This is a genomic window from Streptomyces iranensis, from assembly GCF_017874715.1.
Classification (GTDB): domain Bacteria; phylum Actinomycetota; class Actinomycetes; order Streptomycetales; family Streptomycetaceae; genus Streptomyces; species Streptomyces iranensis.
Genome location: NZ_JAGGLR010000018.1, coordinates 172,495 through 275,669 on the forward strand (window position 1 = coordinate 172,495; position 103,175 = coordinate 275,669).

Sequence of the window (103,175 nt, forward strand, 5' to 3'; positions counted from 1 at the left end):
GCAGGCGGGCCGGTCCGGCCCGGCGGGCGCGGGGCATGTCTCGGCCTGTCTGGCCAACGTCGATCTGCCCAGCGAGGAGGAGGAGTTGACGGGCGTCCTGGCCGAGCGCGGCTGGGGCGCCACCGTCACGGTCGCCAACGACACCTTCGCCCTGCTGCGGGCCGGGGTCGGGGACGACGGCGAGCCGACCGGCGTCTCCGTGGTCTGCGGCGCGGGCATCAACTGCGCCGGGATCGGTCACGGCGGCCGGGTGGCCCGCTTCCCCGCGATCGGCCGGATCTCCGGCGACTGGGGCGGCGGGGGCTATCTGTCGGAGGAGGCGCTGTGGTGGGCGGCGCGCGCGGAGGACGGCCGCGGCGAGCCGACCGAGCTGGCCCGCGCCCTGCCCGCGCACTTCGGCCTCACCACCATGTACGCGCTGATCGAGGCGCTGCATCTGGGCCGTCTGGAGTCCGGGCGGCGGCATGAGCTGACGCCGGTGCTCTTCGCCGTGGCCGGGGCCGGCGACGAGATCGCGCGGGCGATCGTCGCCCGCCAGGCGGATGAAGTGGTGACCATGGCCGTGGTCGCCCTCGGCCGGCTCGATCTGCTGGGCGAGGAGACCCCGGTGGTGCTGGGCGGCGGGGTGCTCGCGGCCCGCCATCCGCTGCTGGACGACCGGATCCGCGAACTGCTCGCGGAGCGCGCCCCGAAGGCCGAGCCGCGGGTGGTCACCGCACCGCCGGTGCTCGGCGCCGCGCTGCTGGGCCTGGACCGCACCGGCGCGCCGGAATCGGCGTACGCCCGGCTGCGCGCGCACTACACCCCGGCCGATGGCACCGCCCCGGCTGACGACACCGCCGCAGCTGATGGCACGGAAAGTGGAACCGAAAGCCCTTCCGAAGCGTAATGAAAAGGGGAGGGAAGATCGCGATCCGAACAAGATCCAGGCTCGACCGGTGACCTCTCCTGGCGCCGCGGTCCATACTGCTGCGACACCGACCGCGACACGATCCAGGAATCCGGGCCAAGGGGGAGGTCTTGTGTCATACCCGCCGACCACCGGCAGAGCCGCACCGCCGCCCGCGCCCGCGGCCCCGCCGCGGACCGCGTGGGCTGAGGGGCTCGACCGGGCGCGGGCGGCGGCGACGACCGAGCCCGGCCGGCTGCGCGTCATCGGGGCGGTGCTGGCCGCGCTGGTGATCGCGTTCGGCGCGGTCACGGCCTGGCAGGTCTCCGACCGGCAGACCGCGGCGGACGCCGTGGCCGAGCGCAGCCAGCCGCTGAGCGCCGACGCGGCGCAGATCTACCGCTCCCTCGCCGACGCGGACACCACGGCCACCGGAGGCTTCCTGGCGGGCGGCCAGGAGCCTCCCCAGGTCCGGCAGCGGTTCGTGCGGGACATCGACACCGCGTCCAAACTGCTGGTGCGGGCCGCGGCCAATACGGAGGGCTCGTCCTCCGCCCGCGACGAGATACAGAAGATCAATCAGCTGCTGCCGGTCTACACCGGTCTGATCGACTCCGCGCGCGCCAACAACCGCCAGGGGCTGCCGCTGGGCGGCGCGTATCTGCGCTATGCCAACGACACCATGCGCGACAAGCTGCTGCCCGCCGCGGGCAGGCTCTACCAGGCGGAGACCGCCCGTCTCGGGGAGGACTACGAGGACGCCGAGGCATGGCCGTGGGTGGCGATCGCCACCGGCCTGGTCGCCCTGGGTGCGCTGGGCTGGGCCCAGCGCCGTGAGTTCCAGCGGACCAACCGGGTGCTCAGCCGCGGTCTGCTCACCGCCACCGCCGCCTCCACGGTGGTGATGCTGTGGCTGGTGGTCGGCCACGCGGTCGCCAGCACCCAGCTCAGCGACTCCAACGACCACGGGGCGAAGTCCCTCCAGGTGCTCAACGAGGCGCGGATCGACTCCCTGCGCGCCCGCGCCGACGAGAACCTGACCCTGGTGGCGCGCGGCGCGGTCGTCGTGGACGAGGACGGTGCCAACAAGGGCAAGGACGCCTACGAGGTCAGCTACGGCTCGCGGATGTCCGCGCTCGTGGGCAGGGCGTCCGGCGACCGTCCCTCGGACGGCAGCCTGCTGGACAAGGCGCGCGCCCTCGCGGACGACGACGAGGGCCGCGAGCCGGTGGAGAAGGCCGGCGGCCGGATCCACGAGTGGCAGGTGCGGCACAAGGCCGCCCGCGCAGCCGACGACGGGGGCGACTACAAGACGGCGCTGACGAAGGTCATCGGCGCCGAGGACAGCACCGGCGAGTCCTTCGACGCGGTGGACAGCCAGCTGGCCAAGGCCCTCGACCACGAGCAGCGGGAGTTCCAGCAGTCCGCCGACGACGGACGCGGCGCGTTCACCGCCATGGCGCTGGGCGCCGCGGTGCTGGCCGTGCTGGGAGCCGCGGGAGCGGTGCTGGGCATAGGCCGCAGACTGTCGGAGTACCGATGAGGACGATGGGGGGCGGAAGCATGCGATCGCTGCGATCGGCCGCCGCGGTGACGGTATGCGCCCTGGGCGTGGCCACGGCCATCGCGGTCCCGGCGATGGTGGACGACGGCGGGGACGGCGACAGCAAGGGCGGCGTGCGGCAGCCGCATACCGTGCGGACCGGCGCCGAGGCCGCGGCGGCGGACAGCTGCCGCGATCCCGAGGCGAGCCTGCGCCCGTCCAGTGCGAGCGGCCCGGCCATCAAGCGGATCAAGAACCGTGAGGTCAACGGGCACAAGCTCAACAAGCTGATCGCCGGCGTCGACCAGAACAGCTACCGCTGGGGATACCGCGATCCGGCCACCGGCGACCTCACCGGCTTCGACATCGACCTGGTGCGCGCCATCGCCGACGACATCTTCGGCGATCCGGACGCGGTCATCTTCCGTACCATACCCACCAGTCAGCGCATCAAGGCCCTGCAGCAGGGCAAGGTCGACGTCGTGGTGCGCACCATGACCATCAACTGCGACCGGATCAAGGACGTGGCGTTCTCCACCGCGTACTTCCAGGCCGGGCAGCAGGTGCTGGTCCCCGACGACTCATCCATCACCGGCTACAACAAGACGCTGCGCGGCAAGAAGGTCTGCACCGCGCAGGGTTCCACCGCCGAGGCCGAGCTGGACAAGCCGGACACCGGGGCCGAGCATCTGGGCGCGATCAAGGTGAAGCCCGTCCCCAACCAGCTGGACTGCCTGGTCAGACTGCAGCTGGGCCAGGTTGACGCGGTGATCACCGACAACGCGCTGGCGGCCGGCCAGGCGGCCCAGGACCCCTCCGTCAAGCTGGTCGGCTCGCGATTCACCGATGAGTTCTACGGCGTGGCGATGAACAAGGACGACGACGACCTGGTACGCCGGGTCAACAAGGTTCTGGAGAACTACCGCCAGGGCGGGGCAGGCAGCCCTTGGATGCAGGCCTACCAGAAGTGGCTCGCCAAGGACTTCAGCACGGCGCAGGAGAACCCGACGCCGCCCGCCCCCGAATACAAGGACTAGCGCGGACAAGGACCAGAGCGGACGAGGCCCCGCGCGCACGAGCACGACGGACCCGGACACATCGGGCAAGAGCAAGGATCACGGACCGGCAAGGATTAGCACCCGCCTCACACGCGTAGGGATGACGCAGCAGACGGATCACACAACGGTTACGGACATGGAGAGGTGATCGATGGGGGTCCCGGGACCCTTCCCCAGTTTCGCGGGGGCACCCGACGGCCCGGTCATGGGCCGGGAGGAGGTGGACCGCGCACTGGCGAAGCTCGCCGCCGAACACGAGGCGATCGAGTCCTCGCTGCTCGCCCTCCAGGACCACGCGGGCAGAAGGCTCCTCGAGGGCGCCGAGCTCACGGGCGTCACCAAGGACCGCTGGTCCACCACCGAGCAGGCCATCTCTCTCCTGTGGAGCTACTTCGACGCGTACACCGAGGCCCTCACCCGGGCCCGTGAGGTGCGCTCCCGTCACCGCTGGCCTACGCAGGACGAGTTGGCCGAGCTCACCGAGCTGCTGTGCGGCACCGCGATCACCCTGCCCAGCAGCGCCACCCTCGGCGGTTCGCCCCTGCTCAGCGAGGAGTTGGGCCTGGACCGGCTGGTCGACCGGATGAACCGCTGGTACGCGGAGGCCATCGGCGTCATCGTCAGCGCCGACGCCATATGGTCCGCGCTGCCCGCCCGGATCGACATGCTCTCCGCCGAGCTGCACCGCACCCGTTCGCTCGCCCACTCCGTGGGGGTCCGCCCCGGTGAGCACCCCTCGGGGGACGATCTGGAGCAGATCACCGCCGAGCTGACCGCGCTGCGCGCCGAAGTGGTCTCGGACCCGCTGGCCTTCTGGAAACCGGCCAGCGGCAGCTCCGCGCCCGGCGGCGGCACCCCCGACACCGAGCGCTATGACCGCGCCGCCCGCGCCCTGGAGGACGTGCGCCGGGAGATCGAGGCGGTCCTGGATGTGCGGCAGGACGCCGAGCGGCGGCTGATGCGGCTGCGGGATGTGCTCTCCCGCGCCGATCGCACCCTGGCGGAGGCGCGCCAGGCGCGCGGTGAGGTGCTCGCGAAGATCGCGGCATCGGAGGTTCCGGCCGTCAGCGGCCCGCCGACCGCGCTGCACGAGCAGCTGGTCGCCGCCGCCGACTATCGCAGGCGCTCGCAGTGGCACCGGCTCTCACCGCTGCTGGAGAGCCTGGAGCAGCGCGCCGACGACGAGCTGCTGCGGGCCCGCGAGTCGTTGACCGCGGTCACCGCGCCGCTCGCGGTCCGCGCCGAGCTGCGCGGCCGTCTCGACGCGTACAAGGCGAAGGTCGCCCGCCATGGCATGGCGGCGGATCCGTTCCTGGTGGAGCGGTATGACGTGGCCCGCCGGATGCTGTGGAGCGCCCCGTGCGATCTGCGGGCGGCCGAGCAGGCCGTGCTGCGCTACCAGCAGGCGGCGGCCGAGGCCCTGGTGCCACGCCAGACGGGCCCGGCCGGGCAAGGCATCGAGGGAGGCACGGAATGAATGCGGCGGTCGTCGCCTGCCAGCGGCGTGACTGCGGCGGGTCCTACGAGGACGTGGGCGGGGGCGAGCTGTACTGCGATGTCTGCGGTATGGCCCCGGTCGTCTCACCCCAGGGGATGGTGGCCTCACCGCCCACCGGGATCACCGGCCAGGCCGGGCGGGGCGGAAGTTCCTCGTCCCGGAGCGCGGGCTCGTCGGCACGGAGCGCGGGCTCGTCGGCACGGAGCGCGGGTTCCTCGGCACGGAGCGCGGGTTCCTCGGCGACCGGCTGGGACTCCTCGTCCGGCGCCTCCGGCCGGTCGCGTTCGGCACGCTCCTCCTCGTCCCGGCGCTCGGTGTCCGGGCGGCTGTCCCGCTCCATGTCCGGGCGGACCTCGTCCCGTTCGGTCTCGGTGCGCAGCTCCCGCTCCTCCACCTCGGCCTCCTCGGGGCGGAACGCCCTGGGCGCCGGTCTGGTCAGCGTCCCCGATGTGCCGCGCCCCGATCCGCGGACGGCGGTGCTGGCGGACCCCGAGGTCCCCGAGCGCAAGCGGTTCTGCAGTCGCGGGGACTGCGGCGCCCCGGTGGGCCGCGCCCGCGGCGAGCGGCCGGGCCGCACCGAGGGGTTCTGCACCAAGTGCGGCCATCCGTACTCGTTCGTACCGAAGTTGATCCCCGGTGACATCGTCCACGGCCAGTACGAGGTCGCGGGCTGTCTGGCGCACGGCGGGCTCGGCTGGATCTATCTGGCCATCGACCGCGCGGTGTCGGACCGCTGGGTGGTCCTCAAGGGCCTGCTGGACACGGGCGACGAGGAGGCGCTGGCGGCCGCGGTCTCCGAGCGCCGCTTCCTCGCCGAGATCGAGCACTCCAACATCGTCCGGATCTACAACTTCGTCGAGCACCTCGACCAGCGCACCGGCAGCCTCGACGGCTACATCGTCATGGAGTACGTGGGCGGCAAGTCCCTGAAGGACATCGCCAACGCCCGCCGCACCACGGAGGGCCGCCGCGATCCGCTGCCGGTGGAGCAGGCGTGCGCCTACGGCATCGAGGCGCTGGAGGCGCTCGGCCATCTGCACAGCCGCAATCTGCTCTACTGCGACTTCAAGGTCGACAACGCCATTCAGCAGCAGGACCAGCTCAAGCTGATCGACATGGGCGCGGTCCGGCGGATGGACGACCACGACAGCCCCATCTACGGCACGGTCGGCTATCAGGCCCCCGAGATCTCCGAGTCCGGCCCGTCCATCTCCTCCGACCTGTACACGGTGGCGCGCACCCTGGCCGTGCTCACCTTCGACTTCCAGGGCTATACGAACGTCTACGTGGACAGCCTGCCGGACCCCGAGCACATCGAGGTCTTCCGGGCTTACGAATCCTTCTACCGGCTGCTGGTGCGGGCCACCGATCCCGACCCGGGGCGCCGCTTCGCCTCCGCGCGGGAGATGGCCGACCAGCTGACCGGGGTGTTGCGGGAGGTCGTGGCCCTGCAGACCGGGCGGCCCCGGCCGGCCCTGTCCACGCTCTTCGGGCCGGAACCGCGCGTGGTGGACACCGAGCTGTTCGCCGACGACGGAAAGGATCCGTCCCTGCTGGGCGCCCGGTCCGCCGGTGGGGGCACCACCGTGCCCGCCATCCCCGCGCAGCGCCCGCCGGGCCCGCTGGCCCTGCCGCTGCCCGCCATCACCACGCTGGACGGACGGGCCACCGCGCTGGCGCTCCCGGTGCCGCTGGTGGACTCCGACGACCCCAACGCCGGGTTCCTGGCCGGTCTGCTGGCCGCCGACCCCGCCGAGGTGAGCGCCGCGCTGCGGACCGCGCCCGTGGACTCGGTCGAGCTGCGGCTGCGCCGGGTGCGCGCCCAGCTGGAGCTGGCCCAGGCGCATGACGCGGGCGTCGCGCTCACCGGTCTGGAGGCCGCGTACAGCGACGACTGGCGGATCGTCTGGTACCGGGGGCTGCACGCGCTGGCCACCGGCGACCGCGAGACGGCCGCGCTCTCCTTCGACGCCGTCTACGACGCGTTCCCCGGCGAGCCCGCGCCGAAGCTGGCGCTCGGCGTCTGTGCCGAGGTGCTGGGCCAGTTGGACAACGCGGCGGAGTACTACCGGCTGGTCTGGGCCACCGATCCGAGCTTCGTGAGCGCCGCCTTCGCCCTCGCCCGGGTGCTGCTGTGCGCCGGGGACCGCCCGGGGGCGGTGCGGGCCCTGGAGTCGGTGCCGGAGTCCTCGATCCATTACACGGCGGCGCGGGTCGCCGCCGTACGGGCCCGGCTGCGCCAGCGCGCCCCGTACGACGCCCTGCTGAGCGACCTGACGGCCTCGGCGGTCCAGGTCGAGCGGCTGGGCGAGTTCGGTCTGGACGCGGTGCGGCGCGAGCGGCTGCGTACGGAGGTTCTGGGCAGCGCCCTGGATTGGGTACTGTCCGGCGGCAGCGGGGCGCCCCCGGGACACAACCGGCCGCCTCTGCTAGGCAGCAGCCTGGACGAGCGCGGGCTGCGCTTCGGATTGGAGCGCTCGTACCGTGTACTCGCCAGACTCGCCCAGCGAGGCGAGGAGAGGATCGAACTGGTGGAGCGGGCCAACCGTTTCCGCCCCAGGACGTGGGTGTGATCGATGTCGCAGATGCCGCAGCCGCCCCAGCTGTCAGCCTGCCCGGCCTGTGATGAGCCGCCGCAGGCAGGGGACAGATACTGCGATCAGTGCGGTGCCGATCTGACGGTGGCGGCCGCGCTGGCAGCGGAGGCCGCACTGTCGGCGGAGGCGATCGCCGGCCGCTCGGAGGCGCATGCCGACCTGCCGGCGCCGCCGCGGGTGAACGGGGCGGCGCGGTCCACCCACCCGGAGCCGGAGCCGGACGACTACGAGTTGGCCGCCCCGACCTCCGGAGGGTACGGCCAGGTGGCCGACCCGCGGGCCACGGCGACGCTCGGCGCGCCCGAGGCACCCGGCGAGTCCGGCATCCACCCGGAGACCAACGCGAGTACGCACACCAGCGCGGCGAGCAGCACGGGCAGCGGGACCGGCATCGGGGCGGACCCCCGGCTGCCCGGCGACGAGCACCGCCCCCGGTGCGCCGCGTGCCAGGAGGGCACCATCGACCAGGACGGATACTGCGAGCGCTGCGGACACGCACAGGCACGGACACGCGACCATATGGAGACCGAGTTGGAGGGAGTCGCGGCGGCCAGCGACCGGGGTCTGCGCCACCACCGCAACGAGGACGCGTTCTCGGTGTCCACCGCCGCGCTGCCCGACGGCTCACCGGTCACGGTCGCCGTGGTGTGCGACGGGGTCTCCTCGGCCACCCGCCCCGACGAAGCCTCGGCCGCCGCGGCCCATGCCGCGAGTCAGGCGCTGCGGGCCTCGCTGCCCCGCGGCGCCCACCCCCAGCAGGCCATGAACGAGGCGATCATCGCCGCCGCCGACGCGGTCAACTCCCTGGCCCTGGACACCGGCGCGGCCGCTCCCCACCACGAGGGGCAGCGCCATCAGAACGCACCGGCGTGCACCATCGTCAGCGCCGTCGTCACCAGCGACATCCTCACCGTCGGCTGGGTCGGGGACAGCCGTGCCTACTGGGTCCCCGACGACCGTGCGACCCCGCCCGCGCGGCTCACCGAGGACGACTCCTGGGCGGCCCAGATGGTGGCCGCGGGGCTGATGTCGGAGGCGGAGGCGTACGCGGACGAGCGCGCCCACGCCATCACCGGCTGGCTCGGGGCGGACGCCTATGAGCTGGAGCCCCACACCGCCTCGTACAAGCCGGACCGGCCGGGCGTCGTGGTGGTGTGCACCGACGGGCTGTGGAACTACGCCGAATCGGCGGAGCAGATGGCCCACGCGGTGCCGCCGGACGCCCGCGCCCGGCCGCTGAACAGCGCGCAGATCCTGGTCGGCTACGCCCTGGACGGCGGCGGCCACGACAACGTAACAGTGGCGATCGTGCCGTTCCCCGCTCTCCCGGGCCGGGCAGGATCCGCCTGACGGTCGCCAAGGAGCGGATGACATGGCCCACTTCTCCACGCCCGATGCGCCGCGGTTCTCGGTCGAGGTCTACCAGAACGAGTACCTCCCCGAGGGAGGCCGCGAGGTGAACGCGATCATCACCGTCACCTCGGCCGGCGGCGGGGCCACGGCAGGGCCGCCGATACCCGCCCATGGTGGATACGAGGACGCTCCGGGCGCGTACGACGGCGCGTCCGGCCAGGGAGGCGCCTCCCCCCGCGCGGCCGTAGTGATCATGGTGGACTGCTCCGGCTCCATGGACTATCCGCCGACGAAGATGCACCACGCACGGGACGCGACCGCCGCCGCGATCGACACCGTGCGCGACGGCGTGGCCTTCTCCGTGGTGTCGGGCACCCACAAGGCGGTCGAGGTCTTCCCCGGAAACGGGCAGTTGGCCATCGCCGATCCGCTCACCCGCGCCCAGGCCAAGGACGCGCTGCGGAGCCTGAGTCCGGGCGGCGGCACCGCGATCGGCACCTGGCTGCTCCAGGCCGACCTGCTGCTCGGCTCCGCCGATGCCGCGATACGGCACGGCATCCTGCTCACCGACGGGCGGAACGAGCACGAGGAGCCGCAGCGGCTGAGGACCGTGCTCGACGCCTGCGCGGGCCGCTTCACCTGCGACGCCCGCGGGGTGGGCACGGACTGGGAGGTCGAGGAGGTCACCGGGATCGCCGCCGCCCTGCTCGGAACGGCGGACATCGTGGCCGACCCCGCCGGGCTCGCCGCGGACTTCACGCGGATGATGGAGACGGCGATGGGCAAGGAGATCGCCGACGTCGGCCTCCGGCTGTGGACCCCCAAGGGCGCCGAGGTGGCGTATGTGAAACAGGTCGCACCGACTGTGGAGGATCTCACCGCCCGGCGCGTCGAGGCCGGTCCGCGCGCGGGCGACTACCCCACCGGGTCCTGGGGCGATGAGTCCCGCGACTACCACCTCTGTGTGCGGGTTCCGGCGGCCGAGGTCGGCCAGGAGATGCTCGCGGCCAGGATCTCCCTGGTCCAGCCGGTGCCCGACGGGGTCGGCAGCCCGCCCAGCCCTCTGGCGCAGGGGCTGGTGCGCGCGGTGTGGACCGATGACCTGGCCGTCTCCACCGCGATGAATGCGCAGGTAGCGCACTATACGGGCCAGGCCGAACTGGCACAGGCCATCAAACAGGGAATGAATGCCCGCAAGTCGGGCGATGCCGAACAAGCGACCGCGAAGCTGGGGCGTGCCGTACAGCTGGCGGCCACATCGGGGAACGAAGACACGGCGAAACTGCTTGCGAAGGTGGTGGACGTGCTCGACGTGGCGGCAGGTACTGTGCGACTGAAGGCGAAGGTCGCGGAGGCGGACGAGATGACACTCGAAACGCGCTCCACCAAGACAGTTCGCGTCAAGAAGTAGCACATAACCAGCACTCACGTAGCTCTTCTCGGCAGAAACGCCAAGAACGCCACAGAGGGGGATCCGACATGCCGACCTGTCCCAACGGCCACCAATCGGCGGCCGACGACTGGTGCGAGGTGTGTGGGCACCGGATGTCGGGGACACCCATGCCCTCCGGCGCCGTCCCGCCACCTCCGCCCATGCCGAATGGCCCCGGTGTTCCCGTACCACCGGGTGGCTACGGGAGTCCGGGGCCGGGCGGCCCACCGCCGCCCGGCGGCGCGGGCGGCTACGGCTATCCGGCACAGCAGCAGGAGCTGTGCCCGCAGTGCCGTACGCCACGTGAGGCGCAGGCCCCGTTCTGTGAGGAGTGCCGCTTCAACTTCCAGACGCACACCCCGTCTCCGTACGGCCCGCCGCAGGGCGGTTACGCGCCGCCGCAGCAGCCGGGGCCGCCACAGCCCGGTCCCGGGGGGCCGCAGGGCCCGCACCCGACACAGGGCGGCGGTCAGCCCTCCGGCTTCGGCGGCGACAGCGACTGGACGCTTCCGCCGCCGCAGGGGGGCGCACCGCACCAGGGCACGCCCCCGCACGGCGCCCCGCAGCAGGGCGCCCCGGGCCACGGCGCGCCCCAGGCCCCGCAGTACGGCTACGGCTACCCCCAGGCCCCGGCGCCTCCGGCCCAGCCGTACGGGAACGAGGCGCCCCCGGCCCAGCCGTACGGGAACGAGGCGCCCCCGGCCCAGCCGTACGGGAACGAGGGGTACGCCCCGCCGCCTCAGCAGCAGGGGCCGGGGCACCAGCCGCCGCAGCAGCAGCACCCCGGTGCCCCGCCGCAGTACCCCGGTCCCCCGCAGCAGCAGCACCCCGGCGGCGCCCAGTTCGGCCAGGGCGGCGCCCCGGCGCAGGCGCCCGGCAACTGGATAGCCGTCGTCGCCCCGGACCGTGAGTACTTCATGGCGATGATGAACCGCAGCGGCCCGGAGGCCGCCGGGCTGAACCTCCCGGCCTACTCCCCCGAGCAGCAGCTGCCGCTCAACGGCCACCAGATCACCATCGGCCGGCGCCGCCACAGCACCGGTGAGGCCCCCGACATCGATCTCGGGCGGCCGCCCGAGGACCCGGGTGTCTCGCACCAGCACGCGCTCCTCGTCCAGCAGCCCGACGGCGTCTGGGCGGTCGTCGACCAGGACTCGACGAACGGCACGACGGTCAATGGCGGCGAGGAGCCGATCCAGCCGTTCGTACCGGTCCCGCTCCGGGACGGCGACCGCGTCCATGTCGGCGCCTGGACGACGATCACGGTGCGCCGGGGCTGAGACCGAAGGGCTCAAGACGGCCGGGAGGGCCCAGCGGCCAGCCGTAGGCGCCCTCCGGGTCGTCCAGCCAGGCCCATTGGCGCTCGCCCCGCACCGTCACCCCGTAGCGCTCCCGCCCCGGCCTGCCCTCGTGCTCCCACAGCGCGAGGGCTTCGACCGGCTCCATATGGCCCGCGGCCACGTTCAGCAGGAAGCGGAAGGAGTCGTCCAGCAGTGGCCGGGACGGCAGCCCGTGGGCGGGCACCTGAGGCGGCGGGCCGCTGCCGCGCAGCGGGACGAAGTACGCGGGTATGGCCAGGAAGTGCCCCTCGGCATGGCGGGCGTCGGCGACTCTCAGGGCGATGAGCCCGGTCGCGAGCGGCGTCAGGATCAGCGCGCCCGGCCGGCACTGACCGAGCCATGCGGACGGGATGGCCGCCACGGCGCAGGTGGCGATGATCCGGTCGTAGAGAGCGTGCAGCGGACAGCCGCGCGCCCCGTCCCCGGTGACGACCGCGGGGCGGAATCCGGCCGCGGCCAGATGGTTGCGGGCGGCCTCGGTGATCTCCGGGTCGAGATCGAGGGTGGTGACGTGGGCGTCGCCGAGCCGATGGGCCAGCAACGCGGCGTTGTAGCCGGTGCCCGCGCCGATCTCCAGCACCCGGTCCCCGTCCCGCACCTGGAGCGCCTGGAGCATCCGCGCCATCAGCGACGGCTGGCTGCTGGAGGTGATCAGCTCGCCGTCGCGCACCCGTGTGGCGAGCGGGGCGTCCGCGTAGGCACCGGCCAGCCAGCGGGCCCGGCGCAGCGGGTGGGGGTCGTCACGCCACAGCCGGCCGTAGCCGACCGTCCCGTGCGCCGCACCCACCTCCCCGGCTCCTGCCGCCCCCGCCGTCTTGGTGCTCGGCGGTGCGGCCGCCGCGGCCGCGTCCCCCGCCTCGTAATAGCAGGGCACGAACAGATGGCGTGGCACCTCTTCGAAGGCCGCCCGCCAGGCGGGGTCGGTGAGTCCGCCGCCCGCCACGATCTCCCGGACCAGCCCGGTTCGCAGCGCCGCGGCCTCCTCGGCGTACCCATCGGCCGCCCGGCCCGCAAGCTTCCGCCGTGATACCCGCTCCGCGGCGTCCGGCGCACTGCGTGTGCTCCCGCCCGTGCTGCCCATGACTCCACTCTCCTGCGCCCGGCCCCCGGCCGCGACCCACGCCCCCTTTTCCAGACGGGGACGTCTGAGAGCATGGAGGCGTGAAAGAGATTCCGCGAGGCACACTTCAGGAGCAGACCTTCTATGAGCAGGTCGGCGGCGAGCAGACCTTCCGGCGTCTGGTCCACCGCTTCTACCAGGGGGTCGCGGAGGACCCGCTGCTCCGGCCGATGTACCCCGAGGAGGACCTGGGACCGGCCGAGGAGCGACTCGCACTCTTCCTGATGCAGTACTGGGGCGGCCCCCGCACCTACAGCGACAACCGCGGCCACCCCCGGCTCCGCATGCGCCACGCCCCCTTCACCGTGAACCGCGCCGCCCATGACGCCTGGCTGCGCCATATGCGCGACGCGGTGGACGAGCTGGAGCTGGCCCCGGAGCTCGAGCGCCAGCTGTGGCACTACCTCACCTACGCCGCCGCCTCCATGATCAACGCGGAGGGCTGACCCGGCAGGTCGCCCCGGAGGGCTGACCTGGCGGGCCGACCTGGCGGGCTGCCCTGGAGGGCTGACCTCGCGGGCGGACCGGCGGGCTCAGGCGGGCGTGACGGACAGCCCGGACAGACCGCCGGACAGGCCCTGCGTACGCACCGCGATCGAACCGTACGGCGTGCGCAGCCGCAGCCAGCCGCCCGCGGCGAGGAGTGCCAGGGGCTCGGGCGCCGCGGTGGCCACGCCGCTCCCGTGGGCGGTGACGGCCGGTGCCGCCGCCCGGACCGGCCGCAGGAAGCCCAGCGACTGGGCGGCGTGCACGGCGCGCAGCGGAAGCCCGGTGTCGCCGAGCGTACGGGACCAGATCTCATGGCCGATGCGGTCGCGCTCGGCGCGCGTACGCGACTCCTCGGGGAGCGCCGCGTCACGGGCCCGGAACTCCGCGACGGCGGCGGCGACCGCCCCTCGTACCTCGTTCACGCCCGGCAGCCCGTTCACCCGGCGCCAGCCGCCGCGTGGCGGCAGCACCCCGGCCCATGGCGGGCCGGTGACGGCCTGCGGCACGGTGACCACCAGGCCCCGGACACCCCGGTCACGGCCCTCGGGCCCGTCGGCGGTCCGCGCCGTGTCCAGCGCGTCCGCGAACTCGCCCGCCGAGACCGTGGTGTCCAGCGCACCCGGCCCGCCCGCCGCCCCGGCCGACGTGGCCGACTCGTCCGACTCGTCCGACTCGTCCGACTCGTCCGACGTGGCCTCGGTGCTGACGATCGCCTCGAGCCGCGCCGTACGGATCGCGAGGACCTCGAAGGACGGCGGCCGGCCGAAGACGGCGAGCACACCGGCGCCCGCCTGCAGCCGCACCGCCGCCGCCCGGTCGTAGTGGATCAGCCGGGCGAGGAAGGCGGCGAGATCGGCCGCCTCCCCGGCGTCGGCGAAGTGGAGCTCCTGGTTGGAGGCCGTCATACCGAGACGGCCCCCTCCGCCTCCGCCCGTTCGGAGCCATCGGCGGATCCGGCGGGCTTCGTGGCTGCCTCGGACGCCTTCTTGGCGGCGCGCTTCTTCACCGGGTCCGGCTCCAGGTACTCGGTCAGGAACTTCTCCTCTTCCGGGGTGACCCGGCGCGGGCGGCCCTGGTCGAGGTCGTAGGGCACGATGCGGGTGGCGGCACGCACATACAGGGCGTCCTCGTCCTTGATCTCATAGCGCAGGGTGAGATACGCGGCCTTGATCTCCGTCACCCAGGTCTCGATCGTCACCGGACGGTGCCGGTGGACGAGGGGCCTCAGATAGTCGATCTCGTGCCGGGCCACGACCACGCCGCCGGTGAACGCGTTACTCCCGTTCCCCGGCGCCAGCCGCCACATGAAGTCGACCCGGGCCTCCTCCAGATAGCGGAGGAAGGTCACGTTGTTGACGTGGCCGAACGCGTCCATGTCGGACCAGCGCAGAGGACAGGAGTAGATATGGCGTGCCATCCACTCAGCCCCGGGTCAGCTTCTTGTAGGTGGCGCGGTGCGGACGGGCCGCGTCCGGGCCGAGCCGCTCGACCTTGTTCTTCTCGTACGACTCGAAGTTGCCCTCGAACCAGAACCACTTGGATTCGCCCTCGTACGCCAGGATGTGCGTGGCGACGCGGTCGAGGAACCAGCGGTCGTGGGAGACGACCACGGCGCAGCCGGGGAAGTCGAGCAGCGCGTTCTCCAGCGAGGAGAGGGTCTCCACGTCGAGGTCGTTGGTGGGCTCGTCGAGGAGCAGCAGGTTGCCGCCCTGCTTGAGGGTGAGCGCGAGGTTGAGGCGGTTGCGCTCACCGCCCGAGAGCACTCCGGCCGGCTTCTGCTGGTCCGGGCCCTTGAAGCCGAAGGCGGAGACATAGGCGCGGGAGGGCATCTCGACCTGGCCGACGTTGATGTAGTCGAGCTCGTCGGAGACGACCGCCCACAGCGTCTTCTTGGGGTCGATGTTGGCACGGCTCTGGTCGACGTAGGAGATCTTGACGGTATCGCCGACCTTGATGCTGCCCGCGTCGGCGGTCTCCAGGCCCTGGATCATCTTGAACAGCGTGGTCTTACCGGCGCCGTTGGGGCCGATGACACCGACGATGCCGTTCCGCGGGAGGGTGAAGGAGAGGTCGTCGATCAGGACCTTCTCGCCGAACGCCTTGGAGAGGTTCTCCACCTCGACCACGACACTGCCCAGGCGCGGGCCCGGCGGGATCTGGATCTCCTCGAAGTCCAGCTTCCGGGTCTTCTCGGCCTCGGCGGCCATCTCCTCGTAACGGGTCAGCCGGGCCCGGGACTTGGCCTGGCGGCCCTTGGCGTTGGAGCGGACCCAGTCCAGCTCTTCCTTGAGGCGCTTGGCGCGCTTGGCGTCCTTCTGGCCCTCGACCTTCAGACGGGCCTGCTTCTTCTCCAGGTAGGTGGAGTAGTTGCCCTCGTAGCCGATGGCGCGGCCGCGGTCGAGCTCCAGGATCCACTCGGCGACGTTGTCCAGGAAGTACCGGTCGTGGGTGATGGCCACGACGGTGCCCGCGTACTTGGCGAGGTGCTGCTCCAGCCAGTTGACGGACTCGGCGTCGAGGTGGTTGGTGGGCTCGTCCAGCAGCAGCAGGTCGGGGGCCTCCAGCAGCAGCTTGCAGAGCGCGACGCGGCGCTTCTCACCGCCGGAGAGGGTGGTGACCGGCCAGTCGCCGGGCGGGCAGCCGAGGGCGTCCATGGCCTGCTCGAGCTGGGCGTCCAGGTCCCAGGCGCCCGAGTGGTCCAGGTCCTCCTGGAGCTTGCCCATCTCCTCGAGCAGCTGGTCGCTGTAGTCGGTCGCCATCTGCTCGGCGATCTCGTTGAAGCGGTCCAGCTTGCCCTTGGTGACCGCCACGCCGTCCTGGACGTTCTCCAGCACGGTCTTGGACTCGTCCAGCGGGGGCTCCTGGAGCAGGATGCCGACGCTGTAGCCGGGCGAGAGGAAGGCGTCACCATTGGACGGCTGCTCCAGGCCGGCCATGATCTTCAGCACCGTCGACTTACCGGCGCCGTTGGGGCCCACGACACCGATTTTCGCGCCGGGCAGAAAGCTCAGCGTGACATCGTCGAGGATCACCTTGTCGCCGTGCGCCTTGCGCGTCTTGCGCATGGTGTAGATGAACTCAGCCAAGAGAAACCGTCCGGCAATCTGGTAGGTATCGAGGTGCGGCTCCGCCGCGGGGTCCGTATCCGTGGCGGCTCCACCGCGTGAGGGTAGATACAGCCATCTTGCCGTACAGCCCGCCCGAGGCGGAAACCCGTTTGGTCCGGCGTGCGGCCTGGGTCCGGCATTCGCCGTCCCCCCGGCGACACGAAGGGCCGGAGCCTCCATGAGGCTCCGGCCCTCCATCACCGCGTTCTTCGATGATCACCACATCCGGTGACCGTCGCTTCACTCAGCGATCACTGCTGCCCTGGCGTCGCCGCCCTGGCGTTCACTCGCCCGCGGTCGCCTTCTTCTTACGGACGAAGAAGATCGCGCCGCCGCCGACCACGACCAGCGCCACGGCGATGCCCGCGATCATCGGGGTGTTGCTGCTGCTACCGGTCTCGGCGAGGTCGCCACCGGAGGTGTCACCACCGGTGCTGCCACCGGCCGACGCGGGGCTCGGCTGCGAGGAGGGGGTGTCGCTGCTGCCGCCGCTGCTGGAGGTCTTGCAGTCGAGAACGCCGGAGAAGGTCTTCTCGAAGCCGTTCGGACCGGAGATGGTGAACTTGTAGCTCTGGTCCTCCTTCACCGGGGCGGTGACGGTCTTCGACTGACCCGCCTCGACCGTGTACTTCTGGCCCAGCAGCTCGAAGGTGAACGCCTCGTCGCCCTTGTTGGTGGCCGTGATGTCCACGCCGCCCTTGGCGCAGTCCTTCTCGGCGGAGACCGCCGGGACCGCGCCCTTCTTCGCCCAGTTCGCGGTGGCGGTGGCGGAGACGGTGCTCTCGCTGGAGCCGGCCAGGATCTGCGTCTGGCTCTTGGTGGCGCTGGCGAACGCGCGGCCCACCGGAACCTTGGTGGCGGCCTGGGCGGTCAGCGTGGCGGAGCCGTCCGACGCGCCCTTCGGGACGTCGAAGTACACCTCGCCGCCGTCGGCGGCGCTGGTGATGGTCTTGCCGCTCTTGTCGACCAGCTTGACGCCGCCGCCCGCGGACTCGGAGCCCGGGGCCAGGGTGACGCTGTCGGCGTTGGTGTGGACCTTGACCGGGCCGAGCCGCTCACCGGCCTTGCCGGAGACGGCCGGCGGGTCCAGGCTCAGCGACGCCTTGGGCTCCTGGAGGTTCTGCGCGTTCTTCTCCAGGTAGTCGGCCAGCTTCTCGGCCTGCGGGTCGGCCGCGTCCACCTTCGCGTTGTCGGAGAAGCGCCAGATGGCGACCTGCGTCCCCGCGGCGGCGGTCTTCTCGGTGAGGGGACCGGTGCCCGCCGTCTTCGCCAGCGCGCCGAGGTCGTTCACCTGCGGGTAGGAGTTCTGCAGAACCCAGTTGATCTTGCCCGCGTTGGGGTTGTTCGCCAGGGACGTCTCGGCCCAGGACTTCTCCTCGTACTTCGCCTTGCTCTGCGTCGGGTTGTGCAGATCAATGCAGTACGTCTGGATGGAACCGCCATTGTCGACCGACATCTCGAAGAGACCGGCGCCGACCTGCTGATCCTTGCCGTTGTCGTGAATGACGGCCTTGTCGAACGTCTTGAGACCGCCCAGCGTGGCGGTCGCGCCGCCCCGGCTCGGGGGCGCGTCATCGGCGGCGGCGGTGCCTGCGGTGGCCATCGCGCCCGCAGCGACCAGACCGGACGCCAGAACGGCGGCCGCAAGGCGGGCAGCGCCCCGCCTCCTTACAGAAATCATGGTTTCCCCTCCGGGCGAGCGCCAGTCAGTTGGTGCGCCTCGCCAGCGAACTCAAAACTCAGGAACCCCCGTTGGGCACGCAGGGATCCTAGGGAGAAAGGAACCGATCGTTCCCCGGGAATACCTAGACCCAACCGATCCGAATCGGAATCGTTATCTAATCCCCGGATCCCATATGACCTGGGATTATCGACAAATCTCCCGCGGTCACGGCCATTCACGGGGAAGTTGCCCCGGTCGGCGTGTTTAGAAGTGGTTTGGCCTGCGAAACCCGACGAAATGCGGATGTACCCCGCGTGAGATCGTGTCCGACCGCCACCGCGTCGATCTCCGCGGTGACCCAGCGCCTGGGCTGATGCGCCCCACCACCGGAATCCCCACCCGGGGCCGGAGGAGCGGCCGCACCTCCCTCGCCCCCTCCCCCTTCTCCCTGAAGCGGCCGGTCCCTCTCCCGCTCTCGCTCCCGGTCCCATTCGCGCTCCCGCACCCGCAACGTCCCATGGACGACGAGAGGTTCACCGAGCGATACCGACCCGGCGACATTCGCGGCGAGCGACCGCCACGTCCAGACCGTGTAGAAACTCGTGTACGCGTCCGCCCACGCGTCCCGCCCCCGGTCCCAGCGGCGCACCGTCACCGCCAGCCGGAACCGGGCCACCGCGACACCCGCCGCCGTCTCCCAGAAGTCCGGCCGCGTCGCGGCATTCCCCACCATGGTCACCCAGCTCTCGTTCACCGGCCACGCCTCCCCCATCACTTCGCGGCTCTGTCATGCCGCTCGTGGACCATGCTGCCCGGCATCACGAAACTCCGCCGGGGCCTGTGCACGACCCCGCGTTTGTGGACAACTCGGCCACCCGGACGAGTGACCACCCGTCACGCCGCGGCCCGTCAGACCGGCGCCCGTCATGCCCCGGCCGCCAGACCCGGCCCTCAAACCCGGCCCTCAGACCCCCGCCCGTTATGCCCCGGCCCTCAGACCCCACCCGACACGCCGAGCGAGCCCCTCACGCCCCGCCCGCCGCGACCACGTACTGCGCCCGTACCTCCCCGTACCGCGCCAGCTCCGTCTCCACCGGCTCCAGCACCCGTCTGCGCCCGCACTCGGCCGCCGCCTCCCGCAGGCGGCCCTCCACCGACCGGCCGTGGCGTCGGGCGGGTCCCCGCGCGGCCGCCCGGGAGCCCCACGCCAGCGTCGGGCCGACCACCGCGCCGCCCAGCACCAGCAGCGCCGGCATCCACCACTCCGGCCCGCCGAACACCCCGGCCATGGCCCCCAACAGCCACAGCACCCCCATCACTTGCACCAGCAGCACGGTCACCTGAGCCGCCGCCACCATCGACCACCACACCGGCCGGACCGGCCGCCGGTGCGCCGTCTCGGCCGCCACCGCCTCGTCGACCGCCTCCGCCAGCCCTCTGCCGCCCCACCCGGCCGCCTCCCGGACGGCCTGGGCCCATGGACCGGGCAGTCCGGCCGTCGCCTCGTCCCCGAGCGTCCGTACCGCCTCCTCCACCGCGGGGCGCGCCGTGACCGCCTCCACCGCCAGCGTGCGCGCCCGCGCGCCCGGGATCTCCGTCCACTCCCCGGCTCCAGGGGCCCGCGAGCCCCGAGAGCCGCCTTGAGGGCCCCCTGAGGCGCGGCCCTTCCTCCTCCGCAGCCGCCCCCAGGGCGTTCCGCACGCCCACTCCGCGTCCCTCAATCTGGCGCGCTCGGCCGCCTTCCCGGCCGCGCCCGCGCCCGCCGCCTCGGCCAGCCGGTCCTCGAACTCCGCCCGCGCCCGCTCGGTGAGCCCGACCGGCCCGCTGTCCGCCACATACTGCGGCCGCAGCCGCGTCATCGTGCCGTCCACGTCCGCCGACAGCCGACGCTCGGCCGCCCCGCACTCGGCCGTGAGCCGCGCGAGCGTCTCCCGGAGCTCCCCGACGCCCTCGCCGGTCAGCGCGGACAGGGCCAGCACGGCCGCCCCCGGCTCCCCGTGCTCCCCGAGCGCGAGCCCGTCCTCGTCCAGCAGCCGCCGCAGATCGTCCAGAACCTGGTCCGCGGCCTCGCCCGGGAGCCGGTCCACCTGGTTGAGCACGACGAAGGTCACCTCGGCATAGCCCGCGAGTGGCCGCAGATAGCGCTCATGGAGGACCGCGTCCGCGTACTTCTCGGGGTCCACCACCCACACCACCGCGTCCACGAGACCCAGCAGCCGGTCCACCCGCTCCCGGTGGCCCGGGGCGGCCGAGTCGTGGTCGGGCAGGTCGAGCAGGACCAGGCCGCGCAGCGCGGGGTCGTACGGATAGCCCGGGTTGCGCCGGTCCACAGCCGGGATGCCGAGCCGGTCCAGCAGGCCGTCGGCGTGGTCGGTCCACGCGCAGGCGAGGGGCGTGGCGGTGGTCGGGCGGCGGATCCCGGTCTCGGAGAGGGAGGCTCCGGCGAGGGCGTTGAACAGTGTCGACTTACCGCTTCCGGTGGCCCCGGCGACGGCGACCACGGTGTGCCCGTAAGGATGCCGTCCCCGCGCGTCCGCCTCGTCGAGCACCCGCGCGGCCCCGGCGAGCGTGCGCCCCTCGAGCCGGGACCGGGACAGCCCGACGAGCTGGCGCAGGGCCTCCAGACGGGGCCGCAGGGTGCCCGTGGCGAAGCTGCGGACGCCGGCCTGGTACACGGCGTACGGAGGGCCGCCGAAGGACCGTCGCCCGGCCTCCTCCTCCGGGAAGTAGCCCCTCGCGGCGCGGGGGATGTCCGGTGCGGCCGCCTCCACCGCCCCCTGGTCCATCGCACGGGCCGGGCGGTGCGCCGCACGCCCGGCGGCCCGGCGGTGCGCCCGCCGGGCGATCAGGCCGTCGTCCCAGGAGTGGCGGCCCCCCGCCGCCCGGTCTCCCCCGCCGCCCCCGCCGTCCTCGTTGCCGCCGTTGCCCTCCGTGGCCGTCACCTAAGGTCACCTCTCCTTCTGCAGTACGGACAGCGCGGCGATCAGTTCGACCTGGTGTTCCGGGGAGATGTCCAGGGCGTCCAGAGGGGCGAGCCTGCGGTCGCGCTCCGCCCGCATCGCGCGGGTGACACAGCCGTCGAGCAGCCGTCCGCCGCGGTCGCCCAGGCGCAGCGCCGCATGCGCGCCCAGGGTCTCGGCGAGCTTCTCGCCCGCCTTACGGGCGCGGCGTCCGCCCAGGAGGGACGCGGCGAGCAGGGCGGCGATCTCCTCGGGCACGCAGCTGCCCCCGCGTTCGGCGATCCGGACCCGGGCCTCCTCCTCGGCCAGCTCCTCGGCGCAGCGCCGCCAGTGCCGTACGGACACGCCGATCCGCTCGGCGGCGCCGCGCGCGTCGCACGGGGCGAGTCCGACCCGCGCGGCCGGGTCCTGCCTCCCGGCCTCCGCGACCCGTTCGTCAGCGGTGGCGGCCGCGCTGCGCAGCAGGGTGGCCAGGGAGTCGGTGAGAGCCGTAAGGAGCTCATCGGGGGCGCTGCCGTGCGGCAGCCCGTGCCAGTGGGTGAGCGCACCGCCCGCGAGCGCCGCCCCCTGCGCGATCTCGCGCCGCACCCGCTCCCCGGCCTCCCCGTACGCGCCCTCCACCCGCTGGATCAGCCGCACCGCGGCCGCGTGCTGCGCCGCCGCGGCCCCGGCCAGCGCGGGCATCCGGGCGCGCAGCGAGGCGAGCGTCCCGGCGGCCGTACGGGCGGCGGCGGCCGTACGGGCGTACGGATCCTGTGCGTGCTGGGTGAGCCAGGCCCGCAGGGCCGCGACGGCGGTGGCCGGGAGCAGCCCACTGCCACCGCCCGCGGATTCCGGGAGCTCGGGGATGGTGAAGCGCGGGACATCGCCGAGCCCGGCCGCCGTAAGGAGCCCGGCGTACTGCCGCGAGACCTCGGCGGCCAGCTGGTGCGGCACCCGGTCGAGGACGGTGACGAGGGTGACGTCGTACTCCTTGGCGGTCCGCAGCAGATGCCAGGGGACGGCGTCGCCGTAACGGGTGGCGGTGGTGACGAGCACCCAGATGTCGGCGGCGCAGATCAGTTCCGCGGCCAGGTCGCGGTTCCGCGCGACCAGCGAGTCGATGTCGGGCGCGTCGAGCAGTGCGAGCCCCCGTGCCAGCCCCGGGTCGGTCTCCACCCGCAGCGCGGCCGGCCCCTCCTGCGCCCGCCCCTCCTCGTCGTACGCGCTCTCCGCCCGCTCCCCCTGCGCCGGCACCCACACCCGGGTGAGCCGCGGCAGCACCCGCTGCCCGGCGAACCAGGGGCGGTCGTCGGGGTGGCACACCAGCACCGGCGTACGCGTTGTGGGCCGCAACACACCGGCCTCGGTGACTCGTCGGCCGACCAGCGAATTGACGAGGGTGGACTTGCCCGCGCCCGTCGATCCCCCGATTACCGCCAGCAGGGGCGCTTCGGGGGCGCGCAACCGGGGCACGAGGTAGTCGTCCAGTTGAGCGAGCAGCTCGGCACGGCTACGGCGAGCGCGGTCGGCGCCGGGAAGGGGGAGCGGAAACCGAGCGGCGTCGACACGGTCACGCAGTGAGGTCAGCGCGTCGAGCAGCCGGGGCCGTACGTCCAAGATCGCCACATGATGAAGAATGCCCGCTTTTGGTGTCTTTTTGAAGCGTATGCTCACTCGTGCGCGTCAAAGAGACCCACCCGGATCACCCCAAAAGGAGCACGAGGCGGACGTGACGACAGGGGCGCGGGCATAACGAGTGCACAACACCCGTTCCTTGAGGCGTGAAAAACGATGCAAGTTTCGGACCTGCCTGCGATTATCAGACCGCTTCACCGAACCTCCACAACGTGCCACGGAGGTGAAGCAACCGGGGCGAGGTGCAAGGAGCCCTATCCTTGTCCCGGCAAGGTCACGGTCCGTCGAGCCCGGCCACCCGCACCACGGCCGCCCCGCCGGCCCCGCAGGCACCGGGGGCTCACCCGCTCCATGACCACCACCGGCCCCCGTAGCTCAGTGGATAGAGCAGGCGCCTTCTAAGCGCTTGGCCGCAGGTTCGAGTCCTGCCGGGGGCGCAAACACTTCCTCACCCGCGGAGACACCTGTGAGGCTCTCCCATGTTCGGAAGCACATCGCTCATGGGCCAAGCGCTCTGCGTCCAGCCATGGGGCTCGGGATCCGCGCCGCACAGGGTTCACCGGTCGGCGTAGCTCAGCCAGACACCGGAAAGCCGACTGTGCGCCGCCGCACACGGACAGCGTTCACAAGAGTGCATTCTCAAGAGATTGATTGTTGGGTGTGAGACCCATGTGCCATCCTCAGGCTCGTGAGTGCTGAGGATCTGCGATACGAACGTGATCGGAAGACGTCGGCGCTGGCCGCCATCGCCATCCAGCAGCAGGTGATCCGAGGGCTGGAGGAGGACATACGCAGAGAGCGGGAAAAGCTCGCCGAACTCGTGTCCGCGGCCACCACCGGAACGCCCGGCAGCCCGATCCCCTACGGCCGTGTCGAGCATGTCGCACGCCTTCTCGGCGTCAAACGCGACCGTATCGCCAAGATCCGCGCCGCGGTCCGCAGGAGTCGGACCGGAAGGACACCACAACCATCCGAGCCGGCAACCGCCGTGCCGCCCCCACTCCACACTGCCGCCTGACCGGCGAGCCGAAGGGAATCCCACCGCCCATGTCCACCGCACCCCAAGGCGGGATGACGGTCCCGCCCATGCCCGAGCGGACTCCGAAGTCCCTGCGCGCCGCCATCGCCCAGCATGCGCCGCAACTCCTCGTGGACTTCGACCGGCATTGGCGCCGCGACATCGCCGACGCCTACGACCTTGCCCCCGTCCCCGCCTTCATGGCCCGCTGGTGGGGCGAGTATGCCCTCGCCCGTAACCCGGAACTTGAAGCCAGGGTCCATCGCCTGGAGGACGAGGCCGCCCAGGAGAGCGACTACGCGCGCGCCAAGGCGATGATCGAGGATGCCGGGCGCATCCGCCGGGCAGCTGCGAAGGCGGAGCCCGGCCAGTGACGGACGGCTTCATGGGGCCGCCCTGGCAAGCCGACTGGACCACGGAAGCCGAGGACAACAGGAACGCCCTCCCTGACCAGGCCCGTGCCCTGGTGGATGCCGCCCGCGCCGAACTCGTGACCCGCAGATCGTGATCGACGAATGCTTCTGGCAGTGAGTCTCCCGCTCTGGAGCCATTGGTTCGAGCAGGAGACGTACTGTTGGTCGAGTTCTTCAGCGTGTTCAGTGGCGATCGTCAAGCGCAGCATCTCCGGGTCAGCCGGCTGTCTGCGAGAGCCCGGCGAGTACGACGTCGATGGCGCGGTCCAGTGTTTCGGGGCGCGTCTGCATCGTCGCTGATGCCTGCGCAAGCCCCCGGATGAGGAGGTAGACCTCCTCGACGGTGACCGAGGGCCGGACCGCGTCGGCATCCTGCGCCCCCCGCAGGATGTCGCTGACGACGGCTTTCAAGCGGTCCGATGCGGCGGCTGCGTTGCCCGGAACGTGCTGGCGGCCCGTCAGGGTCGAGGCGAGGGTCAGCTTCGTGGCGCCGGTTTCGATCATCGTCCGCACCAGGGTGCGGAAGGCAGTGGCGGGGTCCGTGTCGGTGGCGAGTGCGCCAGCGCGTTGGATGAGTTGGTCGAAATGTCGCAGCAGTGCTGCCTCGATCAGCTCCTCCTTGGTCGGAAAGTGGCGAAAGACTGTGGCGATGCCGACACCGGCTCGCCTGGCCACCTCTTCGGTCGACCCAGCGGCTCCTTGTGTACCGAAAACCGCCTCGGCCTCGGCCAGGATCCGTTCCCGGTTCTCCCGTGCGTCCTGTCGCATGCCCGCATCCTCCCCGCTGACGCCCGACACGGACTTTAGCCGGAGCCTGGACTCCGCTACCCTTACCGAAGTCCAGGCTTCGGTTATTTCTGGGGGGAACATGCCAAGCCCATCCGCACCGTCCGATGTCGTCCGCGCCGTCGCGGCCGGGGTCAGCCTCCTGATCACCGACAGCCTCACGGAGCAGGAGAGGCAGGCGCACCTCGACCACCTCGCCGGCCTGTACGCCGAGCACACCGACGTCCGGCACCCGCTCGCGCCCACCGGCGACATACCGCTGCGCACCCGTACCGAAATACGGCGCCACTTCGCAGGCATACCAGTCCAGACACACGAAGTCGACGGGTTCGAGCCCGTGGGCCAGGTCCACGCAACCGCCGATCCCGAGGTGGTCGTCTTCGAGTTCAGCTATGCCGGTGCGGTGAACGGCAACCCCTTCGCGCTGCCGTGCATCTTCGTGACGCGCGTACGCGACGGCGTCATCGTCGAATCGCGCGACTACGCGGATCATGTAGGCATGGCCCGCGCTTTCGGGCGGCTCGGCGAATTGGCAACCGCATTGGCAGCCGATTCCCGATGAGATCCGCCATCGGCACAGCGCGCTCGGCACCGGCTTGGGGTCCACTCAATCCCACCCTGGGTGCCGAAATCGCGTCATTCTTGGGCATGGTCGCGCCACCATCCCCACGGGAACAGACCAAGCGCTTATACCGGTTTCGGTCCGTCGCGACCACGGAAAGCGCAACTCGGCACATCGCTCAGGCTCGCACACCTTCTAAGCGCTTGGCCGCAGGTTCGAGTCCTGCCGGGGGCGCACTGGACCCTCTTCTCTACGCACGTAGCGAAGAGGGTCTTCTTGCTGTTCAGAGCTGTCCCACCGGCCACGACACAGCCCCGGCACTCCCCCGACGATCAAGAGAGGGCGCCGGGCCGTCCGGCTTGCCCGAGCGCTACCACCTCGACCGGACTGCTGAACCACCGAAAACCCGGGTCGGCCGGCCGGAAGCTCTCTGTCGCTCGACCGGAACGAGCAGTCATCGCCCTCGTCTGGCCAGGTGGCGCTTCGGGGCGGCTGCCGGTGGCTCCTGGCGCCGCGGCAGCGGGGCATCACCGTCACGACTCCGCGCAACCGGAGCCTTGCCTCGCTTCTTCGATCCGCTGCTGGAAGAGGATCAGTTGGTCCGCGATGGTGGGCATGGCATCCGCCAGGTCCCTCAGATCCATCACTGCATCGCTCAACAAGCCGGCGCCCGAACACGGCTGTAGGAAGTCGTTCAAAAGCTGATGGGCGGACTCCCACCGCGACATCGCACACGAGACGATGAATGCGTTTCCCTTCGCCTGGCGCGCGTCCCAACCGCTGCCCGCAGACTCACGCGTGAAGACCTCAAGAGCCTGGCCCAGACACTCCTCCCGGTCAGCAGAGCCCAGGGCACCCAGAACCAAAGCTTTCTGGTACTGCTCCCACGCATTGTCGGGGTCGAGCTGGATAGCCCGGTCGAGATCGGTGAGGGCGTCGTCGTACTGGCGCATGAGGCGGTAAGTCTCGCCGCGGTCGGCGATGGCGAGGGCGTAGTCGGCGTCGAGCTCTATGGCGCGGTTGAAGTCTGTGAGGGCATCCTCGTACCGACCCATCAAGCGATACGTCTCACCGCGCTCGGCCATGGCCCAGAGCATGTCAGGCTCGAGTTCGATGGCACGGTCGAAGTCAGTGAGGGCATCCTCGTACCGACCCATCAAGCGATACGTCTCACCGCGCTCGGCCATGGCCCAGAGCATGTCAGGCTCGAGTTCGATGGCACGGTTGAAATCGGTGAGGGCATCCTCGTACCGACCCATCAAGCGATACGTCTCACCGCGCTCGGCCATGGCCCAGAGCATGTCAGGCTTGAGTTCGATGGCACGGTCGAGATCGGTGAGGGCATCCTCGTACCGACCCATCAAGCGATACGTCTCACCGCGGCTGCCGACAGCCCAGAGCATGCCAGGGTCGAGTTCGATGGCACGGTCGAAGTCAGTGAGGGCATCCTCGTACCGACCCATCAAGCGATACGTCTGACCCCGGCTGCCGATGGCGACGAGGTTGTTGGACTCGAGTTCCATGGCGCGGTCGAGATCGGTGAGGGCGTCCCCGTACCGGCCCATGACGCGATACGTCTGACCGCGCCTGACGAGGGCGACGGCGTAGTCGGGGTCGAGTTCGATGGCGCGATTGAAATCGGTGAGGGCATCGTCATACCGACCCATCAGGCGATAGGTGGCGCCGCGGCCGAAGCGGACCCGCTTGCGAATCGGATCCAAGGCGAGGGCCGCGTTGTAGTCGTTGAGGGCTTGTTCGTAGCGTCCGGCGTTGCGGTGGTCACGGCCACGCAGGGTGTGCGCCAGGGCGCGGCCGTCGGTGTCGAGGATGTCCTGGCGAATCAAGAGGGTCAGGGCGGCAACCCCAGGAGCGGAGGTGTCCTCCAGAGCGGTGAGAATCTGTTGGCCCCGATTGGTGAGGGTGCTGGTGCCATTGTCGTGGCCCGCCTGGGTGAGCATGTGAGCCCAGCGACGGAGGGTGGCCGTGCCGTGGTCGTAGGCGTCCAGGAGATCCCGGAGTGCCTCGGGCAGGGCTCCCTCTGGATTGGCGCACAGGAGGTGGTACCTCTCCTGTAACCGATGCTCGCGCCATTGGTCATCGAGCCACCAGCGTTCGGAGGCACGTTCGGGATCGGTCTCCCGAAGCTGGTGTTGCCAAGTACGGAAAGTGCGGGCGAGCTGGGTGTGCTGCTGCTGCCAGCTGACGGGGGACTGGGTGCGCAGGAGACGCAGCATGGTCGCGCGGACGACTTGATGGTAGTGGCAGCGGCCGCCGCGGTCGGTGACGAAGGACAAGCCTCGCAGCCACCCGAAGAGGTCACTCGCTTGCGGATCGACGGCGGCACGGTAGATGTCCTCGTTCAGCTCCTGAGGCAGCGCGCAGGCTCGCGCGGCAGTTCGTCGGGCGGGGTCGGTCTCCCATTTCAGGAATCGCTCCACGGCAGTGCCGCTGGCATCGCCGATCTCATCCACGCTGGTTGGCCGGGACTCGGACAGAAGAGACAGCAGCACCGGAAGCCGTCCGGACAACTGAAGGATGACGTCGACCACCCGCTCGTCTGTGACGTGCCTGCTGGCCAGGAATTGTCGCGCTTCGGTCTCGGTGAAGACGTCCAGTGGAATGGTTGCCACCAGATCCATGTGCTCGCCCCAGCACCGTGGATCCAGCTGTCCCTGCCCGGCCATGACCACGATGATGTTCGTCGGTAGTTCCCCGTATCGGTCAGTGAGTGTGAGATCGCGCAGCCACACATCGAGCACCGGGCCGGTGCGCTCATAGGTGTCGAAGATCAGCACCACCCACTCCTGCCGACCCGCAGCCTCGGCCAGTTCTTCCACAAAGGCGGGTGCGAGAACCTGCACGGGGGACATCACCAACTGCACATCGTCATGGCTACGGAGCCTGGTGCTGAGCGCTGCCCGCCAACGGTCCATCGACGCCGCCACCTGGTTGGGGTCCACCGCTCCCGCGACCGCCCCAAGCCTGGTACCAAGCCCGCCCCCGCCAGACCAAGTTGAGAAACGATCATGCTCGACGCTGACGGAGCAACCGGCGCGGACACCTCCGAGCTGCCGTTGCCGTTCCCACCGCTGGGCTCGGAGACATCGGGAATGGCGGATTCAGCCTCGTGCCGCCGCTGTCGGTACAGCGCGAGCTGCTTGTCGAACCCTTTCAGCACCGCCCCTTGCTACGCGAGCTGCGAACTGATCGACTCCATCGCGTCGGCAGCACTGACGCACGTCTCATCCACCCACGCAGTGACCGCACCCACCTTCCGCGCAACCGCCTCCCACTGGCGCACCAACGTCGACTTGCCGACCCCAGAAGGCCCACAGACATGGAACAAGAACTCAGAGCCGCTTCCCATCTCGGCCCCCAGATTGCTCCGGAACGCCGCTATCTCCCCGTGACGCCCGACAAACTCCTCACGACGCTATTCCCGGATCAACTCCAGTCGCGAGGTACGACCCCGGCCAGCCACTGCACGCCCCCTGCTTTCAACGTGACGCCCGACACCTACATCCTGCCGAACGTGTACCCCTGCTGAAACTGCACTGGTGACAGAGAATGCCCGACCCGACCCAGCCGTCCCGGCTCGGGCTCGCTGGCGACGAGCTGAGGGTGGCCGTTCGGAGCGCGACGCCCGTCCTGTCAGCCCCGGACGATCGTCCATGGGTACGTCAGGTCGTCGTCCTCGCGTTCGCGTTCGAGGATGTGGCGGTGGTGGACGTAGGTCGCCGGGAACTCGGTGCCGCTGCCCGGGGATCGAGGCGATCACGCCCTAGGCCCCGGAGAGGGGCGGCCGGTCGGTGGTGGGGACCTCGTGGGAGACGACCTCGGGGTGGTGGAGGTCGAAGGCGGGGGATTCGGAGCGGATCTTCGGCAGGGTGAGGAAGTTGTGCCGGGGCGGGGGGCAGGAGGTGGCCCATTCCAGGGAGCGGCCCCATCCCCAGGGGTCGTCGAGCTCGACCCGCTTCCCGTACTTCCCGGTTTTCCACACGTTGTAGATGAACGGCAGCGTGGACAGGCCCAGAAGGAACGAACCGATCGTGGAGACCGTGTTCAGCGTGGTGAAGCCGTCGGCGGCCAGATAGTCGACATAGCGACGCGGCATGCCGATGACGCCGAGCCAGTGGTGGACCAGGAAGGTGGTGTGGAAGCCGACGAACAGGGTCCAGAAGTGGATCTTGCCGAGGCGTTCGTCGAGCATCCTGCCGGTGAACTTGGGCCACCAGAAATAGAATCCGGCGAACATCGCGAAGACCACCGTGCCGAAGACCACGTAGTGGAAGTGGGCGACGACGAAATAGCTGTCGTGGACCTCGAAATCCAGCGGAGGCGAGGCCAGGATCACCCCGGTCAGCCCGCCGAAGAGAAAGGTGACCAGGAAGCCGATGGACCACAGCATCGGCGTCTCGAAGGAGAGGGAGCCACGCCACATGGTGCCGACCCAGTTGAAGAACTTCACCCCGGTCGGCACCGCGATGAGGAACGTCATAAAGGAGAAGAACGGCAGGAGTACCGCTCCGGTGGCGAACATGTGGTGGGCCCACACCGTCGCGGAGAGGCCGGTGATGCCGATGGTGGCGCCCACCAGACCCATATAGCCGAAGACCACCTTGCGGGAGAACACCGGAATGATCTCGGTGATGATGCCGAAGAATGGCAGGGCGATGATGTAGACCTCGGGGTGGCCGAAGAACCAGAAGAGGTGCTGCCACAGCACCGGCCCACCGTTGGCCCCCTCGAAGACGACCGCGCCGAATTTCCGGTCCGCCTCCAGTACCAGTAGGGCTGCCGCCAGGATGGGAAAGGCGAGCAGCACCAGGATCGAGGTGAAGAGGATGTTCCAGGTGAAGATGGGCAGCCGGAACATCGTCATTCCCGGGGCACGCATGCACACGACGGTCGTGATGAAGTTGACGGCGCCCAGGATCGTCCCGAAGCCGGAGAGGGCGAGACCCATCACCCACATGTCGCCGCCCACGCCCGGTGTCCGCGCCTTGCTGCTGAGCGGCGTGTAGGCCGTCCAGCCGAAGTCCGCCGCGCCGCCGGGGGTGAGCAGACTGCCGATCACGATCAGCCCGCCGAAGAGAAAGAGCCAGTACGAGAACATGTTCAGCCGGGGGAAGGCGACATCCGGGGCGCCGATCTGGAGCGGCATGATCTCGTTGGCGAATCCGGCGAAGACCGGCGTGGCGAAGAACAGCAGCATCAGGGTGCCGTGCAGGGTAAAAGCCTGGTTGTACTGCTCCGGGCTGATCAGTTGCAGTCCGGGCCGGGCGAGTTCGGCCCGCATGATCATGGCCAGAAGGCCGCCGATCAGAAAGAAACCGAACGCGGTCACCAAGTACAGGTGTCCGATTTTCTTGTGATCCGTGGTGGTGAGCCAGTCGACCACGATGGTGCCGAGTTTGGTGGGTTCGGCGGGAGCTTCAAATTCGGGCTTGGTTGTCGTCGCCATGTCCGTGTCCGCTCCTCGGCCGTCTGCATGGGTGGGCGGCCGGCGGCACCGGCCGACGAATTCGCTGTATCGATTCGCCCACCATTACCCGAAGCGGAATGGCGATTCGGACCCGACTCGCCGTAGAGCCGGGTCATTCACCGGCGTCCTCGGCGCGGCTCGCGGGCCGGTCTGCGCCGCCATCGCCGGATTCCCGCGCTCACGACGATTGCCACGGCGCTCAGCAGCGCCGATCTCACCCGCCGCACACGTGACATCGTTTCTCCCGTCTTCAGAAGGAGGATGAGCAGCCAGGACCACGAGATCATCGCCCTGCGCTCACCCCGAATTCGAGCGCGTGCCGGTACGGGGGCGTTCCGCTCACGGCGGACGCGCCCACCTCTCTTCGCGGGCGTCCTCCGCCCCTCTTCGCGGGCGTCCTCCGCTCGGGCCCTGGGCACGCGACGAACAGGTTGATGGATGCGAGTTACCCATGGCCGGAGGCCCATTCAGATAGCTCTCCGTGAGCAGATGAACACCCGAGCCGGGCCGACGGACCCGTCGGCGGCCGGGACCGCACCACCTCTGGCCGGTTTTGCCGCCCCAGAACGCGCACATGGGAATCCCTTTACCTTCTCGTTCGTTCCACGCGTGCCCCCATGGAACACAGGAACGAACACCCCCCCACACGGAACAGAGAACGATCACAGTGACAGTGAAGGAGTGAACGCCGCGATGGTGTTCAAACGAGTGCTCGGCTCGCTCGGGGTCGGCGGGCCCGTCGTGGCCATGACCCTGGACCGGGAGCCGGTGCGCCCCGGCGGGGTGGTGCGGGGGCAGGTGCGGCTCCGGGGCGGAGGCAGCGCCTGCGACCTCGAGCACCTCGCGCTGGAGCTGGTCGCCGGGGTCGAGGCCGGGTACGGCGGCGAGGAGCACGAGGGCGATGTGGTCTTCGACCGCCTCCGGCTCGGCGGCGGGTTCCGGCTCGACGCGAGAGAGCACAGAGACATTCCGTTCACCATTCACATACCGTGGGAAACGCCGCTCACCGAGGTGTCCGGGCAGCCGCTGGGTGTCGTCCTGGGCGTCCGGGTCGAGCTCGCGGCGGCGGGCGCGATGGACCACGGCGATCCGGAGCCACTGATCGTACGGCCGCTGCCGGTCCAGGAGGCCGTGCTGGGGGCGCTGGGGCGGCTCGGCTTCAGCCTCGTAGCCGCCGATCTGCGGCTCGCCCATATCGCGGGCACCGGGCAGCGGCTCCCCTTCCACCAGGAGATCGAGCTCACCCCCGCCCCTCAGTACCTCCACAACGTGAACGAGATCGCGCTGACCCTTCTCACCGGGCCCGATGGCATGGAAGTCGTCCTGGAGGCCGACAAGCGCGGCGGGGGCTCTGGCGCCCTGGGCCGCCACACCGTGCGCCATGAGGGCCTTGAGCAGCGCGACTGGGCCGGTGAGGTCGACTCCTGGATCCGGGCGCTCATCGAATCCCGCGCGACGCATACCGCCCGCGATGGCCGCGCCGGTGCGGCCATCGCGGGTATCGCGGGGATAGCGGGGATAGCGGGGATAGCGGGCGTGACGGCCGGTACGGCGGCGGGCGGGGCCGTGGGCAGCGGCATGGTCGCGGCCGGGCTCGGCGACGCGTTAGGGAACTTAGCGGGGTTAGCTGATTTAGAGGGCTTAGATGACTTGAGGGATTTAGAGGGCTTAGAGGGCCCAGGGGGCTTAGAGAGGCCAGGGGGCAGAAGAGACTCAGGGGGCTCGGGGTCCGCGGAGGAGGGCCGGAGCTGAGCCGCAGAGGGCCGGGGCTGAGCCGCGGAGCGACGCGGAGGGCCGCGGATCTTCCCGCGGCCCTCCCTGTACGCACCGACGAACGGCTATGAGCGGCGCCCCACCGCGTCCGGGTCGTCCACCGCCTCTCGCGGCTCCTCCGCCACACCATCGCCCCCGCCCTCGACCGCCGCAGCGGCAGCGGGCTCGCGGCGCCCCGCCAGCCGGGCCGTGACCCGCCGGGCGACGGGCTCGGTCCAGCGGGCGGTGAGCGGGCCCAGGACCACCAGGATCAGGACGTACGCCGTGGCCAGCGGGCCGAGCGACGGTTCGATACCAGCCGTGACGGCGAGCCCCGCGATGACGATCGAGAACTCGCCCCGGGCCACCAGCGTGCCGCCCGCCCGCCAGCGGCCCCGGGCCGAGATCCCGGCCCGCCGTGCCGCCCAGTAGCCGGTGGCGATCTTCGTACCTGCGGTGAGGACGGCCAGCGTCATGGCGGGCAGCAGCACCGGGGGAATGCTGGCCGGGTCCGTGTGCAAGCCGAAGAAGACGAAGAACACGGCGGCGAACAGATCTCGCAGCGGGCTGAGCAGAAGGTGCGTACCCTCGGCGACCTCCCCGGACAGGGCGATGCCCACCAGGAACGCGCCGACGGCCGCCGACACCTGGAGTTGCTGGGCGATCCCCGCCACCAGCAGCGTCAGCCCGAGCACCACCAGCAGCAGCTTCTCGGGGTCGTCGCTGGAGACGAAGCGGGAGATGTGACGTCCGTAGCGGACGGCCAGGAACAGCACCAGACCGGCCACGCCGAGGGCGATGGCCAGGGTGACGCTGCCCGCCGCCAGGCCCGCACCGGCCAGCAGGGCGGTGACGATCGGCAGATAGACGGCCATCGCCAGGTCCTCGAGGACGAGGATGCTGAGGATCACCGGGGTCTCGCGGTTGCCGAGCCGGCCCAGATCGCCGAGCACCTTGGCGATGACGCCGGAGGAGGAGATCCAGGTGACACCGGCCAGCACGACGGCGGCCACCGGCCCCCACCCCAGCAGCAGAGCCATGACGGCGCCGGGCAGGGCGTTGAGCACCGCGTCGACGAGCCCGGCCGGGTATTGGGTCTTGAGATTGCTGACCAGGTCGCTGGCGGTGTACTCCAGCCCGAGCATCAGCAGCAGCAGGATGACGCCGATCTCGGCGCCGGTCGCGACGAACTCCTCGCTGGCTCCCAGCGGCAGCAGCCCACCCTCGCCGAAGGCCAGTCCGGCCAGCAGATACAGCGGGATCGGGGAGAACTGGAGCCGCCCGGCGAGCCGCCCCAGCAGCCCGAGGACCAGGATGACCGCACCGAACTCGATCAGAAAGACGGCAGACGAATGCATGGGCTCACTCCCGCCCGAGTATCGCCGCGGCCGTCTCCACGCCCTCGCGGGTGCCGATCACGATCAGCTCGTCCCCACCGGCCAGCCGGAAGGCGGGGGTCGGGGAGGGGATCGCCTCCGCCCTGCGCAGTACGGCCACGATCGAGACACCGGTCTCCGTCCGCATCCGCGTCTCGCCCAGCACCCTCCCGTTCCAGTACGACGTGGACGACAGCTCGATCCGCTCGGCCACCAGTCCCAGCTCGGTGGTGGACAGCAGATTCGGGCTGTGATGACTTGGCATCAGAACCCCGACGAGCGCCTCCGCTTCCCCTGGGGTCAGCCTGGTGGACAGGGCACACTCATCGGGATCCTCCTTCCGGTACGCACTCAGCGTCCGTCCGCCGTCGCGATGTGCGATGACCGAAAGCCGCCTGCTCTCTCGTGTCGTCAGGTCGTAGCGAACCCCGATGCCGGGCAATGGCGTACTGCTCATGCGCGGAGCGCCCACAATCATCCCTCTCATCGCTCGATTCTTGTGCCACCCTAACGAATGGCAAAGAATTGGTAATGACGGCAGGTGTGCGAGGGTGCGATGGGACGATGCCGACCGCGTATGGGTGGGGCCGCCATCGACCTACGAAGAGGATGGTGCCCAGAGGAGGGGTGGTGCCCATGATCGAGTGGAGGCGGCTCAGCACCGGGATCAGGCCAGTCCCCGATCCGGTCGCCACTCCCGTCATCTGGGGCGGGGCCTCCCTGGGCGCGCTGGTACTGGTGGCGACCCTGAACTTCCTCGGTGGCCACGGCCGCCCGATGTTCGCCCTGGTCGCGCTCTCGCTGCTGGCCGCTGTGCTGGGGCTGTGCGCACGATTCGTCGCGGCGCCCGGTACGGCGGGGCTGTGCTGGCTGTTCCTCAACGGCTTCGCCATTCCGCCCGCGGGGCAGCTCTCCTGGGCGGGCGGCCGCGACGCCCGCTGGCTCGCCTGTCTCCTGGCGGCGGCCGTCGCGGGCACCGCGCTCGCCCGCGTCGTCAACGCTCGGGCGGGATACCGCCGCATCAGCCCGCTCGGCCGCCGTCCGGGATCGCGGGAGTGAGGTGACCGGTCCGCGGTCGTAGGTCCCACGGCCGTGGGGAGGCCCGGCGCGCGGCCGATGCCCCGGCGGCGGCCCCGTCCCTAGGCTCGGGGCGCGGCCCGGCGATCACGGTGCCGTCGATGCGTGCCCCACGACGAAGTCGATGCGTTCCCCACGACGAAGTCGATGCGTTCCCCACGACGAAGTCGATGCGTTCCCTACGGCAAAGGAGATACCCATGCCCGCCGACGGTCAGAGCCACATCCGCATCGCCCGCCCCTCGCGCGACCTCGCGGCGGCGGAGCGCTTCTGGTGTGCGGGGCTGGGCTTGAGCGTGGTGTACCGGGCCGAGGGCGGTGACCGGGCCGGGGAGCACGATCTGCTGATGGTGGGCCGGCCGGACGCCTCCTGGCATCTGGAGCTCGTCCACGAGGCGGCCCACCCCGTTGAGCCCCGGCCGACCGAGGAGGATCTGCTGGTGATCTACCTCGACGAACCTGTTCCCGAGGAGCTGGTGGACCGCCTGACCCAGCACGGCGGCACCCGTGTCACCGCCCCCAATCCGTACTGGAACGAATGGGGTGTCACCGTCGAGGACCCGGACGGCTACCGCCTGGTGCTGTGCCGTCGCGGCTGGTCGAATTCCTGAGGCACCGAGGCTTCCCAGGCCCCAGGCCCAAGCCCCAGGGCCATCGCGCTGCGGGGCGTCCGGCGGACCACGCGGCGGAGCCGCGTACCAGTGCTTTCCCCTCCCCGCCCCTTCCCGATACCAGGGGCTCCGCCCCTGGACCCCGGAGTTAAGGGGCGAAGCCCCACCACGCGGCGGAGCCGCGTACCGATGCTCCGGGAAGGGGCGGAGTCCCGATCCGGGGTCTGGGGCGGGACCCCCACGCGGCGGAGCCGCATGTCGTCAGGTGCCGGGAAGGGGCGGGGAGGGGGCAGTCTGCCGCGGACACCGCTAGTGCGGCATCGTCAGGACCGCCACACCGTTGACGCGGTCGGCGGCGAGGTCGTCGAGGGCGGCGTCGGCCCGGTCGAAGGGGTACGGCGTGACCGTGGCGCTGATCCGGTGCTCGGCGGCCGCGGCGAGGAATTCACGCCCGTCCTCGCGGGTGTTGGCGGTGACGCTGCGGACGGTGCGTTCGCGGAAGAGGTGCCGCTCGTAGTCGAGTGACGGGATGTCGGTGAGGTAGATCCCGGCGATGCTGAGTGTGCCGCCCGCGTCCAGGGATTCCAGGGCGACCGGGACCAGTTCGCCCACCGGGGCGAAGAGGATGGCGGCGTCGAGCGGCTCGGGCGGGCGGTCGTAGGCATCGTTCGCGGAGGCGGCGCCGAGGTCCAGGGCGAGCGCGCGGGCGGCGGGTGAGCGGGTCAGGACGTGGACGACGGCGCCCTGCGCGATGGCGACCTGGGCGGTGAGGTGTGCCGAGCCGCCGAAGCCGTAGATGCCGAGCCGGCCGCCCGGCGGGAGGTCGGCCCGGCGCAGCGCGCGGTAGCCGATGATCCCGGCGCACAGCAGCGGGGCGAGCTCCTCGTCGCTGTATCCGGAGGGCAGCTCATAGGTGTAGGCCGCCGGTACGGTGACGTACTCGGCGTAGCCGCCGTCCGCGTCCCAGCCGGTGTACTCGGAGGACGGGCACAGGTTCTCCTGGCCCCGGAGGCAGTAGCGGCAGCGGCCGCAGGTGCGCCGCAGCCAGGGGACCCCTAGGCGGATTCCGGGGCCGGGGCCGTGCGCCCGTGAGCCCGCCGCGACGACCTCGCCGACCGCCTCGTGACCGGGGACGACGGGGCTGCGGTGCGGGGGCAGATCGCCATCGCGGACATGCAGATCGGTGCGGCAGACGCCACAGGCCCGGACCCGGACCAGCAGCTCGTCCTCCGCCGGGCGCGGAACCGGCAGCTCCACCTGCTCGATCCGGCCCGGGGCGGGGACCACCCATGCCCGCATGGTCGCCGGAAGGTCGACGTTCGCGTCCGTCACCTCGCCAACGTAACGCCGTGGGCACCGTGGCGACCGTAAGGCACGCGTTGCGGCCATGCGGCGCCAAAAAGGGAAGAGATACGGCCGGAAACTGCCAACCGCGTGCCGATGCGATCAGGCCGAGGTGCCGTCCACGGCGTTGATCAGGCCGAGGTGCCGTCCATGGCGTTGATCAGGCTCGTGGGGCGCATATCGGTCCAGTGCTCATTGATGTAGTCCAGGCACGCCTGGCGGCCGTCCTCACTGTGGGCGACCGTCCAGCCCGCGGGGACCTCGGCGAAGGCCGGCCACAGTGAGTGCTGCCCTTCCTCGTTGACGAGCACGAGATAGCGGCCGTCGGGGTTCTCGAAGGGGTTGCTCATCGCTGGTCTCCTCGCTCACGGTCGGCGTCGACGAGCTTGACGGTACCGGCAGGGCGCGGGCACCCGCGGAGGGGTTCCCGGGGGCCTGGGGAAAAGCCTGGGATACGGAAAATGGCACCTTCCTGACGGAATTCGGGGTTCCGGGGTGACCCTCGCCTACGGTCCGCGGCATGGTCGCGTCCGCCAGAACCGAGCCCAGGGGCTCCATGGCAATGGAGCTCACCGTCGGCGACCCCGCGCTCACGGCCCGGCTGGAACGTGGAATGGACGCCTCGGAGGAGCGGCTGCGCGCTCTCGCCGCCGAGGCCCAGGACCCATGTGTCGCCGAAGTCGCCGGACATCTCTTCGGCCCCGGCGGCAAGCGGCTGCGCCCGCTCCTGGCGCTGGTGGGCGCGGAGTTCGGCGAGCGCGCCCCGTCCAGCGCCGGCCCACCCGCCGTCGACCCGTCCCCCGCCGTGGGGGCCGCCGGCCCATCCCCCGCCGTGGAGGCCGCCGCCCTGGCCGAGTTGGTGCACGTCGCCTCGCTGTACCACGACGACGTCATGGACCAGGCCCGCACCCGGCGCGGAGTCCCCAGCGTCAACGCCCGCTGGGGCAACACCACCGCCGTCCTCGCGGGCAATTGGCTGCTGTCGAAGGCGGCCCAGCTCGCCGCGGAACTCGGCCCGGAGACCATACGGTTGCAGTCCAAGGTCACCAATCGGCTGATCATGGGGCAGATACGGGAACTCGTCGGCCCCTCGGACGACGACGATCCGCTCTCCCACTACTTCACCGTGGTGGCCGGGAAGTCGGCCGCGCTGATCGCCATGGCGCTGCAGCTGGGGGCGGTACGGACGAGTGCCCCGGAGCATGTCGTCCAGTCGCTCGCCGAATACGGGGAACATCTGGGCATCGCGTTCCAGATATCCGACGACATCCTCGACATCACCTCCACCTCCGAGGTCTCCGGCAAGGAACAGGGCAAGGATCTCGCGATCGGGGTCGCCAGCCTCCCGGTGCTGCTGGCGCTGGCCGACGAGCGGCCGGAGGCAGGTGAGTTGCGCACCCTGCTGACCGCTGCCACCGCGGGCCCGGAGGGCGCCGGGCTGCCGACGGCCGTCGCGCTGCTGCACCGCTGCGGGGCGCTGGCGGAGGCGCGCACGGTGATGCACGCCCGGCTGCTGCGCGCCCGGACCGCGGCGAACGGACTGCCGGACGGTCCGGCGACCCGGGTTCTGCACGCGCTGTGCGACTTCGTGGCGCGCCGCGATCACTGACGGACTCCTCCGCCGCGATCACTGACGGGCTCCTCCGCCGGGATCGCTGACGGGCCCCTCCGTCGGGATCGCTGACGGCCCCCTCCGTAAGGCCCTCATACATCCCCCACTGGCCTCCCCGGTCCGCTTCTCCCTCGTCAGCCCCGATCGGCCGGTGTCCGCGTCACGACGTAATCTGAGCCCTATGGGCAGCTCACGGTCGGATGTGGTGCATGAGCCCATCGACCCCGATACCGGCCCGGTCCCGCCCGCCCGGCACAGCCCGTGGCGAGGGCAGGGCCCCGTAGTGGGTGTGGTGGCGGTGGGCGGCGCACTCGGGGCGACGGCCCGCTACGGCGCGTCGCTGCTGTGGGTGACCCCGCCCAGTGCCTTCCCCTGGACGATCCTGCTGGTCAACGCGGTCGGCTGCGCGATCATCGGCGTCTTCCTGGTGCTGATCACCGAGATGTGGACGGCCCACCGGCTGATGCGGCCCTTCTTCGGCACCGGTGTGCTCGGCGGCTTCACCACCTTCTCGGCGTACGCCGTGGACTTCACCCGGCTGGTCCAGGACGGGCGTATCGCGATCGCCTTCGGCTATCTGCTGGGCACACTCGTGGTGGCGATGACGGCTGTATGGGCGGCCATGGCGGCGACCCGGCGCGTCCTCGGTGTGTACGGCGGTGGCCCCGGCAGGAGGGCCGCCCGGTGACCGGCGAGCCCGCGCTGCGGCTGACCGTCTTCATCGGCGAGAACGACACCTGGCACCGCAAACCGCTGTCCGCCGAGATCGTGCACCGCGCCCATCGCGCGGGGCTCGCGGGGGCGAGCGTGTTCCGCGGTGTCGAGGGGTACGGCTCCTCGTCCCTGATCCACACCTCGCGGCTGCTGTCGCTCGGCGAGGATCTGCCCATGGCCATCGTGATCATCGATACGGAGGAGCGAGTGCGGTCCTTCCTGCCCGAGCTGGAGGAGATCGTGGCTGACGGCCTCGTGGTGGTCGACCCGGTCGAGATCGCACACCTCCGGAGGCGGGCCCGGTGAACTGGCTGCTGGTGATCGCGGGCGGGCTGGTCGGCGCCCCGCTGCGCTATCTGACCGACCGGGCGGTGCAGACACGGCACGACTCGGTGTTCCCCTGGGGCACGTTCCTGGTCAATATGGTGGGCTGTCTGGTGCTGGGCCTGCTGACCGGCGCGGCGGCGGAGGGAGCGGCGTCCCAGCGGCTGCAACTGCTGCTGGGCACGGGGCTGTGCGGGGCGCTGACGACGTATTCGACGTTCTCGTACGAGACCCTGCGGCTGGCCGAGGAGGGCGCCCGGCTCTTCGCCGTGGCGAATGTGGGCTTGAGTCTGGTGGTCGGGGTGGGCGCCGCCTTCGCGGGTACGGGGCTGGCACACGCGATCTGGGGCTGATCACCAACCCTCAGCGGCCTGACGGCGCGCCGCCGCCCCGCCAGGGGGTGTCCGGCGGATCTTGACGCCTGCGGCGGGCCAGGCGGCGGAGCCGCATATCGGTGCTTCCCCCTCCCCGCCCCTTCCACAGCATCGATATGCGGCTCCGCCGCGTGGCTGGGGCTCCGCCCCAGACCCCGCTCCTCAAACTCCCCCAGCTACCGCTGGGAGGTGCCCCCTGGAGGGGCTGGAAGGCGGGGCTTCGCCTCTGGACCCCGGGGTCCAGAGGCGAAGCCTCTGGTGCGGGGAGGGGCGGGGAGGGGCGGGTAGGGGCGGGTAGGGGAAAGAACCGCCGCAGGCGTCAAGATCCGCCGGACACCCCCTAAGGCAGGCCCCCACTCCGCTACGGCAGCAGTCGCGTCGTGGTCGGCGGCAGGCCGAACTCCCCCGCGGCCGCCGTCCGCAGATGCTCCAGCATCACCCGGCGCAGCTCCCGCGCGGCCCGGGGCGGCGCGACGTCCTTACGGTGGGCGACGGCGATGGTGCGCTGCATGTCGTGGCCCGCGAACGGGGTGATCCGCAGCCCGGACCGTGCCGCCACCATCCCGGGCAGTACGGCGATGCCGAGCCCGGCCCGTACGAAGCCCAGTACCGCGTCCATCTCCCCGCCCTCGACCGTGAAGGACGGCTCGAACCCGGCCGCGCGGCAGGCCGCCGTGGTGAATTCCCGCAGGTCGTAGCCGCGTCGGAACATCACCATCGGCCGGTCCCGCAGATCCTCGACCTGGATCCGCCGACGCCGGGTGGGCGGCGGGGACGCGGGCGAGGAGGCCACCACCAGTTCCTCCCGCAGCAGCTCGGTGGCGGCGAGGGCGGGGGCCTGGCCGAGCACCGGGGTGATGATCAGCGCGAGGTCCAGCTCGCCCGCGGAGAGCGTGCGGACCAGGTCCTGGGAACCGCCCTCGTCCACGATCAGCTCGATACCCGGGAACTCGTCGTGGAAGCGGCGCAGCACATCGGGGACGAAGCTGGCGCACAGGCTCGGCGTGGCTCCCAGCCGGACCCGGCCGCGCCGCAGCTGGGCGACCTCCTGGACCTCGCGGTGCGCGGTCTCGGCATCGGCGAGGATCTGGCGGGCCAGCGGCAGCAGGGCCTCTCCCGCGTCGGTGAGGGCGATATTGCCGCGCGCCCGGTGGAAGAGATCGGCTCCCAGCTCCCGTTCGAGGGCGCGGATCTGCTGGGACAGCGAGGGCTGGGCGACATGCAGGAGCTCCGCGGCGCGGGTGAAGTGCCGGGTCTCCGCGACGGTGGCGAAATAACGCAGCTGATGCAACTGCACACCACGATGATAGGCACCGGCTATGGACGTCTCGCCACAGCCTGCCCAGGACGTATGGGCCCCTCTCGGGAAGGCCCCTCTCGGGAAGGTTCCCTCGGGCGGAGAACTCGGCGAAGCTCCGGGGAAGCGGGGCGCCACCCGGCGACCGGCCTCCAGGAGGGCGGCCGCCGCCGGGTGACGACATGCGCCCTACTGGTGGGCGGCCAGCGCCCGCGTCCCCGGGCTACAGGATTCCAGCAGCGAGGTGAGCTCCGCCTCGGCCAGCTTGCTCGCCGCGCCCGGCCGGCCACCGTCGAGGTGGGCGATGGACGCGTCCAGCCAGTCGCGGTGCGGTTCCACCCCGATGAACTCGGCGAGCCGGATCAGCTCCTTCTCCGGCTCCTCCAGCAGGGTCTCGTACGACAGCGCGGCGCGCTGCTCCGCCGGGACCTCGTCCAGCTTCTTCAGACCGTCGACGATCGTCTCGGACCACAGGGTGCCGAAAGCGCCGATCGGGATGGGACGGTCCCACACCAGCGCCGGGTCGTAGCGGTCGCTCAGCAGCGGGGCCAGGTCGGGCGGGAGCTGGGCCGCGTGCTGCGGCGTCAGCAGCCTCGGGGTCTCGAGACCGCAGAGGGTGGCCATCTCCCACAGCATCGGGATCATCCGGAAGCTGAAGTGGCGGCTCATCGAGACGGCACAGTCGGGGCCCTGTCGGTAGAGGTGCAAAAAGTGGGCCTCGGGGAAGGCGCGGTGCATCTCGGGTACGCGGCCGATGGACAGGCCGGTGCGCTCGACGACGGCTCCGGTGTTGCCGAACCGTGCGCCGAGGGTGGCGAAGAGGGCCGTCCAGTGGTCTGCCGGACGGCGGGTGGGCCAGGTGGTGACCTCGGCCGCCAACTCGTCGAAGAGCGCGTCGGGGTCGTCGGTCAGATGGGGCAGCACCATGACGCTGATGGCCGGGATACCAGTGGTCTCCGCGTCGAACCGCCGCTTGGGCACCCTGTGGTAGAGGAACTCGGGCGGGATGGCACCATTTTTGATCATGCTATTGGTGACCACATTGGGCCGGGACAGAAATCCCCAGAAATCCGCACCGCTCAGCGGAGCCTCGTCCAGTATCTCCGAGTCGGGAATACTGGCGAACAATTCATTGATGCTGAGAACATCCGGATGAATATTGATAATCTGAGACAGAGCCGTCGAACCGCACCGTCCGGTGCCGACGACAAATGTCAACTTCTGGTTGACCACGCGCACTTCCTCCCGTTCCCGCTCGGACAACTAGTTGTTTCCCTAGTGGCCGTTCCCATAGTGGCCCATGACACACCGCGGTCGATTCGGTGGCCGCGGCGATGCTAATGGATGCCCTGGACGACGATGACTCCGACCATCGAACAGGGGAAACACACACAGCGGGATGCGAGAGGGCGAACTCAAGGTTCAGCTGTTTCCTACACTTTTGCGCAACTTTCACATCCGACAGGGGTGTTACCTTCAGAAACCCCCCAACTACCAGCGACGAAGCCCGATCTGAGAGTCGGCTTCAGGTTTCACAACTCGGCCCTGGGGGCGAAACCGTAATCGAACAGTTTCTCCCGTGACGAGACGGTCATCTTTTCGTACCAACGGCACTGCTAGAGTGCGCATCCACCCCATACCCGTGACCCCGGGTTGGCATGCCCAACCAGGCCGGGTGGGGGCGGGGAACAACGCGACATAACGCAGAGCAGCGATGCCGCCGCACAGGGTGCAGTAACGGAAGGGATAGGGGACCCGAACAGCGGCACGGTATTTTCAACTCTCGGGGGACGATGCATTACCAGGTGCGCCATGCACGGTGATTCGCTTTCAAGACCCCTGTGCACACGGAAAATCGGGGAAGGTGTTTCGTACGTGTTGGTGGAGCGCGATCAGGAGATGGCCCGGCTCAATCGGCTCCTCTTCGAGGGCGCCCGCGAGGGAAGTCGGCTCGCCGTTATCAGCGGCGCCGTGACATCGGGAAAGACCGCACTTCTGCACACCGTGACCGATATGGCGGGCGGACGCGGCGTCCGGGTACTGCCCGCGGTCGCCTCCGCCTCGGAGCAGAAGTTCCCCTACGCCGTGCTCGAGCAGCTCTACCAGGGCATGCCGACCCGTCTTCAGCCTTCCCGGCCGCGCCCCGGTCTCGAGGCGCTCCGCGACCCGAACGGCCCGGACCAGGCCGAGCTCCCGCTACTCCAGGACTTCCACCGCACCCTCGACGAACTGACCGGCGACGCCCCCCTGTTGATCGCCATCGACGATGTCCAGTTCGCCGATCTGCCGTCGCTGCGCTGCCTGGCGTACGGCATCCGGCGCTGCCGCTCGGAGGCGCTGTCCGTCGTGGTGAGCCGCGGGTCGCTGACCGGCCCCGCCGCCACCGCCCTGGACGAGCTGCTGCACGAGCCGAAGGTGTGCCACGTCCGGCTCGCCCCGCTCACCGTCGCGGGCGTCTCCACGCTGCTGACCGAGGAGTTGGGCACCGAGGAGGCCGGGCGCCACGCCGCCGCGTACCACGAGATGACCGGCGGCAATCTGCTGCTGCTTCGCGGTCTGCTGGACGACCGGTTCTCCCGCCTCACCCGCGGCCCCCTCGACCCCGCGCCCGGCACGGACGCCCCGGTGGCCGGGGAGCTGTTCCGGCAGGCGGCGCTGTCCTGCGTCTACCGCGGCGGCCCGGCCCACCGCCGGGTGGCCCACGGGATCGCGCTGCTGGGTGACGCCACGTCCGTTCCCCTGCTGAGCAGGCTGATCGAGGTCGAGGAGCGGCTGGTCCGGCAGTCCGTCGCGCTGCTCACCGAGGTCGGGATCCTGCACGGCGGGCGGTTCCGCAGCGACGCGGTGCGCACCGTGCTCCTGGACGACCTGGAGCTGCACGAGCTCGGCCCGCTGCACCACCGGGCCGCCAGGCTGCTGTACGAGGAGGGTGCCGACCCCATCGACGTGGCCCGCCATCTGCTCAGCCACGAGGGGTCCGAGCCGGTCGAGGAGTGGATCACGCAGGCGCTGTGCGACGCGGCCGTACACGCCATCGCCGCGGACCGCAGGGAACTGGCGATGAACTGCCTCCAGATGGCCGACCGTTACACCACCGACGAGCGCGAGGCGCTGCAGCTCCAGGCCACGATGGTGCAGGCCATGTGGCCGTTCAACCCGCTGTCCCAGATGCGGCGGCTGCAGTCGCTGGCCGGTCCGGCGGGCAGCGGGCTGCTGCCCGCCCCCGAGACCATCCCGGTCGTCATCGGGCTGCTGGGTCTTGGCCGGATGGACGAGGCGGCCGCCGCGCTGAAGCAGCTCAGCCGGGCCGCCGCCGAGCACCCGGGCACCGATCTTGACACCGGGCTGCGCGCCATCCGGCTCGCCCTGTCCTCCACCTACCCCGACCACCCGGAACTGTGGCCCTTCCTGGACCAGGGGGAGGCCGACGACGGCCCGTGGGACGTCCCGCTGTCACCGGACCAGACCCCGGAGTCGCCCCATCTGACCGCGTTCCGCGCGCTGCGGACCGTACTGAGCCACGGGGTCGACGAGCGCGCCGTACGGGCCGCGGAGCGGGTGCTGGAGACCGTCCGGCTCTCCGACCGGACGATGCTGACGGTGCACGCCGCGCTCCAGACGCTGGTGTACGCCGACCGCCACGCCACCGCCACCTCCTGGTGCGACCGGCTGATCGAGGAGACCTCCGAGCGCGGCGCCAAGGCGCTGCTGGCCTACTTCTGCGTGCTGCGGGCCCAGATCGCGCTGCGCGTGGGACGGCTGCGGGACACGGTCCGGTACGCCGAGCGGGCGCTGGAGGAGCTTCCGGCGCGCGGCTGGGGCGTCACCGTCGGCATGCCGCTGGGGATGCTGATCAACGCCCACACCGCGATGGGCAACCATGACGCGGCGGCCGAACTGCTCGCCCGCCCGGTGCCGGACGAGATGTACCGCAACCGGTTCGGGCTGCACTACCTCTACGCACGGGCCCGGCACCAGCTGGCCACCGGCCGGCAGCACGCGGCCCTCACCGACTTCCGCGCCTGCGGCGAGAAGATGGCCGACTGGGGCCTGGACTCCCCCGCCACCCTGACCTGGCGGCTCGGCGCCGCCGAGACCTGGCTGACGCTCGGCGGCCAGGAGCGGGCGGCGCGGCTGGCGGAGGAGCAGCTGGAGCTGGCCGGGGAGTCCTCCTCGCGTACCCGGGGCGCCGCGCTGCGGGTGCTGGCCGCCACCCGGCCGCGACACGAGCGCATCGCGCTGCTCCAGCAGGCGGTGGGGGTGCTCCAGGCGAGCGGCGGCTGGTACGAGATGGCGCGGGCGCTGGCGGACCTGGCGGAGACGCATAAGCAGCTCGGCGATCTGGACACCAGCCGGCTGATGACCCGTCGGGCCCTGCGGCTCGCGGACAGCTGCGGCGCCGACGAGCTGTCCCGCTCATTGCAGCGCACTCCGGCCCGTTCGGCCCTGTCGGAGGCGACCCGTACCGGAGAGGATACCGCCGCCTTTTCCGAACTCTCCGACGCAGAAAGTCGAGTGGCAGCACTAGCAGCTTCCGGCTACACCAACCGCGAGATCGCCGCTAAGCTTTTCATCACGATCTCCACGGTGGAACAACACCTGACCCGTGTCTACCGGAAGATCAACATCAGCCAGCGCCGAGAACTGCCCGCGAGCCTGGATTTCGATGTCGCTTATACCGCCTGATCTCCCCGCGAAGCCGCTCGGCCCCAACGAGGTTGATGCCATGACGTGCGCCACCGCGTCCGCCACGACGATGCTCGTGCCGGATTTCCCCTTTTCCTACGACAGATGGCTGTCCCATCCAGCGGGTCTGGGCGCCCTGCCTGCTGCGCTGCACGGAACCGAAGTCGCCGTCATCGGCGGCGGGATGTCCGGACTGACCGCGGCCTATGAGCTTCTACGACTAGGGCTTTCCCCAGTTCTTTATGAAGCGGAGCAACTGGGCGGCCGGATGCGCTCCACGCCCTTCCCCGGTAATCCGGAATACAAGGCGGAGATGGGCGCCATGCGCTTTCCCGTCGCCGCCCGATCGCTGTTCCATTACATCGATCTGCTGGGCCTGTCCACTCGTCCTTTCCCTAATCCTTTGGCACCGGCCACCGCGAGCACGCTGATCGACCTGAACGGCGGTCAGGACCGGGCGCGCACCACGGACGAGCTCCCGGACGTCTACCAGGAGGTCGCCGACGCCTGGGACAAGGCGCTCCAGGAGCGGGCCGACCTGGCCACGCTGCGGGACGCCATCCAGCGGCGGGACGTCTCCACGCTGAAGACCGTATGGAACTCGCTGGTCAAGGAGTTCGACGACCAGTCCTTCTACGGCTTCCTCGCCACCTCCTCCACCTTCCAGTCGTTCCGCCACCGGGAGATCTTCGGTCAGGTGGGCTTCGGCACCGGCGGCTGGGACACCGACTTCCCCAACTCGGTGCTGGAGATCCTGCGTGTCGTGGTCACCGAGGCCGACGACAACCAGGTGGGCATAGTCGGCGGCTCCTCCCAGGTGCCGAACGGGCTGTGGGAGCACCGGCCGGAGACGCTTCGGCACTGGCCGCGGGGCACCTCGCTGGCCTCGCTGCACGGCGGCCGCCCCCGACCCGCGGTCACCCGGCTGCGGCGGACCGCCGACGGCATCCGGGTGACGGACGAGAGCGGCGAGGAGCGCGAGTTCCCCGCGGTGGTCTTCAGCCCGCATGTGTGGACGCTGCTGAACCGGGTCGACTGCGATTCGACGCTGTTGTCCACTCCGCTGTGGACAGCGGTGGAGCGCACCCACTACATGGGCGCGTCCAAGCTGTTCGTCCTGGTCGACCGGCCGTTCTGGCGGGACACCGACCCGGCCACCGGCCACGACGCGATGAGCATGACGCTCACCGACCGGATGCCGCGCGGGGTCTATCTGTTCGACGACGGGCCCGACCGGCCCGGCGTGATGTGCCTGTCGTACACCTGGAACGACGACTCGCTGAAGGTCGCCACGCTCTCCCCCGAGGAGCGGCTGGAGACGCTGCTGACCAAGCTGGCCGTGATCTATCCGGATGTGGACATCCGGTCGCACATCATCGCGGGGCCGCTGACCGTCACCTGGGAGACCGAGCCCCGCTTCATGGGGGCCTTCAAGAACAATCTGCCCGGCCACTACCGCTATCAGCGGCGGCTGTTCACCCAGTTCATGCAGGACGGGATGGACCCGGGGCAGCAGGGCTTCTTCCTGTGCGGGGACGATGTCTCCTGGACGGCCGGCTTCGCCGAGGGAGCGGTGACCACGGCGCTGAACGCGGTGTGGGGCGTGCTCCGCCACCTCGGCGGCACCACCCATCCGGACAACCCCGGCCCCGGCGATCTCTTCGACAGCTTCGCGCCGCTGGAGCTTCCGTACGACTGACGGCCGCGGCGCCACGCACAGGGGGAGCCGATGCGCGCCGTCGGCTCCCCCCTGTCATGTCTCAGCCCTGGGGCTCAGCCCGGGTCTCAGCCCCGGGCGAGCTGCTCGAGGCGGCGCTTGTCCGGCTTGCCGTTGCGGTTGAGCGGGAAGTTCTCCAGCACCTCGACCCGGTTGGGCTGTTCGTAGACCGGGAGCACCTGACAGAGCCGCTCCCGCCAGTGCCTGGCGTCCCGCAGCTCCTCGTCCTCCACGAAGAAGACCAGCTGCTCGTCACCGGCGCGGCGCTCGTCGGGGAGCGGCACGATCCGGGTGGAGATCTCGGCGAGGGCCGCCTTCCGCTCGATCAGCTCGGGGTAGAGCGTGTAGCCGGAGCGGTGCACCGCGAACTTCCGCCCCAGGACGAAGAGGTTGTCCTCCTCGTCGAGGTAGCCGAGGTCGCCGGTGGACTGCCAGCCGGTGGGCACGGCGTCGATGGTGCCGTCCGCCGCGAGGTGGCCCTCGAGCGCGTCCGGGGTGTCGACCTCGATCTCGCCGGCCTCACCGGGGGCGGCCGGGTGGCCGTCCTCGTCGATGACGCGCAGCTTGATGCCGTCCATGGCCCGGCCGCAGGAGACCGGGTTCTCCAGGGTGGCGAAGGCGATGTTGCCCAGCTCGGTGCTGCCGTAGCTGTCCAGCAGCGGCAGCCCGAATTCCGCCACGTAGCGCTCGGAGAGGGCGCCGTCCAGCGGTGCGGCGCCCGAGCAAAACATCCGGACGCCCTCCAACTGGGCCCGCAGCGAAGGCTTCCGGCCGACCAGGTTGAGCATGGTGCGATAGCTGGACGGGGTGGCGTCGATCACCGTGGCGCCGGTCCGCCCGGCCATCTGGACGGCCCGGTCCAGCCGCTTGTACGGGGCGATCACCAGCGAGCAGCGGGTGAGCCAGGCGATGAGCACCATGGACAGCCCGTACTGGTGGGCGAAGGGCAGCAGCGGCAGCAGTACGTCGTCCGGCCGGTGCCCGACCTGGGCGGCGTTGCGCTCCAGGTTGGTGAGGAACTTGGCGCCGGACTTGACGGCGCCCTTGGGCTCGCCGGTGGAACCGGAGGTCCACATGACCAGGCCGTCGCGCCGGTCGGCCCAGGCGTCGAAGTCCAGCTCCCGGCGGTTGAGCGGGCGCCCGGCGGCCGGGGCGATCAGCTCGTAGAGGTTCACCGTACGGATGTCGTCGTGGATCGGGGCGTCGTCGTCCACGAAGGCGATCGCGGCACCGGTGCGCCCCGCTATCCGCCGGGTCTCGTCCGGGTGCTCCTGCTGGTCGATCAGGACGATGGAGGCTCCCACGTGCATGAGCGCGAACAGCACGCTCACGTAGGCGGCGGAGTTGCCCGCCTTGAAGATGACGCGGTCGCCGTGGGTCACCCCGTGCTCGCGGATCACATCGGCGACGCGCAGCGCGTCCAGCTCGAAGTCGGCCAGGGTCTGCACCGAGTCGAGCGCGTAGATCTTCGCGGTCATCGAACGTACTCTTTTCCTTTTCGCTCAGGAGTACGGGCAGCTTCGCTCAGGAGTACGGGCAGCCCTGGGCGGGTCCCCCCTAGGCTCCCTGGTCTTCGGCGCCGGCTTCCCACTCGGCGTCGACGGGGACTTGGGAGAGCAGCTGGTCGTGCACCAGGTTGACGACCTCTCTCCGGCTCGAGTCGAGGTAGTAGCGGGAACCGGGAAACACCTCGAGGTCGAATCGTCCGCTCGTCCGCCGCCGCCAGGCCCGTACGCCGCGCAGCGGGGTCTTGGGGTCGCCCTCACCGGCGAGGGCGACGATCCGGCAGCCGAGCGCCGGGGGCCCCAGGGTCATGCCCCAGTGCGCGGTCCGGCCGGAGACGAACAGGGTCAGCAGCGGCGTCCCGGTCTCCCGTTCCAGGCGCTCGGCGACGCGGTAGGCGAGATCGGCGCCGGCCCGGTGGCCGAAGAAGGCCAGCGGGCGGTCCATCCACTCCCCCAGCGCACCGAAGATCCGGTCCGCGAGTTCGGCGGAGTCGGTCAGCCGCTCATCGTCCTCGAGCCCGGCATACAGGGGGTACTGGATCGCCAGCACCTCCACCGTGGGCAGCAGAAGCTCGGACAGTGAGAGGTAGTACGCGGTGGAGTGGGCGGATTCCGGGAAACAGATCAGCCGGAAACTGCTCGGAGTTTCCGTTTGCAATATCCGAATAAGGCCCACATCATCGGGCTTGATCTGGCTCAAGGAGTACATCCCCGCGATTGCACTGAGGGGCCGGGCACGAGTGCACGGTGGGGCGCGTCGACCACGCTCGTCCGAGATGCTGACTCCGTGAGGCTATGAGCCCTTCTCCTGGGCCACAACCCCTAGTAACCGCTATTCGAGGTACGCGCTATATGCGGGTACCGCGCCCGTCCCGACGTGGCGCGGGACACAGCTGGGCGCCCCCTAAGGCCCCCTCACCCGTGCCACTACCCCCTAATCTGGGGGCAGTTAGGGGCCAGGAGTCAAGCCGTCGTGTTAAACATGTGCAAAGTAATGGTCTCCTCAAGCCAATTAAATCGGTGCGACGACAGCGATGAACACAACACGTCCTATTGATTTCGCCGTCGTTGTCGACGGCTTGGTCAAGAAGTACCCCGGCCGGCCCGTTCCGGCTGTCGACAATCTCAGCTTCACCGTCAGGCACGGCGAGGTCTTCGGCTTCCTCGGGCCCAACGGAGCGGGTAAGACCACCACCATCGGCATCCTGACCACCCGTGTCGCGCCCAGCGGCGGACGCGCCTTCGTGCAGGGCGTCGACGTGGTGCGCAGGCCGGCGGTGGCCCGGCAGTCCTTCGCCATCGTGCCGCAGCGCAACAACCTGGACCGGTCACTGACGATCCGTCAGAACCTGACCTTCCACGCCGGCTACCACGGTCTCCCCCGCTCGGAGCGCAACCGCCTGGCGGACGAGAGCCTGGAGTGGGTCGGCCTCGGCGACCATGCCAAGGCTCGGGCGGACCAGGTCTCCGGCGGTCAGGCGCAGCGCGTGATGATCGCGCGGGCGCTGATGCACCGCCCCCGAGTGCTGTTCCTGGACGAGCCGGCCACCGGCCTCGACCCACAGTCCCAGATCTTCGTCCGCGACCGGGTCGCCGAACTGAAGACCCGTGGCGTCACGGTGGTGATCACCACCCACGACATGGAGGAAGCGTCCAAGCTCTGTGACCGGATCGGCATCGTCGACCACGGCAAGCTGCTCGCTCTGGACACCCCCGAGGCGCTGACCAGCCGGATGAGCAACACCGCGCTGACCGTCACGGTGCGCCCGCCGCACAGCGGGATGAACGGCGTGGTCCACATGGTGCAGGGCCTCGGGGTCGCCGAGCGGGTCGAGGTGCTCGGTGGTGCCGAGGACGACATGGGCGGGGCCGCGGCCGTCAACGACGGCACCTTCCGGATGAAGGTCTACAGCAACGCGCCGTCCTCCGTGCTACTGCCCACGGTCATCAAGGCCCTGACCGACACCGAGTGCGAGATCAAGGACCTGAATGTGAGCAAGGCGAGCCTGGAAGACGTCTTTGTCGACCTGACGGGGAAGGAGATGCGATGAGCTCCTCCTCACGACCCACGTCATCGACGGACGGGGCCCCCGGCGGCAAGGCCGGGCAGGAGAACCCCGCGACCGGCGCGGCGACGCCCCCGCACCAGGGCGGCGGCCAGGGTTCCGCCGGCCGGGGCGGTGAGCGGTCCGACGCGACACGCAGGCCCGTCGACCCCAGGACCCCCGGCGCCAGGCCGGACGGGTCCGGGGCCACCGATCCGCGGAGCGTCGACCCCAACCCCGCCGAGGACGACGGCTTCGAGGACACCCGGACCGTGCTCGTACGGTCCAAGCCGTCCGCCCCGCGTCCCGGCCCCGGTCCCGGCCCCGGTCCCGGGGCCCAGCCCCCGCGTCCGGGCGCCGAGGTCCAGAGGGCCGCCCCGAACGCGCCGGTCAAGCACGAGAACCGGCCGCACGACCCCCGGCACCACGAGAGCCGGCCGCAGGAGCACCGGCACCACGAGCCCAGGGGCATGGGCGCCCCGCACGGCGGCGACATCGGCGACACCCTGACGCTGGTCATCAAGCCCATACCGGCCCCGTCGGCGACCCAGGCCGCACAGGACGCCAAGGCCGCGCTGAACGCGATCATCGCGGCGGCGGACGCCCGTTCGCCGCTCGTGGAGCCCGAGCCCGAGCCGCAGCCCGAATTCGAACTCGAACTGCCCGACGCCAAGCGGCGCAGCGGGCGTCACCGGCGCCGCGCCAACCGGTGGCGGACGTTCTTCTTCATCCTGTGGCGCGACATCTTCGTCACCGGCCGCGAGATGGGCCCCTTCCTGGGCCAGGTCATCGTGGAACCGTTCTTCATGCTGTTCGTCTTCGGCAAGGTGCTCGGCGAGATCGGCTTCACCCAGCCCGGCTTCCAGCAGGTGCTGCTGCCCGGTGTGGTGGCGCTCAACAGCTTCCTGGTCGCCCTGCAGAACACCGCGCTGCCACTGGCCATCGACTTCTCCTGGACCAAGGAGATCGAGGACCGATTGCTCGCGCCCATCCCGGTCGCACTGGTGGCGGTGGAGAAGGCGGTCTTCGGCGCGATGCGCGGTCTGATCGGCTCGCTGGTCATGATCCCGATCGGTCTGGCGCTGCTGGACGACGTCTCCTGGCCGCTGGAGAAGATGCCGGTGACGCTGGGCATCCTCAGCCTCGGCGGACTCGTCGGCGGCTGCGTCGGCCTCACCCTGGGCACCCTGGCGCCCGCGCGTCACATCTCCATCGTCTTCGCCATGACGCTGACCCCGATCATGTTCACCGGGGCCACGCAGTTCCCGTGGCGGAGCCTGGAGACCGTCCGCTGGTTCCAGGTGCTGTGCACCTTCAACCCGCTGACCTACGTCACCGAGGCGATGCGCGGACTGCTGCTGACCCCCGGACCGAAGACTCCGGAGTCGATCCCGCTCTGGATCTGCTTCTCGGCCATCGCGGCGGCCATCCTGGTCTTCGGGACGATCGGTATCCGGGGCTTCAACCGCCGGGCGCAGGACTGAGCCACGGCAGGACTTGAGAGTAAGGCACCACACCATGACGGCATCCGAGCAGCCGAAGACAGCCATCGTTTTCCCGGGCATGGGACCCTCCGGCTTCTCCGAGGTGGGCAGGTTCCTCACGCTCGACCCGTTCGCCCGGAAGCGGCTCGCCGAGGCCGACGAGGCGCTGGGCTACTCGGTCTTCGACCGGCTCCGCGACTCCGAGGACGACTACTCCGAGGCCACCCAGATCGCCTTCCTGGTGAACTCGATGGCCTCGGCGGACCGGGCGGAGCAGGAGCACGGCCTGGTCCCCGACCTGTGCGTGGGCCCCAGCTTCGGGCAGAAGGCGGCCGCGGCCTACGTCAGTTCGCTGCCGTTCCCCGAGGTGGTGCGGCTCACCGCGGAGCTGGCCCGCTGTGAGCACGCGTACTTCGCCGAGGAGTACCAGGACGCGGTCACCCACACCTTCGTCCGCACTCCGCGGGAGAAGCTGACGGAGATCCTCACCGAGCTCGGCGAGCGCGATGAGTGGTACGACTACTCCGGCTATCTCGACGACGGCTTCTTCATGGTGTCGCTGCGCGAGACGGAGCTGGAGTGGTTCAAGAAGGCGATCAGCCAGGCCGGCGGCTACTCCATGTACAGCATGGTCCCGGCGGTGCACGCGCCCGCGTTCGCGGAGCTGCGGCGCCGGGCCGCCGAGGAGATCCTGCCCAAGTACGACATCCTCGACCCCAAGCTGCCCGTGGTCACCGACCAGGAGGGCACCATCGTGACCACGGCCGACGGGCTGCGCACGATGCTGCTGGACACCTTCGATCTGCCGATCCACTGGCCGAAGGTGGTGGACACGCTGAAGGGCGCCGGGGTGTCGAAGATGTACATCACCGGGCCGGACAACCTCTTCCACCGGCTGGACCGCACCAAGTCCAACTTCGAGGTGGTGACGGTGGGTCCGGGCAAGCGCTCACGGCCCGCGCGCAAGCGCTGATAACGGCGTTCGCCCCCGCACCTCAGGGGTGGTTACCGGTTTCCCGGAAAATGGTGAGGGCCTTCGTTCGGGCGTGGATCGCCTTCTTGAATTGTCCCCTCGCCAACAGAGCGTTGCTGAGGTTGTGCAAGGCTAGGCCCTCAAGGTGGCGGTCGCCGGTTTCCCGGAAGATGTTGAGCGCCTTCGTTTGGACGTCGATGGCTTCCTTGAATCGCCCCGCCTTCGACAGAGTGGCGCCGAGGTTGTGCAATGCCAATCCTTCACGGTGGCGATCGCCGAGGTCGCAGTAGATGGCCGCAGCCCGGGTGTGAGCGTCGATAGCCTCGCTCAACCGTCCCATCTCGCCCAGAGGCCGACCGAGATTGTTCAGCGCTTGGCTTTCACCATGGCGGTCACTGGTCTCACGGAAAATAGCGGCGGCCTGGGTGTGAGCATCGATGGCCTCGCCGAACCGTCCTACCTCGACCAGAGCCAGGCCATGGTTGTTCAGCGCAACGCCTTCACGGTGGCGATCGCCGGCCTCACCGTAGATCGCGGCGGCCTTGGCATGAGCGTTGATGGCCTGGTCGAACCGCCGCAGCCCGACCAGAGCCCGGCCAAGGTTGTTAAACGCGAGTGCTTCACTGTGGCGGTCACCGTGGGTGCGAAAGATGGTGGCAGCCGCCGCATGGTATTCGACGGCCCTTTCGAACTGCCGCAGCTCGGTCAAGACGCCGCCAACGTTGTTCAGCGCATGGGCAGCATCCCGGCGGTTGCCAGTCTTATTGAAAATGGTGGCCGCCTGGGTGTAGGCGATTAGAGCATCGTCGAACCGCCGCAGCCCAGTCAGCGCGCTGCCGAGGTTGCTGAGCGCATGCCCTTCCTTCTGGCCGTCGCCGGTTTCATGGAAAATGGTGACCGCCTGGGTATGCGCGGTGATGGCATCGTCGAACCGCCGCAGCCCAGTCAGCGCGCTGCCGAGATTCGTCAGCGCCCCCGCTTCACCGTCGCGGTCCCCAAGGCCGCGATAGACGATTGCGGCCTTGTCGTGGGCGTCGATGGCCTCGCCGAACCGCCGCAAACCGGCAAAGGCAAGACCGAGCTGGTTCAGCGCCACTGCCTCACCGCAGCGGTCATCAAACTCACGACAAATGGCCAGGGCCGTCGTCGTGACGGTCACCCAGGCATCAAAGGCATAGCAGTCGTGGAGGTACCGGGTAAGAGCATCCGCAAGGTCGAAGCTGGTTTTCTGGAGGCCGAATTGCGGAGCGGCGGTGACGGTGGCAACGAGGTTAGGGCGTTCGGCATCCAGCCAGGCCAGCGCGCCATCGCGGTCCGGAAAGCAGGCCGAGGGGGTGCCGCGTCGCGTGTCCAGATGAGTGCTGGCGGCCTCCGCGGTGGTCTGGTAGTAGGCAAAGAGACGGGAGCGGGCCACGTTACGTTCATCGCTGTCGGCGTGGAGGCGGCCCCTCTCGTCGGCATACAGGCGCACGAGGTCGTGAAACCGCCAGCGGCCCCAGACGTGTGCAGGTTCGAGCAGGTGGGCGCGGGCCAGGTCTTGAAGGAGTCCCTCCACCTCGTACAGGTCGTCGTCGGCAAGGTTGGCAGCGCTCTCGGTAGAAAGGTCGTCGCCAGGGTTGAGCGACAGCAACCGGAACAGGCGGGCCTGTTGGTGGCCGAGGTGCTGGTGGGAGAGATCGAAGGCAGCGCGTACCGCGCGCTCCTCGCGGCGGAGCCGGTCCAGCCGGCGGTGCTCTGCTTCAAGGGCCAGAGCCAGGGAGACCAGCGGCCGCTTAGGAGCATCAGCCAGTAGGGCGGCTGCGATACGCAGGGCCAGCGGCAGGCCGGCACAAAGCCGGGCGATGGCTTTCGCGTGCTCTGGCTCGTCCTGCACACGGGTGTCGCCAGGGCCAAGGGCGTTGTGCAGGGCTTGGTTGAGCAACTCGGTGGAGGATCGCACGTCGAGGACGTCGAGGTCGTGCAGACGGGCGTCAACGTCCAGAGTGTGACGGGAGGTGAGCAGAGCAGCGGTGGTGCCGTCGGTGGGCAGCAGAGGGCGAGCTTGCTCCTCGTCGGAGGCGTTGTCGATGACGACCAGTATCCGCCGTCCCTGTTCCGCGAAGGCGGACAGCACACTGCGATACAGCCGCGTACGGTCCTGTAGACCATCGGGGATGTGTTCGCCGGGCATTCCCAGAGCCCGTAACAGACCGTCCAGGGCGTGGTCTGGAGGCAGTCGGCGTTCCCTGTCGTAGCCGAACATGTCGACGAACAGCACGCCGCCGGGAAACCAGCCCGGCTCCTTCAACGCCCGGGTGGCTGTCTGTACCACCAGTTCGGTCTTGCCAACGCCGGCCATCCCCGCCACCGCCGCCAGCAGCGGTGCTTTCCGCTGCTCCCTGCCGGGAGCGAGGCCCTCGAGTAACCGCTCAACCTGCTCCTCACGACCGGTGAAAGTGCCGGACGCTGGAGGGAGTGCGGACAGCGCCGGGGTGACCTGCGGCGGCAACTGTACGGTGATGTCCCGCCCCTGGATCACGGCGTGGAAGAACACACCACCAGTGATTGTGTTCGACGCCGCCCCGCTCGCGCCGTCCCGCCCGATGGCATTTGCCTCGGCCATGCCGCTCAGCCCTGTGGCGACGGGCTCAGCCCCGTCCACGTTATCGGATCCATCTCGCACCCCCGTTGGCACATCGGTTGCTCACCGACGGTAAACACAATAGGGGGGCCGGCACCCGGGTTGGAACAGGTTGACAGACCGTGTAACGCCTGCGTAGACCAGCTGGGCACACCATGACGACGGCCCCCGGTCCGGGGGCCGATCGCTTGGGTGGCTGGTTGCCGGCTGGGTCAGGTGGCGGGGAACTCCCCGTGCCTGACGGCAGAGACGAACGACGACCAGGCGGTCGGCTCGAACATGAGCGCCGGGCCGTGCGGGTCCTTGCTGTCAGGGGTTGGGGGTACCCCTCTCCAAAACGTTTGCCAAATTAGTTGCTTCAGATCAAGCGTTTTATCGAGGGGTGCTCGGAGGGGCCGTCAGTCCGGTATCGGCCCCAGCTCCCGAGCGCAGGTGCCGCCACCGGCGCTCGCATCCACCGGCCCGGCGCCCGGCGACGCGGCGCGAGCCCCCCGCCCCCGCCGCCGCTGCTCAATTGCGCCGAAGGCGCGAGACGAAACCCGCACCCGACCGAGCCGAGAAGCCCATACCGACCTCAACCGAGACCCGATCCTGAACCGAGACCCGCACGACTGAGGTGCTTTCCCGTTCAAATGGGCCCCGCTGGGCGGACTCCGCGTATGACATGAGCGAACGGTCCGACATCGTCAGGATATAGAGCGGCAGGTCGAACGGGCGGCGCGCCCCCATGTCGAACAGAGCGACTTGGAGCACAGTGTTCGGCAACTCGGCGAACTCGACCAGCCGTGCGAACTGGGCGTCCATGACGAAGGGTTCGCCGATAGGCCGACGGACACAGGCTTTCGTCCAGCATCACGAAGAGCAGCGGCGGGGCATCCGGACGAGTGCGGCTTGCCGCTCCGCGACAAGCGTCACCGCTCCGGCGTCTGGAGCAGACCGGGGATGACGCCCCTTCGTACTGCCGGATCTCCGCTGCCCGGCCCTCGTGCCCCACGTACTCGGGGACAAGCGTGGCCGCCATGCCAGTGCCCCGCCATCGCGACCACAACAACCCCGATCGATTCAAGCTCCTCTGAACACGACGACGGCCTGTACGACCCCCCGACGTCTTCACCGCCAACCCGGCACGAGCTTGAAGTCAGAGCATAGATGGCGCCGCTTGTGACGAAGCGCACAATGTGACGGTTGGTAGTGATTCAGGAGTCGTTTCTTGAGGTGGTTTGTCGCTACGAGGGCTCGGCGGATCAAAATGTGGTGACTGCCTGTCACCACATTGGCCGAGTGGGTAGGGGCGTGCGTCGGCCACCGTCTTCTCGGAATCTCCTTCGATACGTATTCTCGGGCCCGCGTTCAAGGGCTGCCGCGCGTCTGAACCGGGGGGTTCAAGCGAGTTCGCTTCGCGCAGCCCTGATTCCGTTTCACTTCATGGGAGGGGACACGTATGACCAGCAGCCGGAGGTCTGGTTTAGCCGCCACGGTGGCAACGGCGTGACGATCACCAACTCGGTACGCGGACCCAGTCACGTTGTCCAGCAGTGGAACGGAAACATGCACACATCGGCACAACATTCCGCCCTCCCGCGCCGTCGGCCGGGAGCACGCGGGTCGGCGCTCGCTCTCACCGTGCTGATGTTGTCAGCGGGCGCCCTCACCACTGCGTGCGGCGCCGATGGGGATGACTCGAGCGCTGCCACGGCATCGCCCACCAGGGCTTTAAATGCCGCGGAATCACCTTCCTCATCGGGCACTGGCGAACCTTCCGCGTCAGCGGAAGGAAGCTCTCCTACTCCTCAGACGGCTGAGCAAAGAGCGCAGGAGGAAGCGGGCAGAGAACGAGCCGCAGCAGCTCCAAGCGGTGTTCCGGTTACGCCGGGGGAGCCCAAGGAGAATGGGCACTTCAGGCATCCCGTGAAGACCCAGGGGGACGTTACGGTCTTCAAGCCCGTCCGCAGCGGATCCGCTGTGACCGTACCGATAAAGATCACCAACCGTGGTGATCAACGTGCGTTCTACGAGGTCGCTGTCCGCGTTACCGGCGATCACGGATTTGATGCGACGGTTCGCATGAAGAGCGAAGCGGTCGGCCTGTATCCCGGGACTTCGTGGCCCGCCGAACTCACCGCACGGGATCCTGGGAGCCCGGTCCCGGACAACCCTCAAGTGACCATCGTGAGGAGCACGAAGTCAAGGCATCTCCGCTGATGCCGAGGCGACCCCCGCGTCAATAAGTCGCGGGGGTCGCCGCGTCAATATCTCCACCGTGTCCCACTGTGCTTCATCGCATCAGCACGTCCGTCCGTCAGTCAGGACAGCCAGTCCTCCACGGCGCGGGCCGTCGTTCCGGCGTGCTCCTCCATCATCGTGAAGTGGTTCCCCGGTACATCGAGCGCGGTGTGCGGGAGCTGCCAGTACGAGCGCCAGTCGCCGCCGTCGCGGGACCAGTCGAAGAGCCGGTCCCCGGCCCGGACCAGCAGGGTCGGCGTCTTGACCTCCTGGGGCCGCCACTCCCCGAACAGCCGGAAGTACGCGCCCATGGCCAGCAGCCGGGTGTCGTCCACCGGTACCTGGCCCGCGCTCCGCTCGTCCATCCCGGCGCTCAGTCCGGGCTGGAGGGCGACGGCCGCGTCCCGGTCGTGGGAGTAGATGTCGAGCAGGACGACCGCGTCCGGGAAGACCCCGGTGCTCTCCAGCCGGGCGGCCACCTCATGGGCGAGCAGCCCGCCCGAGGAGTGGCCCAGCAGCACGAACGGCGCTCCGTCGGTCTCCCGCAGCACCGCCTCGGCCTGCGCCTCGACCACCGCCTCCGGGTTGGCCGGAAGCCGCTCCCCGGCGACGAAGCCAGGGTTGCCCAGTGCGAGGACGTCCCGGTGGCCGCGGAATCCGGCGGCGAACCGGGCGTACTGGTGCGGGCCGCCGATCGACAGGATCGAGGAGAAGCACACCAGCGCGGGCCCGGTCTCGCCGCGCGAGAGCCGCACCAGCGCGGGCGCCCGGTCCAGTTCGGCGGGGCTGGCGAACGAGGGGCGGAAGCGCGAGAGGTCCATCAGCAGGCGGGTGAACTCCTCCTGCTCACCGCGCTGTCCGGCCTCCCGCAGCATCGCGCCGAACACGGCCGACGGCTCCGCGCCCGCCGCCTCGTCCCGTGCCGCGTCCGACACCGCGCCGCCCTCGGCGGCCACCGCACCGGCCAGTTGCGCGAGCAGCTGCCGGGCGGCCAGTTCGGGCGTCGGGTGGTCGAACAGCAGCGTCGGAGGCAGCCGCAACCCGCTCGCGGCGCCCAGCCGGTTGCGCAGCTCAACGGCGGTCAGCGAGTCGAAGCCCTGCTCCAGGAAGCCCCGTGTGGCCCCCACCGCCTCCGCGTCCGCGAAGCCGAGGACCGCGGCGGCCTGGCCGCGGACGAGATCCAGCACGGTCTGCTCGCGCTCCGCCTCGGCCAGCCCGGCCAGCCGCCGCGCCAGCGAGGGGCCGCCGGTGTCGGCCGCCCCGGCGGAGACGGTACGGCGCCGGGCCGGGGTCCTGACCAGCCCGCGGAAGACGGCGGGCAACGCGCCCTCGGCGGCCTGCCCGCGCAGCGGCGCGATGTCCAGGTGCAGCGGTACGAGCACCGCCGCACCGCCTACCGAGCACGCCGTGTCGAACAGCTCCAGACCGTCCCGCGAGGTCAGCGGCGCCATCCCGGAACGCTCCATGCGGGCCACGTCCGCGTCCGCCATGCCGCCGGTCATCGCGCTGCGCTGCTCCCACAGGCCCCAGGCCAGCGAGAGCGCGGGCAGCCCGGCGGAGCGTCGGTGCGCGGCGAAGGCGTCCAGGAAGGTGTTGGCGGCCGCGTAGTTGGCCTGGCCCGGCGCGCCGAAGGTACCGGCGGCGGACGAGAACACCACGAACGCCTTCAGCCCGAGGTCCAGGGTCAGCTCGTGCAGGTTGAGCGCCGCGTCCACCTTCGGCCGGAAGACCGCGTCGATCCGCTCCGGGGTGAGCGCGGGCAGCAGCCCGTCGTCCAGCACTCCGGCGGTGTGTACGACGGCGGCGAGCGGATGCGCCGGGTCCACCTCGGCCAGCAGCAGCGACAGCGCCTCGCGGTCGGCCACATCGCAGGCCGCGACGCTCACCTGGGCACCCAGCGCGGTCAGTTCGTCGACCAGCTCGGGCATCCCCTGGGCGCGCTGGCCGCGGCGGCTGTTGAGCAGCAGATGCCGCACACCGCGCTCGGCCACCAGATGGCGGGCGAGCTGCCCGCCGAGGACACCGGTGGCGCCGGTGATCAGGACCGTCCCGTCGGGGTCGAACTCCGGCAGTCCCTGCGGCGCCTGGTCCTCCCCCTGGGTGGCGACCCGGGCCAGCCGGGGCGCGTGGAGGGCGCCCGCGCGGACCGCGAGCTGCGGCTCACCACCGGCCGCGGCCGCCATGAGCGCGTCGGCCGCCATGAGCGCGTCGGCCGGGGCTCCCTCGCTGTCCAGGTCGAGCAGCAGGAACCGGTCCGGGTTCTCGGTCTGCGCGGTGCGGATCAGCCCCCATACGGGCGCGTGCGGCAGGTCGTACACCTCGGCGTCCGGGGACGTGGCGACCGCCCCGCGGGTGACGAACGCGAGCCGCGCCCCGGCGAGGCCCTCCTCGGCGAGCCACGACTGCGCGGTGTCCAGCGCCGCGTGGGTGGCCAGCCGCGCGCCCTCCGCCAGATGGCCACCACCGCCACCGGCGGGGCCGGTGAGCGGGAGCAGGACGACATCCGGCCGGGGGCTGCCCGAGGCCACCACGGCCGCGAGCTCGGTCAGATCGGGGAAGACGGCGCACTCGGCGCCGATGGACTCCAGCGCGTCGACGAGCCCGAAGGCGTCCCTGCCGTTCGCGGCGGCCTGCTCGCCGACCAGGGCCCAGCGGACGGCCCCGGGGGCCGCCGAGGGCGCCGCCACCGGCGCCCACTCCAGCCGGAACAGCGAATCGTGGTACGTCACCTGGGCCGCGCGCAGTTGCTCCGGGGCGATGCGCCGCAGCACCAGGGAGTCCACCGACGCGACCGCGCCGCCGTGTCCGTCCGCCACGGTCAGCGCCACCGCCTCCGGCCCGGCCGGGGCGATCCGTACGCGCAGCGCCGTGGCGCCCGCCGCGTGGAGGGTGACCCCGCTCCAGGAGAACGGCAGCCGGATGCCGTCGGCCCCGGCGCCCAGGAAGTCGCCGAGCGCGACCCCGTGCAGCGCGGCGTCCAGCAGCGCCGGATGCAGCCCGAACAGCGCGGCGTCCCGGTGCTGCCGCTCGTCCAGGCGCAGTTCCGCGAAGACCTCCTCGCCGCGCCGCCAGGCGGCGTCGAGCCCCTGGAACGCCGGGCCGTAGCCGAAGCCGCCCGCCGCGAACCGCTCGTAGAGGTCGGCCACGTCGAGGGCGACGGCCTCCGCGGGCGGCCATACGGACAGGTCCGCCCCGCTGTCGGCGGCGTCGCCGGAGGCCAGCACACCGCCGGCGTGGCGGCTCCAGGGGCCGTCCGAGGCGTCACCCCGGTCCGCGTCCGGCTCCGGGCGGGAGTAGACCTCCAGCGCCCGGCGGCCGCTCGCGTCGGGCGCGCCGACGGTCAGCCGCAGCTGGATCCCGCCCCGGGCGGGCAGGATCAGCGGCGCCTCCAGGGTCAGCTCCTCCAGCAGATCGCAGCCGACCTGGTCACCGGCGCGGATCGCCAGCTCCACGAAGGCCGTTCCCGGCAGCAGTACGGTGCCGGAGACGGCGTGGTCGGCGAGCCAGGGGTGGGTCTGGAGGGAGAGCCGCCCGGTGAGCAGGAAGCCGTCGGAGTCGGGGAGTTCGACGGCGGCGCCCAGCAGCGGATGCCCGGCGGCGCCGAGACCGGCGGAGGCGACGTCGCCCACCGAGAGCGGCACCTCGATCCAGTAGCGCTCGTGCTGGAAGGCGTACGTGGGCAGCTCGACGCGGGCCACGCCCGTCCCCTCGTACACCGCCTCCCAGTCAACGGCCACGCCACGCGTCCACGCCTCGCCCAGCGAGGTGTGGAAGCGGTCAAGACCGCCCTCGTCACGGCGCAGCGAGCCGATCGCGGCGGCCTCACGGCCCGCGTCCTCGGCGGTCTCCTGCACACCCATGGTCAGCACCGGGTGGGCGCTGGACTCGATGAACACACCGAAGCCCTCGTCCAGCAGCCGCCGGACCGCGCCCTCCAGCTCAACCGTGCGGCGGAGGTTGGTGAACCAGTACTCGGCGTCCAGCTCCGGACCCTCGACCCACTCCCCCGTCACCGTCGACAGGAACGGCAACTGGGCGTTCTTCGGCTGTACGGGAGCCAGCAGCTCCAGCAGCTCCTCACGGAGCAACTCCACCTGCGCCGAGTGCGAGGCGTAGTCCACCGGCACCCGCCGCGCCCGCACCTCGCCCGCCTCACAGGACGCCAGAAGCTCCTCCAGCGCCTCGGGCTCACCCGAAACCACCACCGAGGACGGCCCGTTGACCGCCGCCACCGAGATCCGCTCCTCGCCCCAGGCCGCGATCCGCTCCCGTACCTCCGCCACCGGAAGCGCCACCGACACCATGCCACCCCTGCCCGCCAGCACCCGGCCAATCGCCTGACTGCGCAACGCCACCACACGCGCCGCGTCCCTCAGCGACAGGATTCCGGCCACACACGCCGCCGCGATCTCACCCTGCGAATGGCCGACCACGGCCGACGGCCGGACCCCGAGCGAGCGCCACAGTTCGGCAAGGGACACCATCACCGCGAACAGCACCGGCTGGACCACATCCACCCGCTCCAGCGACGGCGCGCCCTCCGCACCCCGCAACACATCCACCAACGACCAGTCGGTGAACTCCGCGAGCGCCGCGGCGCATTCGTGGATACGGGACGCGAAGACGGGCGAGGCGTCCATCAGCCCCACCGCCATACCGGCCCACTGCGACCCCTGCCCCGGGAACACGAACGCCGTCTTACCGGCCGTCCCGGTGCCCTGCACCAGCTGGGCCGCCGCCTCGCCCCTGGCGAGCGCGGTCAGGGCGCGGGTGAAGTCCTCGCGGTCCGTGCCGACCAGCACCGCGCGCTGGTCGTGGACGGCGCGGGTGGTGGCCAGGGAGTAGCCGACGTCGGCCGGGCGCAGGCCCGGGTGGGCGTCGAGGTTGGCGTCGAGGTGGGCCAGCAGCCGCTCGGCCTGGGCGCTCAGCGCCGTCTCGCTCCTGCCGGACAGGATCCACGGCAGCGGACCCGGCTCGGGTGCGGTGGTGTCGGCCGCCGTGGGCCGCTCCGCCGGGGCCTGCTCGATGATGGTGTGCGCGTTGGTGCCGCTGATGCCGAACGAGGACACCGCGGCCCGGCGCGGACGGCCGGTCTCCGGCCACTCCGTCCGGTCGGTGAGCAGCGACACCGCGCCCGCCGTCCAGTCCACGTGCGGGGACGGCTCGTCCACGTGCAGGGTCCTCGGCAGCACGCCGTGCTCGATGGCCTTGACCATCTTGATGATCCCGGCGACACCGGCCGCGGCCTGGGTGTGCCCGAAGTTGGACTTCACCGAGCCCAGCCAGAGCGGCTCGTCCTCGGTGTGCTCCTGGCCGTAGGTGGCGAGCAGCGCCTGGGCCTCGATCGGGTCGCCCAGCGTCGTACCGGTGCCGTGTGCTTCCACGACGTCCACCTCGGAGGCGGACAGCCGGGCGTTGGCGAGAGCCTGCCGGATGACGCGCTGCTGGGACGGACCGTTGGGCGCCGTCAGACCGTTGGACGCGCCGTCCTGGTTGACCGCCGAGCCACGGACGACAGCCAGGACGGGGTGGCCGTGTCGGCGCGCGTCCGACAGCCGCTCGACCAGCAGCATGCCCACGCCCTCGCCCCAGGCCGTACCGTCGGCCGCGGCGGCGAAGGGCTTGCAGCGGCCGTCGGTCGCGAGGCCGCGCTGCTTGCTGAAGGCCACGAAGGTGCCGGGGGTGGCCATCACGGTGACACCGCCCGCGAGCGCCAGCGAGCATTCGCCGCTGCGCAGCGCCTGCACCGCCATGTGCAGGGTGACCAGCGACGACGAGCACGCCGTGTCGACCGTGACCGCCGGGCCCTCGAGACCGAAGGTGTACGACACCCGGCCCGAGGCGACGCTGCCGGAGCTGGCGGTGCCCATGTAGCCCTCGAGGCCGTCGGGGGCGCGGTGCAGGAGGGTGCCGTAGTCGTTGTACATGACGCCCGTGTAGACACCGGTCCGGCTGCCGCGCACCGTCGCCGGGTCGATCCCGGCCCGCTCGAACGCCTCCCAGGTGGTCTCCAGCAGCAGCCGCTGCTGCGGGTCCATCGCGAGCGCCTCGCGCGGCGAGATCCCGAAGAAGACGGGGTCGAAGTGGTGGGCGTCGTGCAGGAATCCGCCGTTACGGGCGTAGCTGGTGCCCTGCTGGTCGGGGTCGTCGTCGTACAGCGACTCGATGTCCCAGCCGCGGTCGGTGGGCATGTCGGTGATGGCGTCCGCCCCGTCGGTGACCAGCTTCCACAGGTCCTCGGGCGAGGTCACCCCGCCGGGGAACCGGCAGCTCATCCCCACGATGGCGATCGGGTCGTCGTCGTGTGCGGTGGCGGCGGCCACGGGCGCGGCCGCGTCCTCCTGGCTGCCCTGGGCCTCGGCCCGCAGATACGCGGCGAGGGCCGCGGGGGTCGGGTAGTCGAAGATCAGCGTGGCGGGCAGCCGGACGCCGCTGACGGCGGTCAGGCGGTTGCGCAGTTCCACGGCGGTGAGCGAGTCGAAGCCGACCTCGCTGAACGCGCGCTGGGGCTCGACCGCTTCGGGCCCGGCGTAGCCGAGCACGGCCGCCACCTGCGTACGGACCAGGCCGAGGACGATGGCCTCGGCCTCGGCGTCGGACGCCGCCCCGGCCAGCTGCTGGGCGAGCGCGCCATCCTTCGCGGCGGCGGCGGATTGGGCGGCGCGGCGGGGCGGGACGCGGACCAGTCCGCGGAAGAGCGGTGGCAGCATTCCGGCGCTTGCCTGTGCCCGGAGGGCGGCCAGGTCGAGGGGCATGGGGACAAGCAGCGCGTTGTCCGTGGCGTTCGCCAGGTCGAACAGCTCTCGGCCCTGGTCGGCGGTGATGGCGGCGATGCCACCGCGCTGGAGGCGGGCGAGTTCCGCCTCGTCCAGGTCTCCGGCCATGCCGCCGGGCTCGGCCCACAGGCCCCAGGCGAGGGAGGTGGCGGGCAGGCCCTGGCTATGGCGGTGCTGAGCCAGGGCGTCCAGGAAGGCGTTGGCCGCCGCGTAGTTGCCCTGTCCGGCGCCGCCGAAGACGCCTGCGGCCGAGCTGAACAGGATGAACGCGGACAGGTCCGCGCCCTGGGTCAGCTCGTGCAGGTTCCACGCCGCGTCCGCCTTGGGACGGAGGACGGTGGTCAGCCGGTCGGGGGTGAGGGACGCGATCACGCCGTCGTCCAGGACGCCTGCGGCGTGGACCACGGCTGTGAGGGGGTGGTCGGCGGAGACGGTGGAGAGGGTTTCGGCCAGGGCGGCGCGGTCCGCCACGTCGCAGGCCGCCCAGCGGGCTTGGGCACCCAACTCGGCTAGTTCGGCGTTGAGTTCTGCCGCGCCGGGGGCCTGGTCTCCGCGACGGCTGACCAGGAGGAGATGGCGTACGCCGCGCTCCGCCACCAAGTGGCGGGCGAACAGGGCGCCCAGGGTGCCGGACGCGCCCGTGAGCAGGACGGTGCCCTCGGGGTTCCACTCGGTGGCTCGCTTCTGCTCCGGCGCTGTGGCGCGGGCCAGGCGGGGGGCCTTGACCTTGCCTTCGCGTACCGCGAGTTCCTGCTCGCCGGAGGCCAGGGCGGTGGGCAGGGCTTCGAGGGAGTCCGGGTGGGTGTCGAGGTCCACCAGGATGATGCGGTCCGGGTTCTCCGACTGGGCGGAGCGGACCAGGCCGTGGACGGCGGCGTGGGCCAGGTCCGTGGCGGAGGTGAGGATGACCAGGCGGGAGTCGGTGAAGCGGTCGTCGGCCAGCCACTGCTGCAACAGTCCCAGCACCTGGGTGGTGGCCTGATGCCCCGTGGCGGCGGGGTTTTCCCCTATCCCGCCCCTTCCCGCAGCATCGATATGCGGCTCCGCCGCGTGGCAGGGCTCCGCCCCTGGACCCCGGTCCTCAAACGCCGGACGGGCTGGAGATGCCGGACCCGGGCGCCCTTCGGGCGTGTCCTCAATCGCCGGACGGGCTTGATTTGCCGGACGGGCTTGGTTCAGGGGCACCGCCACGTACTGCGGCGGTGGGGTGCCGGCATCGATGGCCTCGGCCAGCGTCGCCAGGTCGGGGTAGGGGGTGTTGGGGCCTATCGTCGTCCAGTCGTCCTGGGACACCGGCTCGGACGTTGCCGGGATCGGGGTCCAGTCCACCTTGAACAGGGCGTCAGGGGCGGTGCCCGGGGCCGTCAGCTGGTCCTGGGAGACCGTGCGGAGGGCGAGGCGGTCGACCGAGGCCACCGGGGCGCCCGTCACGTCCGCCAGTTGGAGGGACACCGTGCCGTTTCCGGCGGACGACAGGCGGACGCGGACCGTGTCGGCGCCCACCGAGTGGATGCGGACGCCGGTCCAGGAGAAGGGGAGTCCGCCCTGGCCCGGATTCTCGGTCAGGTCACTGAGGCCGATGGTGTGCAGGACGGCGTCCAGCAGGGCCGGGTGGAGACCGAAGAGGGCGGCGCCGGGTTCGGTGTCCTCGGGGAGGGCGACCTCGGCGTAGACCTCGCCGTCGGCGCGCCAGGCGGCGCGCAGGCCCTGGAAGACCGGGCCGTAGCCGAAGCCCGCCTCGGCCAGGCCCTCGTACAGGCCGTCGGTGTCGATGCGCTCCGCCCCGGCGGGCGGCCAGGCGCTGAGGTCGAACGAACCCTCCGCCGTGCCCGCCGCCAAGGCGCCCGTGGCGTGCCGCAGCCACGGCTCGTCGTCTCCCGCCTCGTCGGGGCGGGAGTGGAGGGCGAGGGTGCGGCGGCCGGTGTCGTCCTGGGCGCTCACGGCGATCTGGAGCTGGACCCCGCCCCGCTCGGGCAGGATCAGGGGCGCTTCGAGGGTCAGTTCCTCCAGCAGATCGCAGCCGGCCTGCTCACCCGCGCGCACCGCCAGTTCCACGAACGCGGTGCCGGGCAGCAGGACCGCGCCCATGACGGCGTGGTCGGCCAGCCACGGATGGGTGTCCAGCGCGAGCCGCCCGGTGAAGAGGAAGCCCTCCGCGTCGGCCAGGGAGACGGCCGTGCCGAGCAGCGGATGGTCGGCGGTGCCGAGGCCGACGGAGGAGACGTCGCCGTAGGCGGTGCCCGCGTCCAGCCAGTAGTGCTCGCGCTGGAAGGCGTACGTGGGCAGCTCGACGCGCTCGGCGCCGGTGCCCGCGTAGTACGCCGCCCAGTCGGGGGCCGTGCCCCGGGTGTGCAGGGTGGCCAGGGCGGTGGTCAGGGTCCCGGCCTCGGGGCGGCCGGACCGCAGGGCGGGGGCGAACGCCACGTGCTCGGCCTCGCCCGCCAGGCACTCCTGGCCGAGCGCGGACAGCACACCGTCCGGGCCGAGTTCGAGGTAAGTGGTGACGCCCTGCGCCTCCATCGCGCGCATGCCGTCGAGGAAGCGCACGGCCTCGCGGACATGGCGGACCCAGAAGTCGGCGGTGGCGATCTCCGCGGCGGGCGCGATGCCGCCGGTGAGGTTGGAGACCACCGGGATCTTCGGGGCCTCGTACGTCAGGCTCTCCGCGACCTTGCGGAACGGCTCCAGCATCGGGTCCATCAGCGGTGAGTGGAAGGCGTGGCTGACGGTGAGGCGCTTGGTCTTACGGCCCTGGGCCTCGAAACCGGAAGCGACCTCCAGCGCCGCGTCCTCGTCGCCCGCGATGACCACCGACGTCGGGCCGTTGAGCGCGGCGATGCTCACCCGGTCGGTGAGCAGCGGCGTCACCTCGTCCTCGGACGCCTGGACGGCGATCATCGCGCCACCGCCCGGCAGCCGCTGCATGAGGCGGCCCCGGGCCGCCACCAGCAGGGCGGCGGCGTCGAGCGAGAGCACCCCCGCCACATGTGCGGCGGCGATCTCGCCGATGGAGTGTCCGGAGACCACGTCCGGCTTCAGGCCCCAGGACTCGACGAGGCGGAAGAGGGCCACCTCGACGGCGAACAGCGCGGGCTGGGTGAAGCCCGTCCGGTCCAGCGTGGCGGCGTCGTCCCCGAACAGCACGTCCTTCAGGGGGCGTTCGAGGCGCGGGTCGAGTGCGGCGCACACCGCGTCCAGCGCCTCCGCGAACGCCGGGTAGGTCTCGTAGAGCTCGCGGCCCATGCCGAGGCGCTGGCTGCCCTGGCCGGTGAAGAGGAACGCCAGCTTGCCCCGGGTCTCCACGCCCTGGACCACCCCGGCGGCGGGCTCACCGGAGGCGAGCGCGGCGAGGCGGTCGAGGAAGGTGGCGCGGTCACCGGCGATGACGGCCGCGCGGTTCTCCAGGGCGGCGCGGGTGGTGGCCAGGGAGTGGCCGAGGGACACCGGGTCAAGATCGGGGCGTTCGGCCACGTAGGCGTGGAGCCGGGCGGCCTGGGCGCGCAGCGCGTCCTCGCCCTTGCCGGAGACCAGCCACGGCAGGAGGGGGAGGGTGCGGGGCGCGGCCGTCTCCTCGGCGGGGGCCGCCGTCTCTTCTGAGGGCGCCGCCGTCCCTTCTGAGGGCGCCGCCGTCCCTTCGGCGGGGGCCTCCGCGGGCTCCTCCTCGGCCTCGGGGTCCTCCACCGGGGGCTGCTCGATGATCAGGTGGGCGTTGGTGCCGCTGATGCCGAACGACGACACGGCGGCGCGGCGCGGACGGCCGGTCTCCGGCCACGGCCGCCCCTCGGTCAGCAGCGAGACGGCCCCCGCCGACCAGTCGATGTGCGGCGACGGCTCGTCGATGTGCAGGGACTTGGGCACATAGCCGTGCTCGATGGCCTTGACCATCTTGATGATCCCGGCGACACCGGCCGCCGCCTGGGTGTGGCCGACGTTGGACTTGATGGAGCCGAGCAGCAGCGGCCGTTCGGCGGGCTTCTCCTTGCCGTACGTGGCGAGCAGCGCCTGCGCCTCGATCGGGTCGCCGAGCGTGGTGCCCGTGCCGTGGGCCTCGACCACGTCGACCTGATCGGCCGTCAGCCGGGCGCTGGCGAGCGCCTGGCGGATGACGCGCTGCTGGGAGGGGCCGTTGGGCGCGGTCAGGCCGTTGGACGCGCCGTCCTGGTTGATGGCCGAGCCACGGACGACGGCCAGCACCTTGTGGCCGTTGCGGCGGGCGTCCGACAGCCGCTCCACCAGCAGCATTCCCGCGCCCTCGGACCAGCCGGTGCCGTCGGCGGACGCCGCGAAGGACTTGCAGCGGCCGTCGAAGGACAGCCCGCGCTGGCGGCTGAACTCGGTGAAGGTGCCGGGCGTCGACATCACGGTGACACCGCCCGCCAGGGCCAGCGAGCACTCGCCGTTGCGCAGCGCCTGCATGGCCAGGTGCAGGGTCACCAGCGACGAGGAGCACGCCGTGTCGACGGTGAGCGCCGGGCCCTCCAGGCCGAAGGTGTACGCCACCCGGCCGGAGGCGATGCTGCTGGAGCCGCCGGTGCCGAGGTAGCCCTCGACACCGGGCGGCACGGCGCGCAGCCGCGATGCGTAGTCGTGGTACATGACGCCCGCGAAGACACCGGTACGGGTGCCGCGCACGGAGGTGGCGTCGATGCCCGCCCGCTCGAACACCTCCCAGGTGGTCTCCAGCAGCAGCCGCTGCTGGGGGTCCATCGCCAGGGCCTCGCGCGGATTGATACCGAAGAAGGCCGGGTCGAAGTAGTTGGCGTCGTGGAGGAAACCGCCCTCCCGGACATAGCTCGTGCCCGCGCCGTCCGGATTGTCGTCGAAGAGCCGCCCGATGTCCCAGCCGCGGTCGGTGGGGAACTCGGAAATGCCGTCCCCGCCCTCGGACACCAGCCGCCACAGATCCTCGGGCGAGCCGACCCCGCCCGGGTAGCGGCAGCTCATGCCGACGATCGCGATGGGCTCCTGGTCCTCCGACTCCACCTCTTGCAGGCGGCGCCGGGTCTCATGCAGGTCGGCGGTCACCCGCTTGAGAAAGTAGCGGAGCTTTTCCTCATTCATACGTGCGTTTCCCTCTCGAGGAATCCGGAAGGCCTTGTCACTTCGCGTGGGCTACGGTCAGGTCACTTCAGGAGATCCCGAATTCCTTGCCGATGAAGTCGAAGAGGTCGTCGTCCGTGGCGGACTCCAGCTCCTCGGCGACTCCGGCGCCGTCTTCCGGTCCTCGGTTGTCATTCCATTGCGCGAGCAGGGCCTGCAGCCGCGCGGTGACCCTGCTCCGGCCCTCGTCGTCCGGGGCGGCTCCGGCTCCGGCTCCGGCCAGGGCCAGGGACTTCTCCAGCCCGTCGAGCTCCGCGAGCAGCGAGGTGACCGCCGACGCGTCGTCCGGCAGGATCTCGCCCCTGAGGTACTCGACCAGTGCGCCCGGGGTCGGGTAGTCGAAGACCAGCGTCGCCGGGAGACGGACTCCGGTCGTGGCGTTGAGACGGTTGCGGAGCTCGACCGCGGTCAGCGAGTCGAAGCCGACCTCGCTGAACGAGCGGGCGGGGTCGACCGTCTCCGGGCCGGGGTAGCCGAGGACGGCCGCCACCTGGGTGCACACCAGCTCCAGCAGCACCTCCTCGCGCTGGGGCTCGGACAGCCCGGCGAGCCGCTCGCGCAGCGCCTCGGCACCGGCCGCGGCGGCCGCCGCGGACTGTGCGGCGCGGCGGGCGGGGGCCCGGACCAGGCCGCGGAAGAGCGCGGGCAGCATGCCGCTTCCTGCCTGTGCCCTTAGGGCGGCCATGTCGAGCGGCAGCGGTACGAGTAGGGCCTCGTCCGAGCCGTGTGCGGCGCCCTGTGCGACGCCTTGTGCGGCATCGAACAGCTCCATGCCGGTCTCTGCCGTGAGTACGCCGACCCCGCCGCGCCGGATGCGGGCGATCTCGGCCTCGTCCAGCTCACCGCCCATGCCTCCGGCCACCGACCACAGGCCCCAGGCGAGGGAGGTGGCGGGCAGGCCGCCTGCGCGGCGGTGCTGGGCGAGGGCGTCCAGGAAGGCGTTGGCCGCCGCGTAGTTGCCCTGACCGGGGCCGCCGAAGACGCCTGCGGCCGAGCTGAACAGGATGAACGCGGAAAGGTCCGCGCCCTGGGTCAGCTCGTGCAGGTTCCACGCCGCGTCCGCCTTGGGGCGGAGGACGGTGGTCAGCCGGTCGGGGGTGAGGGACGCGATCACGCCGTCGTCCAAGACGCCTGCCGTGTGGACCACGGCGGTGAGGGGGTTTGCGGCTGGGATGGCGGCGAGGGTTGCGGCGAGGGCGTCCCGGTCCGCCACGTCGCAGGCCGCCCAGCGGGGGTCCGCTCCGAACTCCCTTAGTTCGGTGGTGAGTTCCGTGGTGCCCGGGGCGTCTTCGCCTCGGCGGCTGAGCAGCAGGAGGTGGCGTACGCCGTGCTTGGTCACCAGATGCCTGGCCATCAGGCCGCCGAGGGTGCCGGTGGCGCCGGTGACCAGGACGGTGCCCTCGGGGTCGAACGCGGGGGTCTCCTGGTCCGCCGCCACGGTGGCTCGGGCCAGCCTTGGCGCCCGGGGGGCGCCGTCGCGGAGGGCGATTTGGGGTTCGCCCGTTGCCAGGGCGGTGGCCATGGCGTCTTGGGGCTTGCCCTTGCCGTCGGTGTCCACGAGGACGATGCGGTCCGGGTTTTCCGCCTGGGCGGAGCGGGCAAGGCCCCAGATGGCGGCTTGGGCCGGGTCGGTCGTCGGCTCGGCCGTGCCGGTGTTTACGGCTCCTGAGGTGAGGATGACCAGGCGGGAGTTCACGAAGCGGTCGTCGGCCAGCCACTGCTGGAGCAGGCTCAGCGCTTGGGCGGTGGCGCGGTGCGCCGCGTCGGCCGGTGAGGAGCTTTCCCCAATCCCGCCCCTTCCCGAAACCATGGGCTCCGCCCCTGGACCCCGGTCCTCAAACGCCGGACGGGCTGGAGATGCCGCATCGGTCGAGGCGTGCGACAAGCCCCAGAGCCCCGGGCGCCCTTCGGGCGTGTCCTCAATCGCCGGACGGGCTTGATTTGCCCCACCGGCCATGAACTCCGCCTCTGGGCCTCGGTCCTCAAACGCCGGACGGGCCAGGTCGGCCAGTACGTACTTCGGGAGCTGCGTGCCGGAGGCGACCGCCTCCGACAGTGCGTCCAGATCCGCGTAGGTCTGGAGGCCCAGGGTGTCGGGGCCTACCGCCGCCCAGTGGTTGGGGGTTACGTCGGTGGACTGGGCCGGGGCCGGGAGCCAGTCCAGGCGGAAGAGGGAGTCGGACGGGCTGCCGGGGCGGGCTGCGCCCAGCTGGTCCGGGGATATCGTGCGGAGGGCCAGGCCCTCGACCGATGCCACCGGGGCGCCCGTTGTGTCGGCCAGCTCCAGGGTCACCGTGCCTGTGGCCGTGCCATCCAGCCGCACCCGTAGGGCCGAGGCGCCCACCGCGTGCAGGGAGACTCCGGTCCAGGAGAAGGGCAGGCGGCCCTGGCCGTTGCCCTCTTCGGCCGTACTCAGGCCCAGTGCGTGCAGCGCGGCGTCCAGCAGCGCCGGGTGGAGCCCGAACGCACCCGCGTCGGACTTGCGGTCCTCCGGCAGGCGGACCTCCGCGAACACCTCGTCCCCGCGCCGCCAGGCGGCCGTCAGGCCCTGGAAGACCGGGCCGTAGGCGAAGCCCGAATCGGCCAGGCCCTCGTAGAGGCCCTCTACCTCGACCTTTTCGGCTTCCGCCGGGGGCCAGGCTGTCAGGTTGAACGACGGGGTCGTGGCGTCCGACGCCGCCAGCGCTCCTGTTGCGTGGCGCAGCCACGGTTCGTCCGCCGGGGCGCCCTCGGCACGGGAGTGCAGGGTGAGCGCGCGGCGGCCGGTGTCGTCGGGGGCGGCGAGGGAGAGCCGGAGTTGGATGGCGCCCTGGTCGGGGACGATCAGGGGGGCTTCCAGGGTGAGTTCGTCAAGGCGGTCGCAGCCCGCGTGGTCCCCGGCGCGCAGGGCCAGTTCCACGAAGGCGGTGCCGGGCAGCAGCACCGTGCCCATGACGGCGTGGTCGGCGAGCCAGGGCTGGGTCTGGAGGGAGAGCCGTCCGGTGAAGGCGACGCCGTCCGAGTCGGGCAGTTCCACGGCGGCGCCCAGCAGCGGGTGGTCCGCCGCGTGCAGGCCGATCGCGGTGGCGTCGCCGCCGACGGGTCCGGCGTCCAGCCAGAACGAGCGGCGCTGGAAGGCGTACGTCGGCAGATCGACCAGCCGCGGGCCGTACGGGGCGTACAGCGGGCCGAAGTCCACTGCGGCGCCCCGGACATGGGCGGTGCCGATCGCCGTGAGCAGCGTCTCGGCCTCGGGGCGGCCCTTGCGCAGCGCGGCGGCGAAGGCGGCCACGTCGGCGTCCTCCACGCAGTCCTGGGCCATGGCGGTCAGGACACCGTCGGGGCCCAGCTCGAGGTAGGTGGTGATGCCCTGGGCCTCCATCGTCCGGACACCGTCGAGGAAGCGGACCGCCTCGCGGACGTGGCGCACCCAGAAGTCAGCCGTCATGATCTCTTCGGCGGGGACCAGGCCACCGGTCAGGTTGGACACGATCGGGATGCGCGGGGCCTGGTACGTCAGCCCCAGCGCCACCTCGCGGAAGGCGTCCAGCATGCCGTCCATGTGGGGCGAGTGGAACGCGTGGCTGACGGTGAGCCGCTTGGTCTTACGGCCCTCCGCCTCGAAGGCCGCCGCGACCTCCAGCGCCGCGTCCTCGTCGCCCGCGACCACGACCGAGGTCGGGCCGTTGACGGCCGCGATGCTCACGCGCTTGCCGAGCCGCGGGGTCACCTCGTCCTCGGGCGCCTGTACGGCGATCATCGCGCCACCGGCCGGCAGCCGCTGCATCAACCGGCCACGGGCGGCCACCAGCTTCGCCGCGTCGGCGAGCGAGAGCACACCGGCCACATGGGCCGCCGCCAGTTCGCCGATGGAGTGGCCGGAGAGGAAGTCCGGCTTCACACCCCACGCCTGGACCAGGCGGAACAGCGCCACCTCGACCGCGAACAGCGCGGGCTGGGTGAAGCCGGTCTGGTCCAGCCGCTCCGCGTCGTCCCCGAACAGCACCGTCTTCAGCGGCTGTTCGAGATGCGGGTCCAGCGCGTCGCAGACCTCGTCCAGCGCCTCGGCGAACGCCGGGTAGGCGTCGTAGAGCTCACGGCCCATGCCGAGCCGCTGGCTGCCCTGGCCGGTGAACAGGACGGCCAGCCTGCCGCCCTCGGCCACCGCGCCCTCGACAAGACCGGTCGTGGTGCGGCCCTCGGCGAGGGCGTCCAACCCGGCCAGAAAGGCGTCCCGGTCCCGGCCGACGAGCGCCGCCCGGTGCTCGAACGGCACCCGGGAGGTGGCCAGGGAGTGGCCGAGGTCGGCCAGGGACGGCTCGGGGTGGTCGGCCACATGGGCGCGGAGCCGGGCCCCCTGGGCGCGCAGCGCCTCGGGGGTCTTGGCGGACAGCACCCACGGCAGCACGGACGGCTCACCCGACGGGAGCGCGGAACCCCGGGGCTCCTCGGCCTCCTCGGGCTCCGGCACCTGCTCGATGATGACGTGCGCGTTGGTGCCGCTCATGCCGAAGGACGAGATACCGGCCCGGCGGGACCGCCCGGTCTCCGGCCACTCCCGCGCCTCGCTCAGCAGCGACACCGCACCCGCCGCCCAGTCCACATGCGGCGACGGCTCATCGATGTGCAGCGACTTCGGCAGCACGCCGTGCCGCATCGCCTGCACCATCTTGATGATGCCCGCGACACCGGCCGCGGCCTGCGTGTGACCGAAGTTGGACTTGATCGAGCCCAGCCACAAGGGCTGCTCGGGAGACTTCTCCTTGCCGTACGTGGCCAGCAGCGCCTGCGCCTCGATCGGGTCACCCAGCGTCGTACCCGTACCGTGCGCCTCGACCGCGTCCACCTCGGACGCCGACAGGCGTGCGTTCGCCAGCGCCTGACGGATCACCCGCTGCTGCGACGGACCATTCGGCGCCGTCAGACCGTTCGACGCACCATCCTGGTTGACCGCCGTGCCCCGCACGACCGCCAGCACCTTGTGGCCGTGTCGGCGCGCGTCCGACAGCCGCTCCACCAGCAGCATGCCCACGCCCTCACCCCAGGCCGTGCCGTCGGCGGCCGCGGCGAACGGCTTGCACCGGCCGTTCCTGGCCAGGCCGCGCTGACGGCTGAACTCGGTGAAGACGTCGGGGGTGGTGATGATGGTGACACCGCCCGCGAGGGCCATCGTGCACTCGCCGTTGCGCAGCGCCTGCGCCGCCAGGTGCAGCGCCACCAGCGACGACGAACACGCCGTGTCGACGGTGACGGCGGGGCCCTCGAAGCCGAAGGTGTAGGACACCCGGCCGGAGGCGATGCTGCTGGAGCCGCCGGTGCCGAGGTAGCCCTCGACGCCCTCCGGGACGGTGTGCAGCCGCGACACGTAGTCGTTGTGCATCTGGCCGACGAACACGCCGACCTGCTTGCCGCGCAGCGCCCCCGGGTCGAGGCCCGCCCGCTCGAAGGACTCCCAGGAGGTCTCCAGCAGCAGCCGCTGCTGGGGGTCCATGGCGAGCGCCTCACGCGGGTTGATGCCGAAGAAGGCCGGGTCGAAGTGGTGGGCGTCGTAAGTGAAGCCGCCCTCGCGGGCGTACGAGGTGCCGGGCCGGTCCGGGTCCGGGTCGTAGAACGCGTCGAGGTCCCAGCCCCGGTCCTCCGGCAGCCGGGCGATGCCGTCCCGGCCCTCGGCCAGCAGCTCCCACAGGTCTTCGGGGGTGCGCACATCCCCGGGGAAGCGGCAGCTCATGGCGATGATGGCGATCGGGTCGTCCTCGTCCGTCCCGGCATCCGCGGGGCCCTCCGCCCGCGCGGGGACGGCGGCCGCCGCCTCGGAACCGAGCAGCTCCGCCAGCAGATATCCGGCGAGCGCGGTCGGCGTCGGGTAGTCGAAGACCAGCGTGGCGGGCAGCCGCAGCCCGGCGGCGGCGCCGAGCCGGTTGCGGAACTCCACCGCGGTCAGCGAGTCGAAGCCGAGATCCTTGAAGGCCCGGCTCGCCTCCACCGCGTCGGGCGAGTCATGGCCGAGCACCACGGCCACCTGGGCGCGCACCAGATCCAGCAGGGTCTGCTCGCGCTCGGCCGCGTCCAGCCGGACCAGCCGCTCCACCAGCGAGGAGCCGTCCCCGGCCGCGCCCGACTCGGCGGTGCGGCGGGTCGTACCGCCGCGCACCAGACCGCGCAGCAGCGGCGGCACCATCTCGATGGGCGCGCCGGTGAGCGGCGCCAGGTCGAGCTGCATGGGCACCAGGAAGGCGTCGCCCACCTCCTGGGCGGCGTCGAACAGCGCCAGGCCCTCGTCCGAGGAGAGCCCCAGCACACCGGAGCGGGTCATCCGGGACTTGTCGGTGGCCTCCAGCTCACCGGTCATCCCGCTGGCCTCGGCCCACAGACCCCAGGCCAGCGAGGTGGCGGCGAGGCCCTGGGACTGGCGGTGGCGGGCCAGGGCGTCCAGGAAGGAGTTGGCCGCCGCGTAGTTGGCCTGTCCGGGGCCGCCGAACGTACCCGCGGCCGAGGAGAACAGCACGAACGCGGCCAGATCCTGGTCGCGGGTCAGCTCGTGCAGGTTGACGGCCGCGTCCACCTTGGGGCGCAGCACCTTCTCCAGCCGCTCCGGCGTCAGCGCGTCGATCACCCCGTCGTCCAGCACCCCGGCGGTGTGCACGACGGCGGTCAGCGGACGCGCCGAGGGGATGTCGGCCAGGACGGCGGCGAGCGCGTCCCGGTCGGCCGCGTCGCAGGCGGCGATGGTGACCTCGGCGCCCAGCTCGCGCAGCTCGGCGGCGAGTTCGGCCGCGCCCGCGGCCTGTTCACCGCGGCGGCTGGTGAGCACCAGGCGGCGTGCGCCGCGCTCGGTGACCGCGTGCCGGGCGACCAGACCGCCCAGGGTGCCGGTGCCGCCGGTGATCAGCACGGTGCCGTCCGGGTTCCACGGGGCGGGCACGGTGAGCACGACCTTGCCGGTGTGGCGGGCCTGGCTGAGGTAGCGGAAGGCGTCCGGGGCCTGCCGCAGGTCCCACGCGGTGATCGGCAGCGCCCGCAGCGCGCCCTGCCGGAACAGCTCCAGCAGCTCGCACAGCATCTCCTGGATGCGGTCCAGGCCCGCCTCGGTGAGGTCGAACGCCTGGTAGGAGACGCCGGGGTAGGCGGCGGCGACTTCCTCCGGCGCCCGGACGTCGGTCTTGCCCATCTCGACGAACCGGCCGCCGCGCGGCAGCAGCCGCAGCGACGCGTCCACGAACTCCCGGGCCAGCGAGTCCAGTACGACATCGACGCCGCGGCCCCCGCTGACCTCGCGGAACTTATCCTCGAAGGCCAGGTCGCGGGAGGAGGCGATCCGGTCGTCGGCCAGCCCCAGCGAGCGCAGCGTGTCCCACTTGCCCTGGCTGGCGGTGGCGTAGACGTCCACCCCCCAGTGGCGGGCCAGCTGCACGGCGGCCATGCCGACACCACCGGCGGCGGCGTGCACCAGCAGCGACTCCCCGCCCTGGAGATCGGCCAGGTCGCGCAGCGCGTAGTAGGCCGTCATGAAGACGATCGGCACGGACGCGGCCTGCGCGTACGACCAGCCCTCCGGCATCGGCACGACCATGCGGCGGTCGACTGCCACCAGCGGGCCGAAGCCGCCGGGCAGCATGCCCATCACCCGGTCGCCGGGCGCCAGATCGGTGACCCCGGGGCCGGTCTCGAGGACGACTCCCGCGCCCTCGCTGCCCATCAGGCCCGCGTCACCGGGGTACATGCCGAGCGCGTTGAGCACATCGCGGAAGTTCACACCGGCGGCCCGGACCGCGACCCGCACCTGCCCGGCCTCCAGCGGCGCGGCGGCCTCCGGGCTGGGCAGCAGGGTGAGGTTCTCCAGGGTGCCCTTGTCCTGGATGTCCAGCCGCCAGGCCGGCTCGCCGGGCGGCGGCACCATGGGCCCGGCGGCGGCGGTGCGCGCCAGCCGGGGGGCGTGTACGGCGCCCCGGCGCAGCACGAACTGCGGCTCGCCGGAGGCGAGCGCGGCGCCCAGCGCCTCGTAGGAGGCGTCGGTGCCGTCGAGGTCCACCAGCACCAGCCGGTCCGGGTTCTCCGACTGCGCCGAGCGCACCAGACCCCACACCGGGGCGTGCGCCAGGTCGTGGGTCCCGGCGTCGCCCGCGGTGGCGACCGCGCCCCGGGTGACGAGCACCAGCTGGGACGCGGCGAACCGGTCGTCGGCCAACCACGCCCGGACGAGCGCCAGCGTCCGCTGGGTGGCGGTGTGGACGGCGGCGGTCACCTCGTCCCCGGTGGCGCCGCGCGGGTCGAGATACGCCAGGACGTACGCGGGGGCATTCCCGGCCGCGGCCAGCGCGTCCAGGTCGGCGTGGATCGCTCCACCGGAGGTCAGCGGGGCGGGCGCGCCCTCGCCGAGCACCGTCCAGGACGCGGCCGGGCTCTCGGTGGACAGTGCCACGGTGGCCCAGTCCAGCCGGTACAGCGACTCGTGGTACGCGGCGGAGCGGCCCTCGGCGAGCTGCCCGGCCGAGACCGGGCGCAGCGCCAGCTGTTCGACCGAGGCCACCGGGGCACCGGTGCCGTCGGCCAGCTCCAGCGACACGCCGTCGGCACCGGCCGGGGTCAGCCGGACCCGGAGCGCGTCGGCGCCGACCGCGTGCAGCGACACCCCGCTCCAGGAGAACGGCAGCCGCCCCTGCTCATCGCCGCCCGCGCGGGCGAACGTGCTGTGCAGCGCGGCGTCCAGCAGCGCCGGGTGCAGTCCGAACCCGCCCGCGTCGGCCTTGCGGTCCTCCGGCAGCCGCACCTCGGCGAACACCTCGTCGCCACGCAGCCAGGCCGCCGTCAGCCCCTGGAACATCGGGCCGTACGCGAAGCCGCCCTGCGCCAGATGCTCGTAGAGCCCCTCGACCCCGGCGGGCTCGGCGCCCTGCGGCGGCCACGCCGTCAGATCGAACGAGGGCCGCGGGCCACCGGCCACCAGCACACCGCTCGCATGCCGGATCCACGGCAGCTCGGCGGGCGCGTCCTGCGCCCGCGAGTACAGCTCCAGCGTGCGGTGCCCGGCCTGCTGCGGGGCGCCGACGACGATCTGCAGCTGGACCGCGCCGCGCTCGGGCAGCACCAGCGGCGCCTCGATCGTCAGCTCGTCCAGCCGGTCGCAGCCCACCTGGTCACCGGCGCGGATGGCCAGTTCGACGAAGGCGGTGCCGGGCAGCAGGACGGTGCCCATGACGGCGTGGTCGGCCAGCCACGGGTGGCTTTCGAGGGAGAGCCTGCCGGTGAACAGGAAGCCGTCGGAGTCCGCCAGCGGCACGGCCGCGCCCAGCAGGGGGTGGTCGGCCCGGTCCAGACCCGCCGATTCCACGTCGCCCACGAAGCCCGCGGGGGACGTCAGCCAGAAGCGGCGGTGCTGGAAGGCGTAGGTCGGCAGGTCGACGCGGTGGGCGCCGGTCCCGGCGAAGTACGCGGCCCAGTCCGGGGTCACCCCACGGGTGTGCAGCGCGGCCAGGGCGGTGGCGACGGTCTCGGCCTCGGCGCGGTCCTTGCGCAGCGCGGCGGCGAAACCAGCCGCGTCGGCGTCGGTGACGCACTCCTGGCCCATGGCGGTGAGCACGCCGTCGGGGCCGAGTTCGAGGTAAGTGGTGACGCCCTGGGCTTCCAACGTCCGCATGCCGTCGAGGAAGCGGACGGCCTCGCGGACGTGGCGGACCCAGAAGTCGGGGCTGGTGATCTCCTCGGCGGAGACCACGTTCCCGGTGAGGTTGGAGACGATCGGGATGCGCGGGGCCTCGTACGACAGCCCCTCCGCCACCTCGCGGAACGCCTCCAACATGCCGTCCATACGCGGCGAGTGGAACGCATGGCTCACCGTGAGCCGCTTGGTCTTACGCCCCTGCGCCTCAAAACCAGAAGCGACCTGCAGAACCGCGTCCTCATCACCCGCGATGACCACCGACGACGGCCCGTTGAGCGCGGCGATCGAGACCCGCTCGGTGAGCAGCGGCAGCACCTCGTCCTCGGAGGCTTGGATGGCGATCATCGCGCCACCCGCCGGAAGCTCCTGCATCAGACGGCCACGCGCCGCCACCAGCCTCGCGGCGTCGGCCAACGACAGCACACCGGCCACATGGGCGGCGGCCAGCTCGCCGATGGAGTGCCCGGAGAGGACATCGGGCCGCAGCCCCCACGCCTCGACCAGGCGGAACAGCGCCACCTCGACCGCGAACAGCGCGGGCTGGGTGAACCCGGTCTCGTCCAGCTCCGCCGCGTCCTCCCCGAACACCACGGTCTTCAGCGGCCGTTCAAGGTGTACGTCCAGCGCGTCGCAGACCGCGTCGAACGCCTCCGCGAACACCGGGTAGGCGTTGTAGAGCTCACGGCCCATGCCGAGCCGCTGGCTGCCCTGGCCGGTGAACAGGAACGCCACCTTGCCATCCGCCACCGAGCCCTGGACCAGCCCCGCGGCCGACTCACCGCGCGCCAGCGCCGCCAGGCCCACGATCAGCGCCGCACGGTCCCCGCCGACCACGACGGCACGGTGGTCCAGCGCGGCACGGGAGGTCGCGAGCGAGTACGCCAAGTCGGTCGGGGAGACGTCGGGCCGCCGCTCCAGGTCGGCGAGCAGCCGCTCGGCCTGCGCCCGCAGCGCGTCGGCGTTCTTGCCGGACACGGTCCACGGCAGTACGGAAGGGCGGACGGCCGGAAGCGCGGAGAGCCCGGCCTCCTCCGGCTCCGGCGCCTGCTCGATGATGACGTGCGCGTTGGTGCCGCTGACGCCGAAGGAGGACACACCGGCCCGGCGGGACCGCCCGGTCTCCGGCCACTCCCGCGCCTCGCTCAGCAGCGACACCGCACCCGCCGCCCAGTCCACATGCGGCGAGGGCTCGTCGAGGTGCAGGGACCGGGGCAGTACGCCGTGGTGCATGGCCTGCACCATCTTGATGATCCCCGCGACACCTGCGGCGGCCTGCGTATGGCCGACATTGGACTTGATGGAGCCCAGCCACAGCGGCTGGTCCTCGGTCTTCTCCTTGCCGTACGTGGCCAGCAGCGCCTGCGCCTCGATCGGGTCACCCAGCGTCGTACCCGTACCGTGCGCCTCGACCGCGTCCACCTCGGACGCCGACAGGCGTGCGTTCGCCAGCGCCTGACGGATCACCCGCTGCTGCGACGGACCATTAGGCGCCGTCAGACCGTTCGACGCACCATCCTGGTTGACCGCCGTACCCCGCACGACCGCCAGCACCTTATGGCCGTTCTTCTCGGCGTCCGACAGCCGCTCGACGAGCAGCATGCCGACGCCCTCGGCCCAGCCGGTGCCGTCGGCGTCCGCCGAGAAGGACTTGCAGCGGCCGCTGGCCGAAAGACCGCCCTGGCGGCTGAAGTCGATGAAGGTGTCCGGGGTGGACATGACGGTGACACCGCCCGCGAGGGCCATCGTGCACTCGCCGTTGCGCAGCGCCTGCGCCGCCAGGTGCAGCGCCACCAGCGACGACGAGCACGCCGTGTCGATGGTGACCGCCGGGCCCTCCAGACCGAAGGTGTACGCCACCCGGCCCGAGGCCACGCTGCCCGCCGTACCGGTGCCGAGGTAGCCCTCCAGGCCCTCCGGCAGGGCGGTCAGCCGGGAGAGGTAGTCGTGGTACATGACGCCCGCGAAGACGCCGGTCCTGCTGCCGCGTACGGTCGCCGGGTCGATCCCGGCCCGCTCGAACGCCTCCCAGGAGCTCTCCAGCAGCAGCCGCTGGTGCGGATCCATGGCGAGGGCTTCGCGCGGGTTGATGCCGAAGAAGTCGGGGTCGAACTCGCCCGCGTCGTAGAGGAATCCGCCCTCGATGGTGGCGCTGGTGCCCGTCTGCTCGGGGTCGTCGCCCAGCAGTCCCTCCAGCTGCCAGCCACGGTCGGTCGGGAAGCCGGAGATGGCGTCCACCGAGCCGGTGACCAGCTGCCACAGCTCCTCGGGGCTGCTGACCCCGCCGGGGTAGCGGCAGCTCATGCCGACGATGGCGATGGGCTCGTCGTCGGCCACGGCCACGGTGGCGGCGGGGGCCGCGGCGGCCTCGTCGGCCTGGTCGCCGAGGATCTCGGTGCGCAGGAAGCCGGCGAGCGCGGTCGGCGTCGGGTAGTCGAAGACGAGGGTGGCCGGGAGCCGTACGCCGGTGACCGCGCCGAGGCGGTTGCGCAGTTCGACGGCGGTGAGCGAGTCGAAGCCCAGCTCCTTGAACGCCCGTCCGGCGCCGACGGCCTCCGGGCCCGCATAGCCGAGGACGGCGGCCACCTGACCGCAGACGATCTCCAGCAGCAGCCGGTCGCGCTCGGGGACGGACAGCCCGAGGAGCCGGTCGGCGAGCCCGCCGGGAGCCGCCCCGCCGCCCGCCTCGACCACGCGGCGGCCGGGGGCCCGCACCAGGCCACGCAGCAGCGCGGGGACCATGGTCGCGTCGGCGTGGCGCAGCGGCGCCAGGTCCAGGTGCATGGGGACGAGCGTGGGGTCGCCCACGGCGAGGGCGGTGTCCAGGAGGGCGAGGCCCTCCTCGGAGGAGAGGGCGGCCACTCCGGCGCGGGTGATGCGCTGGATGTCGGTGTCGTCCAGGTCGCCGGTCATGCCGCTGCGCTCGGCCCACAGGCCCCAGGCGAGGGCGGTGGCGGGCAGCCCCTGGGCGTGGCGCCGGTGGGCGAGTGCGTCCAGGAAGGCGTTGGCGGCCGCGTAGTTGGCCTGGCCGGGGCCGCCGAGGGTGCCGGCGGCGGCGGAGAACAGCACGAACGCGGACAGGTCGAGGTCGCGGGTGAGCTCGTGGAGGTTCCACGCGGCGTCGACCTTGGGCGGCAGGACGCGGTCGATACGTTCGGCGGTCAGCGAGCCGATGACACCGTCGTCGAGCACACCGGCGGTGTGCACCACGGCGGTCAGCGGGTGCTCGGCCGGGATGGCGGCCAGGGTCGCGGCGAGCGCGGCGCGGTCGGCCACGTCGCAGGCGGCGAGGGTGACCTCGGCGCCCGACGCGCGCAGTTCGGCGACGAGTTCGGCGGCGCCGTGGGCGGCTCCCCCGCGCCTGCTGAGCAGCAGCAGATGGCGTATGCCGTGCTCGGCCACCAGATGGCGGGCGACGAGGCCGCCGAGGGTGCCGGTGGCGCCGGTGACCAGGGCGGTGCCCTCGGGGTCGAGGGCGGGGGCGGTCCGCTCGGGGTCGGCGGCGACCTTGGCCAGCCGCGGTACGACGACGGTCCCGGCGCGGACCGCGAGCTGCGATTCGCCGGTGGCCAGGGCGGCGGACAGCACACCGTACGACTCGTCCCGGCCGTCGATGTCCGCCAGGACGAAGCGGTCCGGGTTCTCGGACTGCGCGGAGCGCAGCAGACCCCACAGCGGGGCGTGGGCCAGGTCCTCGGTGTCGGCGTCCGTCGAGGTGGCGACGGCGCCACGGGTGGCGATCACCAGCCGGGAGCCCTCGAAGCGGGCGTCGGCGAGCCAGTTCTGGACCAGCTCCAGCGCGCGGTGCAGGGCCTCGCGCACGGCGGTCTCGACGGGAAGCCCGGTGTCATCCGCGAGGAACGGCGCGACGACGGCCTGTGGCACCGGTGCCCCGGCGTCCACGGCCGCGCCGAGCGCGGCCAGGTCGGCGTACCCGGCGGCGGTGGGCAGGGCGATGGCGAGCTCGGGGTGTTCGGCGCCCAGCACCGCCCACTGCCCGGCCACCACGGTGGTGTTGGCGGGCACCGGGGCAGGGGTCCACTCGACGCGGAACAGCGCCTCGTGGAAGGCGCCGCGCGCGGCGTGCACCTGGTCGGGCGAGACGGGGCGCAGCAGCAGCGAGTCGACGGAGGCGACGGGCGCGCCGCTCTCGTCCGTCACCAGTACGGCCACGGCGTCCTGACCGGCGGGCGAGAGCCGGACGCGCAGCGTGGCGGCGCCCACGGCGTGCAGCCGGACCCCGCTCCAAGAGAAGGGGAGGCGGCCGTGTTCGGTGACCTCCAGGAGGGAGCCGATGCCCACGGCGTGCAGCGCCGCGTCCAGCAGCGCCGGGTGCAGCCCGAACAGCTCGGCCTCGGCGCGGGCGCTCTCGGGCAGCCGCACCTCGGCGTACACATGGTCGCCGTGCTGCCAGGCGCCCTGGAGGCCCTGGAAGACGGGGCCGTAGGCGAATCCGGTCTCGGCGAGCCAGTCGTAGAGGCCGTCGACGGGGACCTCGGTGGCACCGGCCGGGGGCCATGCGGTGAGGTTCTCGTCCGGGGTGGTGGCGCCGCCTGCGAGCACACCGGTGGCGTGGCGGGTCCATTCGCCCTCGCCCCAGGTGCCGTCGGCGGCGTCCTCCAGGCGCGAGTGCAGGGTGAGCGAGCGGCGGCCGGTCTCGTCCGGGGCGCCCACGGACACCTGGAGCTGGACGCCGCCCTGCGGGGGCAGCACCAGCGGGGCCTCAAGGGTGAGCTCCTCCAGGACGTCCGCGCCCACGTGGTCACCGGCGCGGATGGCCAACTCCACGAAGGCGGTGCCGGGCAGCAGCACGGTGTCCATGACGGCGTGGTCGGCCAGCCAGGGGTGGGTCTGGAGGGACAGCCGTCCGGTGAACAGGAATCCGGCGCCGTCGGCGAGCGACACGGCGGCGCCGAGCAGCGGATGGTCGGCGGAGCCGAGCCCGGCGGCGGTGACATCGCCGGTCCAGGGGCCGGGCGGCTCGGGCCAGTACAGCTCGCGCTGGAAGGCGTAGGTGGGCAGTTCGACGCGGCGGGCGCCGGAGCCCTCGAAGACCGCGGTCCAGTCGACGGCCACGCCGTGCACATGGGCGCGGGCGAGGGCACCGGCCAGGGCGGTGGCCTCGGGGCGGTCGCCGCGCAGCACGGGCACGAACACGGCGCCGTCGCCGGTGACGCAGTCCTGCGCCATGGCGGAGAGCACCCCGTCGGGGCCCAGCTCCACATACGTGGCGACGTCGTACTCCTCGAGCCGGCGGATGCCGTCGGTGAAGCGGACCGCCTCGCGGACGTGCCGGACCCAGTAGTCGGGCGAGCAGATCTCATCGGCGGAGACCGAACCGCCGGTGAGGTTGGAGATGATGGGGATGACCGGCGGGGCGTATGTCACCTGCCGCGCCACCTCGCGGAAGGCGTCCAGCATGCCGTCCATGCGCGGCGAGTGGAACGCGTGGCTGACCGTGAGCCGCTTGGTCTTACGGCCCTGCGCCTCGAAACCGGAAGCGATCGCGACAGCCGCGTCCTCGTCACCCGCGATGACCACCGACGTCGGCCCGTTGATGGCGGCGATCGACACCCGCTCGGTGAGCAGCGGTGTGATCTCGTCCTCGGACGCCTGCACGGCGATCATCGCGCCACCGGCGGGCAGTTCCTCCATCAGCCTGCCGCGCGCGGCCACCAGCTTCGCCGCGTCCGCGAGCGAGAGCACACCGGCCACATGGGCGGCGGCCAGTTCGCCGATGGAGTGGCCGACGAGGAAGTCGGGCTTGACGCCCCACGTCTCCAGCAGCCGGAACAGCGCCACTTCGAGGGCGAACAGCGCGGGCTGGGTGTAGCCGGTGCGGTCCAGCAGCCCGCCGTCGTCGCCGAACATCACCTCGCGCAGCGGCCGCTGGAGGTGCTGGTCGAGCTCGGCGCACACCTCGTCCAGGGCGCGGGCGAAGGCCGGGACGGCCGCGTACAGCTCACGGCCCATTCCGGCGCGCTGGCTGCCCTGGCCGGTGAAGAGGAACGCGACCTTGCCCTCGGCCACCTCGCCCCGGACGACGCCGCCCGCGGGGGCGTCCTCGGCGATTTCGGCCAGTCCGCGCAGCAGTTCGTCGCGGCCGCCCTCGCCCGTCAGGACCACGGCCCGGTGGTCCAGCGCGGCGCGGGTGGTGGCCAGTGAGTGGGCCAGGTCGACCAGGCCGAGGCCCGGGTCGTCCTGCACCCGGGCGGTGAGCCGCTCGGCCTGGGCGCGCAGCGCCGGTGCGCTCTGCGCGGACACCAGCAGCGGCACCTGCCCGCCGATACCGGTCCACCGCGAGGGCGCGGCGTCATCGCCACCGGAGGTCTCGCGGTCCTCGGCGGGTGGCTGCTCGATGACGGTGTGCGCGTTCGTACCGCTCACGCCGAAGGAGGAGATGCCCGCCCGGCGCGGCTGGCCGGTCTCCGGCCACGGGGTGTTCTCGGTGAGCAGGGAGACGGCGCCCGCGTCCCAGTCCACGTCCCGGGAGGGCGCGTCGACGTGCAGGGTCCTGGGCAGCTCGCCGTGCTCGATGGCCTTGACCATCTTGATGATTCCGGCGACACCGGCGGCGGCCTGGGTGTGCCCGAAGTTGGACTTGATCGAGCCGAGCCACAGCGGGCGGCCCTCGGCCCGGTTCTGCCCGTACGTGGCGAGCAGGGCCTGGGCCTCGATGGGGTCGCCGAGGCTGGTGCCGGTCCCGTGTGCCTCGACGGCGTCCACCTGGGCCGGGGTGAGCCGGGCGTCGGTGAGCGCCTGGCGGATGACGCGCTGCTGGGACGGGCCGTTGGGCGCGGTCAGACCGTTGGAGGCGCCGTCCTGGTTGATGGCGGAGCCACGGACGATGGCCAGCACCTTGTGGCCGTGTCGGCGCGCGTCCGACAGCCGCTCGACGAGCAGCATGCCGACGCCCTCGCCCCAGCCGGTGCCGTCCGCGCCGTCCGCGAACGCCTTGCAGCGGCCGTCGGGCGCGAGGCCGCGCTGGCGGCTGAAGTTGATGAACGCACGCGGGCTGTTCATCACCGTGACACCGCCGGTGAGCGCCAGCGAGCACTCGCCGTTGCGCAGCGCCTGGATGGCCAGGTGCAGTGCCACCAGCGACGCCGAGCACGCGGTGTCGACCGTGAGCGCCGGGCCCTCCAGGCCGAAGGTGTAGGAGATCCGGCCGGAGATGACGCTGGCGGCGTTGCCGGTGAGCAGATACTGCTCCACGCCCTGCGGCAGCGTGTGCATCAGCTCCGGATAGTCCTGGCCGTTGGTGCCGACGAAGACACCGGCCTTGCTGCCGCGGAGCGTGGCCGGGTCGATCCCGGCCCGCTCGAACGCCTCCCAGGACGTCTCCAGCAGCAGCCGCTGCTGCGGGTCCATGCCGAGGGTCTCGCGCGGGCTGATCCCGAAGAACCCGGCGTCGAACTCGCCCGCGCCGTCGAGGAACCCGCCCTTGTCGGTGTAGCTGGTGCCCTGCTCGTCGGGGTCGTCGGCGAAGAGCGCGTCGACGTCCCAGCCACGGTCCGTGGGGAAGTCCGCGATGGCGTCGCCGCCCGCGGCCACGAGCTCCCACAGCTCCTCCGGAGACGTGACGCCTCCGGGGAACCGGCAGCTCATTCCGACGATCGCGATCGGCTCAGGCTCCTGCGACTCGACCTCGCGAAGACGCTGCCGCGTCTGGTGCAGATCGGCAGTTACCCGCTTGAGGTAGTCGAGGATCTTGTCCTGATCCGACATTGGAGTCTCACCCATGCTTCTCGTCACAAACCTTGCGCCCGCGGACCCATCGATCCTTAGATTCCGAGTTCCTTGTCGATGAAGGCGAAGACCTCGTCGGGCGTCGCCTCCTGCAACTTCTCCGTCACGGTGCCGCTGTCGCCGTCGGCCGCCTCGGCATCGGCCGTACGGGGCTCCGCCCACTTCGCCGCGAGGTCCCGCAGCCGGGCCGCGATGTCGTCCCGTGCCTCGCTGCCGGGGTCCAGGACGGACAGCGCGGACTCCAGCGCGTCGAGCTCCGCGAGACCGGGCGCCGCGGCCGTACCGCCGTCGCCCACGATCCGGCCGCACAGGAACTCGGCGAGCGCCGCGGGGGTCGGGTAGTCGAAGACCAGCGTGGCGGGCAGCTTCTGCCCGGTGGCGGCGGTCAGCCGGTTGCGCAGCTCCAGCGCGATGAGCGAGTCGAAGCCCAGCTCCTTGAACGCCCGCCCGGCGCCGACCTCGTCGGTCGAGGAGTGGCCGAGCGCGGCGGCCGCGCCTGAGCGCACGACCTCCAGGACGACCAGGGACTGCTCGGCCCGGGAGATCCCGGTCAGCCGCTTGCGCAGCACGTCCGCCGGGGACCCGTCGGAGGCCGCGCCGGGCTCACCGGCCGGGCCGCCGGACTCCCGCAACCGCCTGACCTCGGGCAGCTCGCCGATGAGCGGGCTGGGGCGGACCGCCGTGTAGCCGTAGGCGAAGCGGTCCCACTGGATGTCGGCGACGGCCACGACCGTGTCCGCGTGGTCCAGGGCCCGCTGCAGCGCGGTGATCGCGGCGTGCGGGGCCATCGCCGGGACGCCGCCCCGGTCCAGCCGCTCGCCGATGGCACCGTCCGCGGCCAGGCCCGTCTCGCCCCAGCGGCCCCAGGCCACCGAGGTGGCGGGCAGGCCCGCCGCGCGGCGCCGCTCGGCCAGCGCGTCGAGATACGCGTTGGCCGCCGCGTAGTTGCCCTGTCCGGCGTCGCCGAGGGTGCCCGCGATACCGGAGAACAGCACGAACGCGGACAGATCCAGATCGCGGGTCAGCTCGTCCAGATGGCGCGCCGCGTCGGCCTTGGGGCCGAGGACGGTGGCGAACCGCTCCGGGGTGAGCGCGTCCAGGACACCGTCGTCCAGGACGCCCGCGGCGTGCATGACCGCCGTGAGCGGCCGGTCGGCCGGGATGGCGGCGAGCAACGTCTCGACGGCCTTGCGGTCGGCCACGTCGCACGCGGCGACGGTGACCTCGGCGCCAAGACCGGTCAGCTCGTCCCGCAGTTCGACCGCGCCCGGTGCCTCCAGGCCACGGCGGCTGGTGAGCACCAGGTGCTCGGCCCCGCCCGCGGCCAGCCAGCGCGCCACATGGGCGCCCAGCGCTCCCGTACCGCCGGTGACCAGCGTCGTACCGGACGGCTTCCACGACCGTACGGCGGGAGCGCCGGCCAGCGGCGCGTGGGCGAGCCTGCGGGCGAACACCCCGGCCGCGCGCACCGCGAGCTGGTCCTCGCCGTCGGTCCCGGCGAGCACCCCGGCGAGCCGGGCCAGCGCCCGCTCGTCGGGCGCGCCGGGCAGGTCCACCAGACCGCCCCAGCGCTCCGGGTACTCCAGGGCGGCGGTCCGGCCGAGGCCCCAGACGAGCGCCTGCTCGGGGGATTCCACCTGGTCCGTCCGGCCGACGGCGACCGCGCCCCGGGTGGCGCACCACAGCGGCGCGTCCACCCCGGCGTCGCCGAGGGCCTGGATCAGCACGGCGGTACCGACCAGCCCGGCGCTGACACCGTCGGTGCCGGGCGCGGTGCCCGCGTCGAAGGCGAGCAGCGACAGCACACCCGAGATTGCCCCGGCGTCGGCCAGCTCCTCGCGCACCAGACGGGTCAGCGAAACGCGGTCCGACTCCACGGCGGCCGGGGTGATCTGCCGCACCTCGGCGCCGCGTTCGGTGAGCATCCGCACCGCGCCGAGCGTCCAGTCGTCGATGGCGGCGGACTCGGGCACGGCCAGCAGCCAGGTCCCGGACAGCCGCGGGGCCTGCGCCCCGCTCAGCGAGGTCCAGGTCACGCGGTAGCGCCAGCCGTCCACCGTGGACTGCTCGCGGGCCTGCTTGCGCCAGGACGCCAGGGCGGGCAGGACGGCGCCGAGCGAGGACCGCTCGCCGTCGTCCTCGAACGCGAGGGTGCCGGCCAGCGACTCCAGGTCCTCGCGCTCGACGGCCTCCCAGAAGCGGGCGTCGACGGCGTCGGACGGCGCGCCCGACTCGTCGGCCGGGGTGTCGGCCGCCTGCGGCCAGTAGCTCTGGTGCTGGAAGGCGTACGTGGGCAGCTCGACGCGGGCCGCGCCCGTCCCCTCGTACACCACCTCCCAGTCAACGGCCACGCCCCGTGTCCACGCCTCGCCCAGCGAGGTGTGGAAGCGGTCCAGGCCGCCCTCGTCACGGCGCAGCGAGCCGATCGCGGCGGCCTCACGGCCCGCGTCCTCGGCGGTCTCCTGCACACCCATCGTCAGCACCGGGTGCGCGCTGGACTCGATGAACACCCCGAAGCCCTCGTCCAGCAGCCGCCGGACCGCGCCCTCCAGCTCAACGGTGCGACGGAGATTGGTGAACCAGTACTCGGCGTCCAGCTCCGGACCCTCGACCCACTCCCCCGTCACCGTGGACAGGAACGGCACCTGGGCGTTCTTCGGCTGTACGGGAGCCAGCAGCTCCAGCAGCTCCTCGCGGAGGAGTTCGACCTGGGCCGAGTGCGAGGCGTAGTCCACCGGCACCCGACGCGCCCGCACCTCATCCGCCTCGCACGCGGCGACCAGCTCATCGAGGGCCTCGGACTCACCGGAGACGACCACCGACGAGGGGCCGTTGACGGCCGCCACCGAGATGCGCTCCTCGCCCCAGGCCGCGATCCGCTCCCGTACATCCGCCACCGGAAGCGCCACCGACACCATGCCACCCCGGCCCGCCAGCACCCGGCCAATCGCCTGACTGCGCAACGCCACCACACGCGCCGCGTCCCTCAGCGACAGGATTCCGGCCACACACGCCGCCGCGATCTCACCCTGCGAATGGCCGACCACGGCCGACGGCCGCACGCCCAGCGAACGCCACAGCTCCGCGAGCGAAACCATCACGGAGAACAACACCGGCTGAACAACGTCCACCCGCTCCAGTGACGGTGCGCCCTCCGCCTCGCGCAGCACATCCACCAACGACCAGTCGGTGAACTCTGCGAGCGCGACGGCACACTCATCGATACGGGCAGCGAACACCGGTGCAGCATCCAACAGCTCCACGGCCATGCCTACCCATTGTGACCCCTGTCCTGGGAACACGAATGCGGCCTTGCCCCCGATTGAGGCCCCCTGCACCAGGTTGGGCACGACCTGCCCCCTAGCGAGGGCGTCCAAACCCCGGACGAAATCGTCCCGGTCCGTGCCCACCAGCACCGCGCGCCGGTCGAAGGCGGCGCGGGTGGTGGCCAGCGAGTGGCCGATGTCCAGCGGGCGCGGGGCCGGGTCGGCGTCGAGGTGGGCCAGCAGCTTGGCGGCCTGGTCGCGCAGCGCCGCCTCGCTCTTGCCGGACACCGTCCACGGCAGCGCGCCGAGCCGCCGGGTCACCGGCTCGGCCTCATCCGGCTCCTCCGCGGGCGCCTGCTCGATGATGGCGTGCGCGTTGGTGCCGCTGAAGCCGAACGAGGATACGGCGGCGCGGCGCGGACGGCCGGTCTCGGGCCACTCCCGCGCCCCGGTCAGCAGCGCGACGTCGCCCGCCGTCCAGTCCACATGCGGGGTGGGCTCGACGATGTGCAGCGACTCCGGCAGCACGCCGTGGTGCAGCGCGAGCACGAGCTTCATCACACCCGCGACACCGGCGGCCGCCTGCGCGTGGCCGATGTTGGACTTGATGGAGCCGAGCAGCAGGGGCTGCCCGTCGGGCCGCTCCTGGCCGTAGGTGGCGAGCAGGGCCTGGGCCTCGATCGGGTCGCCCAGCGTCGTACCGGTGCCGTGTGCTTCCACGACGTCCACCTCGGAGGCGGACAGCCGGGCGTTGGCGAGAGCCTGCCGGATGACGCGCTGCTGGGACGGACCGTTGGGCGCCGTCAGACCGTTGGACGCACCGTCCTGGTTGACCGCCGACCCACGCACGACAGCCAGGACGGGGTGGCCGTGTCGGCGCGCGTCCGACAGCCGCTCCACCAGCAGCATGCCCACGCCCTCGGCCGGGCTGAAGCCGTCCGCGTCCGCGGAGAACGCCTTGCTGCGGCCGTCGGAGGACAGTCCGCGCTGACGGCTGAACTCGATGAACGTGCCCGGGGTGGCCATCACGGTCACCCCGCCCGCGAGCGCGATCGAGCACTCGCCCTGGCGCAGCGACTGGACGGCCAGGTGCAGCGCCACCAGCGACGCCGAGCACGCGGTGTCCACGGTGACCGCCGGGCCCTCCAGGCCGAAGGTGTACGAGAGGCGGCCGGAGACGACACTCGCGGCGCTGCCGGTGGCCAGGTGGCCCTCGTAGCCCTCGGTGTTGCTGCGCATGACGATGGAGTAGTCGGAGCCGTTGGTGCCGACGAAGACACCGGACGGGCTGCCGTGCAGCGTGGCCGGGTCGATGCCCGCCCGCTCGAACGCCTCCCAGGACGTTTCCAGCAGCAGCCGCTGCTGCGGGTCCATCGCCATGGCCTCACGCGGCGAGATCCCGAAGAAGGCGGGGTCGAAGTCGGCGGCCCCGGTGAGGAATCCGCCCTCGCGGGTGTAGCTGGTGCCCTGCGCGTCCGGGTCCGGGTTGTACAGCGACTCGATGTCCCAGCCGCGGTCGCCCGGGAACTCCGACAGCGCGTCGCCACCGGAGGCGAGCAGCTGCCACAGCTCCTCGGGGGTGCGCACCCCGCCCGGGAAGCGGCAGCTCATGGAGACGATGGCGATCGGCTCGTCGTCGGCGAGCGCCGCCGCGGTCGGCAGCGCGGCCACGGCGGCCCGCCGCCCGCCCGCGATCTCGGTGCGCAGCTGACGCGCGAGCACCGTGGGCGTGGGGTAGTCGAAGATCAGGGTCGGCGGCAGCTTCAGCCCGCTGGCGGCGCTGAGCCGGTTGCGCAGCTCGACGGCGGTCAGCGAGTCGAAGCCCAGCTCCTTGAAGGCCCGGCCCGCCTCGACGTCGTCGGCGCCCGCGTAGCCCAGGACGGCCGCGACGGCGGTGCGCACCAGCTCCAGCACCAGCCGCTCCTGCTCGGCCTCCGGCACCCCGGCGAGCTGCTGGGCCAGCGCGACCGCGCCCGCGCCGTCCGCCTCGACCTCCCCGGCCATGTCCTGGATGACGTCCCGCGCCTCGGGCAGGTCGTGCAGCAGCGGACGGGAGCGGCCGGAGGTGAAGGCGAGGACGAAGCGCTTCCACTCCATGTCGACGACGGTGAGCACCGACTCGTCGCGGTCCAGCGCGTGCTGGAGCGCGGTGACGGCAGCGCGCGGCGCCATCTCGATGACGCCGTGGCGGCGCATCCGGTCACCGACGCCGCCCTCGGCCATCCCGCCCTCGCCCCACGGGCCCCAGGCCAGCGAGGTGGCGGGCAGACCCTGGGCGCGGCGGTGCTCGGCGAAGGCGTCGAGGAAGGCGTTGCCCGGCGCGTAGTTGCCCTGGCCTGGCGCGCCGAAGGTGGCCGCGAAGGAGGAGAACAGCACGAACGCGGACAGGTCCAGATCGCGGGTGAGCTCGTGCAGATGGCGGGTGGCGTCCACCTTGACCTTCAGCACCCGGTCCACCTGGTCCGGGGTCAGGCCCTCGATCACTCCGTCGTCCAGCACGGCGGCGGTGTGGACGACGGCGGTCAGCGGGTGTTCGGCGGGGATGTCGGCGAGCAGCGCCTCGACCTGGGCGCGGTCGGCCACATCGCACGCGGCGATGGTGACCTTGGCGCCCAGCTCGGTCAGTTCGGACCGCAGATCCGCCGCGCCCGGGGCGTCCAGGCCGCGGCGGCTGGTGAGCACCAGGTGCTCGGCCCCGTTGCCCGCCAGCCAGCGCGCCACATGGGCGCCCAGCGCTCCCGTACCGCCGGTGACCAGGGTGGTGCCGGTGGGCTTCCAGGCCCGTACGGCGGGCGTGGCGGCCAGCGGGGCGCGCACCAGACGGCGTACGAGCAGCCCGGTGGCGCGGATCGCGACCTGGTCCTCCTCCTCGGCCCCGGCGAGCACGGTCACCAGCCGGGCCAGCGCCCGCTCGTCGGGCGCCCCGGGCAGGTCCACCAGACCGCCCCAGCGCTCACCGTGCTCCAGCGCGGCCACCCGGCCCAGGCCCCAGACCAGCGCCTGTTCGGGGGAGTCCAGCGGGTCCGCGCGGCCGACGGAGACCGCGCCTTGGGTGGCGGACCACAGGGGCGCGCCGACCTCGGCGTCGCCGAGGGCCTGCACCAGCGCGAGCTGCGCCGCCACGCCGGCCGGGACGGAGGGGTGCCGGGGGTGCGAACGGCCGTCGAGGGCCAGCAGCGACAGCACTCCGGTGAACGGGATGCCGTCGGTCTCCGCGAGCGCGGCGCGCAGCCGCTCGGCCAGCTCGTCGCGGCCGTCGGCGGCGGTGTCCACGGCGATCCGCCGTACGTCGGCGCCGCGTTCGGCGAGCACACCGGCCACGGCGTCGGTCCAGGTGTCCTCCGTATCCGGGGCGACGACGAGCCAGGCGCCGGTCAGCCGCGCGGGCTGCCCGTCGGGGAGCGGCTTCCAGGTGACGCGGTAGCGCCAGCCGTCCACCGTGGACTGCTCACGGGCCTGCTTGCGCCACGACGCCAGGGCGGGCAGCAGCGCGCTGACCCGCTCGTCGCCGTCGATGTCCAGCTCGGCGGCGAGCGTCTGCCAGTCCTCGCGCTCGACGGCCTCCCAGAAGCGGGTCTCGACGGGGTCGACGGCGATGGCGGCGGCAGCGGCGGGGCTGCCCGCCTCCAGCCAGTAGTGCTGGTGCTGGAAGGCGTACGTGGGCAGCTCGACGCGGGTCGCGCCGGTGCCGTCGAACACCCCGGCCCAGTCCACGCCGACGCCACGCGTCCAGGCCTCGCCGACGGAGGCCCAGAAGCGGTCCAGTCCGCCCTCGTCGCGGCGCAGCGAGCCGATCGCGGCGGCCTCACGGCCCGCGTCCTCGGCGGTCTCCTGCACACCCATGGTGAGGACGGGATGCGCGCTGGACTCGATGAAGGCCCCGAAGCCCTCGTCCAGCAGCCGCCGGACCGCGCCCTCCAGCTCAACCGTGCGACGGAGGTTGGTGAACCAGTACTCCGCGTCCAACTCCGGACCCTCGACCCACTCCCCCGTCACCGTCGACAGGAACGGCACCTGGGCATTCTTCGGCTGTACGGGAGCCAGCAGCTCCAGCAGCTCCTCGCGGAGCAACTCCACCTGGGCCGAGTGCGAGGCGTAGTCCACCGGCACCCGACGCGCCCGCACCTCATCGGCCTCGCAGGACGCCAGAAGCTCCTCCAGCGCCTCGGGCTCACCCGAAACCACCACCGAGGACGGGCCGTTGACCGCCGCGATGGAGATGCGCTCCTCGCCCCAGGCCGCGATCCGCTCCCGTACATCCGTCACCGGAAGCGCCACCGACACCATGCCACCCCGGCCCGCCAGCACCCGGCCAATCGCCTGACTGCGCAACGCCACCACACGCGCCGCGTCCCTCAGCGACAGGATTCCGGCCACGCACGCCGCCGCGATCTCACCCTGCGAATGGCCGACCACGGCGGACGGCTGAACCCCGAGCGAGCGCCACAGTTCGGCGAGGGACACCATCACCGCGAACAGCACCGGCTGGACCACATCCACCCGCTCCAGCGACCACGCGCCCTCCGCACCCCGCAACACATCCACCAACGACCAGTCGGTGAACTCCGCGAGCGCCGCCGCACACTCCTCGATGTGGGCCGCGAAGACGGGCGAGGCGTCCATCAGCCCCACCGCCATACCGGTCCACTGCGACCCCTGCCCCGGGAACACGAACGCCGTGCGGCCGCCGACGACGGAGCCCTGTGCGACGCCCGCCGCCATGCCGCCCTCGGCCAGGGCGGTGAGCCCGGCCAGCAGTTCGTCACGGTCGTGGCCGCGCACCACGGCGCGGTGGTCGAGCTGAGCGCGGGTGGTGGCCAGCGAGAGGGCCACGTCCACCGGACCGAGGGACGGGTCGGCCTCGAGGTGGGCCAGCAGCCGCTCGGCCTGGGCGCGCAGCCCCGCCGCGCTCTTGCCCGACACCGCCCATGGCACGACGTCGAGCCGCTTCGTCGGGGCCGTCGGTCCCCCGGTGGCCTCCTCGGCCTCTTCGGCCTCCTCGGCGGGGGCCTGCTCCAGGATGGTGTGGGCGTTGGTGCCGCTGAAGCCGAAGGAGGACACGGCGGCGCGGCGCGGATGACCGGTCTCCGGCCAGGGGGTGGCGTCGGCGAGCAGCGACACCGCGCCCGCCGACCAGTCCACATGCGGGGACGGCTCGTCGATGTGCAGCGTCTTGGGCAGCACGCCATGGCGGATGGCCATGACCATCTTGATGATTCCGGCGACACCGGCGGCGGCCTGGGTGTGCCCGATGTTGGACTTGATGGAGCCGAGCAGCAGCGGCTGGTCCTCGGTGTGCTCCTGGCCGTAGGTGGCGAGCAGCGCCTGGGCCTCGATCGGGTCGCCCAGCGTGGTCCCGGTGCCGTGTGCTTCGACGGCGTCCACATCGGCGGCGGAGAGGCGGCCGTTGGTGAGCGCCTGATGGATGACGCGCTGCTGGGACGGGCCGTTGGGCGCCGTCAGACCGTTGGACGCGCCGTCCTGGTTGACCGCCGACCCACGCACGACGGCCAGCACCGGGTGGCCGTGTCGGCGCGCATCCGACAGCCGCTCGACCAGCAGCATGCCCACACCCTCGCCCCAGCCGGTGCCGTCCGCGGCGGCGGCGAAGGGCTTGCAGCGGCCGTCGGCGGCGAGCCCGCGCTGCCGGCTGAACTCGGTGAACGTCGAGGGCGTGGCCATCACGGTGACACCGCCCGCGAGCGCCAGCGAGCACTCGCCGTTGCGCAGCGCCTGCACCGCCATGTGCAGGGTGACCAGCGACGACGAGCACGCCGTGTCGACCGTCACCGCCGGGCCCTCGAGACCGAAGGTGTACGACACCCGGCCGGAGGCGATGGAGCCGGAGCTGCCGGTGCCGAGGAAGCCCTCGACGCCCTCGGGCACGGAGTCCAGCCGCGAGGTGTAGTCGTGGTACATCACGCCCGCGAACACACCGGTCCGGTGGCCGCGCAGCCCGGTCGGGTCGATCCCGGCCCGCTCGAACGCCTCCCAGGAGCTCTCCAGCAGCAGCCGCTGCTGCGGGTCCATCGCCATGGCCTCACGCGGCGAGATCCCGAAGACCGCAGGGTCGAAGCCGCCCGCGTCGTAGAGGAACCCGCCCTCGTTCACATAGCTGGCGCCCGCCTGGTCGGGGTCGGCGTCGTAGAGCGACTCGACGTCCCAGCCACGGTCCGTGGGGAAGCCGGAGATCGCGTCCTCGCCGTCCAGGACGAGCCGCCACAGCTCCTCGGGGGTGCGCACACCGCCCGGGTAGCGGCAGCTCATCGCGACAATCGCGATGGGCTCCTGGTGCCGCTCCTCGACCTCGCGGAGCTGTCGGCGGGCCTGACGCAGATCGGCGGTGGCCCGCTTGAGGTAGTCGCGGAGCTTGTCCTCGTTATTCACCATTGCGTCGGCTCCTTGCGAAGAGGGAGGTGGTGCTCATGGGTTCCATGGGTTCCATGTGTTCAGAACGCTCCCGTTCAGGAGGAGCCGAGTTCGTCGTCGAGCAGGTCGAAGAGCTCATCGTCGGTCGCGGATTCGAGGTCGTGGTCGTCGGTGTCGCCGTCGCCGGTCGCGTCCTGGGTGTCGTTCCACTTCGCCAGCAGCGCCTGGAGGCGCATGGTGATCCTGGAGCGGGTGACGCTGTCGTCCGCGGCCACCGCCAGGGCGGCTTCCAGCCGGTCGAGTTCGCCGAACACCGACGGACCGCCGCCGTCCCCGTGCGGGAGTTCCGCGCGCAGATGGTCGGCCAGGGCATCGGGGGTCGGGTAGTCGAAGATCAGCGTGGCGGGCAGCCGGAGGCCGGTGGCCGCGCCGAGCCGATTGCGGAGTTCGACGGCGGTGAGCGAGTCGAAGCCCAGCTCCTTGAAGGCCGCGCCGGGTTCGATCGCCGCCGCGCTGCCGTAGCCGAGCACGGTGGCCACCTGGCCGCAGACCAGGTTCAGCAGGAAGCGGTCCCGTTCGGCCGCGGACATGCCCGCGAGCCGCTCGGCGAGGCTCGCCGCCTCGTCCGCCCCGCCGCCACCGCCACCGGCCGCGGCCCGCCGTACGGGGGTACGGATCAGCCCGCGCAGCAGCGGGGCGACCCCGGCCGTGGACTGGGCGCGCAGGGCGGCGATGTCCAGGGCGGCGGGGATCAGCACCGGGTTTCCGGCCAGGCCCGACACGTCGAACAGGGCCAGGCCCTCGGCGTTGCTCAGCGCGCCCATGCTGCCGCGGCTCATCCGCTGCCGGTCGGCGGTCGCGAGGGTCGCGGCCATGCCGCCCTCGTCCTCCCACAGGCCCCAGGCCAGGGAGACGGCGGGCAGGCCCTGGGCGCGGCGGTGCTGGGCGAGGGCGTCCAGGAAGGTGTTGGCCGCCGCGTAGTTGCCCTGCCCCGGGTTGCCGAAGACACCGGCGGCGGAGGAGAACAGCACGAACGCGGACAGGTCGAGGTCCCGGGTCAGCTCGTGCAGGTTCCACGCCGCGTCCACCTTCGGGCGCATGACGTGGTCGACGCGCTCGGGGGTGAGGGACTCGACGATCCCGTCGTCGAGCACGCCCGCCGCGTGGATCACGGCGGTGAGGGGGTGGTCGGCGGGGACGGACGCGATGACCTCGGCCAGGGCGGTACGGTCGGCCGCGTCGCACGCCGCCCAGTGCGCTTCGGCGCCCAGCTCGGTGAGTTCGGCGGCGAGCTCGGCGGCGCCCGCCGCCGCCGCGCCCCGGCGGCTGGTCAGCAGTAGCCTCCGGGCGCCGCGCTCGGTCACCAGGTGGCGGGCCAGCACCCCGCCCAGGGTGCCGGACGCGCCGGTGACCAGTACGGTGCCCACCGGGTCCAGGCCGGGCACGGCCGCCTCGTCGAGTGCCGCCACCCGCGCGAGCCGCGGCACGTGGACGACCCCGGCGCGCACGGCGAGCTGCGGCTCATCGGTCCGCAGCCCCGCCACGAGGGCGGGGAGCCAGCCACTGGGGGCGGAGGGGGCCGGATCCCGGGGGGCCGGGTCCCGGGGGGCCGGGGTGCCGTGGGCGGCGTTGCCGGTGGCCGGGGTGCCGTGGGCCGGGGTGCCGTGGGCCGGGGTACCGGTGACCGGGTCGCCCTCGGTCGAGTTGCCGGTGACCGGGGCGCGGTGAGCCAGGGCACCGGTGGCCGGGGCGCCATGGGCGGGGACGCCAGTGGCCAGGCCACCGTGGGCGGTGCCAGTGGCCGAGTCGCCATGAGCGGGGACGCCGGTGACCGGGTCGCCCTGGGCCGGGACGCCGGTGGCCAGGCCACCGTGGGCGGTGCCAGTGGCCGAGTCGCCATGAGCGGGGACGCCGGTGACCGGGTCGCCCTGGGCCGGGACGCCGGTGGCCAGGCCACCGTGGGCGGTGCCAGTGGCCGAGTCGCCATGAGCGGGGACGCCGGTGACCGGGTCGCCCTGGGCCGAGTTGCCGGTGACCGGATCCCGGTGAGCCAGGGCGCCGGTGGCCAGGCCACCATGGGCGGTGCCAGTGGCCGAGTCGCCATGAGCGGGGACGCCGGTGACCGGGTCGCCCTGGGCCGAGTTGCCGGTGACCGGATCCCGGTGAGCCAGGGCGCCGGTGGCCAGGCCACCATGGGCGGTGCCAGTGGCCGAGTCGCCATGAGCGGGGACGCCGGTGACCGGGTCGCCCTGGGCCGAGTTGCCGGTGACCGGGTCGCGGTGAGCCAGGGCGCCGGTGGCCGGGCCACCATGGGCGGTGCCAGTGGCCGGGTCGCCCTGGGCCAGGGCGCCGTGCCTGGGGACGCCGCGGGCCAGGGCGCCGTGGATGTCGATGTCTCCTTGGACGTCGACCAGGACGAACCGTCCCGGGTGCTCGGCCTGCGCCGAGCGCACCAGGCCCCAGGCCGCGGCGTGCGTCAGGTCGTCCACGCCCTCGGCCGCTTCGACGCCCTCGGCCCCTTCGGCCCCCGCGTCGTCGCCCGTGGTCACGGCCACGGCCACGGCGCCACGGGTGAGCAGGACCAGCCGGGAGTCGGCGAACCGCTCATCCGCGAGCCACTCCTGGACCAGCGCCAGCGTCCGCCGGACGACGGTGTGCGCGGCGCCCGCGATGTCCCCGGGCGTACCCAGGTCGGGCAGGCACGGCACCAGGACCACATCGGGCGCGATCCCCTCGGCCTCCACCGCCTCGGCGAGCGCGGGGAGCCCCGCGTACGTCTCGGCCTCGATACCGGTGTCCGCGCCCGCCAGTGCGGCCGTGAGCTTCAGATCGCCGCCGCCGAAGCCGTCCAGGACGGCCCACAGGGCGGTGTCCTCCGGCCGCTGCGGTGCTGCGGGCATGGACAGCGCGGCCCAGTCGACATGGAACAGCGCCTCGTGGTGTGCGGTACGGGCGCCCGCGAACTGCTCGGCGTCCAGCGGCCGCAGCGCCAGCGAGCCGACCGACACCACCGGGGTACCAGCCTCATCGCTGATCTCCAGCGCCACCGCGCCGTGCCCGGCCGGGGAGACCCGCACCCGCAGCGCGGTCGCGCCGACCGCGTGCAGCCGTACGGCGTCCCACGAGAACGGCAGCCGCGCCTGGCCCGCCTCCTCGGCCGGGAAGAACCCGCCGAGCGCCACCGTGTGCAGCGCGGCGTCCAGCAGCGCCGGGTGCAGCCCGTACGCGCGGGCCTCGCCCTGCCGGTCCTCGTCGAGCGACACCTCGGCGAACACCTCGTCCCCGCGCCGCCATGCCTTGCGCAGGCCCTGGAACACCGGGCCGTAGGCGAGACCGAGCGCGGCGAAGCCGTCGTACAGCCCGTCCACGTCGAGTGGTTCGAGGTCGGCGGTGGCAGTGGCGGCCGTGTCACCGGCCGGGGGCCACTCCGCCGGGGCGGTCGGGACTCCGGAGGAGCCGGAAACCGTGAGCACACCGGAGGCATGCCGAAGCCACGGCTCGTCGGTGGCGTCCTCCAGCCGCGAGTACACGGTCAGCGCACGCCGCCCGTCGGGGCCGTCGGGCGCGTCCACGGCGACCCGCAACTGCACCCCGCCGCGCTCCGGCAGGATCAGCGGCGCTTCGAGGGTCAACTCGTCCAGCAGATCGCAGCCGACCTGGTCACCGGCCCGAACCGCCAGCTCGACCAGGGCCGTACCGGGCAGCAGCACGGTGTCCATGACCGCGTGGTCGGCCAGCCACGGGTGGGTACGGAGCGAGAGCCGGCCCGTGAAGAGGACCCCCTCGGAGTCGGGCAGATCCACCGCCGCGCCCAGCAGCGGGTGATCGGCCGCACCCAGACCGGCCGAGGCCACATCGCCGATGGTCCCGGCGGGAGCCTCCAGCCAGTAGCGCTCGCGCTGGAAGGGATACGTGGGCAGCTCGGTGCGCTGGGCACCGGTCCCCACGAAGAACGCCCTCCAGTCCACCGCCACACCACGGACATGGGCCCCCGCGACGGCGGCCGTCAGCGCCTCGGCCTCGGGACGGTCCTTGCGCAGCACGGCGGCGAAGGCGGCCACGTCGGTGTGGGCGTCTGCCTCGGTGGCGCACTCCTGGGCCATGGCGGTGAGGACACCGTCGGGGCCGAGTTCGAGGTAGGTGGTGACGCCCTGGGCCTCGAGGGTGCGCACACCGTCGAGGAAGCGGACCGCCTCGCGGACGTGGCGGACCCAGAAGTCAGGGGTCGTGATCTCCTCGGCGGAGACCACGTTTCCGGTGAGGTTGGAGACGATCGGGATGCGCGGGGCCTCGTAGGTCAGCCCCTGCGCCACCTCGCGGAAGGAGTCCAACATGCCGTCCATGCGCGGGGAGTGGAACGCATGGCTGACCGTGAGGCGCTTGGTCTTACGACCCTGCGCCTCGAAACCAGAAGCAAGCGCGACAGCCGCGTCCTCGTCGCCCGCAATGACCACGGAAGTGGGCCCGTTGAGCGCGGCAATCGAGACACGCTCGGTGAGCAGCGGCGTGACCTCGTCCTCCGACGCCTGCACCGCGATCATCGCGCCACCGGCGGGTAGCTCCTGCATCAACCGCCCACGCGCCGCCACCAGCTTCGCCGCGTCCGCGAGCGAGAGCACACCCGCCACATGTGCGGCAGCCAGCTCACCGATCGAATGCCCGGACAGGAAGTCCGCCTTCAGACCCCACGCCTGCACCAGCCGGAACAGCGCCACCTCGACCGCGAACAACGCAGGCTGGGTGAACCCCGTCTGATCCAGCGCCTCGGCGTCATCCCCGAACAGCACCGTCTTCAACGGCCGCTCAAGGTGCCCATCCAGCTCATCGCAGACCGCGTCCAACGCCTCCGCGAACACCGGGAACGCGTCGTACAGCTCACGCCCCATCCCCAACCGCTGACTCCCCTGCCCCGTGAACAGGAACGCCACCTTCCCGCCCTCGGCCACCGAGCCCTGCGTCAGCCCGGCCGCCGACTCGCCGCCCGCCAGTGCCTCCAGACCCGCGACCAGCCCAACACGGTCCGCGCCGACCACGACCGCACGGTGATCCAGCGCGGCGCGCGTGGTCGCGAGCGAGTAGCCGAGGTCGGTGAGCGAGACGTCGGACCGCCGGTCGAGATCGGCGAGCAGCCGCCCGGCCTGGGCGCGCAGCGCGTCGGCGTTCTTGCCGGAAAGCAGCCACGGCAGAACGGACGGCTGGACGACCGGGGCCGTAGAAGCCTCCGCCGGTTCGGCCTCGGGGGCCTGCTCGATGATCGTGTGCGCGTTGGTCCCGCTGAAGCCGAACGACGAGACCGCCGCCCGCCGGGGACGACCCGACTCCGGCCACGCCACCGACTCCCGCAACAACGACACCGCACCCGCAGACCAGTCAATATGCGGCGACGGCTCCTGCACATGCAACGTACGCGGCAACACACCATGCCGCATCGACATGACAACCTTGATAATGCCCGCCACACCAGCAGCAGCCTGCGTATGCCCCATGTTCGACTTGATGGAGCCCAGCAGCAACGGCCGCTCGGCCTCCCGCTCCCGGCCATACGTCGCCATAAGCGCCTGCGCCTCGATCGGGTCACCCAGCGACGTACCCGTACCATGCGCCTCCACCGCATCCAC

General features: G+C 71.8%; 49 protein-coding genes, 1 tRNA gene and 3 pseudogenes (1 of these 53 running past the window's edge). 26 read left to right on the forward strand and 27 right to left on the reverse strand.

From position 1 onward, the window contains the following. The 8 genes from J2Z30_RS30955 to J2Z30_RS30990 form a co-directional block, all read left to right on the forward strand. Nucleotides 1-889: the 3' portion of an N-acetylglucosamine kinase gene (locus tag J2Z30_RS30955; protein ID WP_245388649.1), read on the forward strand. 158 nt of this gene lie to the left of the window's left edge; the window shows 889 of its 1,047 coding nt (coding positions 159-1,047); the start codon falls outside the window, past its left edge; its stop codon occupies nucleotides 887-889. A 133-nt stretch (nucleotides 890-1,022) separates the two neighbouring features. Further along, nucleotides 1,023-2,432: a GlnX family signal transduction membrane protein gene (locus J2Z30_RS30960; protein WP_044575156.1), complete on the forward strand. Its 1,410-nt coding sequence runs from the start codon at nucleotides 1,023-1,025 to the stop codon at nucleotides 2,430-2,432. Then, the gene (locus J2Z30_RS30965) at nucleotides 2,429-3,469 is read left to right on the forward strand and encodes a glutamate ABC transporter substrate-binding protein (protein ID WP_044575153.1); all 1,041 of its coding nucleotides are present in this window, start codon (nucleotides 2,429-2,431) and stop codon (nucleotides 3,467-3,469) included. The genes J2Z30_RS30960 and J2Z30_RS30965 overlap by 4 nt, the downstream gene beginning before the upstream one ends. A gap of 172 nt (nucleotides 3,470-3,641) precedes the next feature. Beyond that, nucleotides 3,642-4,967, forward strand: coding sequence for a coiled-coil domain-containing protein (locus J2Z30_RS30970; protein WP_044575150.1), 1,326 nt, complete (start codon nucleotides 3,642-3,644; stop codon nucleotides 4,965-4,967). Continuing rightward, entirely contained in the window at nucleotides 4,964-7,561 is a 2,598-nt protein-coding gene (locus J2Z30_RS30975; protein ID WP_044575148.1) for a serine/threonine-protein kinase, read from the forward strand. The genes J2Z30_RS30970 and J2Z30_RS30975 overlap by 4 nt, the downstream gene beginning before the upstream one ends. Nucleotides 7,562-7,564: 3 nt before the next feature. Then, nucleotides 7,565-8,935 (forward strand): PP2C family protein-serine/threonine phosphatase, encoded by a 1,371-nt coding sequence (locus J2Z30_RS30980; protein WP_044575146.1) that lies wholly within the window; start codon nucleotides 7,565-7,567, stop codon nucleotides 8,933-8,935. A 22-nt stretch (nucleotides 8,936-8,957) separates the two neighbouring features. Further along, nucleotides 8,958-10,349: a vWA domain-containing protein gene (locus J2Z30_RS30985; protein WP_044575144.1), complete on the forward strand. Its 1,392-nt coding sequence runs from the start codon at nucleotides 8,958-8,960 to the stop codon at nucleotides 10,347-10,349. A 68-nt stretch (nucleotides 10,350-10,417) separates the two neighbouring features. Further along, nucleotides 10,418-11,650 (forward strand): FHA domain-containing protein, encoded by a 1,233-nt coding sequence (locus J2Z30_RS30990; RefSeq protein ID WP_209468910.1) that lies wholly within the window; start codon nucleotides 10,418-10,420, stop codon nucleotides 11,648-11,650. Here the strand turns inward: J2Z30_RS30990 and J2Z30_RS30995 are convergent. Further along, entirely contained in the window at nucleotides 11,631-12,791 is a 1,161-nt protein-coding gene (locus tag J2Z30_RS30995) for a methyltransferase domain-containing protein (protein ID WP_078956881.1), read from the reverse strand. The two genes, J2Z30_RS30990 and J2Z30_RS30995, sit on opposite strands and share 20 nt — an antisense overlap. Before the next feature lie 80 nt (nucleotides 12,792-12,871). On the opposite strand from J2Z30_RS30995, the gene J2Z30_RS31000 reads away from it, so the two are divergent. Beyond that, entirely contained in the window at nucleotides 12,872-13,276 is a 405-nt protein-coding gene (locus J2Z30_RS31000) for a globin (protein ID WP_044575135.1), read from the forward strand. A gap of 87 nt (nucleotides 13,277-13,363) precedes the next feature. Here the strand turns inward: J2Z30_RS31000 and J2Z30_RS31005 are convergent, their stop codons facing one another. The 7 genes from J2Z30_RS31005 to J2Z30_RS31035 form a co-directional block, all read right to left on the reverse strand. Continuing rightward, the gene (locus tag J2Z30_RS31005) at nucleotides 13,364-14,224 is read right to left on the reverse strand and encodes a DUF8185 domain-containing protein (RefSeq protein WP_044575132.1); all 861 of its coding nucleotides are present in this window, start codon (nucleotides 14,222-14,224) and stop codon (nucleotides 13,364-13,366) included. Beyond that, nucleotides 14,221-14,736 (reverse strand): acyl-CoA thioesterase, encoded by a 516-nt coding sequence (locus tag J2Z30_RS31010; RefSeq protein WP_044575129.1) that lies wholly within the window; start codon nucleotides 14,734-14,736, stop codon nucleotides 14,221-14,223. The genes J2Z30_RS31005 and J2Z30_RS31010 overlap by 4 nt, the downstream gene beginning before the upstream one ends. A gap of 4 nt (nucleotides 14,737-14,740) precedes the next feature. Further along, the gene (gene ettA / locus J2Z30_RS31015) at nucleotides 14,741-16,405 is read right to left on the reverse strand and encodes an energy-dependent translational throttle protein EttA (protein WP_044575126.1); all 1,665 of its coding nucleotides are present in this window, start codon (nucleotides 16,403-16,405) and stop codon (nucleotides 14,741-14,743) included. 304 nt (nucleotides 16,406-16,709) lie between these two features. Continuing rightward, the gene (locus tag J2Z30_RS31020; RefSeq protein WP_078956880.1) at nucleotides 16,710-18,107 is read right to left on the reverse strand and encodes a Cys-Gln thioester bond-forming surface protein; all 1,398 of its coding nucleotides are present in this window, start codon (nucleotides 18,105-18,107) and stop codon (nucleotides 16,710-16,712) included. A 217-nt stretch (nucleotides 18,108-18,324) separates the two neighbouring features. Continuing rightward, entirely contained in the window at nucleotides 18,325-18,861 is a 537-nt protein-coding gene (locus tag J2Z30_RS31025; RefSeq protein WP_245388619.1) for a single-stranded DNA-binding protein, read from the reverse strand. A gap of 253 nt (nucleotides 18,862-19,114) precedes the next feature. After that, nucleotides 19,115-21,031: a GTPase gene (locus tag J2Z30_RS31030; RefSeq protein WP_044575123.1), complete on the reverse strand. Its 1,917-nt coding sequence runs from the start codon at nucleotides 21,029-21,031 to the stop codon at nucleotides 19,115-19,117. A gap of 6 nt (nucleotides 21,032-21,037) precedes the next feature. Then, nucleotides 21,038-22,648, reverse strand: a complete 1,611-nt coding sequence (locus J2Z30_RS31035; protein ID WP_044581922.1) for a dynamin family protein — start codon at nucleotides 22,646-22,648, stop codon at nucleotides 21,038-21,040. A 382-nt stretch (nucleotides 22,649-23,030) separates the two neighbouring features. Here J2Z30_RS31035 and J2Z30_RS31040 point away from each other — a divergent pair. From J2Z30_RS31040 to J2Z30_RS31055, 4 genes are all read left to right on the forward strand, one after another. Next, nucleotides 23,031-23,103, forward strand: a tRNA-Arg gene (locus J2Z30_RS31040). Between the two features lie 251 nt (nucleotides 23,104-23,354). Continuing rightward, complete coding sequence (locus J2Z30_RS31045; protein ID WP_044575120.1) at nucleotides 23,355-23,684, forward strand: hypothetical protein; 330 nt, start codon at nucleotides 23,355-23,357, stop codon at nucleotides 23,682-23,684. Nucleotides 23,685-23,713: 29 nt separating this feature from the next. Next, nucleotides 23,714-24,058, forward strand: a complete 345-nt coding sequence (locus J2Z30_RS31050; protein WP_044575117.1) for a DUF6247 family protein — start codon at nucleotides 23,714-23,716, stop codon at nucleotides 24,056-24,058. Further along, complete coding sequence (locus tag J2Z30_RS31055) at nucleotides 24,055-24,192, forward strand: hypothetical protein (protein ID WP_209468911.1); 138 nt, start codon at nucleotides 24,055-24,057, stop codon at nucleotides 24,190-24,192. Before J2Z30_RS31050 ends, J2Z30_RS31055 begins: the two co-directional genes overlap by 4 nt. Nucleotides 24,193-24,313: 121 nt before the next feature. Here J2Z30_RS31055 and J2Z30_RS31060 read toward each other — a convergent pair whose 3' ends face one another. After that, nucleotides 24,314-24,865, reverse strand: a complete 552-nt coding sequence (locus tag J2Z30_RS31060; RefSeq protein ID WP_044575114.1) for a TetR/AcrR family transcriptional regulator — start codon at nucleotides 24,863-24,865, stop codon at nucleotides 24,314-24,316. Between the two features lie 100 nt (nucleotides 24,866-24,965). Here J2Z30_RS31060 and J2Z30_RS31065 point away from each other — a divergent pair, with 100 nt between their 5' ends. Next, nucleotides 24,966-25,445 (forward strand): nuclear transport factor 2 family protein, encoded by a 480-nt coding sequence (locus J2Z30_RS31065; protein WP_044575111.1) that lies wholly within the window; start codon nucleotides 24,966-24,968, stop codon nucleotides 25,443-25,445. Nucleotides 25,446-25,978: 533 nt separating this feature from the next. Here the strand turns inward: J2Z30_RS31065 and J2Z30_RS51440 are convergent. The 3 genes and pseudogenes from J2Z30_RS51440 to ctaD all read right to left on the reverse strand — a co-directional run bounded on the left by J2Z30_RS51440 (nucleotide 25,979) and on the right by ctaD (nucleotide 30,909). Then, nucleotides 25,979-28,405 carry a tetratricopeptide repeat protein gene (locus tag J2Z30_RS51440; RefSeq protein ID WP_052701584.1) on the reverse strand — a complete coding sequence of 809 codons (2,427 nt, stop codon included), beginning with the start codon at nucleotides 28,403-28,405 and terminating at the stop codon, nucleotides 25,979-25,981. 227 nt (nucleotides 28,406-28,632) lie between these two features. Next, a pseudogene (locus J2Z30_RS51815) lies at nucleotides 28,633-28,857 on the reverse strand (hypothetical protein); the annotation flags it as partial. A 369-nt stretch (nucleotides 28,858-29,226) separates the two neighbouring features. Next, complete coding sequence (gene ctaD / locus J2Z30_RS31080) at nucleotides 29,227-30,909, reverse strand: aa3-type cytochrome oxidase subunit I (protein ID WP_044575110.1); 1,683 nt, start codon at nucleotides 30,907-30,909, stop codon at nucleotides 29,227-29,229. A gap of 714 nt (nucleotides 30,910-31,623) precedes the next feature. Here ctaD and J2Z30_RS31085 point away from each other — a divergent pair. Further along, entirely contained in the window at nucleotides 31,624-32,682 is a 1,059-nt protein-coding gene (locus J2Z30_RS31085; RefSeq protein ID WP_044575108.1) for a sporulation protein, read from the forward strand. Nucleotides 32,683-32,768: 86 nt separating this feature from the next. Here the strand turns inward: J2Z30_RS31085 and J2Z30_RS31090 are convergent, their stop codons facing one another. Together J2Z30_RS31090 and J2Z30_RS31095 are read right to left on the reverse strand one after the other, a co-directional pair. Continuing rightward, a complete protein-coding gene (locus J2Z30_RS31090; RefSeq protein WP_044575107.1) occupies nucleotides 32,769-34,040 on the reverse strand; it encodes a cation:proton antiporter in 1,272 nt (423 codons plus the stop codon). Nucleotides 34,041-34,044: 4 nt separating this feature from the next. Next, nucleotides 34,045-34,515 (reverse strand): cation:proton antiporter regulatory subunit, encoded by a 471-nt coding sequence (locus J2Z30_RS31095; protein WP_044575105.1) that lies wholly within the window; start codon nucleotides 34,513-34,515, stop codon nucleotides 34,045-34,047. A gap of 179 nt (nucleotides 34,516-34,694) precedes the next feature. Between J2Z30_RS31095 and J2Z30_RS31100 the strand changes: the two genes are divergently transcribed. After that, entirely contained in the window at nucleotides 34,695-35,117 is a 423-nt protein-coding gene (locus J2Z30_RS31100) for a hypothetical protein (RefSeq protein ID WP_044575103.1), read from the forward strand. 217 nt (nucleotides 35,118-35,334) lie between these two features. After that, nucleotides 35,335-35,745, forward strand: coding sequence for a VOC family protein (locus tag J2Z30_RS31105; protein WP_044575100.1), 411 nt, complete (start codon nucleotides 35,335-35,337; stop codon nucleotides 35,743-35,745). Between the two features lie 309 nt (nucleotides 35,746-36,054). Here J2Z30_RS31105 and J2Z30_RS31110 read toward each other — a convergent pair whose 3' ends face one another. Together J2Z30_RS31110 and J2Z30_RS31115 are read right to left on the reverse strand one after the other, a co-directional pair. After that, nucleotides 36,055-37,044: a zinc-binding alcohol dehydrogenase family protein gene (locus J2Z30_RS31110; protein WP_044581921.1), complete on the reverse strand. Its 990-nt coding sequence runs from the start codon at nucleotides 37,042-37,044 to the stop codon at nucleotides 36,055-36,057. A gap of 176 nt (nucleotides 37,045-37,220) precedes the next feature. Next, nucleotides 37,221-37,439, reverse strand: coding sequence for an MbtH family protein (locus tag J2Z30_RS31115; RefSeq protein ID WP_044575097.1), 219 nt, complete (start codon nucleotides 37,437-37,439; stop codon nucleotides 37,221-37,223). A gap of 170 nt (nucleotides 37,440-37,609) precedes the next feature. On the opposite strand from J2Z30_RS31115, the gene J2Z30_RS31120 reads away from it, so the two are divergent. From J2Z30_RS31120 to crcB (J2Z30_RS31135), 4 genes are all read left to right on the forward strand, one after another. Next, the gene (locus J2Z30_RS31120; protein ID WP_044575094.1) at nucleotides 37,610-38,698 is read left to right on the forward strand and encodes a polyprenyl synthetase family protein; all 1,089 of its coding nucleotides are present in this window, start codon (nucleotides 37,610-37,612) and stop codon (nucleotides 38,696-38,698) included. 184 nt (nucleotides 38,699-38,882) lie between these two features. Beyond that, entirely contained in the window at nucleotides 38,883-39,389 is a 507-nt protein-coding gene (gene crcB / locus J2Z30_RS31125; RefSeq protein WP_044575092.1) for a fluoride efflux transporter CrcB, read from the forward strand. After that, the gene (locus J2Z30_RS31130) at nucleotides 39,386-39,721 is read left to right on the forward strand and encodes a DUF190 domain-containing protein (RefSeq protein WP_044575089.1); all 336 of its coding nucleotides are present in this window, start codon (nucleotides 39,386-39,388) and stop codon (nucleotides 39,719-39,721) included. Before crcB (J2Z30_RS31125) ends, J2Z30_RS31130 begins: the two co-directional genes overlap by 4 nt. Further along, nucleotides 39,718-40,092 carry a fluoride efflux transporter CrcB gene (gene crcB / locus J2Z30_RS31135; RefSeq protein WP_044575087.1) on the forward strand — a complete coding sequence of 125 codons (375 nt, stop codon included), beginning with the start codon at nucleotides 39,718-39,720 and terminating at the stop codon, nucleotides 40,090-40,092. The genes J2Z30_RS31130 and crcB (J2Z30_RS31135) overlap by 4 nt, the downstream gene beginning before the upstream one ends. 382 nt (nucleotides 40,093-40,474) lie before the next feature. On the opposite strand, the gene J2Z30_RS31140 is transcribed toward crcB (J2Z30_RS31135), so the two are convergent. Together J2Z30_RS31140 and J2Z30_RS31145 are read right to left on the reverse strand one after the other, a co-directional pair. Beyond that, entirely contained in the window at nucleotides 40,475-41,410 is a 936-nt protein-coding gene (locus J2Z30_RS31140; RefSeq protein WP_044575084.1) for a LysR family transcriptional regulator, read from the reverse strand. Nucleotides 41,411-41,599: 189 nt separating this feature from the next. Then, on the reverse strand, nucleotides 41,600-42,538 hold the full coding sequence (locus J2Z30_RS31145; RefSeq protein ID WP_486389182.1) for a sulfotransferase family protein: 939 nt from the start codon (nucleotides 42,536-42,538) through the stop codon (nucleotides 41,600-41,602). A 747-nt stretch (nucleotides 42,539-43,285) separates the two neighbouring features. Here J2Z30_RS31145 and J2Z30_RS31150 point away from each other — a divergent pair. After that, nucleotides 43,286-46,096 carry a helix-turn-helix transcriptional regulator gene (locus J2Z30_RS31150; protein WP_052701582.1) on the forward strand — a complete coding sequence of 937 codons (2,811 nt, stop codon included), beginning with the start codon at nucleotides 43,286-43,288 and terminating at the stop codon, nucleotides 46,094-46,096. 40 nt (nucleotides 46,097-46,136) lie between these two features. Beyond that, a complete protein-coding gene (locus tag J2Z30_RS31155) occupies nucleotides 46,137-47,795 on the forward strand; it encodes a flavin monoamine oxidase family protein (protein WP_044575080.1) in 1,659 nt (552 codons plus the stop codon). Nucleotides 47,796-47,881: 86 nt separating this feature from the next. Here J2Z30_RS31155 and J2Z30_RS31160 read toward each other — a convergent pair whose 3' ends face one another. Both J2Z30_RS31160 and J2Z30_RS31165 read right to left on the reverse strand, forming a co-directional pair. Beyond that, nucleotides 47,882-49,291, reverse strand: a complete 1,410-nt coding sequence (locus J2Z30_RS31160; RefSeq protein ID WP_044575077.1) for a class I adenylate-forming enzyme family protein — start codon at nucleotides 49,289-49,291, stop codon at nucleotides 47,882-47,884. A 79-nt stretch (nucleotides 49,292-49,370) separates the two neighbouring features. Further along, complete coding sequence (locus J2Z30_RS31165; protein WP_245388621.1) at nucleotides 49,371-49,976, reverse strand: thioesterase II family protein; 606 nt, start codon at nucleotides 49,974-49,976, stop codon at nucleotides 49,371-49,373. Nucleotides 49,977-50,352: 376 nt separating this feature from the next. On the opposite strand from J2Z30_RS31165, the gene J2Z30_RS31170 reads away from it, so the two are divergent. The 3 genes from J2Z30_RS31170 to J2Z30_RS31180 are packed head-to-tail and all read left to right on the forward strand — an operon-like array spanning nucleotide 50,353 to nucleotide 53,820. Further along, a complete protein-coding gene (locus J2Z30_RS31170; protein ID WP_078956876.1) occupies nucleotides 50,353-51,369 on the forward strand; it encodes an ABC transporter ATP-binding protein in 1,017 nt (338 codons plus the stop codon). Next, a complete protein-coding gene (locus tag J2Z30_RS49970) occupies nucleotides 51,366-52,847 on the forward strand; it encodes an ABC transporter permease (protein WP_245388622.1) in 1,482 nt (493 codons plus the stop codon). The genes J2Z30_RS31170 and J2Z30_RS49970 overlap by 4 nt, the downstream gene beginning before the upstream one ends. 34 nt (nucleotides 52,848-52,881) lie before the next feature. After that, on the forward strand, nucleotides 52,882-53,820 hold the full coding sequence (locus J2Z30_RS31180; RefSeq protein WP_044575071.1) for an ACP S-malonyltransferase: 939 nt from the start codon (nucleotides 52,882-52,884) through the stop codon (nucleotides 53,818-53,820). 22 nt (nucleotides 53,821-53,842) lie between these two features. Here the strand turns inward: J2Z30_RS31180 and J2Z30_RS31185 are convergent, their stop codons facing one another. From J2Z30_RS31185 to J2Z30_RS49975, 7 genes and pseudogenes are all read right to left on the reverse strand, one after another. Beyond that, nucleotides 53,843-56,461: a tetratricopeptide repeat protein gene (locus tag J2Z30_RS31185; protein ID WP_052701581.1), complete on the reverse strand. Its 2,619-nt coding sequence runs from the start codon at nucleotides 56,459-56,461 to the stop codon at nucleotides 53,843-53,845. Nucleotides 56,462-56,652: 191 nt separating this feature from the next. Then, nucleotides 56,653-56,769, reverse strand: a pseudogene (locus J2Z30_RS31190) (DUF397 domain-containing protein); the annotation flags it as partial. A 181-nt stretch (nucleotides 56,770-56,950) separates the two neighbouring features. Further along, nucleotides 56,951-57,479, reverse strand: a pseudogene (locus J2Z30_RS51820) (DUF5753 domain-containing protein); the annotation flags it as partial. 1,264 nt (nucleotides 57,480-58,743) lie between these two features. Next, entirely contained in the window at nucleotides 58,744-70,500 is an 11,757-nt protein-coding gene (locus J2Z30_RS31200) for a type I polyketide synthase (RefSeq protein WP_044575069.1), read from the reverse strand. A 67-nt stretch (nucleotides 70,501-70,567) separates the two neighbouring features. Further along, nucleotides 70,568-87,901 (reverse strand): type I polyketide synthase, encoded by a 17,334-nt coding sequence (locus J2Z30_RS31205; protein WP_078956875.1) that lies wholly within the window; start codon nucleotides 87,899-87,901, stop codon nucleotides 70,568-70,570. A gap of 56 nt (nucleotides 87,902-87,957) precedes the next feature. After that, the gene (locus J2Z30_RS31210; RefSeq protein WP_443732394.1) at nucleotides 87,958-97,575 is read right to left on the reverse strand and encodes a type I polyketide synthase; all 9,618 of its coding nucleotides are present in this window, start codon (nucleotides 97,573-97,575) and stop codon (nucleotides 87,958-87,960) included. Between the two features lie 77 nt (nucleotides 97,576-97,652). Beyond that, nucleotides 97,653-103,175: SDR family NAD(P)-dependent oxidoreductase (locus J2Z30_RS49975; RefSeq protein ID WP_245388624.1), on the reverse strand; the 5,523-nt coding region annotated here is incomplete at its 5' end.

Bases quoted from the DNA above. Each gene is read 5' to 3' on its own strand.
- J2Z30_RS30965 (WP_044575153.1), top strand. From the start codon at position 2,429: ATGAGGACGATGGGGGGCGGAAGCATGCGATCGCTGCGATCGGCCGCC.
- J2Z30_RS30970 (WP_044575150.1), top strand. From the start codon at position 3,642: ATGGGGGTCCCGGGACCCTTCCCCAGTTTCGCGGGGGCACCCGACGGC.
- J2Z30_RS30975 (WP_044575148.1), top strand. From the start codon at position 4,964: ATGAATGCGGCGGTCGTCGCCTGCCAGCGGCGTGACTGCGGCGGGTCC.
- J2Z30_RS30980 (WP_044575146.1), top strand. From the start codon at position 7,565: ATGTCGCAGATGCCGCAGCCGCCCCAGCTGTCAGCCTGCCCGGCCTGT.
- J2Z30_RS30985 (WP_044575144.1), top strand. From the start codon at position 8,958: ATGGCCCACTTCTCCACGCCCGATGCGCCGCGGTTCTCGGTCGAGGTC.
- J2Z30_RS30990 (WP_209468910.1), top strand. From the start codon at position 10,418: ATGCCGACCTGTCCCAACGGCCACCAATCGGCGGCCGACGACTGGTGC.
- J2Z30_RS30995 (WP_078956881.1), bottom strand. From the start codon at position 12,791: ATGGGCAGCACGGGCGGGAGCACACGCAGTGCGCCGGACGCCGCGGAG.
- J2Z30_RS31005 (WP_044575132.1), bottom strand. From the start codon at position 14,224: ATGACGGCCTCCAACCAGGAGCTCCACTTCGCCGACGCCGGGGAGGCG.
- J2Z30_RS31010 (WP_044575129.1), bottom strand. From the start codon at position 14,736: ATGGCACGCCATATCTACTCCTGTCCTCTGCGCTGGTCCGACATGGAC.
- J2Z30_RS31020 (WP_078956880.1), bottom strand. From the start codon at position 18,107: ATGATTTCTGTAAGGAGGCGGGGCGCTGCCCGCCTTGCGGCCGCCGTT.
- J2Z30_RS31025 (WP_245388619.1), bottom strand. From the start codon at position 18,861: ATGGGGGAGGCGTGGCCGGTGAACGAGAGCTGGGTGACCATGGTGGGG.
- J2Z30_RS31050 (WP_044575117.1), top strand. From the start codon at position 23,714: ATGTCCACCGCACCCCAAGGCGGGATGACGGTCCCGCCCATGCCCGAG.
- J2Z30_RS31060 (WP_044575114.1), bottom strand. From the start codon at position 24,865: ATGCGACAGGACGCACGGGAGAACCGGGAACGGATCCTGGCCGAGGCC.
- J2Z30_RS31065 (WP_044575111.1), top strand. From the start codon at position 24,966: ATGCCAAGCCCATCCGCACCGTCCGATGTCGTCCGCGCCGTCGCGGCC.
- ctaD (WP_044575110.1), bottom strand. From the start codon at position 30,909: ATGGCGACGACAACCAAGCCCGAATTTGAAGCTCCCGCCGAACCCACC.
- J2Z30_RS31085 (WP_044575108.1), top strand. From the start codon at position 31,624: ATGGTGTTCAAACGAGTGCTCGGCTCGCTCGGGGTCGGCGGGCCCGTC.
- J2Z30_RS31090 (WP_044575107.1), bottom strand. From the start codon at position 34,040: ATGCATTCGTCTGCCGTCTTTCTGATCGAGTTCGGTGCGGTCATCCTG.
- J2Z30_RS31095 (WP_044575105.1), bottom strand. From the start codon at position 34,515: ATGAGCAGTACGCCATTGCCCGGCATCGGGGTTCGCTACGACCTGACG.
- J2Z30_RS31100 (WP_044575103.1), top strand. From the start codon at position 34,695: ATGATCGAGTGGAGGCGGCTCAGCACCGGGATCAGGCCAGTCCCCGAT.
- J2Z30_RS31105 (WP_044575100.1), top strand. From the start codon at position 35,335: ATGCCCGCCGACGGTCAGAGCCACATCCGCATCGCCCGCCCCTCGCGC.
- J2Z30_RS31110 (WP_044581921.1), bottom strand. From the start codon at position 37,044: ATGCGGGCATGGGTGGTCCCCGCCCCGGGCCGGATCGAGCAGGTGGAG.
- J2Z30_RS31115 (WP_044575097.1), bottom strand. From the start codon at position 37,439: ATGAGCAACCCCTTCGAGAACCCCGACGGCCGCTATCTCGTGCTCGTC.
- J2Z30_RS31120 (WP_044575094.1), top strand. From the start codon at position 37,610: ATGGTCGCGTCCGCCAGAACCGAGCCCAGGGGCTCCATGGCAATGGAG.
- crcB (WP_044575092.1), top strand. From the start codon at position 38,883: ATGGGCAGCTCACGGTCGGATGTGGTGCATGAGCCCATCGACCCCGAT.
- J2Z30_RS31155 (WP_044575080.1), top strand. From the start codon at position 46,137: ATGACGTGCGCCACCGCGTCCGCCACGACGATGCTCGTGCCGGATTTC.
- J2Z30_RS31160 (WP_044575077.1), bottom strand. From the start codon at position 49,291: ATGACCGCGAAGATCTACGCGCTCGACTCGGTGCAGACCCTGGCCGAC.
- J2Z30_RS31170 (WP_078956876.1), top strand. From the start codon at position 50,353: ATGAACACAACACGTCCTATTGATTTCGCCGTCGTTGTCGACGGCTTG.
- J2Z30_RS49970 (WP_245388622.1), top strand. From the start codon at position 51,366: ATGAGCTCCTCCTCACGACCCACGTCATCGACGGACGGGGCCCCCGGC.
- J2Z30_RS31180 (WP_044575071.1), top strand. From the start codon at position 52,882: ATGACGGCATCCGAGCAGCCGAAGACAGCCATCGTTTTCCCGGGCATG.
- J2Z30_RS31200 (WP_044575069.1), bottom strand. From the start codon at position 70,500: ATGAATGAGGAAAAGCTCCGCTACTTTCTCAAGCGGGTGACCGCCGAC.
- J2Z30_RS31205 (WP_078956875.1), bottom strand. From the start codon at position 87,901: ATGTCGGATCAGGACAAGATCCTCGACTACCTCAAGCGGGTAACTGCC.